This window comes from Pantoea sp. PGP6, assembly GCF_053474785.1.
Window position 1 is genome coordinate 1,317,260 of record NZ_JBQBMA010000001.1, and the last position, 115,343, is coordinate 1,432,602.

The following is a 115,343-nucleotide window of genomic DNA, read 5'->3' on the forward strand; positions in this document are numbered from 1 at the left end:
ATGATGCTGGTGATCAGACACGGCACCGAGGTGACGCCGTGAATATCAATCAAAAAGCGGTGGAGACCGGCAATCACGCCGGTGGCGATACCGACCCACGGCCCGAACAGAATGCCGCCCGCCATAACTGCAATCACTCGTACATTCAGCAAAGAACCATCAACCTCCACGCCGGACCAGGTGCTGAACAGGGCAAACAGTGAAAAGATGGCGGTTACGACCGCTTTCTCATAGAGGGTGTGTTCATCTTTTTGCAGCAGCTGGCGAAACAGACGGGTACGCGTCAGGAAAAAAAGACAGATCAGCATCAATGCGGCGCGATCAAACACTGCCAGTAACATCGTGAAGTGGGAGGACACAGGCGACTCATCGGCAAAGGAATGTGGGCCTATGATAAAAAATGTGATCGCGATCCGCTAGCATCCTGGCGATCCGCCATGCCGGTTTATGTTTCAGATCAATGATGGTGATCAAATAAAGAAAAGGGGAAAGCCTGAGTGCTATAAAGGGGAACATTTTCCAGGCTGCCGGGACTGGTCGCCAGCGGGGCAGTTTGCTATGTTGCGCAATAAGTGAGCCAGAGACTGTCGTTAAACCACGCTCATCAGGAGCAGAGCATGCAATTCGTCACCGCCAGATTAGCCCTGAGTAAACTCCAGCCAGAGGACTGGCAACTGTTCCGCGCTGTGCATCGGGACCGCGACACCATGACCTGGGTGAGCGAAATTCCTGATGAGGCGGATATTCGCCAGCGCTTTAATGAGCGACTGGCCCCCTGGCAGGCCAGCAGTTTTCACATGCTCTGCCTGGTGGCGCGCCGGCTCGATACTGGCGAACCGATTGGCCTGTTTGGGTGCAGCCCGGAATGGGAGCCTTACCGCCAGGCGGAAGTGGGCTACATGCTGCTGCATCGCCACTGTGGTCAGGGATTTGGCAGCGAAGCGCTGGCGGCGCTGTGCCAGTTTTTATTTGAGGCCGACTTTCATAAGCTCAAAGCCATGGTGATTGAAGGCAACTGGGCATCGCGGCGCATTCTGGAAAAAAATGGCTTTCAGCTCGAAGGGACGCTACGGGATAATTATCTGCTGAACGGTCGCTGGGTAAACGATTGGCTGCTGGGACGGCTGAATCCGCAAAAATAAAAATATTTTCCGCCACCCTCGACAAAGTTGTTATCGCCACGTTATGTTCTTGAGAGGTCACCGCAGTGACCAGCGTCGCTCGGACGGTCCGGGCGCTCACGTACTCCAGAGGACATCATGGCTGATAACAGCACACCCCGTCGTTTTTCGCGTATCGAACGTCTGCCCCCTTACGTTTTCAACATCACCGCTGAACTGAAAATGGCTGCGCGTCGGCGCGGCGAAGATATTATCGACTTTTCTATGGGCAACCCGGATGGGGCAACGCCGCCGCATATCGTTGAAAAGTTGTGTCAGGTCGCTCAGCGTGACGATACCCACGGTTACTCTACTTCGCGCGGCATTCCTCGCCTGCGTCGGGCAATTTCACGCTGGTACGCCGATCGTTATCAGGTGGAAATTGACCCGGAGTCAGAAGCGATTGTTACCATCGGCTCGAAAGAGGGCCTGGCGCACCTGATGCTGGCGACGCTGGATCATGGCGATACCGTGCTGGTGCCGAACCCAAGCTATCCGATTCATATCTACGGCGCAGTGATTGCCGGGGCTCAGGTCCGTTCGGTGCCGCTGGTGGCGGGAGTCGACTTCTTCAATGAGCTGGAACGCGCCATCCGCGAAAGTTATCCCAAGCCGAAAATGATGATCCTCGGCTTCCCGTCTAATCCGACCGCGCAGTGCGTGGAACTGGACTTCTTCGAACGGGTGATAGCGCTGGCGAAGCAGTACAACGTACTGGTGATCCACGATCTGGCCTATGCCGACATCGTTTATGACGGCTGGAAAGCCCCGTCGATTATGCAGGTGCCGGGCGCGCGTGACGTTGCCGTCGAATTCTTTACCCTGTCAAAAAGCTACAACATGGCGGGCTGGCGCATCGGCTTTATGGTCGGTAACAAAGAGCTGGTTGCTGCGCTGGCACGTATCAAAAGTTACCACGACTACGGCACCTTCACGCCGCTGCAGGTGGCGGCTATCGCGGCGCTGGAAGGCGATCAGCAATGCGTGCGCGATATCGCTGAGCAGTATAAACGCCGCCGTGATGTGCTGGTCAAAGGACTGCATGAAGCGGGCTGGATGGTCGACAATCCTAAAGCCTCAATGTACGTCTGGGCGAAAATTCCCGACCATTATGCCCATATGGGATCGCTGGAGTTTGCCAAACATATGCTGCAGGAGGCCAAGGTGTGCGTCTCGCCAGGCATCGGCTTCGGTGATTACGGTGATACGCATGTGCGGTTTGCACTGATTGAAAACAGTGACCGGATTCGTCAGGCAGTGCGGGGGATTAAAGCGATGTTCCGTGCCGATGGCGTGTTGCCGGGCAGCGTAAAAAGTCTGGAAGAAGAGATCTGACAGCCAACTGGGGCGACAAGCTTGTCGCCCCCTGGCGGCACTGTCACGCCATTACTTCAGCAGCAGAACGAAGGTTCCGAACCAAAGTAACGCGAAAAAAGATATTCCCATCAAGGCATATTTCACAAAGCAACTCCTCTGAGCGGTTACGATGATGGCGATCCCAGGCCAGTGCAACGCGAACAGATTTGGAAAAAAGAACGCCGCCTGGATTAACGGTCTGCTCTTTTCCGGGTCGAACTGAATAATTCAGAACAGGATCGAGCGCTAATTTACGCGGAATCCTGCCTAAATGAAATAGGTCCGTTCTGAGATATTGCTCACAAATTTACGGCACTTCAATTTCCGGGATCGCCGACATGCCTACACGTAATTGCGCCAGATGCGGTTGGTTACTCTCCAGCACAATTTTCACCGGCAGACGCTGAACGACTTTAGTGTAGTTGCCTGTGGCATTATCGGGGGAGATAGCCGAAAAAGTAGCGCCGGTGGCGGGCGCAATGCTGTCCACGTGACCGGTAAAGGTCTCGCCCGGTAAGGCGTCGATGTGGATACGCACCCGCTGTCCCGGCCGCACGTCGCTCAGCTGAGTCTCAAGATAATTGGCGGTGATGTAGGTCTGCTGCAGCGGGACTACCGCCAGCAGACGGGTGCCGGCCGAGACGTAGGCACCGGTGCGTACCGAGCGCTGTCCGATCATGCCGGCCACGGGTGCGACGATCCGGGTATAGGAAAGATTCAGCCCGGCCTGATCGACACTGGCTTTCGCCGCAGCCACATCAGCCTCTGCGGAGCGGACCGCCGCCTGCAATACGCCAACCTGTTTCACTGCCGATGCCAGCGCCGCCTGATTCTGGCGTACTGCCGCCAGCGCCGAACGCTGGGTTGAGCTGGCTTTCTGCTGATCGTCAGCAGCAACGGTGCCGCTCTTATACAGTCGGTTATAGCGATCGGCGCTCTGGCCGGCGTACTGCGCTGAGGCCTGGCTGGCGGCCACGCTGGCTTTCTGCTGCTCAATCACCGACTGCTGCTGTTCCAGCTGCGCCTGACTGCTCAGCAGTTCTGCCTCGCTGACCTGCAGGTCGGCTCTGGCGCTCTCCAGCGCCACGCGATAGTCCCGATCGTCGAGCGTGGCCAGCAGTTCTCCGGCCTTAACCTGCTGATTGTCCTGCACCAGCACGGTGTTGATGTAGCCTGACACTTTCGGTGCCACCAGGGTGTAATCGGCATTGACGTAAGCATCGTCGGTGCGGTGATCGTTACGGGTCATCATCGAGCCGATCACCCACGCTATCGCCAGTAAAACCAACAGCAGCAGACTCAGCAGCACTGTTTTTCTCATTATTAAAGTACGCATATTCAGTTATTCCAGGATGGGGGTTGAATCAGGGTTTGAGGCGGCCAGACGCGTTTAGGCAGGATGGCGGTCAGTAATAACAGGCAGCCAGCAAAGCCAATCAGCATCAGCCAGCTGTCGCTCAGGCTCAGTACCGTCGCCTGATGTTTCACCAGCGTGGCGAAACCGCTGATATTTTCACTGGCGCTGATGCTGCCGTCCGGCAGTAACGGCTGACTGCTACTGGCCTGACTGCTGCTGGATGCGGTCATCAGCCACGGACGACTGGCTGCCTGGTTAATTAAAATATTGGAGTGAAACTGCTCGCGGTGGCTGAGGAATACTTCAACCAGCGTCGAGGCGGCGATGCTGGAAAAACCGCGCACCGTGTTAAACATCGCTGAGGCGAACGGGCCTTCTGGCGGCGCGACAACGCTGGTGGCACTCATCAGAATCGGCACAATCACCATCGGTTGACCGAATGCCTGTAAAACTTGCAGCAGCCAGAAGTTTTGTCGCGCCCAGTCACTGGTGACCTGCATACCCAGCAAGCAGGACGTCACCAGCAGACCCACTCCCGCTGCCAGCATCCAGCGGCAGTCGATCCAGCGGATATTCAGCAACGCCGCTACCAGTGGCGCTATAAGCAGTTGCGGCAGGCCAACCGTCAGCGCCAGCGGAGCAAACTGCAGGGTACGAAAGCCCTCAACCTGGGCAAAGTAGGCGGAAGGCAGCGCCGAGCCTGACAGCGAAAGGGTCAGTATGCAGGCCAGCGCCAGCAGGCCATGCGCCAGGTTATGACGTTTCAGCATCTGCAACTTAAACAGCGGCAGCGGGTGAAACCACTCGTTAATCAGAAATACCAGCAGCAGCGGCAGTGCGGTCAGCAGCATCCCGACGATCAGCGGGGAGTTGAGCCAGTCGAGGCGTTCGCCCTGGGTCAGCACCAGCACCAGCAGGGCGATAGCACTGCAGCCGGTGGCCATGCCAAACAGATCGATCTGCTGGAAACGTTCGGGACGCAGCGGGTCCTGCGGCAGACCCCAGCCAATCAGCAGCATGGCGATCAGCATGCCCGGCACCACCTGCCAGAACACCATCATCCAGCTGACGTGATCGGTCCATAATGATGCCAGGGACGCCGCCATGTTCGGGCCAAAGGTGGCGGTCAGTGCATATCCGGCCAGGCCAAACAGTTTAATCGGCGGCGGTAAAAAGCGCAGAGCAACGGTCATCAGCATCGGCGGCAGCGCGCCGCCAAACAGTCCCTGCAGCACCCGCAGGCCAATAAACAGCGTCGGATCTGGCACCAGCGGCAGCAGGATCCCGGTCAGCATAAAGCCCGCCGACACGCCGAGCGCAAAGCGCCGCAGCGATAACGTGACGGCGAACCATGGCGCGATCATCATCGCCGCTACTTCTGCCGCCTGATAGGCGGAAATAATCCAGCTACCCTGATCGTAACTGATACCGATCGCAGCACGGATATCGGCCAGAGCGATATCGCTGACGCGATCGTTCAGCCCTGATGTCAGGGCGGCGATCAACACGCCGACTAACCCCAGCGCCAGGCGCAGCGTAAATGGGTGAGGGGCCGGCACGGTGGCTGGCTTAGCATTCATAGCAGGTGATCTCGTTATTTTGATGCAGTGTATTGCAATGTGATACAGGTCGTCATGTTACATCCCGGTATGGTGTATTGCAATGTGGTACAGGCTGTAAAAAGTGCGCCGATCGCGCTACAGTAGGGCAGCTTAAAAAGGACGACGCTATGGCACATCAACCCTCCAGCCGTGAGGATGAAAAAACGGGCGGTATCCAGGTTATCGCACGTGCGGCAAAAATTCTGAATGCGCTGGGCGAACAGCCGGGCGGCATGAGCCTGGGTGAGATCGCGCAGGCAGTCGATCTGCCTCGCTCCACCGTACAGCGGATTGTCGCCGCACTCGACAGTGCAGAACTGGTGCGCAGCAGCGGTGCCGGTGGCCTGCGGCTTGGCCCGGCGTTGCTGAAGCTGATCTCCAGCGTGCACACCGACGTGGTCGATCTGGTCCGGCCGCTGCTGGAGAAACTCTCTGCCGATACCAATGAAACCGTCTCGCTGGCGCGCGCCAGCGGTACTCAGCTGGCTATTGTTCACTGTGTGATCGCCTCGCGTGAGCTGCGCGTGGTGCCGCACATGGGACTCAACCTGCCGCTCTACAGCACCTCCGGCGGACGAGCGCTGCTGGCGTTAGAGTGCGATAAAGACGTTCGGGTGATTGTCGGCGAAGCCTGGCGGGAGTTAACCGAGATGACGGTCAAAACCCTGCCGCAGCTGCTGCAACTGATCAATGAAGTGCGCGAAACCGGCATTGCCGTCGATCGCGGTGAAACGCTGGAAGGCATCTCGACCATGGCGTTTGCCCTCGATACGCTGTTTGGCCGCTTCTCTGTCTCTTTGCTGGTGCCCTCTGCACGCTTCCACCGACACGAAGATCGTTTTCGTGATGAAATGCTGAAGTGTAAAGACGCGCTGGTGCGTGAAATTGGCAAAATCGCCGCTGTAGAAGGATAAGCACTCGATGAAAACCCTGTTGATGGCCATTGATCATTCGCCGGTAACCGAAAAAGTGGTTGCGCTGACCATTGAAGAGGCGCTGGCACACCACGCAGAAGTGGTGGTGCTGTGCTGCGTCGATCCGGCGTACTCTTCCTGCAATCAACCGATGGAAATTGATGCCGGTGAAGATCCGGCCGATTTTGTCGCGGCGCAGGATGAGCAGAACACGGCGGAACTGGTGGTGCGCCATGCTCTGGCACCGCTGCTGCGGGCCGGCATTAATGCGCGCGGTATGATTCTGGCCGGTGAAGCAGCCGACACGATTATTGCGCAATCACTCCAGCTCAAGGCCAGCATGATTATCATGGGACGCCGCCATCTCTCTTCTTTTAACCGACTGTTAAAAGGCTCGGTCAGCGCGGCGGTGATTGAGCGTGCTCACTGTCCGGTGCTGATTGATGTGCGTAAGGATTAATACCGTAGCATGACCTCTCTGCTGGTTATTACGCTGGCCGCCTTTGTGCTGCTGGCGTTGATTATTATTGTGCTGATTAAAACCACCCGATTGCGACTGTGGCAGGGGCTAATCCTTTTTCTGCTGCCGCTGGTGGCGGCTAATCTGCTATGGTTCAGCTGGGCCGTGCCGCAGCAGCAGCAGGCACGGCAGCATGATCAGGCGGCCAGTTACCTGGCACAGACGCCCGGATATCGGGTACTGCAAACCCAGGAACCGGCATTGTGGCAGCTGCTGACGCAGGAACTGACGCGCCGGGTCCGCGCGGGTGAACCGGTTGAACAGGCGACGGGCGAACTGCGCGGCTGGCTGCTTGATGTGATTAATCAGCGGCTGATGCGGGGAACCGATGCGGCGGTGGTGAATTACATTGGCGTATCAGTAGAGGAGATGCAGGCGCTCAATGCCCGCGATCCTGGCCTGTGCTTCCGTTTTCTCTATCCGCAGGTCAATGGCGGCGTCAATTTAGTGAAAATCCTGCCGCCGTCGCTTAATCACAAAGAGGCCGAGGCGATGGAGCAATTACTGCTTAACAGCGCACCTCAGCAGCAGCCAATGGACAGCGTGCTGGCGCAGCGCGATCTGAAACAGGTGGTTGCGCAGCTTTATCAGCGCTGGGGCGATAAGCTGCAGCAGCTGAATATGCCAGCCGATACCGCCGTTGATCGCTCATCAATGTGCGCCATGTCGATCGATCTCTACAGCGCGATTCTCGCATTACCTGACAAGCGCGCGGCCAACCTGTTACGTAGAATGTTTGCGGTTTCCGGTTAGTTACCGACGTAAAAAAGCCCGCGTAGCGCGGGCACAAAGGTCAGGATTACGTTCTTATTTTGGCTATTACCTGGTGTGGTGCAGACTTCGTTTTGTCTGAATGCATCATGTCATGCTCACTATGATAGCGATAGCCGTTTAATCGAATCGCATTAATCGGTAAAAGCTTGTCAAGTTTTGGTTTTCGCGCATTAGTCTTATGGATGCGCGAGGTGCTGCGATTTACACTGCGCAGCACTGTGAGGATAAATAAATGAAAAAACAGATTATTGGCGCGCTGGCGCTTATTTTGCTGAGCGGTTGTACCGCCAGTAAACCCGGGGCATTTGAACGTATTGACGAAGATGCCAGCTCAAATACTGTCCAGTACCGGTTTGACCCGTTAAAAGTCAATCGGGATGCGATGGAAATTGACCTGGCAAATTACTGTAATAAGAAAGGATTCGATAAAGTGGAATCGCTACCTGCCCAGGACAGTCATATTCCTGGGCTAAAGAAAGCCTGGTTCCAGTGTAATTATGCGGTCAAAAGCTAAATAAAATGGGCGGGATAATTATCCCGCCCTTAATTTTTCTATTTTTATATTATGCTGTGTGACGTCTTTGCCCGTTAGCGGTGATGATGTCCGCCATGATACCCACCGTGATAGCCTCCATGATACCCGCCGCCCCCGTGATGCCAGCCATTGTCGTGACGAGGTTCGATAATACAGCCGCTTAATAATGTTATCAGCCCGACTACCGACGCGACTTTAATTAATCTTTTCATAGGAAACGTCTCCTCTTTTCCAATGACTACGACATTACGCTGGAAAAGTGGAGTGAAGATGCAGGAAATGTAGAGTTATTTATGCAGATATTACTGAATATTTCTGTTTGCGAAAAATGACGCCGCAAAAAGAGAAGGAAATAAGAAAGGGCTGAATAGCGATTATTCTCAGCGAGAATAATCTTAAAAGCAAGCGAAAATAATTCTCATTTAAAATAAATTATAGCTACATTATTAGCAGACGTTTTCAACAGGAGAGAAACATGGCGCATGAAGTGAAAAATGTACTGGCGTTGCAGGCGGAACTGGGTGAATGCCCGCTCTGGTCAACAGAGGAGCAGGTGCTGTGGTGCGTCGATATTCTGGCACCGGCGATTCACCGTTTTGACCCGGTCAGTGGCGAACTGCAGACGTTTCCCCAGCCTGAAGAGGTGGGCTGTATCGGCTTACGTGAACAGGGCGGCCTGATTGCCGCCTTGCGCAGCGGCGTCTGGCTGTTGGATGCGCAGGGTAAACCGCAACAGAAGGTGGCGGATAATCCAGGTGAAGCCGCGCGCAGTCGCTTTAATGATGGCCGTGTCGATCCCTGGGGCAATTTCTGGTGTGGCAGCCTGTGGGAACCGCAGGATAAAAACGGCGGACTGTTATGCCGGGTTACGCCGGAACTGACGCTGGAAGTCAAAGCGCGGGACATCAAAATCTCTAACGGCGTGGCGTTCTCTCCCGATGGTCGCTGGATGTATCACAGCGACACGCCCAACGAGGTGCTCTATCGCTATCCGTTAGATAGCCAGGGTGAACCGGGCGAGCGCAGCGTTTTCCGCCGCTTCGATGCCGCCGGCGGCTTACCGGATGGCGCCGCGGTCGACAGTGAGGGCTATTACTGGTCAGCCCAGTTCGACGGCGGGCGGGTGGTGCGTATTGATCCGCAAAGCAGCGAAATTGTGGAAGAAATCCTGCTGCCGGTGAAATGGCCTACCATGGTGGCGTTTGGCGGGGCGGATCTGAAAACCCTGTTTATCACCAGTTCGCGTGAAGATCGCACCGAAGAAGAACTGGCACGCTATCCTGAGTCAGGCGATATTTTTGCGGTTGAGGTCGACGTGGCGGGCATCGCAGAGCCGCGTTTCCGCGGCTGATCCGAAAGGGCCGCGTGGACGCGGCCCGTAAACATTAGTGGCGCTGCAACACCGCTTTACCCGTCACAGGCTGATGCGGTAAGCGAATGGTCAATGACAGTAACAGTGAGATCACCAGCAGGGTCATAATCAGGCTAAAGGTGACGGTAAAGCCGCCAAACAGCGACGCCACCAGTGAGCCCATTACGCTGCCAATACCAAAGCCGAGATAGAGCAGGCCATAGTTTTTGGTCAGGTTGTTAAGGCCAAAAAAGTCACTGACCAGCGAGGGAAATACGGTAATGGTGCCGCCGAAGCTGAAGGCGATGCAGGCTAACGATAGGAAGAAGGTCGTTTCATTCATGTGGGTAAACAGCAGTACGCTCATTCCCGCCAGCGAAACCACCTGCGCCAGCGAAATCACCCGGATACGCAACATCCTGTCAGATAAGATACCCAGCACCAGACGCCCGCTCAGGTTAGCAATGGCAATCACCGTAACGGCATTGGCAGCAGTCTGCGTGCTCAGATGTACCAGCCCTTCACCGATATCCTTCGCCACGCCAATCACATACAAACCGCTCATGCAGGCAGTCAGGAACATCAGCGCCAGCATCCAGTACTGTGGCAAACGTACCGACTGGGCCAGCGTGTAATCGCGTGCCTGCTGCTGGCTGGCGCTGGCGGCACTTTGTGGCTGGGCATCACGCATCAGCAGGGCACCGAGTATGATCATCGTCATCGCCAGCACGCCCCAGATAATAAAGGTCTGTTCCAGACCGACACGGGTCAGCAGCGCGCCGCAGATAAATTTGAAGCCCAGACTGCCAAGACCGTATGCACCAATTGCGCAGGCCGAAATCATACCTTTGCGCTCCGGGAACCACTTCACACAGTTCGACAGCGTCATCAGATAACTGGCGCCATCAGCCAGACCGACCAGCAGGCCAGCGCTGAGGTAGAGCATCATCAGGTTGTCTGCATGGGCGGTCAGCCAGAATCCTGATGCCATCAAGATACCGGCACCGATAGTGACGCGGCGTACACCAAAACGCTCCTGCAATTTTCCCGCCAGCGACGAGGCGATAGCCAGGCCTAAACTCAGCAGGCCAAACGAAAACGCCACCTGACTGATCGAGGCATCCAGCTTTTGCGACAGCTGGCCGTTGAATAAACTCCATGTATAAACCGATCCCAGTGCGAACTGGGTAATCACCGTTCCGATCAGTGTGAGCCAGCGGGTGCGCTGGTGCGAAGCCTGTTGAGTCTGGTTCATGATTTTCTCTCCCGTCCGGGAATCTGGAAACTGCGGACAGAATAGGGCAGCCTTACGCGCGCGTGGCGAACAACGGCATGAACGGAAGCAGGCGCGGCATGAAATGCCGCTGAGAGGGTATGAACGGCCTCCGCTGCAAGATAACCAAAGCGGCAGTTTAATAAGTAAGGGTAAGTAGCCGTAAGATAATGTTTCACTCAGGCGATTATGCCTGCAGCTTTCCAGATTTTTTGCCAGGCTAAGGGTTCACTTATCAGGAGGAAATATGAAAGACCGGACATATGAATCCATCACCAGTGAGGATGAAGTTTGCTGCATTATCGGTCAGGCAGTGATTGAACTGAGTGCTGAACAACAGCCTGTGACCAAATCGACGCTGGCGCTCAAACTGCTGTCGATGGCCGATCGCGATAGTGACGATGAGCGTGTTCTGCTCTACTGGATTGCACGTAAGGCAATCAACCAACCACAAAAACTCATTCAACAGCAGCAATGGGCATGACGCTCATCCGGACGTGGGCCACAGCCCGCCTCCTCGTCAGACGATAGCCCGGCGACGGCTTGCCGGCCAGCGGGCAAACATCACCAGGTTGCCCAGCAAAATCATGACAAGGCCAGGGATGGCGCTGGCATGCCACTGATATCCCTCGTAACGGGTAGAGAAAGCCAGCGCAACCAGCGGAAACAGCACCGTGGTATAGGCGGCCCGGCTGGCACCGATGCGACCCACCAACGTGAAGTAGGCGCCAAAACCGATCACCGACCCAACTATCGCCAGATAGCTCAATGCCGCCAGCCATTGCCCGTTCCAGGTAGGGTAGAGTGAAACGCCCTGCAGCAGTGACACCAGCGCCATCAGCAGCGCACCATACAACATGCCATAACTGTTGGTGGTCAGCACATCGCATTGCCGCCGTTGATGGCGCTGACTGATCATATTGCCGAACGAAAAGCCCAGCGTGCCGAGCGCGCTCAATCCCATTCCCCACAACAATTCACCAGATGCCTGGGTTTCACGCAGGTCATGCCAGAACAGCGCCACGATGCCTGCCATACCCAGCAACACCGCCGGAATCAGACGCGGCGAAGGGCGCTGGCCGAAGAAAATCCAGCTATTGATGGCGTTATACATCACGGCCATGGAAAAAATGACCGACTCAAGCCCGCTACTGATATACCCGGACGCGTAATAGAAGCAGACAAAGTTGAAGCCAAACACGCAGGCGCCCTGCAGCAGGCAGAACAGATGATCGTGCAGGCTCAGGCGATGCAGGCGCTTCACCGCTTTAAGCAGCAGTAACATCACCACTGAAGCCAGTAAAAAGCGCCAGAACACGGCAACGGTCACTGCACTGGTGCCAACCGACTGTTGCGCATAAATGGCAATCCAGGTGGTGCCCCAGATCAGCACCACCGAGAGATATAAAAACAGATTCATCGTCGCGTTCCTTACCCTAAAGCCCGCAGTGTGCGGCTTTAGCGTAGGCGGCGCTTGCATCAGGCTGTGGCAGATTTGCAAAATCTTGCGCATTTTTATGATGCGTCCCGATGTGGTCTGTTCTCTGTCCCGTCAGATCCGTAAACTGGCACTCTGTTCCCCTGAAGCTGATACCCGGATGCGTACTTACCAGACGTTTGAAACCCTGCAACGCCATAAAGCGCAGCTGCGCGATCGGGTGGAGCTGCGAAATGGTCTGCAACTGGCGGCCTGGTTTAACAGCGGCGATCGCGTCACGACGCTCAGCGATCACCATACGCTGAGTCTGTATGTGGAAGGGGGCTACGATACCTGGCATAAAACCGCGCAGGGCTGGCGTAATGGCGGCGGACCGGATCGTTTCTGCCTGATGCCGGCGGGGATAGAATCGACCTGGGATCTGCGTGCCGATCTCGCCTTTGTTCACCTTTACTGCAGCGAGCCCCAGCTGCGCCAGCTGGCTGAGCAGGTATGGGATCGCAGTCCGGCGAAGCTAAATCTGCACGAGAAAATCTTCTCTGCCGACCCGCGCATTACCCAGCTCTATCGGCATTTTTTGCTGAGCTGCGACTGGCAACAGCCTGCCAGCCAGCTCACGCTGAGCAGTGCGACAACGTTATTACTGACTCATCTGCTGCAGGAATATAGCGAAGTACAGTGGCAACTGCCTCAGGTGCGGGGCGGGCTGGCGCCTGCCGTATTGCGTCGGGTGCTTGAATTTATCGATGCGCATCTCGATCAGCCGTTAACGCTGGCCGATCTGGCGAGCGAAGCGGCACTGAGTGAGTATCACTTTGCCCGTATGTTTCGTCACTCAGCGGGTGAGGCCCCTCATCAGTTTGTGATGCGACGCCGTATGCTGCGTGCCCGGATGCTGTTGACGCAGCCAGCATTAACCCTTACTGACATCGCGTTGCAGTGCGGTTTTCACTCTTCCAGCCACTTCAGCCACCGTTTTCGTCAGGTACACGGCGTTACGCCCTCGGCTTACCGCAAGGCAAAGCCTCATCAGCCGGATTGATAGGCGCCGCGTTTTGCGGCAATAACCGCAGACTGCGATAACGTTACAACGCGCTTAGCGACTGGCCGTTGTGGTGCAACGTCTGGTGGCGGCCAGACAACAAAAACCTCGCCGAAGCGAGGTGGTTTTCAGCGACAGGTCGTTACTGAAGAGTGAACTGCCATGAGCCCATCGGCTTGCGCACCAGCGTCATGGTTTTTTCCTCGCCATCAATCACCACATAATACTGTTCATTTATTTTGAGGCCTCTGGGAAAGGATTCATTGCCCTCATAGCGTACGGTAATTTTATTGCCGAACACCTCTGCATCAGCCTGCTGACCAAACTGGGGCAGGGTAATTTTCTTTTTCACACCTTTGGTCCTCGTTTTGATAAATCGGGGTCAAAACTCATCTGATTTTACTCATTCTACGCTGCGGATTTGTTGTCAGCACACCGCTTCACCGCTCTGAGCATCCTCTCCTGATCCAGCATGACTGCGGTCAGCCGCTTTTTCAATCTGACAGTCGCTTATTCGGGTCATCTCTGCCGCCAAAGTTTAGCATCACTTTGGCGTGCGCCGGATGCCAGCCTTCTGCTCAATAAGAGACGACGAGCAGTTACATTTCCCTCTCTTTATGCACAAAAATAATATTAAGCACTGTTTAAGTAAAAACAAAAAATCCACTTTCAACACAATGGTGAACATTTCGTTTACCGGCCTACGACCCGGCTCTCATATTTACATAAAAAGCAGAGGATCACATTCCACAGGAAAGTGATGAGGCTTTATACGATTTTAAACGGCGAGTTACATTGATCAATTAGCGCACACCCTTATCTCATGGGGGTTGTAGAGTATGGCTTGAGAAAATTCTTATAAATCAATTTGATGATCTATTTTTGTTAAACTTGTATCTTGTAAACTTTAGTTACATATTTTCATTTCCAATCACACAACCAATGTTTCTAAACTTCGTCAATGAGCACTTATCTGAAATTTTAAATTTTCAGAGAAAGGCTTAAAAACAGGTGTCATGCTCGCTGATGAATGGAATCTGCCCGATTACAGACTCGTGTTTTCGGGTAGCGTGAATGGGGAAGTGGTTGTTTAAAGGTAAGTCTTTCTTATTAATTTTTCAGTGGCATTAACCGCTTCTATTACTCCATAGAACAGGGACAGCCATGTCTAACTCCTATCAGTCCGAGATCCTGCAGCGGCAGGAGCTTAAGCATCTCAGCCAGCTTGATACCCTGCGTACCCAGATGCACAACAGCACTGTCCGGCTGGAAAACAGCAAAGGTGCATCCAGCAAAGGTGCGTCCAGCGACGCTGACGCACTTCAGCCCGATGTTGTACTGCCGGCAACGGAGAGCAATTGCTCAGGAACATCCGTTGATGCACAGCCCATCATTCCGCTTGCGGAGAAAACCGAACCGGATAACCGGGTAAAATGGGTGTATGTAGCCCAGCCGGGACATCAGCCGAATGTGGACGTGCTGGCGGCGATCCCGGTGCCAGAAAAAAAGTGCAAATCCTTTGCCGCCGGGATGTTTACCATGCTGGTGGCAGGTGCGGCGGCGGTGTGGGGCTGGCATCTCTTGCACCAACCTGACCCGCTACAGACGCAGCTTGCGTCATCCCTGATGCCGTTACCCGCAACACTTAGGCCAGAACAACGGCAGATGCTGCATCAGCAAGCGCTTTCACCGCAAGCCTTTATCGCAGCCACGCAGCAGCAGATTGAGCGCCTGGATCGGTTGCCACCGGACTGGCGTATTCACTACAGCCGTCAGTTGGTTGAACAGGCTGAGGCGTTGTGGCCGGAACAGGCAAAACCTCTGGCACAGCAGTGGCTGCGGCAGTTAAACGCTGCCAGCATACCGGCAGAAAACCTGAATGGCTGGCATCAGGGAATGACGACGCTACAGAATCTGAGCGACCGCCTGAACGGACTGGATCAACAGAAGGGAAAATACATGACGGTCAGTGAGCTGAAATCAGTGGTATTTTCAGCCATGCAGTCGTTCAACCAGTCTCTGCCGGCTGAAGAGCAGCTGCGGGCACTGTCAGAAAATGCTGCCGGTGAACCTTTACCTGCCGCTGCCAGCTCTCAACTGGAGATGCACCTGAAACAACTGACTGCCGGTTATGCTGAATTAAAACGGAATGCATCAAAATAAGGCCGTAAAAACCATCAGTGACGCAATCCATTTCTCTGATAACCACGCGTTTTGGCTTGCACGGCGAACTTCTCGCAGGTGGGCAGTAAAAGTGATTTCTCCCGCCGTTATCCGGACTAATCGCGGGATTTAGCGAACGATGTCGAACGGTAGTTGGGCGGAATGCCGGATGAAATCGGTTTTTGACGAACAGAAGAGGCGGCGTGAAGGGTGTATATGGTGTCCCCTGCAGGAATCGAACCTGCAACTAGCCCTTAGGAGGGGCTCGTTATATCCATTTAACTAAGAGGACGACGGCGCGCAGTATAGCGCAGATAGGCGCAGAAATTCACTACGACGCCGTGCGTTTGCTCATTCCGACAGCAACTTAACCGTTTTGCTCTTCACGCTGACGGCGCTTCTCCTGCTTTTTTTGATCGGCCTTGGCTTTGGCGACCGCCGCTTCGCTCATGTCATTGCGGATCTGCGCATGGCTGATCAGGGCAAAAATCAGGGTGCCGCCGGTAATGTTACCTAACAGCGTAGGCAGGGCGAATGGCCAGAAAAATTCGTGCCAGGGAATGCTGCCATTAAACACCAGATAGAGCACTTCCACCGAACCAACCACGATATGCGCCAGATCGCCCAGCGCTACCAGCCAGGTCATCATCACAATCACCACCAGTTTGGCACCGCCGGCTGAAGGGAACATCCACACCATAGTGGCGATAATCCAGCCGGAGATCACCGCATTGGCAAACATCTCGCCAGGGGTGTTTTCCATCACCTTCATGCTGATGTTGGTAAACGCCTGACGGGTCGCATCATCAAAAATCGGCATCTCATTAAACGCCAGCGCGCCCAGCGCGGTGCCAATCAGGTTGCCCAGCAGCACAAAGCCCCACAAACGCAGCAGCAGACCGACATTACCCCAGGTCGGTTTATGCATCACCGGTAATACCGCCGTCACGGTGTTCTCGGTAAACAGCTGCTGGCGCGCCATAATGACAATCACAAAACCAAAGGTGTAACCGAGATTTTCCAGTAAAAATGCGCCGGGTACTCCGTCGAGATGAACCTGGAAAATCCCTTTCGCCATCAGCGAGGCGCCCATCGATAATCCAGCCGCAATGGCTGACCAGAGCAGGGCCATGCCGTCGCGCTCCAGCTCTTTTTCCCCATCCTGACGGATCTCTTCATGTATCGCCGCCGCACGTGAAGGTAACGCCTCCTCATCGACTTCTATTTCCGTTCCCTCGTCCTTTTCATCGCTTTCAACGTCATTGTGACCCTGTTGGTTACCTGATGAAGGCTTCATATTTTCTCCTGGTGATAGTGCTGTGGCGTAATAAGCGTAGCTGCTTTTTATTTGCCGATAATGTAACGGTCGATATGAATAAGCGTAACAAGCTTTTTCGCGGCTGCATTTTTAAGCAAACAGCGTGGCGGACCGCACATATCGCCTCCTGACGGTCGGTCTCAACGGCGGTGCAGACTTCGGCCCACAGCAACATTATGGTATTATCCTGGCCTCTTTTTAGCTGGTGCGATTCCCCCTTCATGTTGGAAATCATTACGCTCTCTTGTGTTCGCGATGAACGGACGCTGTTCCATCGGCTGTCGTTCAGCGTCAAAGCAGGTGACATTGTGCAGATTGAGGGACCGAACGGCGCCGGTAAGACCTCGCTGTTGCGCTTGCTGGCGGGATTAAGCCGGGCAGAACAGGGCGAGATTCGCTGGCACGATCGGCCGATCCAGCAGCAGCGCGAACGCTGGCACGCATCGATGCTCTATCTGGGGCATCATCCCGGCGTGAAAGCCGTGCTCTCCCCACTGGAAAATTTGCGCTTTTACCATCCTGACTGCGACGACGCGCAGATTTTTGCTGCGCTGGAAAGCGTCGATCTGCTGGGTTACGAAGAAGTGCCGGTGGCGCAGCTGTCGGCAGGCCAGCAGCGGCGGGTGGCGCTGGCGCGTTTGTGGCTGAGTCGCGCCACCTTGTGGATTCTGGATGAACCGCTGACTGCCATCGACAAAACGGGCATCGAAAAATTAATGATGAAATTTGCTCAGCATGCCGATAACGGCGGGGCGGTGATCCTGACGACCCATCAGGACTTGCCCGGCCAGACGGCGCGGGTGCGTAAAATTCGCCTGAGCGCGACGGAGTTAATCTGATGCTGTTGCGCCTCATCCAGCGTGAATTGCGTATTGCCTTTCGTGGCGGGGCCGATGTGGTTAATCCGCTGTGGTTTTTTCTGATCGTCATCACCCTGTTTCCGCTGGGTATCGGACCCGATCCGCAACAGCTGGCGCGCATTGCGCCCGGTGTCGCCTGGGTCGCCGCGCTGCTGGCATCGCTGCTGGCGCTGGAGCGGCTGTTTCGCGATGATTTTATCGATGGCTCACTTGAGCAACTGCTGTTGCTGCCGACGCCACTGCCGGTCACGGTGCTGGGGAAAGTGATTGCGCACTGGCTGGTAACCGGCTTGCCGCTGATTGTGCTGTCGCCGCTGGCGGCACTGCTGTTATCGCTCGATTTTAATGGCTGGTGGGCAATGGCGTTAACGCTGTTGATCGGCACGCCGACCCTGAGTTTTTTCGGGGCGATCGGCGTCGGGTTAACCGTCGGTTTACGGCGAGGCGGCGTACTGCTGAGCCTGCTGGTGCTGCCGCTGTCGATTCCGGTGCTGATTTTCGCCAGCGCGGCGATTGAGGCCGCCGGGCAGGGCTTACCGATTGGCGGCTATCTGGCGATCCTCGGGGCGATGCTGCTGGTCAGCGCCACCCTGTCACCGTTTGCTACTGCGGCGGCGCTGCGGATTACCCTGCAATGACCGCGTCTGACCGGCGCGGCGACCCATAATTTACCGAAATGTGAGTGGCTGATATGTGGAAAGCGTTACATCAACTGGGGAAACCCGAGCGGCTCTATCAGTGGTCTGGTCGGCTGATACCCTGGTTCGCCGTGACGGGCCTGGCGTCGTTGCTGTTAGGGTGGATCTGGGGATTTGGTTACGCACCGGCTGATTATCAGCAGGGCGACAGTTTCCGCATTATCTATATCCACGTTCCGGCCGCGATGTGGTCGATGGGCATCTACGCCTCGATGGCGATTGCCGCTTTTTGCGGACTGGTGTGGCAGCTGAAGATGGCCGATCTGGCCTCTGCCGCGATGGCACCGGTCGGCGCGGTGTTCACCTTTATTGCGCTGGTTACCGGCTCGGCGTGGGGCAAACCGATGTGGGGCACCTGGTGGATCTGGGATGCGCGCCTCACCTCGGAGCTGGTGCTGCTGTTCATCTATATGGGGGTGATTGCGCTCTATCACGCCTTTGATGACCGCCGTACTGCCGGTCGTGCCGCCGGTATCCTGATTCTGGTTGGCGTGGTGAATCTGCCGATCATTCACTTCTCGGTACAGTGGTGGAATACCCTGCATCAGGGCTCGTCCGGCATACTGCAGCAGGCCATCGCGCCGGTGATGCGTACCCCGCTGCGCTGGTCGATTCTCGGTTACCTGCTGCTGTTTCTCACCCTGACCCTGATGCGGTTACGTAATCTGATTTTATTAACCGAACGCCATCGTCCGTGGGCGATCGGCGTGGCAAACAAGGGAGAGAAAGCATGACGCCGGCATTTTCGTCATGGCACGCCTTCTTCGCCATGGGCGGTTACGCCTTCTATGTCTGGCTGGCCGTCGCCTGCACCTTAATTCCGCTGATCGGTCTGGTGTTGCATACCCTGCTGACACGACGCCGTTTACTGGCAGAGATCCGCCAGCGCGAGGCGCGCGAACGTCGCATCCGGACAGCGAAGAGTAAAAAAGCCGCCGCTGAAGCGGCAGGAGAAAGCCTGTGAATATCCGTCGACGTAATCGTCTGTATGCCGTGCTGGCGATTCTGATCGGCCTCAGCCTGGCCACGGCGCTGGTGATGTATGCGCTGCGCTCGAACATCGATCTGTTTTATACCCCAAGTGAAATCCTGTATGGCAAAGGCGAGGCGCATGAAGTTCCGGAACCGGGACAACGGCTGCGTGTCGGCGGCATGGTGATGCCGGGCAGCGTCAAACGCGATCCCAACACGCTGGCGGTGTCGTTCAAACTTTATGATGCCAGCGGCGTGGTGAGCGTCAGTTTTGAAGGGATTTTGCCGGACCTGTTCAGAGAAGGGCAGGGCGTGGTCGCGCAAGGAGTGCTGGAGACTGGCAACCGGATTATCGCCAAAGAAGTGCTGGCGAAGCACGATGAAAAATATACGCCGCCGGAGATTGAAGACGCGATGAAGAAAAATCACAACGGCCCGCAGTCGCTGTATCAGCCGGGAAAACAGTCATCATGATGCCGGAAATCGGAACCTTTCTGCTCTGCCTGGCGCTGGGCATTGCACTGCTGCTCAGCACCTATCCGCTGTGGGGTGCGGTGCGCCAGGATGCCCGCCTGATGGCGATGGCGCGTCCGCTGGCTGCCGGCCTGTTCGTGCTGATTGCAGCCGCATTTTTGCTGCTGGTCTGGGCCTTCATTGCCAATGATTTTACCGTCAGCTATGTTGCCACCAACTCCAACAGCCTGCTGCCGATCTATTACCGCATCGCCGCCACCTGGGGCGCCCATGAAGGTTCACTGCTGTTGTGGGTGCTGCTGCTGAGTACCTGGACCGTGGCGGTCGCGATCTTCAGTCGCGGCATGCCGCAGGATGCGCTGGCACGCGTGCTGGCGGTGATGGGAATGATTAACCTCGGTTTCCTGCTGTTTATCCTGCTGACCTCAAATCCCTTCAGCCGCACCTTGCCCGATTTCCCGATTGATGGACACGATCTGAACCCAATGCTGCAGGATATCGGTCTGATCTTCCATCCGCCGCTGCTCTATATGGGCTATGTCGGATTCTCGGTGGCGTTTGCCTTTGCTATTGCCTCATTGATGGCCGGACGGCTCGACACCGCCTGGGCTCGCTGGTCACGCCCATGGACCACCGCGGCCTGGGTGTTTCTTACCATCGGCATCGTGCTCGGTTCGGCCTGGGCCTATTACGAACTGGGCTGGGGTGGCTGGTGGTTCTGGGATCCGGTAGAAAATGCCTCGTTCATGCCTTGGCTGGCGGGCACCGCGTTAATGCACTCGCTGGCGGTCACTGAAAAGCGTGGCACCTTTAAAGCCTGGACGGTGCTGCTGGCGATTACGGCCTTTTCGCTCAGCCTGCTCGGGACTTTTTTGGTACGTTCCGGGGTGCTGGTTTCGGTGCACTCATTTGCCTCCGATCCGGCGCGCGGCATGTTTATCCTCGCCTTCCTGGTGATTGTGATTGGCAGTTCGCTGCTGCTGTACGCTATCAAGGGCGGAAAAGTGCGTAGCCGGGTGCAGAATGAAACCTGGTCACGGGAATCTTTCCTGCTCGGTAACAATGTCTTGCTGATTGCCGCCATGCTGGTGGTGCTGCTCGGCACGCTGTTGCCGCTGGTGCATAAGCAGCTCGGACTGGGCAGCATCTCGGTGGGTGAGCCGTTCTTTAACACCATGTTCAGCTGGCTGATGGCGCCGTTTGCCCTGCTGCTGGGGATTGGACCGCTGGTGCGCTGGCGTCGTGACGAGCCACAGAAACTGGCGAAACGACTGGCGCTGGCGCTGATCGTGACGCTGGCCGGTTCGATAGTGATCCCGTGGTGGTTACAGGATCGTATTGCCGCCATGACCGTGGTCGGGCTGATGATGTCGCTGTGGATCATTGTGCTGACGCTGCTGGAACTGCATGAGCGCGCCACCCATCGCCATACCTTCTTTGCCGGGCTGCGTCATCTCTCGCGCAGTCACTGGGGCATGGTACTGGGCCATCTTGGCGTGGGCGTAACGGTGATTGGCATTGCCTTCAGCACCCAGTACAGCGTAGAGCGCGATGTGCGGATGAAGGCCGGCGACAGCGTGGACATTCATCATTACCACTTTGTTTTTCGTGGCGTGCAGAACCTGCAGGGCCCTAACTATAGCGGCGGTTCAGGTGTGATCGACGTGACGCGCAACGGCAAACCGGAAGCGACGCTGCAGGCTGAAAAGCGTTTTTATACTGCCGCACGCACCATGATGACCGAAGCGGCGATTGACGGCGGTTTCAGCCGCGATCTCTACGCGGCGTTAGGCGAAGAGCTGGATGATGGTGGCTGGGCAGTGCGGATCTATTACAAACCCTTTGTGCGCTGGATCTGGTTCGGCGGCCTGTTGATGGCGCTGGGTGGCCTGTTCTGCCTGTGTGATCCTCGCTATCGCGCCCGCAAAAAAACGGTCCCTCAGGAGCTGGCATGAATAAGAAAATCCTGTTTATCCCGCTGGTGCTGTTTCTGCTGCTGGCGGCGGCGCTGCTGTGGCAGCTGGCGCGCAATGCCGACGGTGACGATCCGACCCGACTGGAATCGGCGCTGATTGGCAAGCCGGTGCCGCTGTTCAGGCTGGAAGCGCTCGATCAGCCGGGTAAAGTTTACGATCAGCAGGTGCTGACCGACGGCAAACCGATACTGCTTAACGTCTGGGCCACCTGGTGCCCGACCTGTCGGGCCGAACATCACTACCTTAATAGCCTGGCGGAGCAGGGCATTCGGGTGGTCGGGCTGAACTACAAAGACGATCGCAACAAAGCGGTCAGCTGGCTGAATACGCTGGGTAACCCGTATGCGCTCAGCCTGTATGACGGCAACGGGATGCTCGGGCTGGATCTCGGCGTCTACGGCGCACCAGAAACCTTCCTGATCGATGGCAAAGGCATCATCCGCTATCGCCATGCAGGCGATCTGAATGAGCGCGTCTGGCAGCAGGAAGTGAAGCCGTTGTGGATCAAATACAGTAAGGAGGCGGGAGCATGAGGCGTCTGTTACTGCTGGTCTGTGGGCTGCTGTTCAGCTTTAGCCTGTGGGCGTCTATCGATACCCTGCAGTTCGATTCAGTGGCGCAGGAAGAACAATACCGCGATCTGACCGCCTCGCTGCGCTGCCCGAAATGCCAGAACAACAGCATCGCCGACTCGAACGCGATGATTGCGGCGGATATGCGACTCAAGGTCTATCAGCTAATGAAGCAGGGCCAGGACCGTCAGCAAATTATCGATTACATGGTGGCGCGTTACGGCAACTTCGTCACTTATCAGCCGCCGGTTACGCCGTCTACCCTGATTTTATGGGTCGGACCGGCGCTGTTCGTGCTGCTGGGCGGATGCGTTATCGTGCTGCGCAGTCGCCAGCGTAAAACCCGCAGCGAGCTGGATGAAGATGAACAACAGCGTCTTGATGCGCTACTGAAGTCAGACAGGAAGCCGTAATGAGTGCATTTTGGATCACCCTTTTACTGTTGTTGCTGGCAGCCTGTGTATTGTTCCTTGCCGCAGGCTGGCGGCAGCGGCAAGCCAGCGCTGGCGATCGCGATCGCCTCAATCAGCGCTTCTATCATCAGCGTCTGAGCGAACTGGCGGAAGATGAAGAGCAGGGCGTGGTGGCGGAGCGGCCGGTCATGGAGCGGGAGCTGCAACAGACGCTGCTGGCCGATATTCCGCCCACCCAGACCGCACAGGCGCACAGCAGTAGCCGCTGGATATTACTGCCCGGCCTGATTGTGCTGCTGCTGGTGTCGCTGGGGACCTATCTGAAAGTCGGCGGCCTGGCGCAGCTGACCGGCTGGATGCAGGTGCAGCAGGACTATCCTGCCTTACGGGCACGGCTGATGGACCCGGCGGCGAAGCCGCTGACGATGGAGGAGCTGGCGTGGTTGCAGCTCGGGCTGCGCAGTGCACTGCAGTCGCAACCGGACAACCTTAACGACTGGACCATGCTGGGACGGCTCGGCATGGTGCTGAATAACGCCAGCATCGCCAGCCAGGCGTTTGAACGGGCTTTGCAGCTTGCACCTAACGATCCCGGCCTGAAGCAGGATTACGCCGAAGTGCTGACCCGCTCCAGCGATCCGCAGGATAACCGCCAGGCGGCGCTGCTGCTGCACGAATTGCTTAAGGCCGATCGGCACAACCTGCGTACTCTGGGCCTGCTGGCGTTTAATGCTTTTGAGCAACAGCAATATGATCAGGCGATTGATGCCTGGCAAACGCTGCTGACGTTGTTACCGGCTAACGATGAGCGGCGTGTGATGATCGCCCGCAGCATTGAGCAGGCCAAAACCGCGGCCGGGCAACAGAGCAGCCAGCTGGCACTCAGTATCAGCCTGATGCCGCAGGCAGAAAAAATATTACCGCAAGGCGGAGTGTTGTATATTTCTGTCACTGACGGTGTTTCGCCGGTGCCGGTGGCGGTAAAACGCCTGCCGCTCAGCCACTTTCCGTTATCGCTGACGCTGGATGACAGCAATGCGATGATGCCGGATCGCCTGTTGTCGGCGCAGCATCAGCTTCAGGTACGGGCGCGCATTTCCCGCGACGGCAGTGCCAACGCGCGTTCGGGTGACTGGTTTGGTCTGAGTGCGGTTATGCCCTGGGACGGCCATCAGCAGATGGCAGTAGAAATAAATCAACAGCAGCCCTGAGCGCGGGATCCGACGACGCTCAGGCAGATCCTGTCTCACCCAGGCTGACGTAAAGTTAGCTATGCTGAGGGTATACAGGTTCGTTAATGGACTGCCGCCTGAAGGGTGAGCAGACTTTTTTTCATCCGCACAGGGAGATTGGAATGAATTATCGCCTGACCAGCCTGGCTGTTGCCAGCGTTCTTCTGGTGGGTTGTGCCAGTTCGAAGCCGGCGAATGACGAACCTGCTCAGCGCAGCGATCCGTTCGAAGGCTTTAACCGCACGATGTTCAACTTTAACTACAACGTGCTCGATCCCTATGTGCTTCGCCCGGTAGCCGTCGCCTGGCGCGACTATGTACCGGTGCCAGCCCGCACCGGCCTGAGTAATTTTCTCGGTAACCTCGAAGAACCCGCCAGCATGGTTAACGCCATTCTGGTCGGTAACGGCCGTGATGCGGGTATTCACTTCACCCGTTTCTTCCTGAACAGCGTGCTGGGGCTGGGCGGCTTCATTGATGTGGCCGGTAAAGCTAATCCGGAGCTGGCGCGTGAAGAGCCGCACCGTTTCGGCACCACGCTGGGCCACTATGGCGTCGGCTATGGTCCTTACGTTGAACTGCCGGCTTACGGCAGCTTTACCGTCCGTCAGGATGGTGGCGACTACGTCGATACCCTCTATCCGATTCTCGGCTGGCTGACCTGGCCGATGTCGATTGGTAAATGGACGCTGGAAGGGATTGAGACGCGGGCACAGCTGCTCGACTCGGATGCCATCCTCAAACAGCAAAGCGATCCATACGCCTTTATTCGCAACGCCTACTTCCAGCGTCACGATTTCCTGGCGCGCAGTGGCAAGCTCAAACCGGAAGAGAACCCGAACGCAGCCGCGATTCAGGACGATCTGCAGGATATTGACGCGCAGTAAGGTGCGGTTTTTATAGCAGCAAAAAGGGCGACTCCGGTGAGTCGCCCTTTTTATTGGCCTCTGCGCATCAGAACTTATAGTTAAAGTTCGCGCCATACAGCCAGGCCTTACCTTCGGAATTAAAGGTATACGGGCCTTCTTTGACCGTCACGTTCTGGCCGTGCATATAAGAGATGCCCACATCGACCGAAGCATTGTCGTCAAACGCGTAGGAGGTCCCGGCGCTTAACCACAGGCGATCCTGATCCGGGATGGAGATCGAACGCTTATCTGCCGGAACCGGGCTGTCATCAAAGGCGATACCGGTACGGAAGGTCCAGTTCTTGTCGTAGAAGTAAGTGGTCCCGAGCGCGATACGCCAGGCATCACGGTAACTTTCATCTTTATAGAACAGGGTCTGACCGTTGGAACCGGTCGCTTTCAGCTCCTGGAACTGGCTCCAGCTGGTATAAGCCATGCTGTAGTGAACCGCCCACTGCGGTGCCACTTTATGCCAGCCCGACACTTCCCACATTTCCGGCAGGTTGAGGGTCAGCGCGCCTGGAATGGTCGAGCCGTTGGTGCCAAAAGGGATGCCGGACTGCTGTGGATTATTAACCGCGTTCAGCGCAGAAGGGAGATTACTTTTGTAATCGCCATCAAAATCAACTTTGACTTCTGAGCGGTAGGTAAAGCCGAAACGGTTATTTTCATCTACTTCATACAGGATACCGGCGTTCCAGCCGTAGCCCCACTCATCACCTTTCAGATGGGCGACCTGGGTATCCGCCGGGATGCGTAACGCTGCGCCTGATTCACCGGCATAACGTTCTATTTTCGCTTTGGCGTAGACCGCATCAAATCCCACCCCGACGCTGAAATGTTCATTCAGTCGGTAAGCGGTGCTGAGGTTAAAATTGCCGGTCATCAGGTCGGTTTTACCGCCGTAGCCGCCAGCGGTGTAACCATTATTAAACTCTGTTGCTAAGCCATAATTGGAGGTAGCAGACGCGCCAATCCACCATTGATCATTAATTGGCTGGACGTAATGAATATTCGGCACCCATTGGCTCGGGGCAATATTATTTGCATCCAGACTGCGGCCACTCTGGCTGCGTCCGCTGATATTTACATCCGGATCGATATACACCGCCCCGATGGAAAACGCCGGACGATCCATTAACGCCATGGTTGCCGGGTTACGGCTGGCGGACGCGGCGGTATCGCCCATTGCGCCTTCGCCTGAATATGCGCGACCTAAACCAATCGAAGAAAACTCATTTAACTGAAACCCAGCTGCGTAAACATGTGAAGAGACAAGCGCCACTGCAGCCGCCACGGCTGACTTTGCAAACAGGTTTTTATGGTTCATGACCACAACCTCATGTGAATTATTATTTAACGTTATTACGTCGCGTAACAAGGGACGGCGGATTGTAGGGACTGATGTAAATCGCACATATCAGACCAGTGCGGAGAGTATAGGTCCGACCTGTGTGCATGTTGCAATATTGTTTTTAAAATATTTCAGGATTGATCGCTTAAAATTCGATCTGCGTAACAAAACTGACCCGACGCAGCACAGCATAACCAGTCCAGTTTGTTCTGGATCAAATTTTATTGTGATATTCGTCACTTAGCTACAGGTTGATGGCGCATCTTTAACCGAAGAGGTAAAATCTGGCGCATAAAATTGCTTATCCCACCAGACTATCGTCAGGAGAAAATGATGACTGATGCCATTAAAAAATGCAGTGCGACCGAAACGGCAGCCTGCTGTTGCGTCGATGTCGGCACGGTAATGGATAATACCGATTGCACTGCCAGCTGGTCGGAGTGGTTTGCACAGCGCGCTGATGCTGAAGCAAAACTGGCCAGCCTGACCGAACGTGCGCGTGAAGTTGAGTCTGACCCTTGCCTGATTGAGGCACGCTTCAGCGATGTGGACCAGGGAGTACAGCTCGATATCGATTTCACCTTCTGCTGCCAGGCAGAAACCCTGATTTTCCAGCTCGGTTTACGCTAACCCGCCAGACGCCGCTTCCAGAGCGGCGTTTTTCATTTTCGTGTTTCCCTTCGCAATTTTTCCCTTTCGATATTGGCGACTCACCCGCTTGTGGTTAACACTGGGATCAGGTCAGACCTCTTTGGGCAATGATGCCCCAGTCCCGATTCACAGGTGAGAACAATGAGCAAAGCGCAGCCGCTGCTGACGCGCGATGGCGAACGCATCGCGATTACCCACGGGTTACGTACCCCTTTTTTGCGCCAGGCGACCGGCTTCCATGGCATTCCGGCGGTAGAACTGGGACGGATGGTGGTCAGCGAATTAATGGCACGCAGCGAACTGCCGGTCGACGTGATTGAGCAGCTGGTGTTTGGTCAGGTAGTGCAGATGCCCGAAGCGCCGAATATTGCGCGCGAAATCGTACTCAGCAGCGGACTCAGCGTCCATACCGACGCGTACAGCGTCAGCCGCGCCTGCGCCACCAGTTTTCAGGCGGTGGCTAACGTCTGTGAAAGTTTACTGGCCGGGACCATCTCTGCCGGCATCGCCGGTGGCGCTGATTCGTCATCGGTGCTGCCGATTGGCGTCAGCAAAACCCTGGCGCGAGCCCTGGTTGATCTCAATAAAGCGCGCAACCTGTCGCAAAAATTACAGATTCTGCGTCGTCTGCGCCCGCGTGATCTGCTACCGGTGCCGCCTGCGGTGGCCGAGTATTCAACCGGACTGCGAATGGGCGACACCGCCGAGCAGATGGCCAAAAGCCACGGTATCAGTCGTCAGGCACAGGATGCGCTGGCGCTGCGTTCTCACCAGCATGCCGCCAAAGCATGGCAATCGGGCGTGCTGCAACAGGAAGTGATGGCGGCGCTGGTGCCGCCCTGGAAAAAGCCAATCGATCAGGACAATAACGTGCGGATGGATGCCAAAGCTGAAGATTATGCCCGGCTGCGTCCGGCGTTTGATCGCCAGCACGGCAGCGTGACTGCCGCCAACAGTACGCCTCTGACGGACGGTGCGGCAGCAGTCATCCTGATGCGTGAAGGGCGCGCCCGTGAGTTGGGACTGCAACCGCTTGGCTATCTGCGCAGCTATGCCTTTACCGCGATTGGCGTACAGCAGGATATGCTGCTGGGCCCGGCCTACGCCTCGCCCGTGGCGCTGGACCGCGCTGGCATCACGCTGGCCGATCTGACGCTGATTGATATGCATGAAGCTTTCGCCGCTCAGACTCTGAGTAACCTGCAACTGTTCCGGGATGAGCGCTTTGCCCGCGAAGTGCTGAATCGTCCCCATGCGCTGGGTGAGGTGAATGAAGAGCGCTTTAACGTACTGGGGGGATCGATCGCCTATGGCCATCCTTTTGCCGCTACCGGTGCGCGAATGATCACCCAGACGCTGAACGAACTTCGGCGGCGCGGGGGTGGATTAGGACTGGTTACCGCCTGTGCGGCCGGTGGTCTGGGTGCGGCAATGGTTCTGGAGGCCGAATAATGGAGCAGAATGCTTTTCATTTACAGCTGCGGCTGGATCACGTCGGCGTCATAACCATTGACGTGCCGGGCGAGAAGATGAACACCCTTAAAGCGGAATTTGCTGGCCAGATCGCTGCCATTATTGCCGAGGCGCGGCGCGATCCTCAGCTGGCCGGTCTGGTACTGATTTCGGGCAAAGCTGACAACTTTATCGCCGGTGCCGACATCAGCATGATCGATCGCTGTCAGAGTGCCGCAGATGCTGAAGCGCTGGCGAAACAGGGACAGGAAGTGATGGCGATGCTTGCCGCCTTGCCTTTCCCGGTAGTGGCCGCGATTCACGGTGCCTGCCTCGGCGGCGGGCTTGAGCTGGCGCTGGCTTGCGATGCGCGCATCTGCTCGCTGGATGATAAAACCCGCCTTGGCTTGCCGGAAGTCCAGCTCGGCTTATTGCCCGGCTCAGGCGGCACGCAGCGGTTACCTCGCTTGATCGGCGTGCAGCAGGCGTTGCCGCTGATCCTGACCGGTAAAAACCTGCGGGCGAAACAGGCCCGTAAACTCGGCATGGTTGATGATGCGGTGCCGCAGGCGATTTTGCTGGAGACCGCTATCGCACGGGTGAAAAAAGGCAAGGCCAGCGCCCGTACGCTGCCGCTGCGCGATCGCCTGCTACAGGGACCGATTGCGCGTCAGGCGCTGTTTGCGCTGGCCAGTCGCCAGACCGCCGCCAAAACGCAGGGCAACTACCCGGCGGCAAAACGCATTATTGACGTGGTGCGCATTGGACTGGAGCAGGGCAGCCGTGCCGGACATGATGCTGAAGCCCGCGCCTTTGGTGAGCTGGCTATGACGCCAGAATCGGTTGCGTTACGCGGTCTGTTCTTCGCAACCACCGCGATGAAAAAAGAACGGGGTGGCGACGCGACGCCGCGCCCGGTCCACAACATCGGTATTCTGGGTGGCGGCCTGATGGGCGGCGGTATCGCCAGCGTCAGTGCCATCAACGCCGGGTTACCGGTGCGCATAAAGGATATCTCGCTGGAGGGGATAAACCATGCGCTGAAAACCAGCTGGGAGCTGCTGAGCAAAAAGGTTAAACGCCGTCAGATCACCCCGGCTCAGCGTCAGCAGCAGATGGCCCGTATCACCGGCGGCATTGATTATCAGGGCTTCGCCCGGCGTGATGTGGTGATTGAAGCGGTATTTGAAGATCTGGCGCTCAAGCAACAGATGGTGCGTGAGATTGAATCACACTGTCAGCCGCAGACGATATTTGCCTCTAACACCTCTTCCTTGCCGATTGAGGATATCGCTGCCGGGGCGCAGCGGCCGGAAAACGTTATCGGACTGCACTATTTCAGCCCGGTAGAGAAAATGCCGCTGGTGGAGGTCATTCCCCATCTGAATACCTCCAGCGAAACACTGGTAACGATCGTGGCACTGGCGCGCAGCCAGGGCAAAACGCCGATTGTGGTGGCGGATAAGCCCGGTTTTTACGTTAACCGGATTCTGGCACCCTATATAAATGAGGCGATGCGCTGTCTGCTGGAAGGTGAACCGATTGAGCATATCGATCGTGCGCTGGTGAAATTTGGTTTCCCGGTCGGTCCACTCCAGTTGCTGGATGAGGTCGGCATTGATGTCGGCAGCAAAATTTCCCCGATTCTGCAGCAGGCTTACGGCGAGCGTTTTGCCGCGCCTGCTGCGTTTGAGGCGGTACTGAATGATGGCCGCAAAGGGCGTAAAAACCGCAAAGGCTTCTATCGCTACGATCAGCCGCGCTGGCAGCGTAAAAAGCCGGATGCGTCGCTTTATGCCCTACTGAAAATCACGCCGCAGGCGCGACAGAGCGAGGCGCAGATAGCCGAACGCTGCGTGATGATGATGCTGAACGAAGCGGCGCGCTGCCTGGATGAGCAGGTGATTCGCTGCGCGCGGGATGGCGATATCGGCGCGGTGTTCGGCATCGGTTTCCCGCCGTTTCTCGGTGGTCCGTTCCATTATATAGAACAATCGGGCGCGGCGGAGCAGGTCAATAGATTAACCCGGCTAATGCAGCAACATGGCGAACGTTTCGCGCCGTGTGAAGCGCTGATTAAGGCCGCCGCAGAATAGACGAAATTTTACATTTCTGGCTGAAATGGAATACCCACTCCGATTCAGCGGGTTAGAAAAGCGTCGCCAGAGTGTGCGCCGCAGCAGGAATATGAGAAGTGCTTATTTAATAAACAACCGGTTGACTATACTGAAGCCATTAGGGTACAACACAGCGTTCATTCGCAGAGTGAAGAGTCAGGCGCGATGCGTCGGGCGATGTCGACAAACAACAGCGGTGCTTTATGCAAGTTTTTATCATGCGTCACGGCGATGCAGCTCTGGAAGCAGCAAGTGATTCAGTCAGGCCTTTAACGCTATGCGGCTGTGATGAATCACGCCAGATGGCGAACTGGCTTAACAGTCAGACGCCGGACATAGAATGTGTGCTGGTCAGTCCCTACCTGCGTGCGCAGCAAACGCTCGCCACGGTACGTGAGGCATTTCCTCTGCCTGAAGGCCAGGAAGTGTTACCTGAATTAACGCCGGGCGGCGACCCGGGGCTGGTGGGGTGCTATCTGCAAACCCTGGCAAATGAAGGGGTGAAATCCGCGCTGGTGATTTCACATTTACCGTTGGTGGGGTATTTAGTCTCTGAACTTTGCCCGCAGGAAGCGCCGCCAATGTTCGCCACTTCCGCTATCGCCTGCGTCGAGTTTGATCCGGCACAGAGTGAAGGCAAACTGCTGTGGCAGGTCAGTCCGCGCAAACTGGCAAAAGCGATTTAACGTCTGTGGGCCGAAACGTCGGCCCTTCCTCTCAGGGCAATTCAGGCGGTTGCCACTCCTCAATCTCAATCAGCACCAGCAGGGCGGCATCGCCGCCAAACATCTTCGGTGCCTGATGAAAAGCCATTACCCACGGATGCTGGGCCAGCCACAGCGGCGTTTGCTGCTTCAGAACATGTTTACCATGGCCGGTCATCACGCTGGCACAAAACAGATGCTCACGGCGGCAGGCGGCGATCAGCGCCCCCAGTTCCTGCTTGGCCTGCTGCTGGGTTAAGCCGTGCAGGTCGAGAAATATCTCTGGCGTATAGTCGCCGCGCCGCAGTTTTTTCAATTCAAAGTGGCTGACGTCAGCGCGCACATAACGCGTCGCCCCCTCGGTTGAGAGCAGCGGCTGAAACTCATCCGAGAAGTAATGGCTGTTATCCGCCTGCTCTGAAAGCAGACGTTTTACCGGCACCTCGCGGGTTTTCACCCGCGGCTTGTGCACAAAGGTATCCTGTTTTAGCTGGCGCGTTCCGGTCATTAACTGCCGAAACAGCGCTTTATCATCCTGGCTCAAGGGCGTTTTTTTACTCATGGCGGGCCGGTCATATCAGAAAAGGCTGTCAGACAGCAGATGGCGATACCTTACCGTTAAGTGTCATTAAATGTCAGCTTTTTCACCTTGCTGCGCTGAATTCTCCCCGGCTTCATGGCACACTATCGGCCGATTTAGCAAATGGCCTGCGGAGGGCTACGTGGACAAAATTTTCGTCGATGAGGCAGTGAACGAGCTGCACACCATTCAGGACATGCTGCGCTGGGCGGTCAGCCGCTTTTCCGCTGCCGGAATCTGGTACGGACATGGCACAGACAATCCGTGGGACGAAGCCGTTCAACTGGTCCTGCCGTCCCTCTGGCTGCCGCTGGATATTCCGGAAGAGATGCGCAACGCGCGCCTGACCGCCAGTGAGCGTCATCTGATCGTCGAGCGGGTTATTCGCCGCGTCAATGAGCGCATTCCGGTCGCCTATCTGACCCACAAAGCCTGGTTCTGCGGCCACGAATTTTATGTCGATGAGCGGGTACTGGTGCCGCGTTCACCGATTGGTGAACTGATCGAGAATCGCTTTGCCGGTCTGATCAGCGAGAAACCGCGCCACATTCTGGATATGTGCACCGGCAGCGGCTGTATCGCCATCGCCTGCGCCTATGCGTTCCCTGAGGCTGAAGTTGACGCGGTCGACATCTCCAGCGATGCGCTGGCGGTTGCCGAGCAGAACATCGAAGAACATGGTCTGATGCAGCAGGTTACGCCGATCCGCGCCGATCTGTTCCGCGAGTTACCGGCGCTGAAATACGATCTGATCGTCACCAATCCGCCTTATGTCGATGCGGAAGATATGGACGATCTGCCGGGCGAATATCACCACGAGCCGGAACTGGGACTGGCGGCAGGCAGCGATGGCCTGAAGCTGGTGCGCCGCATCCTGGCCTGTGCGCCACAGTATCTGAGCGAGCAGGGCGTGCTGATTTGCGAAGTCGGCAACAGCATGGTGCACATGATGGAACAGTATCCCGATGTGCCGTTTACCTGGCTGGAGTTCGATAACGGCGGCGATGGCGTATTTATGCTGACCCGTCAGCAGATCGTCGACGCACAGCATCATTTCTCTTTTTACAAAGACTAAAAGTGGGGCGAAGCATCGCCCGCCGAACCGTAACAAGGAACCACAATGGCCGGAAACAGCATCGGACAATTTTTTCGAGTAACCACCTTTGGCGAGTCCCACGGTCTTGCGCTGGGCTGCATTGTTGATGGTGTGCCGCCGGGCATTCCGCTAACCGAAGCAGATATTCAGCACGATCTCGATCGTCGTCGGCCAGGAACGTCGCGCTATACCACTCAGCGCCGCGAGCCGGATCAGGTGAAAATTTTGTCCGGTGTGTTTGAGGGCGTGACCACCGGTACCTCCATTGGCCTGCTGATTGAGAATACCGATCAGCGTTCCCAGGATTACGGTGCCATCAAAGATCTGTTCCGTCCGGGCCACGCCGATTACACCTACGAACAAAAGTATGGTCAGCGTGACTATCGGGGCGGCGGCCGCTCGTCGGCGCGCGAAACCGCGATGCGCGTTGCTGCCGGTGCGATTGCCAAAAAGTATCTGCAGATGAAGCACGGCGTGGTGGTGCGCGGCTATCTGGCGCAGATCGGCGATATCGCCTGTGAGCTGAAACAGTGGGAGATCGTCGAACAAAATCCGTTCTTCTGCCCGGATGCAGACAAGCTGGACGCGCTGGACGAACTGATGCGCAGCCTGAAAAAAGAGGGTGACTCGATTGGTGCCAAAGTGACGGTAATGGCGGAAAACGTGCCGCCGGGTCTGGGCGAGCCGGTGTTCGACCGTCTGGACGCCGACCTGGCCCACGCGCTGATGAGCATCAACGCGGTGAAAGGCGTCGAGATTGGCGATGGCTTTGCGGTGGTTAATCAGCGTGGCAGCCAGCATCGTGACGAAATTCGCCGTAACGGCTTTCAGAGCAACCACGCGGGCGGCATCCTCGGTGGCATCAGCAGCGGTCAGACCATCAGCGCCAATATCGCGATGAAGCCGACTTCCAGCATCACCGTGCCGGGCAAAACTATCACCCGCGACGGCGAAGAAGTAGAGATGATCACCAAAGGTCGTCACGATCCCTGCGTCGGGATCCGCGCCGTGCCGATCGCCGAAGCGATGATGGCGATCGTCCTGATGGATCATCTGCTGCGCCAGCGGGCGCAGAATGGGGACGTTAACAGCCCCGTGCCGCGCTGGTGATCGCATGAAAGCGCTTCTGCTTACGCTTAGCACGCTGTTGTTCAGCGCCCCGATGCTGGCGGCCACGCCATGGCAACAAATCCAGCAGCCGATCAGCGGTACCCCGCAGTCGGTCGGCGGCTTTGCAAACGGTTGTATCATTGGTGCCCAGGCGCTGCCGCTGAATTCACCTCATTATCAGGTCATGCGTCAGGACCAGCGGCGCTACTTCGGCCATCCCGATCTGATCCAGTTCATTCAGCGTCTCAGCACCCAGGTGCATAATCTGCAGCTGGGTAACCTGCTGATTGGCGACATGGGCATGGCAGCAGGTGGGCGCTTCAGTAGCGGCCACGCCAGTCACCAGACCGGACTGGATGTGGATATCTGGCTGCAACTGCCGAAAACCCGCTGGAGTGCGCAGCAGCTGCTGAAGCCGCAGCCGCTGGATCTGGTGGGGCCAGGCGATAAAAACGTCATTGCCCGTCACTGGCAGCCGGAGATCGACAGTCTGATTAAGCTGGCGGCGAAAGACGATGACGTCACGCGCATCTTCGTCAATCCGGCGATCAAGAAACAGCTGTGTGCCGATGCTGGCGCGGATCGAGACTGGCTGCGTAAAGTGCGCCCGTGGTTTGCCCATCGCGCCCATATGCATGTGCGGTTGCGCTGTCCGGCCGGCAGCATCGGCTGTGAAGATCAGCCTGCGCCGCCGGCGGGTGATGGCTGTGGCGCAGAGTTGCAGAGCTGGTTCCTGCCGAAAAAACCGGGTAGCGGTGCGCCTGTGAAACGCGAACCTCCACCGTTGCCGCCTGCCTGTCAGGCGCTGCTGGATAAACATTTACTGTAAGGGATCACATGGATTGGTTCGTGATCAGCCCGTTGCTGGTCGGGCTGCTGTTCTTTGTCGCCATGCTGGCCGGTTTTATTGATTCCATTGCCGGCGGCGGCGGTCTGCTGACCGTGCCGTCGCTGCTGGCCGCCGGGCTTTCCCCGGCGCAGGCGCTGGCGACCAACAAGCTACAGTCGGTGGGCGGGTCATTCTCAGCCAGCCTCTACTTTATCCGGCGCGGTGCGGTGAAGCTGAATGAGCAGTGGCTGAATATCGCCATGACTTTTCTCGGTTCGGTGCTGGGGGCGGTGCTGATTCAGCGTCTGCAGGCGGACATTCTGCGCCAGATGTTGCCGCTGTTTCTGATTGCTATCGGTTTGTGGTTTCTGCTGATGCCGCGGATTGGTGAAGAAGATCGCGCCCGTCGCCTGCACGGCATCGCTTATGCGCTGGTGGGCGGCGGTTGCATCGGTTTCTACGATGGCTTTTTCGGACCCGGCGCTGGCTCTTTTTATGCACTGGCGTTTGTCACCCTCTGTGGCTACAACCTCGCTAAAGCGACGGCGCATGCCAAGATCCTTAACTTCACCTCCAACTTCGGTAGCCTGCTGTTCTTTATGTTTGGCGGCAAAGTGGTGTGGGGAACCGGTCTGATCATGATGCTGGGCGCGTTCTGCGGGGCGCGACTGGGCGCACGCCTGGTGCTGACCCGCGGGCAAAAGCTGATCCGTCCGATGGTGGTGATCGTCTCCGCCGTCATGAGCGTTAAATTGCTGTGGGACAGCCACGGCAGCGCCGTTCTGGCGTGGTTCGCCACGCTGCACCCGTAACTATTACGTGATAACAATGAGCACAACACACGATTACACTCAGCTGATTACGCTGTTTGATCGCTGCTTTAGCGATGAATTTCAGACCCGTCTAATTAAAGGCGACGACGAACCGATCTATCTTCCGGCAGATGCAGAGTCGCCGTGGAACCGCGTGGTGTTTGCCCACGGTTTTTATGCCAGCGCCCTGCATGAAATATCTCACTGGTGCATCGCCGGTGAAGCGCGCCGCAAACAGGTCGATTTTGGCTACTGGTACTGCCCGGATGGCCGCGATGCGCTCACCCAGAGTCAGTTTGAAGCCGTTGAAGTGAAGCCGCAGGCGCTTGAATGGATGTTTTGTGTTGCAGCAGGCTTTCCCTTCAACGTCAGTTGTGACAATCTCGACGGGGATTGTGAGCCGGATCGCATTGCGTTCCAGCGTAAGGTACATGCTCAGGTCATGAGCTATCTGACGTCGGGCATTCCCGCTCGTCCCGCGCGTTTTATTGCCGCCCTGGCGGAATTTTATGGCAGGCCTTCATTAAGCGCATCGCAGTTTCCCTGGCCGGACGATCTGTGATGCAGCAAGGCATTATCAAAAGAGGAATTGAGATGATCGCAGAATTTGAAGCGCGTATTCTGGCCCTGATTGACGACATGGTTGAGCATGCCAGTGACGATGAGCTGTTTGCCAGCGGTTATCTGCGTGGACACCTCACACTGGCGGTCGCTGAAGTCGAACAACTGGGCGAACATACGCCGGAAGCATTGCAGATTCAGGTTACCCGTAGTCTGCAAAATGCCATTGCCGCCGGTGAGTTGTCGCCGCGTGATCAGGCCTTAGTGGTCGGAATGTGGGACAACCTGTTTGTCCAGGCTCGTCAACTCTCCGCATAACGGTACAGGGCGGCATGCCGCCCGCAACCCCGCTTAAACCGGTTTACCCTTCAGCAATTTTCGGACCCAGTAACGATTCGGATTCAGCGCAGCCAGCGTGGCGGCATCTGCCGGTTGCGGTTCGCCGGTCAACTGTGCCGCCAGCACTTCAGCCGCCAGCGGTGCGCTGCATAATCCGCGTGAACCGAGCGCACCAAACAGATACAGACCGTTAAAGCCAGGAGCATCAGCGATCGCGCTGCCCGCCGCCTGCTGTGCCGGTAAATCGGCGTAGCGCGCCAGCGTGGCGGCATAATCCGGCACGCTGCCGACCATCGGCAGATGATCGCGGGTCGCACAGCGCACCCCAACACGCGCCTCATCCGCACTGATGTCTACCGTGTCGGTCCAGCGACTGTCGGGCAGGCACTGTTGCAGACGGCTGCGGTTCTCCTGCTGATCCTGCTGCCGATACGCGGTGGCGGTTTCGCCGCGATGATAGCTGGCACCGATGCAGTGCGTAGCGAACTGCGGACTGACCGGCGTCAGGTAGCCGTCGTAGCAGAGCACGGTCTGCAGCGCATTCAGTTCCGGCGTCGACGGAACGTGACTCACCTGGCCTGCCACCGGATAGATCGGCAGAGGCGCACTCTGGGTAAACTCGCTGATGGCGTGACCATTCGCCAGTACCACCGTCGGATGGCGCACCGCCGGACGATCGCTGAACGACAGCGTCCACTGTTCACCGTCATGCGCCAGCCCGGTTACGCGGTGCAGCCAGTGGATCCGCAAGCCCTGCGTCTCGCCATGGGCCAGCATCGCCGAGGTCAGTTCGGCCGGTGACAGCCAGCCACCCTGCGGATAGAAAATCCCGCCGCAGCCGAGCGTCACCCCCGCCAGCGCTTCTGCCTGGCCGGCATCAACAGCACAGGCAATGTCGTCAGGTAACCCCATGGCCAGCATCTGTTCAATTTTTTTGCTGCTTTTCTGGTCCCAGCCGAGTTGCAACACGCCGCTCCAGTGATGTTCGTAAGGCAGCGGCAGCCGATCGTAGAGGCGGCGGGCAAAGCTGAACGCCGCCGGAAAAAAGGTGGCGATGGCCGGATCGTGCTGATTAAGCAGCGGATAGAGCGCGCCCTGGCGGTTGCCGGACGCGCCCAGCGCCGGTGCCTCATCGGCGCAGTAGAGCGTCACGCGCCAGCCGCGCCGCAGCAGCGCCAGCGCTAAACTGGCGCTGGCCACGCCGCCGCCAATCAGCGCCGCTTCCCGCGACGAACTGGCGGGTCGGGCATACCACGGCTGCGTCGCAGGCAGCGGCGGTGCTGATTGCAGGCTGCCGCACAGCATCTCGCGTTTAGGTCCGAAACCTTTCCGGCGGGTGACGCTGAAACCCGCCTGCTGCAATCCACGCCGCACGAAGCCGGCAGCCGTAAAAGTGGCAAACGTCGCCTGCGGCCGTGCCAGCGTCGCCATCATACTGAATAGCTGTGGCGTCCACATATCGGGGTTTTTCGACGGCGCAAAGCCATCGAGGAACCAGGCATCCACCTGACGATGCAGGCTGTCATCCAGCGTACTCATCAGCTGATTAATATCACCCAGCCACAGATCGAGCGTGATGCGGCCGCCATCAAACAGCAGACGCTGGCAGCCGGGCAGGGCAGCGGGCCACTGCGCCTGCAGTTCGTCAGCCCACGGGGCCAGTTCGGGCCAGTGCTGATGCGCGGCGGTTAAATCGGCGCGCGTTAACGGAAACTTCTCAAAGCTGATGAAATGCAGACGTTTTAAAATCGCGTCCGGCTGCTGGCGCTGAAACGCATCAAAAGCCTGCCACAGCGTGAGAAAATTGAGACCGGTGCCGAAACCGCTTTCGGCCACAATCAGCACATCACGCGGATGCTGAGCGAAGCGCTGCGGCAACTGATTGCCCCCGAGGAAGACATAGCGGGTCTCTTCCAGACCGTTATCGTTGGAGAAATAGACGTCACCAAACGCTCGGGAAACAGGTGTACCCTGTTCATTCCAGTTCAGCTGTGCATGTTCGACCGGGGTTAATTTCACGCTAAAGGCTCATTTTTCAGGCAGTGGCGCGATTTTAGCGACCAGCGTGACATGACGCAAATTTACAAAAGGAAATGGCTGATCGGACTTGTTCGGCGTACAAGTGTACGCTAGAGTGCTGGTCAATTAAGAAGAAGTGGATGAGGATTATTGAATGAAACGTGCTGTGATTACTGGCTTAGGGATCGTTTCCAGTATTGGTAATAACCAGCAAGAGGTGCTGGCATCTCTGCGTGAAGGCCGCTCTGGCATCACCTTTTCTGAAGAGATGAAAGATTCCGGCATGCGTAGTCACGTCTGGGGTAACGTAAAATTAGATACCACCGGCCTCATCGATCGCAAAGTCGTGCGTTTCATGAGTGATGCGTCCATCTATGCCTATCTTTCCATGGAAGAAGCGATTAAAGATTCTGGCCTGAGCGTGGAAGCGTATCAGAACAACCCACGTGTGGGTCTGATTGCCGGTTCAGGCGGCGGTTCACCGCGTTTCCAGGTGTTTGGTGCTGATGCAATGCGCAGCCCACGCGGCCTGAAAGCGGTTGGCCCGTATGTGGTCACCAAAGCGATGGCGTCTGGCGTTTCAGCCTGTCTCGCCACGCCGTTTAAAATTCACGGCGTAAACTACTCAATCAGCTCAGCCTGTGCCACCTCGGCACACTGTATCGGTAACGCGGTTGAGCAGATCCAGCTGGGCAAACAGGACATCGTCTTTGCCGGCGGCGGCGAAGAGCTGTGCTGGGAAATGGCCTGTGAGTTCGACGCAATGGGCGCGCTCTCTACCCGTTACAACGACACGCCAGAAAAAGCCTCACGTACCTACGATAACGAGCGCGACGGCTTCGTGATCGCCGGTGGCGGTGGCATGGTGGTGGTTGAAGAGCTGGAACATGCGCTGGCTCGCGGTGCGCACATCTATGCTGAAATCGTCGGCTACGGTGCAACTTCAGACGGCGCAGATATGGTGGCACCGTCAGGTGAAGGCGCAGTTCGCTGCATGAAGATGGCGATGAACGGCGTAGATACCCCAATCGACTACCTCAACAGCCACGGCACCTCAACGCCGGTTGGTGATGTGAAAGAGCTGGGTGCGATTCGTGAAGTGTTTGGCGACAACACGCCGTACATCTCAGCAACCAAAGCCATGACCGGTCACTCACTGGGTGCGGCAGGCGTGCAGGAAGCGATTTACTCGCTGTTGATGCTGGAGCATGGCTTTATTGCCCCAAGCATCAATATCAACTCGCTGGATGCGGCGGCTGAAGGCATGAATATCGTGACTCAGCCAATGGAAAAAGAGTTGACCACCGTGATGTCCAACAGCTTCGGCTTTGGCGGCACCAACGCAACCCTGACCATGCGTAAATACCAGGCGTAATGCGCTGACAGATCCCAGAAGGACCGGCTTGCCGGTCCTTTTTTTTGCCGCTTATCCGCGCTTTTCTTTGCCCCTCCTTCCTTGTCAGCCTTGCCCCGCCAGCAGCCAGTGTAGTTTGTCGCAACCCGCCACGATCTCATCCGGCGTCAGTGCCGCATAGCCCAGCAGCCAGCCTTGCTGACGCGCCGGCCCGGCATACAGTGGACTAAGACGCGGCAACAACAGGCCGATCTGCGCGGCCCGGGCGGTTAACTGCGCCTCATCCTGCGCCAGCTTCACCGTTAACTGTAATCCGCCGCCGCTGTCGAACGGGGTGATCCACGGCGTCAGCCGCTGGTTAATCTGCTCGATCAGCAACTCGCGCCGACTGCGATAGAGCTGTCGCATCAGCCGAAGATGACTGGCGAAATGGCCCTGTTGCAGGAAGGCGGCGGTAATGGCCTGCGGCAGCAGGGCGCTGTGACCATCCAGTACGCTGCGTGCCTGGCCCAGCGGTGCCACCAGCGCCGGCGGAACCACCATCCACGCCAGTCGCAGCGAGGGAAACAGCGATTTAGAGAAGGTGCCGAGGGTAATCACCCGCTGATGACGGTCCAGCCCCTGCAGGGCAGGGATCGGGCGTTGGTGATAGTGAAATTCACTGTCGTAGTCATCTTCAATCAGCCAGCTGCGATTGCGCTCTGCCCACGCCAGCCAGGCCAGCCGTCGTGGCAGGCTCAGCGTAACGCCGGTCGGATAGTGATGGGAAGGGGTCAGATACATCAGCTTCGGGCTGCCATCGATCGGTACCGCACCCTGGTCATCCAGCCCGATAGCGCGCAGCCGAGCGCCCGCCGCCAGAAAAGCGTTGCGCGCGCCAGGGTAGCCCGGCTCCTCCAGCCAGACCTCATCGCCCGCATCCAGCAGCATCAGCGCCAGCAGCTGTAATGCCTGCTGGGAACTGGTGAGGATCATCACCTGCTCAGGCTGGCAATGTACGCCGCGTGACAGCGCCAGATAGTCAGCCAGGGCGCGGCGCAGTGGCAGATAGCCGCAGGGATCGCCATATCCCATCGCGGCGCTCCCCAGTGAACGCTGCACGGTACTGCTCAGACGTCGCCAGGTCTCATGAGGAAAAGCGCGTAACTCCGGCGAACCGGCAGCAAACGCATGGGGAAAAGGGGGATCCTGGCAGCCGCCGGTTGCCAGCACCTGCTGACCGCGCGCCGAAAAAGGCGCAGGCTGATGAACCGCAGGCGGCACTGACGGCTCGGGCATGGTAATCGACACAAAGCTGCCACGCCCGGTTTCACGCCGCAGGTAGCCTTCACTCTCCAGTTGCGCGTAGGCCGCCTCCACCGTGACGCGGGACAGCTTGAGATCCTCGGCCAGCTGGCGGGTGGAGGGCAACTGTTGTCCGGCGCGCAGATGGTGGCGGCTAATCGCCAGCCGCAGCGTGGTACACAGCCGCTCGCGCAGGCCGCCGGTGGCCTGATGCTGAAAAAGTTGCAGCAGCGGTGAGCGCATAAGGGTCTTATCCGGTAAGTAAAATGGGTCTCAGAGAGCAGTCCACTTTGCCGTAAACTGCCGGCATACCACAACAGGAGAATCACTATGTCATTGGTGTTACGTGTTCCGGCGGCCAGCCCGCAGCAAAGTCTCGACTACTTACAGGCTAAACTCGCTTACTATACCGATGCCTGGGATCTGGCAGAAGATCTGGCGCAACGCCAGCCGGCGATCGTGGTGATCGACGCGCGTTCATCCGGAGTCTATCGCGCCGGCCATATCTGCGGTGCGATCAATTTTCCCCATCGCGATATGGACGCGGCCAGCACTGCCCGGCTTGATCGCAGTAAAGTCTATGTCACCTATTGTGACGGGATTGGCTGTAACGGATCGACCAAAGCGGCGTGGAAGCTCGCTTCGCTGGGCTTTCAGGTAAAGGAACTGATTGGCGGGCTGGATTTCTGGAAACGTGACGGTCATCCGCTGACCTGGGGAGATGCGCCGGGCGAGTGGCCAGTGGCCGCGCCCGACGTCGCCTGCGGTTGTTAACTCACAGTACCAGCCACAGTAAAAACAGCACCACCAGCACCACAAATGCGCCCAGCATTGGCCGTTTTGCCAGCGGCTGCAGCGTCGGAGGCAGTGAGGCGACAAACGGCGACCAGATAGGTTGCGGTTTGATCTCGCTGGCGGCCAGCGGCTGTTCGTGCATCTTCTCGGCGCGACGGCTGAACAGGAAATTCAGCAGATCCTGAGTCTGGGTGGCGGTGAGCACCGTCTGCGGCGTCGCCTGGAAACGCTGCTGGCTGTAATCCTCCAGCAAACGCTGTTCGTGCTGATCGAGCGGCTGTTTCAGCGAGACTTCCAGCAGTTGCAGCGTCGGTGCGCTGTGCTGACTTAAGGTCTGGCGCACCTGCAGATACTGCGTCAGCAGCGGGAAGTGGCGCGACGGGATCGGATCGCCGCTGGTCAGGTTGACCAGCTTTAACGCCGCGGCCCACAGTTTTCCGCTTGATTCACCGGTGGCAGCCGCAAGGCGCACCACCTGCTGATTCAGGGTCTGATGCTCAGCCGGCAGCAGGCTACGATCGCTGACGCGGGTCTGCTGCGGCTGCGGAATCGCCATCTGACCGTTCTGCAGCATGGTCAGTACCTGACGCAGCTGGTCCTGGCTCAGCGCGCTCAATACCGTCTGGCCAAATTGCTGACGAATGAAATCGCTGACCGCCTGGCGATTATTGCCTTTCGGCAGCAGGTCGGTCAGCTGCGTCATCAGCTGACGCGTCGCATGACCGGTCTGCGCCTGCGTCAGGCGGGCATTCAGATACTGCTCCGCCGCCGGAAAATGGCGCGACTGTAATTCCGCTTCGCTCTTCACGCCCACTTCATGGCGCACACCGGCCCACAGCTCAGGCGCTTTCAAATTACTGAGCGAGAGAATACGCACGATCAGACGTTCTAAGGTAGTGCGCTGGGCAGGAGAGAGGGGCTGTTCACCGGCCACCGAACCGGGACGCGTTGCGCCGGTTTGCGGATTGACAGATGAACGATCGCCGACCGGCACACCGGGGCCGCTGAGAGGTTGCATGGCGGATTCCTTGGGAAAACAGAACAGCGTGGGGTGCGCCGGAAAATGAATGCGCCATGATAGCAAAAGCCCCCGGGAAATCCCACGGGGGCGCACGCGTTTCGGCGGGAGATTTACTCTTCTGCCAGCTTCAGACGATGACGACGCCAGCGTTTCCAGATCGGCGGCACCAGCAGTACCGCAATCGCCAGCACCAGCAGCACTTTGCAGATCAGACTTTCCCACAGGATCACCAGATTCCCGTTGCTGATCGACAAGGCGCGACGCAGGTTCTGTTCCAGCATCTCACCCAGCACAAAGCCCAGAATCAACGGCGACATCGGGAAGTCCATTTTACGCAGGATATAGCCAAAAATCCCCAGCCCGACCATCAACAGCAGGTCGAAGGTGGTGCTGTGTACCGCGTAAACGCCAACGGCGGAGATGGCGGCAATCGCCGGCACCAGGAACCACAGCGGAATGGTCAGCATGCGGGCGAAGACGTTAATCATCGGAATGTTCATGATCAACAGCATTACGTTGCCGATTAACAGCGCAGCGATCAGGCCCCAGACAATATCCGGCTGCTCCACAAACATCGCCGGTCCCGGCGTAATGTTATACAGCGTTAACGCGCCGACCATCACCGCCGTGGTGCCGGAGCCGGGAATACCCAGCGTCAGCATCGGAATAAAAGAGCCGCAGGCTGAGGCGTTGTTTGCCGCTTCCGGCGCGGCCACACCGCGAATATCCCCTTTACCAAACTGGTCGCTGCCGCTGATCTTCTTCTCGGTCATGTAGGCGATAGCGCTGGCGATGGTCGCACCGGCACCCGGTAACACGCCGACAAAAAAGCCAATAAAGGAGGATCGCAGCGTCGCACCGGTTGCCATCGCCGCCTCTTTCATATTGAACATCATCCGGCCGCTGGCCCGCACTGCCTTCTGTCCGCTGCTGGTCGACTCAAGCATCAGCAGGATTTCACTCACCGAGAACAGGCCAATCACCACCACTACAAACTGAATACCGTCGGAGAGATGAACGCTGTCAAAGGTAAAGCGGTAGACGCCGGTATTGGCATCGACGCCGACGGTAGCCATTCCCAGCCCAATCAGTGCCGCGAGGAATGACTTCAGCGGATTGTGGCTCATCATGCTGCCGAGACAGGCGATGGCGAACACCATCAGCGCAAAATATTCTGCCGGACCAAACGCCAGCGACCAGCTGGCCAGCAGCGGGGCGAACAGAATAATGCCGATAATGGCGATGGTGGAACCGATAAACGAGCTGACCGCCGAAATCGACAGTGCGACGCCGGCTTTGCCCTGTTGCGCCATCGGATAACCATCCAGCGCGGTCATAATCGCCCCGGCATCACCCGGCACGTTAAGCAGAATCGAGGAGATACGTCCGCCATATTCACAGCCGATGTAGACCGTTGCCAGCAGAATCAGCGCCGATTCCGCCGGTAAGTGCAGAGCAAAAGCCAGCGGCATCAGAATCGCCACGCCGTTAATCGGGCCCAGGCCCGGCAGCAGGCCAACGATGGTGCCGATAAAGCAGCCAATCAGGGCAATCAGCAGATTCTCTGGCGTCATGGCGACGGCAAAGCCCTGCATCAAAAAGGACCAGGTATCCATGATGCTCTCCTTAAATCAGCCAGCTGCCGACCGGAAGGGACACTTCCAGCAGGCGATCAAAGGCGTAAAACAGGGTGGTGCCCATCGCCAGCCCGGCCAGCGCCGCTGCCCACCAGCGCGCGCCAAACAGCAGGCCGATGCCAAAGGTCAGCAGCGTGGTGCAGATGGCAAAGCCCAGCGTTTCAAACAGCCAGCCGTACAGCAGCATCATCAGCGCCAGCGCCACCAGCCGCTTCAGCGTGCCGCCGGACGGCCAGTGAATGGTGTCGGGTTTGCGAAACAGCATCAGCAGGGCGCAGATCGCCATCAGGCCGAGGATCGCCATCGGGAAGGGGCGCGGTCCCACCGGTTCGTAGCTGTATTCGCTCTGAATTTGCCAGGCCACCACCATGCCGCCGAGGCACAGCGCCAGCCACAGGCCAGCAAAAATACGATCGCTCATGATTCGCTCCGGTTATTTGGCCAGGCCAAACGATTTAGCCTGCTCACGGTAATCCGCCACCTGTTTTTTGACGTAGCTGTCGAGTTCCTGACCCGTCAGGTTAAATTCGAACAGGCCGCGCAGATCGCGCTGCTTTTTAAACTCCGGCGTTTCCACTATCTTTTTGAATGCCTGTTCCCACCACTGATAGTCGGCATCGCTGACTTTCGGGCCGAGGTAGTAGCCGCGAATGATCGGCCAGACGATGTTAAAGCCTTGCTCTTTGGCGGTTGGCACCTGCGCCAGCTGGCCCGGCAGACGCTGATCGGACATTACCGCCAGCACCCGCATTTTGCCGCCCTGCAGATGCGGCACCATTTCACTCATGTCGCCAGAGACCACCTGAATATGGTTGCCGAGCAGCGCGGTAACCGGCTCGCCGCCGCCTTCAAAAGCGACGTAACGCATCTTGCGCGGATCGATGCCAGCTTCACGCGCCAGCAGGGCGGTTTTCATCCAGTCCTGACTGCCGATCGAGGCACCGGCACCGACCACCACTTTGGTCGGATCTTCTTTCATCGCCGCCATCAGCTCGCCAAGGGTTTTCCACGGTGCATCTTCACGTACCGCCACCATGCCGTAGTCGGTTCCCACTGCCGCCAGCCACTTCACATCATCAACCGAGTAGCGACCAAATTTGCCCTGCGACAGATTCAGCAGCGAGCCGCCCGAGAAAGCCACTACCGTGCCGGCTTCAGCCGGGCGCTGAGCGATGATCGCGTTGTAGGCCACCGCGCCGACGCCGCCAGGCATATAGGTAACGCGCATTGGCGTCTCAATCTGTTTGGTTTCCTGCAGCGAGACCTGCAACAGCTTGCAGGTGAGGTCAAACCCGCCGCCCGGCTTAGCCGGTGCAATACATTCGGTACGGCCCGGACCGTCGGCGGCAATGGCAGCAGGCACCATCAGCGACAGCAGGGCAGTGGTCAGGGCGGTATGGATTATTTTTTTCATCGTGCGCTCCATTCATTCTTCCAGAGTGTGATTGCCGCCGAAATATTGGCGTTGCTGAATTGTTAAAACAATTACCTTTCATTTACCTTTCACTGCCCGGATTTAATGACAGGATGTGATATGCGTCTCTTACTGGTAGAGGACACGGTTGACCTGGCGTGTTGGTTGCAGAAAGCGCTGACGCAAAAAGGCTTTGCCGTCGACTGGGTGGCGGATGGCGTCGCGGCCGATCACGCCTTGCAATGTGAAGCCTATGCGCTGGTGGTGCTGGACGTCTCGCTGCCGCGCATCGATGGCCTGGAAGTGCTGACGCGGTTGCGGCGGCGGGGACAGAGCGTGCCGGTTTTGCTGCTGACGGCGCGTAGCGCGCTGGATGATCGGGTGCGCGGCCTGAATCTCGGGGCGGATGATTACCTGACCAAGCCGTTTGAGCTGGATGAACTGGAAGCGCGGTTGCGGGCGCTGCTGCGGCGCAGCCAGAGCCAGGCGGCGCAAAGCCAGTCGCTGGGCCAGCTGGTGCTGGATGGCGAAGGCTATTTCCTGCTGGCAGACCGGCCGCTGGCGCTGACGCCGCGTGAGTCGAGCATCCTCACCACCCTGATGCAGCGCCACGGCCGGCCGGTTTCCCGTCAGCATCTGTATGAACAGACTTTTAGCCTGGCGGATGAGGCCAGCCCGGAGAGCATTGAGCTGTATGTCCACCGGGTGCGTAAAAAACTGGCGGGTAGCGACGTGGCTATCGTGACGCTGCGCGGACTCGGCTACAGCCTGGAAACGCTGCCGTGCGGCTGATTCATTCGCTGCGCGGCGAACTGCTGGCGTGGCTGGGTCTGCCGCTGTTACTGCTGTGGGCGCTGTCGGTTTACACCCATTATCAGAGCGGGTTGGCGGCGGCCAATCAGGCTTACGATCGCTCGCTGCTGGCCTCGGCGCGCACCGTGGCAGAACGGCTGGTGGTGCGGCAGCATCATCTGGAGGTGGACGTGCCCTGGGTGGTGCTCGACAGTTTCGAACGCAATATGAACGACCAGCTGTTTTATCAGGTGATTTCGCCACAGGGGAAAACGCTGTCGGGCTATGACGATCTGCCACCGATTCCGCCGGCCAGCAAAATGTCGACCGCTTATCCGGCGCTGGTGCACTTTTATGACGGACGCTATCACCAGCATCGCATTCGGGTGGCGGCACTGTGGCAACCGGTGAGTGAGGCGGGCGTCGACGGGATGGCGCTGGTGCTGGTGGCTGAAACTGTTAACTCCCGCCAGGAGTTTGCCCGCGGACTGATGCGTACCGCCCTGATCAGCCAGAGCGGGCTGGTGCTGATGACGCTGCTGCTGGCCAGCCTGATGCTGCGCCGGGTATTACGTCCGCTGCGGCAGCTATCGCGCATTGTATTACAGCGTGACGGCGGCGAATTGACCCCGCTGCCGTCGTTGCCGTGGTCAGAACTGCAGCCGTTGATCATCGCCTTTAACCGTTATCTGGAACGTCTGCGCGGCCTGCTGGCGCGGCAGGATCGCTTCAGCGCTGACGCGGCACATCAGCTGCGCACGCCGCTGACTATCCTCAAAACCCAGGTGAGCGTGGCGCTCAACAGTGAACGTCCGGAACAGTGGCAGGAGAGTTTACTCGGCATGCGTCATACGCTGGATGAAACCATCTTACTCACCGATCGGCTATTGCAACTGGCACGCATCAAGGCACGTCACGGCGAAGACAAGCCGATGATGCGGGTCGATCTGGCGGCCATCGTCCGTGAAGCCTGCCTGAGCCGCTACACGGCGGCACGCACCCGGCAAATCGATCTCGGTTATGAGGGCGAGGAGAGCAGTCAGGTGATCGGAGACGGGGTGCTGCTCGGCGAACTGTGCGCCAACCTGCTGGATAATGCGATTAAATATACCCCGCATCACGGCGTCGTCACCGCGCGGGTGGTGGCGGGCAAACTGGAGATTGAAGACAGCGGTCCCGGCATCGACGGGGCGGAACAGCGAAAAGCGTTACAGCCTTTTCAGCGGCTGGATAATGTTGGTATTCAGCCAGGGGCCGGCATTGGTCTGGCGCTGGTGCAGGATATCTGTGCCTGGCATGGTGCCACCATGCAGCTCGATCGCAGCCCGCAACTGGGCGGGCTGCGCGTGACGATACGGTTTACAACCGACGCAGGTTGACCGGTTTAGCGCGGGTTAGCGGCGTACGCAGCCGCTGGGCCAGAATCACGCCGGACAGGGTCAGGCCGCCACCAATCCAGTGGTAACTGTGCAGTTGCTCATGCAGGAACAGCACCGCGATCAGTGCGGTAAACACCGGGATCAGGTTCATAAAGATACTGGTGGTACTGGCCCCGAGGCGCTGCACGCCGTGGATCCACAAAAAGGGCGCAATGATCGAGGCAAACAGACCGGCAAACGCCACCAGCGGCAGGTTATGCCGGTTAAGTGACACCTCAGGCGCCAGCAGAAAGCCCGGTAACAGCAACAGTACGCCGAATAAAATCTGCACATACAGGCTGTGCCAGATCGGCAACGGCAGCGCCCAGCGCCGGGTCAGCACGCCATACAGCGCATAAGCGGCGGAGGCGGCCAGCATCAGCAGTTCGCCTTTGCCGAGTCCGTGACTCAGTAACTGCATCACATCGCCCTGACTCACCAGCCACACCAGACCGATAAACGAGATGATACTGCCGAGCAGAATGCCGAGCGTCGGCGCGATCCTTAGGATCACTACGCTCAGCAACACGGTGAGCAGCGGGATCAACGCCCCGATAATGCCCATGAACAGTGCGCTGACACTCTGGGCGGCATAATAAGCCAGGCTCTGATACAGCACCATGCCGAGCAGGCCGAGGATCAGTAACCGCCACAGATGTGGCCGGATCGCCTGACGCGTCCGCCATACGCCGGGCAGCACAAACGGCGTCAATACCAGCAACGCCAGCAGCCAGCGGTAGAAAGAGATCGCCGCCGGATCGATGGCGGAAGCCGACAGTTTGCTGACAATCGAGTTGATCGACCAGATCAACACCGCACACAGCGGATAGAGGAAAAACATGGTCACGCTCCACAGCATTAGATGAGGCGCAGTGTACGCTTGTCCGGATTTATCCAGATAGTTAATATCAGACAAAATTAATCGCTCTCCGGACATAATGACCTTACAGATTACCTACCAGCCGCCGCTGGATGCGCCACAGCTGCACTACTTTATGCGTTTCGAACAGGCCAACGCGCATACCGAATATCTGCCGCATGCCCATGACTGGGGACAGCTGATCTTTGTGAAAAGTCACGTGCTGGAGATGCGGGTAGAGGGTGAGCGGCTGCTGACTCCGGCCGATATCCCGGTGTGGATACCGCCAGGCCACCGGCACAGCAGCTATAACCACCGTCAGGCGCAGTTCCGCACCTTTAACCTCGCCGCCGCGCTGTGTACCGGCCTGCCACAGCGCGCCTGCCTGCTGATTGTCGATCCGATTGTGCACGCCATCATGGATGAGTTTGCCGGGCAGCAGATCGAGCAGCCGGTCACCGAAGCGCAGTGGCGTCTGTGTGAGGTACTACGCGATCGTCTGCCGCTGGCGCAGGTACAGGAGAGCTACCTGCCGACCTCAACCGATAAATTTCTGGCACCGGTGCTGCATGCGCTGGAAGCTAATCCGGGTGATAACACCACGCTGGCCGGCTGGGCAGCGCGGGTTTTTACCACCGAACGCACGCTGGCGCGGCGCTGTCAGCAGCAGTTGCACATGACCTTCGGCGAGTGGCGACAGCGGCTGCGTTTTCTGCGCGCTATCGTACTGCTGGAGCAGGGCGTCAGCGTGCAGAGCATCGCCCACGAACTGGGCTATAGCTCGGCATCGGCGCTGATTGTGATGTTTCAGCAGCAGGCCGGAACCACACCGGATCGTTACCGCGCGCGGTTAGGCTAACGCGTCGCTTTGTGCCAGAATAATGGCCTTCAATGCAACAGACAGGAAAGCCGTGGTGAAGATTCTCGTCGATGAAAATATGCCTTATGCCCGTGAGTTGTTCAGCCGGACCGGCGAAGTGGTGGCGGTTCCGGGTCGTCCTTTGCCGGCGGCGGAACTGGCCGATGCCGATGGCCTGATGGTGCGATCGGTGACCCAGGTCAATGAAGCGCTGCTGGCCGGTAAGCCGGTGAAGTTTGTCGGTACCGCCACTGCCGGCACCGACCATATCGACGAAAACTGGCTGCAGCAGGCGGGCATTGCCTTTTCCGCCGCGCCCGGCTGCAACGCCATCGCGGTGGTGGAGTATGTCTTCTCGTCTTTGCTGCTGTTGGCGGAACGTGACGGCTTCCAGCTGCGTGACCGCACCGTCGGCATTGTCGGCGTCGGCAACGTCGGTGGACGGTTGCAGAAACGGCTGGCGGCGTGGGGGGTGAAAACCCTGCTGTGCGATCCGCCGCGCGCCGATCGCGGTGACGAAGGCGATTTTCTTTCGCTGGAGCAGCTGGTGGAGCAGGCGGATATTTTGACCTTCCATACGCCACTGTTTAAAGCCGGCCGCTATAAAAGCTGGCACCTGGCAGATGCGGCATTACTGATGGCGCTGAAGCCCAATACCATTCTGATTAACGCCTGTCGCGGCCCGGTGGTCGACAATGCCGCGCTGCTGGAAGTGCTGAAGATGCGCGCCGATCTCAGCGTAGTGCTTGACGTCTGGGAACCGGAGCCGGATCTGTCGCTGGCGCTGCTCGACAAAGTAGACATCGCCACGGCGCACATTGCGGGCTATACCCTCGAAGGCAAGGCGCGCGGCACTACTCAGGTGTTTGAAGCCTGGTGTGACTTTATCGGTCAGCCGCAACAGGTCCCGCTCAGCAGCCTGCTGCCGGTGCCGGAATTCAGTGAAATCACCCTGAATGGCCCGCTGGATCAGGCAACGCTGAAACGCCTGGTGCATCTGGTGTATGATGTGCGCCGCGACGATGCGCCCCTGCGAAAAGTGGCGGCTCAGCCTGGCGAATTTGATCGCCTGCGTAAGCAGTATCAGGAGCGCCGCGAATGGTCCTCGTTGCAGGTGATCTGTGACGACGCCAGCACGGCTGAGATGCTGACCCAACTGGGTTTTAACGCAACGCTCTCTTCCCGATAGTTGATGCCCTGGCACAACGGCCTGCGGGCAGGGAAAAATCCGAATCCCTCGGCGGTGAGATCACCGCCTTCTGTTTTTATGTCATTGTCTGGAGTAAACCAACATGTCTGACGGCTGGAATATTGCGCTACTGGGCGCGACAGGCGCAGTAGGGAACGCTGTACTGGAATTGCTGGCGGAACGCCAGTTCCCGGTTGGTGAATTGTATTTGCTGGCCAGTGAAAACAGCGCCGGTGAGATCAAACGTTTTGAAGGCCGCTCGGTGCGGGTTGAAAATGCGGCAGAATTTGACTGGTCGCAGGCGCAGCTGGCCTTTTTCGTCGCCGGCCGCGACGCATCCGCCCGCTTTGCCGATGATGCGGCGAACGCCGGTTGTCTGGTCATCGACAGCAGCGAGCTGTTTGCGCTGTCACCGGATGTGCCGCTGGTGGTGCCGGATGTAAATCCGCATGTGCTGGCCGATTACCGCAACCGCAATATTATCAGCGTGGCGGACAACCTGGTCAGTCAGTTGCTGACCGCGATCAAACCGCTGGTCGATGCGGCTGGATTAGGCCGGTTGCAGGTCACCAACCTGATCTCGGTCTCCAGCTACGGCAAAGTGGCGGTGGATGCGCTGGCCGGTGAAAGTGCCCGCCTGCTGAACGGCATTCCGGCAGATGAACATCACTTTGGTCGTCAGCTGGCGTTTAACCTGATGCCGCAGCAGGTGGACGCGGAAGGCAGCGTTGAAAGCGAACGCCGTCTGGTCGATCAGGTGCGTAAAGTGCTGCAGGATGAAGGCTTACCGATTGCGGTCAGCAGCGTGCAGGCACCGGTGTTTTACGGCAATGCGCAGATTGTCCACATTGAAAACCTGCGTCCGCTTTCGGCTGAAGAGGCGCGTGCCGAACTGGCGCTGGTGTCAGACATCTCGCTGAGCGAAGAGGATTCGGTGCCGACGCCGGTCACCGATGCGTCGGGTAACGGTGCACTGAGCATTGGCGGCGTGCGTAACGATTACGGTATTCCGGAGCTGCTGCAGTTCTGGTCAGTGGCCGACAATATTCGTTTTGGCGGCGCGTTGATGGCGGTGAAAACGGCTGAGAAACTGGTTCAGGAGTATCTGTAACCATGTCCGACGGTCAGACGCAAAAACTGGCGCTCGGCATCGAGTATGACGGCAGCCGCTATTATGGCTGGCAGCGTCAGCAGGAAGTGCGCAGCGTGCAGGAAAAGTTAGAGCGCGCGCTGTCAAAAGTCGCCGATCATCCGGTCAGCGTGTTTTGTGCCGGACGCACCGATGCGGGCGTCCACGGGACCGGGCAGGTGGTGCATTTTGAAACCACGTCGCAGCGGGCGGACGGGGCCTGGACACTCGGCGTCAATGCCAACCTGCCGCCGGATATCGCGGTACGCTGGGTGAAAGCGGTGCCGGAGGCGTTTCACGCCCGTTTCAGCGCAACCGCCCGTCGTTATCGCTACCTGATTTACAATCAGCGGCTGCGTCCGGCGGTGCTGGCGCAGGGCGTGACCCATTTTTATCATCCGCTGGATGCTGAAAAGATGCATCGCGCCGGCCAGTGTCTGCTGGGTGAGAATGACTTTACCTCGTTTCGCGCCGTGCAGTGTCAGTCGCGTACCCCGTGGCGCAACGTGATTCACCTGAATGTGACGCGTCAGGGGCCTTACGTGATTGTCGATATTAAAGCCAACGCCTTTGTGCATCACATGGTGCGCAATATCGTCGGCAGCCTGATGGAGATTGGCTGTGGCAATCAGCCGGAATCCTGGATGGCCACGCTGCTGGCGGCGAAGGATCGGACATTGGCCGCAGCCACTGCCCGGGCAGAAGGGTTGTATCTGGTGGCGGTGGATTATCCATCCCACTTTGCGTTACCACAGCCGTCGATGGGACCGTTGTTCCTCGCGGATTAATTCACTTTTAGGGCTTAAAAGGGCGCGTTATGGAGTTCATCCATTTTCTGGTTGATTTTATTTTGCACATTGATGTGCATCTTGCCGAACTGGTTGCGCAGTACGGTGTCTGGATTTACGCTATTTTGTTCCTGATTTTGTTCTGCGAAACCGGTTTAGTGGTGACGCCATTCCTGCCTGGCGACTCGTTACTGTTTGTGGCGGGCGCACTGGCGGCGTTGCCTGGCAACGACCTGAATGTGCATCTGATGGTGGCGCTGTTAGTGGTTGCGGCGATCCTTGGCGATGCGGTGAACTACACCATTGGCCGTCTGTTTGGCGAGCGGTTGTTCAGTAACCCGAACTCCAGAATCTTTCGTCGCAGCTACCTGGATAAAACCCATGCGTTTTACGCCCGTCACGGCGGTAAAACCATTATCCTGGCGCGTTTTGTGCCGATTGTTCGCACCTTTGCGCCGTTTGTTGCCGGTATGGGCCACATGTCCTATCGTCACTTTGCGCTGTTCAACGTCACCGGTGCGCTGGCCTGGGTCCTGCTGTTCTCCTATGCCGGTTACCTGTTTGGCGATTTGCCGGTGGTGCAGGAAAACCTGAAGCTGCTGATTGTCGGGATTATCCTGGTGTCGGTATTGCCGGGCGTGATTGAAGTCTGGCGTCATCGCCGCCAGGCAAAGCAGCAGAAGCAGCCCTGAGTGGCCGCTTTGCTCAGGGGTAAGACCAGATTTTTATCCACAGTCTGAACGGGTTGTGGTTTAATGAGCGACATTTACCGTCTGCTGAAGCGGTTTTCAGCAGTATCAAGACGACTGGACCAGGTCAGTTTTAAACAGAAAGGTCATCAATGAGCTGGATTGAACGCATTCTTAATAAAAGCAACGTTACGCCTGCGCGCCGCGCCAGTATCCCGGAAGGGGTCTGGACCAAGTGCGACAGCTGTGGCCAGGTTCTCTACCGTGCCGAGCTGGAGCGTAATCTTGAAGTCTGTCCGAAGTGTGACCATCACATGCGTATGCACGCCCGTGAGCGCCTCGGCAGCTTCCTCGATCAGGGCACCCTGGTTGAGCTGGGCAGTGAACTGGAACCCAAGGATCTGCTGAAGTTCCGCGACTCGAAAAAGTACAAAGATCGTCTGGTCGCTGCGCAAAAGGCGACTAACGAGAAAGATGCGCTGATCGTGATGAAAGGCCAGCTGCATGGCATGCCGGTTGTCACTGCCGCCTTCGAATTCGCCTTTATGGGCGGTTCAATGGGCTCGGTAGTGGGTGCCCGTTTTGTGCGTGCGGTTGAGCAGGCGCTGGCGGATAACTGCCCGCTGATCTGCTTCTCTGCCAGTGGCGGCGCGCGTATGCAGGAAGCGCTGATGTCGCTGATGCAGATGGCGAAAACCAGCGCCGCGCTGGCTAAAATGCAGGAACGCGGTCTGCCTTACATCTCGGTACTGACCGACCCGACCATGGGCGGCGTGTCAGCCAGCTTTGCCATGCTGGGCGACCTCAACGTGGCGGAACCGAAAGCGCTGATCGGCTTTGCCGGTCCCCGCGTTATCGAGCAGACCGTGCGTGAAAAACTGCCGCCGGGCTTCCAGCGCAGTGAGTTCCTGATTGAAAAGGGCGCGATTGATATGATCATTCGCCGTCCGGAAATGCGGTACAAACTGGCAAGCCTGCTGGCAAAAATGATGAACCTGCCAGCACCGCTGCACGACGGTGAACAGTCCGCCCCGGCGACGACTGAGCCGGAGAGCAACGAGGCCTGACAGGAGATAGAAAGGCGCGCCCGTCGCGCCTTTCACCAATGCACCGTATACCTCAGCACCAGTCTGTCGGGTATAAATAAGCAAAACGGGACATATGGACAATCTTCACCTCCCTCAAGCCACGTCGCCTTTGGCCACGTGGCTTTATTATCTTGAGCACCTGCACACTCAGGCCATCGAACTGGGGCTGGATCGCATTCGCCAGGTCGCGCAACGTCTTGACCTGCTGAAACCCGCTCCCTTCGTCTTCACCGTCGCCGGCACCAACGGCAAAGGCACCACCTGTCGTACCCTGGAAACGCTGCTGATGGCGGCCGGCTATCGCGTGGGCGTTTACAGCTCGCCGCATCTGGTGCGCTATACCGAACGGGTACGGGTTCAGGGGCAGGAGCTGAGCGAAGCGCAGCACTGTGCCAGCTTTGCCGACATTGAAGCCGGACGCGGTGATATCTCACTGACCTATTTTGAGTTTGGCACCTTGTCAGCGCTGAAGCTGTTTCAACAGGCGCAGCTGGACGTGGTGATCCTCGAAGTCGGCCTCGGCGGACGGCTCGACGCCACCAATATCGTGGATGCAGATGTGGCGGTGGTCACCAGCATTGCGCTCGATCACATCGACTGGCTCGGTCCGGATCGGGAAAGCATTGGCCGCGAAAAAGCGGGTGTTTTCCGTGCCGGCAAACCGGCGGTGGTGGGTGAGCCTGATATGCCGCACAGCATTGCCGCAGTAGCCAGTGAGAAGGGCGCACAGCTGCTGCAACGCGACCGTGACTGGTGTTACCGTCAGCAGCCGGAAAGCTGGTCGCTGCGTGACGCGCACGGTGAGCTGAACGATCTGCCGCTGCCGCAGGTGCCGCTGCCGAATGCCGCGACGGCGCTGGTCGCGCTGCGCGCGTCCGGACTGCAGGTCAGTGAAGCGCAGATCCGCGCTACGCTGCCGTTAGCCATGCTGCCGGGCCGCTTTCAGACCATCAGCGAATCGCCGCGGGTGATTCTCGACGTGGCGCATAATCCGCATGCGGCGCACTATCTGGCGTCACGGCTGGCCGCGCTGCCCAAAACCGGCCGGGTACTCGCGGTGGTGGGTATGCTGCACGACAAAGATATTGCCGGTACGCTGGCGGCGCTGTCACCGGCGGTGGATGCCTGGTACTGCGCACCGCTCGACGGCCCGCGCGGCGCGACGGCGGAGCAGCTGCTGCAGTGGCTGCCGCAGGGCGAGGCGTTCAGCACGGTAGAGCAGGCCTGGCAGCAGGCGCGCCAGCAGGCGCAGCCGCAGGACATTGTGCTGGTGTGTGGATCGTTCCACACCGTGGCACAGGTCATGGAATCGATTGAAACGGAGAAAGGACGTGGCAAGTAAGTTTCAGAACCGTTTAGTCGGCACCGTCATTCTGGTGGCCGTCGGCGTGATTGTATTGCCGGGGCTGCTGGATGGGCAGAAGAAGCACTATAAAGAAGAGTTCGCCGCCATTCCGCTGGTGCCGAAACCGGACGATCAGCAGGACAGCGAAATGGTGCCGCCGGTGACCCAGTCGCTGCCGGCCCAGCCGCCGGAAGGCGCAGGTAATGCGGTCAGCAGCAGCAGCGGAAAAACCACCGCAGCGGCTGAACAGGGACGCGCAAAACCCACCGAAGAGAGCGAGCCGGCCGTTGTGACGCCACCGCCGGTGCATCAGCCGACGCCGGTGAAACCGAAACCGGTCGAGCAGCCTAAACCGAAGCCGGTTGAGCAGCCGAAGCCTAAACCGGTCGAACAGCCGAAGCCAAAAACGGTTGAGCCACCGAAAACCGTGGAGCAGCCGAAGCAGGCCGAGACGCCGAAGGCGGCCGAACCGAGCGCACCAGCCGGTCAGGCTTATGTGGTACAGCTGGGTGCGCTGAAAAACGCCAGCAAGGTGAATGAGATTGTCGCGCAGCTGCGACTGTCGGGCTATCGCGCCTTTACCGTGCCATCAACGCCGGTACAGGGACAGATCACCCGCATTTACGTGGGACCGGACGCCTCAAAAGCCAAAATGCAAAGTGCGGTAGGCGAGCTGAAAAGCATCTCCGGGCTGGGCGGCGTCGTGAAGCCGTACAGCGCTCGCTAAACCCATCAATTGGCGCTGCCAATAGCAGTAACAGGCAGCGCCAATTGGGCTAAAGCACGGCGGGTTAAAGCGGATAAACGGGTAAAAAAATGTCGATTTTCAACGGCCTGACCGTCGGGAAATCAACCGGGCGACGAAGGTTTTTTTCATCGCCTTTTTTATGGATGCAGAACAGGAAAACCGCTACGCAAACGTTTTCTTTTTCTGTTAGAATGCGCCCCGAACTGGATGCAGGGGTGCAATGGCACTGGCGCTGGAAGAGTTCATGATCTGGATTGATTACGTCATTATTGCGGTAGTTGGTTTTTCGGCTCTGGTCAGCCTGATCCGTGGGTTTGTCCGGGAAGCCTTATCTCTTGTTACCTGGGGATGCGCGTTTTTTGTCGCCAGTCATTACTACGCCTACCTTGCAGTCTGGTTTACAGGTTTTGACGACGAACTGGTTCGTAACGGTATCGCCATTGGGGTGTTGTTTGTCGCCACCCTGATTGTCGGTGCGATTGTGAATTACGTGATCGGCTCGCTGGTGGAAAAAACCGGCCTGTCGGGAACCGACCGGGTGTTGGGCGTCTGTTTCGGGGCGTTGCGTGGTGTGCTGATAGTGGCCGCTCTGCTGTTCTTCCTCGATACTTTCACCGGCTTTTCGAAAAGTCCGGACTGGCAACAGTCTCAACTCATTCCCGAGTTCAGTTATATAATCAGGTGGTTTTTCGATTACCTGAAAAGCACGTCGAGTTTTTTACCCCGGTGATGCGACCGGGAGTGCGGCTTAATGAGGAAATGACAACATGTGCGGTATTGTCGGTATCACCGGTTTCATGCCGGTAAACCAGTCGATCTATGACGCGTTAACGGTGCTCCAGCACCGCGGGCAGGATGCCGCAGGCATTTGTACTATCGATGCGCTGAAGTGCTTCCGTCTGCGAAAGGCAAATGGCCTGGTCAGCGACGTTTTCGAAGCACGCCACATGCAGCGTTTGCAGGGCAACATGGGCATTGGTCACGCGCGTTATCCGACCGCGGGCAGCTCAAGTGCCTCTGAAGCGCAGCCATTCTACGTAAACTCGCCGTACGGTATTACGCTGGCGCACAACGGAAATCTCACCAACGCCCACGAACTGCGTAAGCACCTGTTCGAAAAGGGCCGCCGTCATGTGAATACCACCTCAGATTCTGAAATCCTGCTCAATATTTTCGCGCAGGAGCTGGATCGCTTCCAGAACGATCCGCTGGAAGCCGACAATATTTTTGCCGCCGTCGCTGCGGTGCATCAGCAGGTGCGCGGAGCTTATGCGGTGGTGGCGATGATTATCGGTCATGGCATGGTAGCGTTCCGCGACCCGAACGGTATCCGTCCGCTGGTGCTGGGCAAACGCGTGATCGCCGATGGCCGTACCGAATATATGGTGGCCTCGGAGAGCGTGGCGCTGGATACGTTAGGGTTTGAATTCATCCGTGACGTCGCACCGGGTGAAGCGGTCTATGTCACTGAGCAGGGGCAGCTTTCTACCCGCCAGTGCGCCGAAAACCCGAAAAGCAATCCCTGCCTGTTCGAGTATGTCTACTTTGCACGTCCTGACTCGTTCCTCGATAAGATTTCGGTCTACAGCGCCCGCGTGCGCATGGGCACCAAGCTGGGCGAGAAAATTGCCCGCGAGTGGGAAGATCTGGATATCGATGTAGTGATCCCGATTCCGGAAACCTCAACCGATATCGCACTGGAAATTGCGCGCATTCTCGATAAGCCGTATCGCCAGGGCTTCGTGAAAAACCGTTACGTCGGCCGCACCTTTATCATGCCGGGCCAGCAGTTACGTCGCAGCGCGGTTCGCCGTAAGCTGAATGCTAACCGCGCCGAGTTCCGCGATAAAAACGTGTTGCTGGTGGATGACTCCATCGTACGCGGCACCACCTCAGAGCAGATCATTGAGATGGCGCGTGAAGCCGGTGCGAAGCGGGTTTATCTGGCGTCAGCGGCTCCGGAGATTCGTTTCCCGAACGTATATGGCATTGATATGCCAAGCGCCACCGAGCTGATTGCCCACGGTCGTGAAGTCGAAGAGATCCGCCAGCTGATCAAAGCGGATGCGCTGATTTTCCAGGACCTGGATGACCTGATCGAAGCGGTTCGCGAAGAGAACCCGGACATTACCCAGTTTGAATGCTCGGTGTTTAACGGAATTTATGTCACGAAGGATGTTGACCAGCGCTATCTGGAATACCTCCAGTCGCTGCGTAATGACGATGCAAAAGCGGTTGCGCGTCAGAATGAGGTGGAAAACCTCGAGCTGCACAACGAAGGCTAAGCGCCAGCGTTAGGGCAGATAAAGCAGGGCGGGAGCAATCCCGCCCTGTTTGTTTTCAGAAATCCCCAGGCCGCGTTATGATGATGCATCCGGGTAGAGCAAGGTTGGAATATGAAACGACTCATCATTGGCATCTCAGGCGCCAGCGGGGTGATTTATGGCGTGCGCATGCTGCAGGTTTTGCAGCAGGTCGTTGAGGTGGAAACGCATCTGGTGATGAGCCAGGCGGCGCGCCAGACGTTAGGGCTGGAGAGCGATTACTCACTACGTGACGTGCAGGCGCTGGCCGATGTGGTGCACGACGTGCGCGATATTGCGGCAAGCATTTCGTCAGGATCGTTTAAAACCCTCGGGATGGCGATTTTGCCGTGCTCAATGAAAACCCTGTCCGGCATCGTCCACAGTTACAGTGATTCACTGCTGACCCGCGCGGCTGACGTGGTATTAAAAGAGCAGCGCAAGCTGGTGCTGTGCGTGCGTGAAACGCCGCTGCACGTTGGCCACCTGCGCATGATGACCACCGCCGCCGAGCTGGGCGCCATCATTATGCCGCCAGTACCGGCGTTCTATCATCGCCCTGAAAACATCGGGCAACTGGTTGATCAAACGGTCAATCGGGTCATCGATCAGTTTGATATCGAATTGCCAGAAGATTTGTTCGCGCGCTGGCAAGGTGCATAAAGTTCCGCTGGCGCACTTATTTAGTGCATAAGAGCGCCTCGGATCACTCTTCGTGCATTTGATGCACCAAAAGTTAACATCATCGCTTTTTCTCTTTTACTTCACTGTTATATTCCCCTCACAAGCTCAGCGTTTTCGGCTGTCGGACGTCACGCTAAGTGCGCGAATAACTTGCAGAACTGGCATGAAACATGCAACTTACTTTGCGCAAACACATCACGTACCACATAACAAAAAGCACTTCACTTGAGGGTAATCTATGAAAAAGCGTGTTCTGGCTCTTTCCCTGATGCTGGGTTTATCCAGTGCTGCCAGCGTATTTGCGGCGGTACCAGGTTCAATCCGTATCGGCACAGATCCAACCTACCCACCGTTTGAGTCAAAAAACGCGCAAGGGCAGTTAGTGGGCTTTGATATCGACCTCGCTAACGAAATCTGCAAACGCATTCATACCCAGTGTACTTACGTTGAGAGCGACTTTGACGCCCTGATCCCCTCGCTGAAAGCGAAGAAAATTGACGCCATCATCTCTTCTCTCTCGATCACAGCAAAACGTCAGGAAGAAATCGCCTTCTCGGAAAAACTTTACGCCGCCAACGCGCGCTTAGTGGCACCGAAAGGGTCTAAAATCGAACCGACGATTGAGTCGCTGAAAGGCAAAAACATCGGTCTGTTGCAGGGCACCACCCAGGAAACTTACGCCAACCAGTACTGGCGGCCAAAAGGCGTGAGCGTGACACCGTACGCGAACCAGGATCTGGTCTATCAGGATCTGAATGCCGGACGTATTGATGCGGCGTTCCAGGACGAAGTGCAGGCGAGCGAAGGGTTCCTGAAGCAGCCGGTCGGGAAAAACTACGCCTTCGCCGGTCCGGCAGTGAAAGATGACAAAATCTTCGGCGTCGGCACCGGTATGGGGCTGCGTAAAGATGATAGCGAGCTGAAAGCGGCCATCGACAAAGCCTTTGCTGAAATGCGTAAAGATGGCACCTACGACAAGATTGCGAAGAAGTACTTCGACTTTAATGTGTACGGCGACTAACCATCCTGTCGCTCTGCCCATAATATGACGGACCTTAGCAGGCCGGATCGGATGCGGGAAAAGAGAGCGCCAGCTAGCGGCGTTTACTTTACCGGCAATGCACGGTCTGCTGCTGTCCGGAATGGCTGAGCAGAGCAAAACTGCCCGTCGATTGCTGGCGGGCAGCGTTCCGTTTCCACCCCACGACAGGACCCTCTCGATGCTGTATGGCTATTCTGATGTAATTCTTCGGGGCACGCTGGTGACACTGGAGCTGGCGCTGACCTCGGTGGTTCTGGCAGTGCTGCTCGGGCTGATTGGCGCGGGTGCCAAACTGTCACGTAACCGGCTGCTGGCGATGATCTTTGAAGGCTACACCACCCTGATTCGCGGTGTGCCGGACCTCGTTCTTATGCTGCTGATCTTCTACGGTCTGCAGATCGTGCTTAACCAGATTACCGACGCGCTGGGGATGGCCCAGTTTGATATCGACCCGATGGTCGCGGGTATCATTACGCTCGGCTTTATCTATGGCGCCTACTTCACAGAAACCTTCCGTGGTGCCTTTATGGCGGTGCCAAAAGGGCAGATCGAAGCGGCCACCGCGTTCGGTTTCACCGGTTCACAGGTGTTCCGCCGCATTCTGTTCCCGGCGATGATGCGCTATGCGTTGCCAGGTATCGGCAACAACTGGCAGGTGATCCTCAAGGCCACCGCGCTGGTATCACTGCTGGGGCTGGAAGATGTGGTGAAAGCCACGCAGCTGGCCGGTAAAAGTACCTGGCAACCGTTCTACTTTGCGATTGTGGCGGGCGTCATCTATCTGGTGTTTACCACGCTGTCGAATGGCGTGCTGTGGTGGCTTAACCGGCGCTATACGGTTGGCGTGAAGAGGGCGAGCTATGATTGATATTATTCAGGAATACTGGAAATCGCTGCTCTGGACCGATGGTTACCGCTTTACCGGCGTCGCCATTACGCTGTGGCTGTTGATCCTGTCGGTGGTGATTGGTGGATCGCTGGCGATCCTGCTGGCGATTGCGCGGGTTTCACCGAACCGGTTTATCAGTTTTCCGGTCTGGCTGTTTACCTATGTGTTTCGCGGTACACCGCTCTATGTGCAGCTGCTGGTGTTCTACTCCGGTATGTACACACTGGAAATTGTTAAAGGCACCGAACTGCTGAATGCCTTTTTCCGCAGCGGGCTGAACTGTACCTTACTGGCGTTTACCCTCAACACCTGTGCCTACACCACCGAAATCTTTGCCGGGGCTATCCGCTCGGTACCGCACGGTGAAATCGAGGCGGCGCGGGCCTATGGCTTCTCCACCTTCAAACTCTATCGCTGCATTATTCTGCCGTCGGCGCTGCGCACCGCGTTACCGGCCTACAGCAATGAAGTGATTTTAATGCTGCATTCCACCGCGCTGGCGTTTACCGCGACGGTGCCGGATTTGCTGAAAATTGCGCGTGATATCAACTCGGCGACCTATCAGCCGTTTACCGCGTTCGGCCTGGCCGCGGTGCTGTATCTGATTATTTCTTACGTGTTAATCAGCCTGTTCCGTCTGGCGGAGCGGCGCTGGCTGGCCCACGTCAAACCCTCTTCATCGCATTGAGTAGAACTATGGCTGACAATAAATTAAGCGTCACCGAATTACATAAACGTTACGGTGAACACGAAGTGCTGAAAGGGGTCTCGTTAACCGCTAACGCGGGCGATGTGATCACCATTATCGGATCGTCCGGTTCGGGAAAAAGTACCTTTTTACGCTGCATCAACTTCCTCGAAAAACCGAGCGAAGGCACGATTGTGGTTAATAATCAGCAGATCAACTTAGTCCGCGACAAAGATGGTCAGCTGAAAGTGGCAAACAAAGAGCAACTGCGCGCCCTGCGTACCAGCCTGACCATGGTATTCCAGCACTTCAATCTGTGGAGCCATATGACGGTGCTGGAAAACGTGATGGAAGCGCCGATTCAGGTGCTGGGACTGAGCAAAGCGGAAGCGCGTGAACGGGCAATCAAATACCTCGATAAGGTCGGGATTGATGCACGGGCACAGGCGAAATACCCGGTTCATCTTTCCGGTGGTCAGCAGCAGCGCGTGTCGATTGCGCGCGCGCTGGCGATGGAGCCGGAAGTGTTGCTGTTTGATGAACCCACCTCGGCGCTCGATCCGGAGCTGGTCGGTGAAGTACTGCGCATTATGCAGAAACTGGCGGAAGAGGGGAAAACCATGGTGGTGGTGACGCACGAGATGGAATTTGCCCGTCACGTCTCCAGTCATGTCATTTTCCTGCATCAGGGCAAAATTGAAGAGCAGGGATCGCCGGTGGAACTGTTCGGCAGCCCGAAGAGTACCCGCCTGCAGCAGTTCCTGAAAGGCTCGCTGAAGTAAGTTCGCGTCCGCGTCCGCGTCGTGCTGGCGCGGGCTGCCGCAATGCGGATGCCGCAGCCGCGGTCGATCATCTGTCCCGCCAGCCGGCGCATCACGATAGGGTGCGCCGGCTCAGTCTGAAAATCGCACTCTCGCTGAACTTTTATTGCCGGCCGGACGGTACCAGACACTACTTATGACTGGTACGGATTTCGCGGGTGGTAACGGTGGCTTATCGTCGCGTTCGTGGCGGTTTCGGCCTTAATCTCCGACCGGTAACGGCAATCGGCGCTCTCACTGGCCAACGCTGCGATTGCAGCAGAGTAATCGGCCCCAGCGAAGCCCGATTATCCGCCCGACCCATTCCGCCGCCCGCGTTAATGCTTAACCACATCCTGTAATGCTTGCTGCAGATCATACCAGCGGAAGGTAAATCCTGAGGCTTCCAGCCGTTTAGGCAACACATGCTGCCCACCCAGCACCAGCACCGCTGATTCACCCATCATCAGCTTAATCGCGCTGGCGGGGGTGCGCATAAAGGCCGGACGGTGCATTACCCGGCCCAGGGTCGCGGCAAACTGCTCATTGCGTACCGCATAAGGAGCAACCATGTTGAACGGACCGCGCAGATCGTCATGATCCAGCAGCCAGAGTATGGCGTTGAGCATATCGTCGAGATGGATCCACGGCATATATTGCTTACCGCTGCCGATCGGGCCGCCAATACCCAGTTTGAATGGCAGCTTCATTTTGCTGAGCGCGCCGCCTTCTGCTGCCAGCACCACGCCGGTACGTAACAGACAGACGCGGGTACGATCGCTTTCGGCACTGAGCGCCAGTTGCTCCCAGCGGGCGCACAGCTGGTGAGTGAATTCGTCGTGGCCGGAATCCTCTTCGGTCAGCACCAGATCGCCGGTATCGCCATAAAACCCGGTCGCGGAGCCGGAAATCAGCACTGAGGGTGGAGTGGTGCTGGCATTAATCAGTGAGGCGATCTGTTCAGTGATCTGCCAGCGGCTTTCACACAACTGCTGTTTATGCGGTTCGGTCCAGCGTTTGTCGGCAATCGGTTCACCCGCCAGGTTGATTACCGCATCAACATTATTGAGATCGTGCTGTTGCGCCAGACCTGACCAGAGCGCCACGGCGTCGCCCAGCTTTTCACGCGCGCTGACCACATCACGCGTCACCACGCTAATCTGGTGTCCGAGTTGCTGCAGGCGCGGAATCAGATGGCGACCAATTAATCCTGTTCCGCCGGTAATAAGAATGTGCATGTTGCGGCTCCCTTGACGTTTTTGTTATTTGTTCTCTTCAGCATAGAAGAGTGAGGCCAGTGTGAGGTGAGTCGCGTCGCGCTTTCTTGCAATCGGTCGAAACATCGGACCAGCTCAGCGTTGCCTTCAGAAATAAAAATCGGTAAACATGATGCAATCCTGACAGCCAATTGAGGTAACCGATGAATTATCCGTCCATCACCCTGTGGTCAGATTCATCATTTTTCAGTCCTTACGCCATGTCGGCTTATGTTGCTCTCACCGAAAAAGGCATCCCTTTTACCCTGAAACGTGTCGATTTGTCGCAAAACCAGCAGTTCGCTGCGGCCTATCGTGAGCTGTCGTTAACCTGCCGGGTGCCTACGCTGCAAATCGATGATTTTCTGCTGAGCGAGTCTTCGGCCATCAGCGAATATCTGGAAGAGCGGTTTCCGGCACCCGAGTTTGAGCGCCTCTATCCCCGCGACCGTGAGAAGCGCGCCAGGGCAAGAGAGATTCAGGCCTGGCTGCGCAGCGACTTTATGTGGATCCGTCAGGAACGGCCGACGGAAGTGCTGTTCGCCGGCGAGCGATTTTCACCGCTGACCGCCTCGGCGCAGCAGGCAGTGGATAAGCTGGTTACGGCGGTTGAGCGGCTGTTACCCGATGGGCAGCAGAATCTGTTTGGTGAATGGTCAATCGCCGATACCGATCTGGCGGTGATGCTTAACCGGCTGGTACTGCACGGCGATCCGTTACCCGCGCGCTTACAACACTATGCTGAGTTTCAGTGGCAGCGTGCCTCAGTACAACTGTGGTTAGCTGAAAGCGGCAAAAATCGATAACTTTCGAGGCTTGCTCAAGCTAACGGAAGTGATTACCTTACGCCACACTATGATAATAACGTGGTAAACAGCGCGTGCATCCGGGCACGCCAAACAGGAAAGGGTTACGGATGGTGGATCACATTGCGGGTGAGGGTGTCGAGTGGGTCGACATCGTCAACGAAGAGAACGAAGTGGTTGCTCAGGCGACACGTGCACAGATGCGTGCTGAATGTCTGCGTCACCGTGCCACCTATATCGTGGTTCATGACGGTATGGGGAAAATTCTGGTACAGCGTCGCACCGAGACCAAAGATTTTATGCCGGGCAAGCTGGACGCAACGGCAGGCGGCGTGGTGCAGAGCGGCGAAGATATGCTGGAATCGGCACGACGTGAAGCGGAAGAGGAACTGGGGATTGCCGACGTTCCGTTTGCCGAACACGGTAAATTCTACTTCGAAGATGAGCATTGCCGCGTCTGGGGTGGACTGTTCAGCTGCGTATCGCACGGTCCTTTCGCAATGCAGGAAACGGAAGTGGATGAGATTATCTGGATGACGCCTGATGAAATCACCGCGCGTTGCGACGAATTTACCGACGATTCGCTTAAGGCATTGTCGCTGTGGATGAGCCGTAACGGCGAGAACCGGGCCTGATATCAACCGGCGACGGTGGCGTATCGCAGACAAAAAAAGGGCATGCGCAGTGGCATGCCCGGTATGACACAGTGAGGCTTAGCCTTCAGCCTGCTGTGACTGAATGGCGGTTAAGGCGATGGTGTAGACAATGTCATCCACCAGTGCGCCGCGAGACAGGTCGTTGACCGGTTTACGCATGCCCTGCAGCATCGGACCAATTGAGATCAGGTCGGCAGAACGTTGTACCGCTTTATAAGTGGTGTTACCGGTGTTGAGATCCGGGAAGATAAACACCGTGGCGCGACCGGCCACCTGTGAGTTTGGTGCTTTGGATTTCGCCACGTCTTCCATGATCGCTGCGTCATACTGCAGCGGACCATCAATCACCAGATCCGGACGTTTCTCCTGCGCAATACGGGTCGCTTCACGGACTTTTTCGACGTCGCTGCCAGCACCTGAGGTGCCGGTGGAGTAGGAGATCATCGCCACGCGAGGGTCGATACCAAAGGCCTTAGCCGAATCGGCAGACTGAATGGCGATTTCGGCCAGCTGCTCGGCGCTCGGGTCCGGGTTAATCGCACAGTCACCGTAAACCAGCACCTGCTCAGGCAGCAGCATAAAGAACACTGACGACACCAGCGAACTGTTCGGTGCGGTTTTGATCAGCTGCAACGGTGGACGAATGGTGTTAGCGGTGGTGTGTACGGCACCCGATACCAGACCGTCGACTTCGCCACGCTCCAGCATCATGGTGCCCAGCACCACGTTGTCTTCCAGTTGCTCCTGCGCCACCACTTCGGTCATGCCCTTGCTCTTACGCAGCTCAACCAGACGCGGCACGTAGTTTTCACGCACCTGAGCCGGATCGACAATCTCGACGCCTTTGCCCAGTTCGACGCCCTGAGCGGCGGCGACGCGCTGAATTTCATCCGGGTTACCTAACAGCACGCAGGTCGCGATGCCGCGTTCGGCACAGATGGCCGCGGCTTTCACAGTACGCGGCTCATCACCCTCTGGCAGCACCACACGTTTGCCGGCTTTGCGCGCCAGCTCGGTCAGCTGATAACGGAAGGCCGGTGGAGAGAGGCGACGACTGCGTTCAGAGGTGGCGGTCAGTGACTCAATCCAGTCAGCGTTGATGTAGCTGGCGACGTACTCCTGCACTTTTTCGATGCGCTGGGTGTCATCAGCCGGAACTTCAAGGTTAAAGCTCTGCAGGCTGAGCGAGGTCTGCCAGGTATTGGTTTTCACCATAAACACCGGCAGGCCGGTCTGGAACGCACGCTCACACAGTCTGGCAATACGCTCGTCAATCTCATAGTTACCGGTCAGCAGGATGGCACCAATCTCAATGCCGTTCATGGCGGCCAGACAGGCGGCAACCAGCACATCCGGACGGTCAGCCGAAGTCACCAGCAGCGATCCTGGACGGAAATGCTCCAGCATATGCGGAATGCTACGGGCGCAGAAGGTGACAGATTTCACCCGGCGGGTCTGAATCTCACCTTCGTTGATGATGCGTGCATTAAGGTGACGGCACATATCGATGGCGCGGGTAGCGATCAGATCAAAGCTCCACGGCACGCAGCCCAATACCGGCAGCGGGCTATCGGAGAACAGCTGTTTCGGATCGATGTTCGCGATGCTGGCTTTTGACGAGTCATCAAAAATTTCTGACAGGTCAGGGCGGGTACGCCCCTGTTCATCCACCGGCGCGTTAAGTTTGTTGATGATCACGCCAGTGATGTTTTTATTTTTCTGTCCGCCGAAGCTGCTTTGCGTCAGCTCAATGCGTTCTTTCAGCTGTGCCGGAGAGTCATTACCCAGCGCCATTACGAAGACGATTTCCGCGTTCAGCGTTTTGGCGATTTCGTAGTTCAGCGCGTTGGCGAACTGATGCTTACGGGTCGGCACCAGACCTTCAACCAGCACCACTTCGGCATCCTGGGTGTTGGCATGATAACGGGAGATGATCTCTTCCATCAGCACGTCCTGCTGGTTAGAGCCCAGCAGAGATTCAACGCGTGCCATCTGCAGCGGTTCAGCAGCAGGAATCGACGAGTTTTTACGGATAATGGTGGTGGTCTGATCCGGTGTATCACCGCCAGAGCGCGGCTGAGCAATCGGCTTGAAGACGCTAAGCCGCACGCCTTTACGTTCCATGGCGCGAATAACGCCGAGGCTGACGCTGGTCAGGCCGACGCTGGTGCCGGTCGGAATGAGCATAATTGTACGTGACACGATTGAACCTCTCAGGAATTGCAGGGTGTCAAAAACAACTCCGTCAGCCTGAGCTGACGGAGAGAAGCGATTACGCGGTCAGACTCGCGGCGTCCTGGGCGATGACCAACTCTTCGTTGGTTGGGATAACCAGCGCCGGGCGGGTGCCCTCTTTATTGATGTAGCCGGACTGACCGAAGCGGGCTGCCAGGTTACGATCGTGATCCACATCGAATCCGAGCAGCGCCAGTTTTTTCAGCGTCAGTTCGCGCACCATCGCGGCGTTTTCACCGATACCGCCGGTGAAGATAACGGCGTCAAGGCGACCTTCCATCAGCGCGGTGTAGCTGCCGATGTATTTGGCCAGGCGATGGCAGAACACATTCATCGCGCGCTTCGCATCTTCTTTAGTGGTGTAGTTTTCTTCAACATAACGGCAGTCGCTGGTCACTTCAGTCAGCCCTAACAGTCCAGACTCTTTGGTCAGCAACTTGTTGATTGCATCAACGCTCATGCCGAGGGTGTCGTGCAGGAAGAAGATGATCGCCGGATCGATATCACCACTGCGGGTGCCCATCACCAGGCCTTCCAGCGGCGTCAGGCCCATTGAGGTATCAACGCATTCGCCGTTGCGGATCGCGGAAACCGAACCGCCGTTGCCGAGGTGACAGGTAATGATGTTGAGCGATGCCAGCGGCTTGTTGAGCATTTTGGCCGCTTCATGCGTCACGTAATAGTGACTGGTGCCGTGCGCGCCATAGCGACGAACGCCGTGCTCTTTATACAATTTGTACGGCAGCGCATAAAGGTAGGACTCTTCCGGCATTGTCTGATGGAAAGCGGTGTCAAATACCGCGACATTCTTATCTGACAGATGCGGGAAGTTTTTCATCGCCTCATCGATACCGATCAGGTGCGCTGGATTATGCAGCGGGGCAAAGGAAGAGGCGTCTTTAATGCCCTGGATCACTTCTTCAGTAATCACCACTGATTGGGTCAGTTTCTCGCCGCCGTGAACGATGCGATGGCCGATTGCAGCAATTTGTGCCGAAAGCGCTGGTTTTTGTGCCAGAATGGTTTTAACAATGAAATTCAGTGCTTCGCTATGCGCTGCGCCGGCACCGAGAGGGGCTTCCTGTTTTTGACCGTCCAGCTTCCATTTGATACGCGCTTCAGGAAGATGAAAGCATTCCGCCAGGCCAGACAAAAATTCGTCACCGCTGGCAGGATTGAGGATGGCAAACTTAAGGGAAGAGCTGCCACAGTTCAGGACCAGAACTAACTTACTCGACATGGAAGTACCTATTTTTAGAGAGTGGCTAAAAAAAACGCAATCAGACTATCAGCGTAGCCCATGAAAGCTGGTAGATTAATGATAAACATCATGCGGTAGTCAGAATTCTGCTTTTCCGCAAAAAATTTTGGTAATTTTACGCAAAAATTTGAAATTTATTTGTCGAAACCTGACCTCTCCTCTTCCCAAAGGCGCTGGTCGCTGCCAGAAAGGTGTCGAAACGGCGTCAGAATAGCTGGAGTCACCTTTAAAGACAAAAAAAATTGAAGGATGTCACGTAAAGTTGTGTAGTTATAACTATTTTTTAATCTTTGCAGTATTAGTTGAGGTGAGCCATGGCGAATGAATCGGGCAGTACCAGTTGGTTCCGGATGTTTCAGCGCGGACAGCACTACATGAAGACCTGGCCGGCTGACAAGCGCCTGGCACCGGTGTTCCCTGAAAACCGTGTCTCATCAGCGACGCGCTTTGCCATTCGCTTTATGCCACCTTTAGCGATTTTCACGCTAACCTGGCAGATTGCCATGGGCGGTCAGCTTGGCCCGGCAGTTGCGACTGCGCTGTTTGCCTGCAGCTTGCCGATGCAGGGCTTGTGGTGGCTGGGAAAACGTTCTATTACGCCGCTTCCGCCCACCTTGCTTAACTGGTTCCACGAAGTCCGCGCAAAGCTGGAAGAAGCGGGTCAGGCGATCGCCCCGGTTGAGGGCAAACCAACCTATCAGGCGCTGGCTGACGTGCTGAAACGCGCCTTCAAACAGCTGGACCGCACCTTCCTCGACGACCTCTGAGTTATACCGGGTTTTTGACTAAAATACCGGTTAACCTGCAGCCAGATCAAAGAAAGGCGATACGGAGATTTCCGTATCGCTAACGCTGTGTGATCATTTCCGCATTGTCTGTTACCTGAGCGGCTCTGGCCGGGAGTGAATGATGGAAATGACCCATGCACAGCGTTTGATCCTTACCAACCAGTACAAAATCATGGCGATGCTTGAGCCAGAAAATGCCGAGCGCTTCCGCCGCTATCAAACCATTATCGAACGCGGCTACGCGCTGCAGATGCGCGAGCTGGACAAAGAGTTCGGCGAACTCAGCGAAGAGACCTGCCGGACCATCATCGACATTATGGAGATGCACCATGCGCTGCACGTCTCCTGGTCGAACCTCAAAGATAGCGGCACGCTCGAGGAGCGGCGTCTGGCGTTCCTCGGTTTTGATGCCGCAACCGAAGCGCGCTATCTGGGCTACGTGCGCTTTATGGTGAACAGCGAAGGGCGCTATACCCATTTTGATTCCGGCACGCACGGCTTTAATGCCCAGACGCCGATGTGGGAAAAGTATCAACGCATGCTGGCTTTATGGCAGACTTGTCCGCGACAGTACCATTTAAGCGCCAATGAAATTGCGCAAGTGATTAATGCCTGATGAGGAGTGACGCGTGACCTACAGTGGTTTTCTATTTGATTTAGACGGCACCTTAGTGGATTCATTGCCTGCAGTTGAACGTGCCTGGAGCCAGTGGGGCGCCCGCCACGGCATTGCAGCGGAAGAGATCCTGGCGTTTATTCATGGCAAACAGGCGATCACCTCACTGCGTCACTTTATGGCTGGTCAGCCGGAAGCGGCTATTCAGGCAGAGTTTATTGCGCTGGAACAAGCAGAGGCAGCCGATACGGATGGCGTTCAGGCCCTGCCTGGCGCCCACGCGTTGCTGAACACGCTGAACGAACTGCAGATCCCGTGGGCGATTGTCACTTCAGGTTCGGTACCGGTGGCGCATGCGCGGCATAAAGCCGCTGGCTTACCGCAGCCGGCGGTGTTTATCACCGCGGAGCAGGTGGCAAAGGGCAAACCGGAACCGGACCCTTATCTGCTGGGCGCTGAAAAGCTTGGCTTAGCGGCAACGTCATGCGTTGTGGTTGAGGATGCGCCCGCCGGGATTTTATCCGGTCTGAATGCCGGCTGTGCGGTGATTGCAGTCAATGCACCGGCTGAAACGCCGCGACTGAATGACGTCACGCTGCAGTTGTCGTCGCTTGAGTCGTTAATCGTCAACCGACAGAGCAGCGGCCAGTTCAGCATTGGGCGCAAGGCGTAATAGCCTCACTGCGCCGCCAGATTCAGAGCGGCGTATCCTGTGAAATCTCATCCAGTGACAGGCTGAAGCTGGGAATGAATACCTCAACGAAGTAATCCATTTCCGGTGAGCGACGTTGCGCCAGCGTCGTTTCCAGCCGCGCCTTCGCCAGCAAAAATTCATTATTGCCGGCGGAGAGCTCTTCCAGACACTTCACATAAGCACAGAGCGCATCGGCCTGCTTCACTACCGCCTGTTCTTCTTCACTGTGCAGATGCTCATCAATCAACGGGCGATAGATCGCCTGAAACTCCTCAGGCAGCATCTCGATCAGCTTCTGCTGGGCAATTTTTTCAATCTTTTTATATTCATGGGCAATCTGCGCATTGTAATACTTCACCGGCGTCGGCAGATCGCCGGTCAGCACTTCGCTGGCATCATGATAGAGCGCCAGCATAGCGATGCGATCGGCGTTAAGCGTACCGTTGAATTTTAGATTTTTAATCACCGCCAGGGCGTGCGCCACCATCGCCACCTGCAGACTGTGCTCAGAGACGTTTTCGGTACGCACATTGCGCATCAGCGGCCAGCGATTGATCAGCTTAAGGCGGGAGAGGTGGGCAAAAAAGTGGCTTTGAGTCATGAGCGTTCCTGTGAGCCGACAGGGGAGAGACCGGCTCTCCCCAAATAGCGTCAGTATACGCGGCTGAGATTATTGACGGTAGCCTTGCAGGAAACGGCCAAATTTATTGATCGCCATCTCCAGGTCATCGACGCGCGGCAGGGTAACGATGCGCAGGTGATCCGGCCACGGCCAGTTAAAGGCGCTGCCCTGCACCAGCAGAACTTTTTCCTGCAGCAGGAAATCCAGCACCATCTTCTGATCGTCAAAGATGTTGAATTTTTTCGCATCGATGCGCGGGAACATATACAGCGCACCCTGGGGTTTGACGCAGCTGACGCCGGGAATATCGTTAATCAGTTCCCATGCGCGCTGGCGCTGCTCATACAGACGACCACCAGGCACGATAAATTCACTGATACTCTGGTAACCCCCCAGCGCAGTCTGAATCGCATGCTGAGCCGGTACGTTGGCGCACAGACGCATTGAGGCGAGCATCTCCAGCCCCTCAATGTAGCCTTTAGCATGTTTTTTCGGGCCGTTCAGCACCATCCAGCCCTGACGGAAGCCCGCAACGCGATAGGTTTTCGACAGGCCGTTGAAGGTGACGGTCAGCAGATCGGGTGCCAGAGCGGCGATACAGTGATGCTGGGCTTCGTCGTAAAGAATTTTGTCGTAGATCTCATCGGCGAAAATGATCAGGTTATGCTGACGGGCAATGTCGACAATCTCTAACAGCAGCTCTTTGCTGTAAACCGCACCGGTGGGGTTATTCGGGTTGATGATGACGATGCCGCGAGTGCGCGGGGTGATCTTACTGCGGATATCGTCCAGGTCGGGAAACCAGTCAGCCGATTCGTCACACAGATAGTGCACTGCTTTACCGCTCGACAGCGACACGGCCGCGGTCCATAACGGATAGTCGGGTGCCGGCACCAGCATTTCATCGCCACTGTTCAGCAGGGCCTGCATCGCCTGCACGATTAACTCAGAGACGCCATTACCAATATAGATATCTTCTACGGTGACATCGCGCATGTCACGCGCCTGGTAATGCTGCATGATCGCTTTGCGGGCGGAATAGAGTCCTTTGGAGTCGCAATAACCCTGCGCGCTCGGCAGGTTACGGATCACATCCACCAGAATTTCATCAGGGGCTTCGAAGCCAAACGGCGCTGGATTGCCGATGTTCAGTTTAAGAACCTTGTTGCCTTCTTCTTCGAGGCGTTTAGCCTCTTTCAATACCGGGCCACGGATGTCGTAGCAAACGTTATCCAGCTTACCGGATTTATCAATCTGAAAAGTCATTGTTACCGCCTTAATGGGCAGAATCCTTTTGGCTGCCGCAGAAATCAAACCAGCACAATGTACTCTCCTCACGGACACAAAAGAAGGGTGCCGCTCGGTTTTGGCGCGTTCAGCAACTTTTCCGGTCGCGTGTAGTGCAAAAGATATTTGTTAACGTAATAATTAGTTAAACTATCCACATTAGAATGATTAAACGATATTTTGAGCTAATAATGGGAGACGGAATCCGCTGTCCTTTCGCACATTATGAAACATTTTTGGAACTTATGGCGGCGGAACCTTTCCTCGCTTTTGAAATACACACTGTGTGAAATAGTTAAACGATATTTTATTGATGGTTAAATAATAACCGTTCGGGGCAGGGCGATTTCACTTACGGCTTAAGACTGTTAAAGATTGGTGCGGCTATCACCCTGTGATTCCCGGAGAAGTGCCACATGATCAGGGCCGGATGGCAGCAGATAAGCGCAATTCAACGTATCGTCTGTTGCTTCTCTGCTGAAATTTTTTTCACCGGCGGGATGAAAAGAAAGCGATACGCTGCCAGGATGTGCTGGAAATGCCTTTAGCACAAAATTTACGGCGGTTTTCACAAAATCATTTCCATTTTGAAGTCAAAAATGATTAAGTATAATTTATTATTTAGTGTGTATGGCCGCTCCGCTTAATGCGTCGCCCCATCACGCATTCTGTCCCGCCTGGCCTTTTTGGGTGGGAATAAGACAACTACGCAGCTTCCTGCATACGCGCACCCCGCGCCTTCGGTTCAGAAGTTGTATCTGTCTTCCGACCCTGTGGATCTTTAGCTTTATAGGGGTCATCAGCGGTCTGTAAACGTTCGTGAAATTTTTTGTGTCAGTCTCAACACAGGACTGTCATTGAGCACCATTACTGCTTATCACTTTGATAAGCTTAGTAATAACACCAGGGTAGTAGTTCGTAAAAATCTAATAAGTGAAGAAAAAACATGACTAATGCAAATCGTCCGATACTGAATCTCGACCTCGATCTGCTGAGAACCTTCGTTGCCGTTGCTGACCTGAATACTTTTGCTGCGGCGGCTGCAGCGGTCTGCAGAACCCAGTCAGCAGTCAGCCAGCAGATGCAACGTCTGGAGCAATTGGTAGGTAAAGAGCTGTTTGCCAGACATGGACGTAATAAGCTGTTAACAGAGCACGGGATCCAGCTGTTAGGTTACGCCAGAAAAATCCTTCGTTTTAACGACGAAGCCTGCACCTCTCTGATGTACAGCAATATTCAGGGTGTGCTGACTATTGGCGCTTCCGATGACACCTCTGACACCATTCTGCCGTTCCTGCTAAACCGCGTAACCTCGGTTTATCCGAAACTGGCGATTGATGTACGGGTAAAACGTAACCCTTTCATGATGGAAATGCTCAATCAGGGCGAAGTGGACCTTGTGGTCACCACCTCCAGCCCGGGCAATTTCACCTATCAGGTGCTGCGCACCTCGCCAACCTTGTGGTATTGCGCGGCGGATTACATCTTCCAGCGTGGTGAAGCCATTCCATTGGTATTGCTGGATGAGCCAAGCCCTTATCGCGATATGGCGATCGATCACCTCAACGAAGCGGGCATCCCATGGCGTATTTCGTATGTCGCGTCGACGCTGGCTGCGGTACGTGCTGCGGTTAAAGCAGGATTGGGTGTGACGGCACGCCCGGTAGAGATGATGAGTCCGGAACTGCGGGTGATGGGCGCAGCGGAAGGGCTGCCGGTTCTGCCGGATACGCAGTATCTGCTGTGTCGTAATCCTGACAGCGATAATGAACTGGCGCTGGCGATCTTTAATGCCATGCAGTCCACCAACGATCCGTACAACCTGAGCGCTAATCCTGACGGTACTCTGTTACTGGATGACGAAGAATAATTTTGCTGCCTCCATGCTGCGCAAATAATGCGCAGAATGCGCGCATCAAAACCCCGATAAAAAAGCCTTTCATTCTGTAAGCAGAGCGAGAGGCTTTTTTTTGCCTGCCGCTACCTTCCTGACCCTCTGAATTTCCCCCTGGATCGTCTTTTTCAATAGTCACCGGTTGCAATTAATTTCATCTTTGCGCTATCTGAAATTTACCCACCAAAAAAACGGACGTTATGTTTCGGCTAGTGCTAAAAAACGGAGAAATTTAACGCAAAAAGGGCAGAAGTGTGTTCTGGATCAAGAAAATACCCCTGCTAAGGGGAAGGAAAACACAGTGATACCTGTCAAAATATGTTTGTTAAATGCACGATCCATGCATGTAAATACCCGCTACACTAAAATTAACCCCACAGACTGAAGCGATTTAGCTGGAAAGCGGGGCATCATTTGTTAATAATATGATGCAGGTGTGAAATAATGTTTGGGTACTTTTGTCAAAGTTGACAAAAGGTTATAGAAAGGAGTAAAAAACCCCATAAAATTGCTGTTTATTTAAGAATAACAGCGACGTTTAAAAGGTTTTTATCCTTCCCTTGAATCGATGTGGTCAGTTTGCTGCGGGAAACGCGTGCAGGATGCCAGCGCCACTTTTGATGAGTAAGCAATGAGTATGTCAACTACCACCGAAATCATCGCTCAGCATTGGGCGTTTATCGTCTTTATCGTCATCGCATTTGGCCTGTGTGCTTTCATGTTGACCGGAGGATGGCTGCTTGGCGGCAGAGCACGCGCGCGTCATAAAGACACGCCGTTCGAATCGGGCATCGAGTCAGTGGGCGATACCCACATCCGCCTGTCGGCAAAATTTTATCTGGTTGCGATGTTTTTCGTCATCTTCGACGTCGAAGCCCTCTTTTTATACGCATGGGCGACCTCAATCCGCGAAAGCGGCTGGGTCGGCTTTGTGGAAGCCGCAATTTTCATTTTGGTGCTCCTGGCGGGCTTAGTCTATCTGGTACGCATCGGCGCACTCGATTGGGCTCCTGCACGTCGTCGCGTCGTGGTTAAAACCACCACGATCAGTCACACCAATCCTCACAAGCAGTAAAAGAGAGGCAATAAGATGGACTATACGCTCACCCGCATAGACCCGAACGGTGGTGAGAACGACCGTTATCCTCTGCAAAAGCAGGAAATCGTCAGCGATCCGCTGGAGCAGCACGTTCATCGCAGCGTTTACATGGGCAAACTCGAAAATGCCCTGCACGACATGGTGAACTGGGGACGTAAAAACTCCCTGTGGCCATACAACTTCGGCCTCTCCTGTTGTTATGTAGAGATGACGACCTCGTTTACCGCAGTGCATGACGTGGCACGTTTCGGTGCCGAAGTTATGCGTGCCTCGCCTCGTCAGGCCGACTTTATGGTGATCGCCGGTACGCCGTTTACCAAAATGGCCCCGGTGATTCAGCGTCTGTATGACCAGATGCTGGAGCCGAAATGGGTGATCTCAATGGGTGCCTGCGCTAACTCCGGCGGCATGTATGACATCTATTCCGTGGTGCAGGGCGTGGATAAATTCCTGCCGGTTGATGTGTACATTCCTGGCTGCCCGCCGCGTCCGGAAGCCTATATGCAGGCGCTGCTGCTGTTGCAGGAGTCGATCGGCAAAGAGCGCCGTCCGCTCTCCTGGGTGGTCGGCGATCAGGGGGTTTACCGCGCCAACATGCAATCCGAGCGTGAGAGAAAACGCGGTGAGCGCATTGCGGTCACTAACCTGCGTAGCCCGGACGAAGTGTAAGTTAACCGTATGGATGGCAAAACGCGCCTGCAGCAGAACATCACAATTTAATGCATGGCCCCATCCTGACGCCTTCATTTGAGTGCCTGAGATCAGGCCGGAATGGTGAGTAACGTATGACAGATTTGACCACGCAAGATCTCGCTCAGCCTTCATGGCAAACCCGTGATCACCTGGATGACCCGGTGATCGGCGAGTTGCGTAACCGTTTTGGGCCGGATGCCTTTACCGTTCAGGCGACCCGCACCGGTATTCCGGTAGTCTGGGTGAAGCGTGAACAGCTACTGGAAATCACCGAGTTCCTGCGTAAATTACCCAAGCCTTACGTCATGCTGTATGACCTGCATGGCATGGATGAGCGTTTACGTACCCACCGCGCAGGCTTACCTGCTGCGGATTTTTCCGTTTTCTATCATCTGCTGTCGATTGAACGTAATCGCGACATCATGCTCAAGGTAGCGTTATCTGAAAATGATATGCACCTGCCGACCCTCACCCGCCTTTTCCCGAATGCCAACTGGTATGAGCGTGAGACCTGGGAGATGTTTGGCGTGACCTTTGATGGTCACCCGCACCTGACCCGCATTATGATGCCGCCGACCTGGGAAGGTCACCCGCTGCGCAAGGACTACCCGGCGCGCGCCACCGAATTCGATCCGTTTACGCTGACCAAACAGAAAGAAGATCTGGAGATGGAGGCGCTGACTTTCAAGCCTGAAGACTGGGGCATGAAGCGCAGCACCGCCAATGAGGACTTCATGTTCCTCAACCTTGGTCCTAACCACCCGTCGGCGCACGGGGCCTTCCGTATCATTCTGCAACTGGATGGCGAAGAGATCGTCGACTGCGTACCTGACATCGGTTATCACCATCGCGGTGCCGAAAAGATGGGTGAGCGTCAGTCGTGGCACAGCTACATTCCTTACACCGACCGCGTCGAATATCTTGGCGGTTGCGTCAATGAGATGCCTTATGTGCTTGCAGTAGAGAAACTGGCCGGTATCGTGGTACCGGATCGCGTTAACGTGATCCGCGTGATGCTGTCAGAACTGTTCCGTATCAATAGCCATCTGCTCTACATTTCGACCTTTATTCAGGACGTTGGCGCCATGACGCCGGTGTTCTTTGCCTTTACCGATCGCCAGAAAATTTATGACGTGGTTGAAGCCATTACCGGCTTCCGTATGCACCCGGCGTGGTTCCGCATTGGCGGCGTGGCGCACGACCTGCCGAAAGGCTGGGAACGTCTGCTGCGTGACTTCCTTGACTGGATGCCGAAGCGCCTGAAGGAATATGACAAAGCCGCCCTGCGTAACAGCGTGCTGGTAGGTCGTTCCAAAGGCGTTGCCGCGTACAACATGGAAGAAGCGCTGGCGTGGGGCACCACCGGTGCTGGTCTGCGCGCCACCGGTCTCGACTTTGACGTGCGTAAATGGCGTCCGTACTCCGGCTACGAAAACTTCGATTTCGAAATCCCAATCGGTTCCGGCATCAGTGATGCTTACAGCCGCGTCCAGCTGAAGATGGAAGAGATGTGGCAGTCGCTGCGTATTCTTGAGCAGTGCCTGAACAACATGCCGGAAGGGCCGTTCAAAGCCGATCACCCGCTGACCACACCGCCGCCAAAAGAGCGGACGTTGCAGCATATTGAAACGCTGATCACCCACTTCCTGCAGGTCTCGTGGGGCCCGGTAATGCCGGCCAACGAATCCTTCCAGATGATTGAAGCGACCAAAGGGATCAACAGTTACTACCTGACCAGCGACGGCAGCACCATGAGCTACCGCACCCGCGTGCGTACGCCCAGCTTCCCGCATCTGCAGCAGATTCCTTCAGTCATCCGCGGCAGCCTGGTATCCGACCTGATCGTATACCTCGGTAGTATCGATTTTGTTATGTCAGACGTGGACCGCTAATTATGCACGATCAACACATTGCCATTAAAACGATCGACCCCAACGAGGTCTTCGTGCTGAGCGCGGAAGAACATCACGCCATTGAGCACGAAAAACACCACTATGAAGATGCGCGTGCAGCCTCAATCGAAGCGCTGAAGATCGTGCAGAAAGCGCGCGGCTGGGTGCCGGATGGCGCGATTCACGCTATCGCTGAGGTGCTGGGCATTCCGGCCAGTGATGTGGAAGGTGTGGCGACATTCTATAGCCAGATCTTCCGTCAGCCGGTTGGCCGCCATGTGATCCGTTACTGCGACAGCGTGGTGTGTCACATCACCGGCTATCAGGGCATTCAGGCTGCGCTGGAACAGAATCTGAATATCAAACCGGGCCAGACCACGGCGGACGGACGCTTTACCCTGCTGCCGACCTGCTGTCTGGGCAACTGCGATAAAGGGCCAACGATGATGGTGGATGAAGACACCCACGTGCATCTGACGCCTGAAGGCATCGCCACTTTGCTGGAGCAGTATCAATGACATTGAAAACTATCATTCGTACTGCTGAAACCCATCCTCTTACCTGGCGGATGCGCGACGACAAGCAGCCGGTGTGGATTGATGAATACCGCAGTAAAAACGGTTATGCCGGCGCTGAAAAAGCGTTAAACAGCATGTCACCTGACGAAATCGTGGCGGCAGTAAAAGACTCTGGCCTGAAAGGGCGCGGCGGTGCGGGCTTCTCCACCGGCCTGAAGTGGAGCCTGATGCCGAAAGATGAGTCGATGAACATCCGTTACCTGCTGTGTAACGCCGATGAAATGGAGCCGGGCACCTATAAAGACCGCCTGCTGATGGAGCAGATGCCTCACCAGCTGGTGGAAGGGATGCTGATCAGTGCCTTTGCGCTGAAGGCTTACCGTGGCTACATCTTCCTGCGTGGCGAATACATTGAAGCTGCGGTGCATCTGCGCCGGGCGATTGCTGAAGCCACCGAAGCGGGCTATCTCGGTAAAAACATTCTTGGCACCGGTTTTGACTTCGAACTGATTGTGCACACCGGCGCGGGTCGTTATATCTGCGGCGAAGAGACAGCACTGATTAACTCGCTGGAAGGCCGTCGTGCTAACCCGCGTTCCAAACCGCCGTTCCCGGCGAGTGCGGGCGCATGGGGTAAACCGACCTGCGTTAACAATGTGGAAACGTTGTCAAACGTGCCGGCCATCCTGGCAAACGGCGTCGACTGGTACAAAGGAATCTCGAAAAGTGACGACGCCGGCACCAAGATGATGGGCTTTTCCGGTCGGGTGAAAAATCCTGGCGTCTGGGAACTGCCGTTCGGCATTACTGCACGTGAAATTCTGGAAGATTACGCCGGCGGGATGCGTGACGGACTGCGCTTCAAAGCCTGGCAGCCAGGCGGGGCAGGGACCGACTTCCTGACGGATGAGCACCTGGATCTGCCGATGGAGTTTGCCAGCATTGGTAAAGCCGGCAGCCGTCTGGGAACCGCGCTGGCGATGGCAGTCGATCACGAAATCAACATGGTTTCGCTGGTGCGTAATCTTGAAGAGTTCTTCGCCCGTGAATCGTGCGGCTGGTGTACGCCATGCCGTGACGGTCTGCCGTGGAGCGTAAAAATTCTGCGCGCGCTGGAGCAGAAGCAGGGTCAGCCAGGCGACATCGAAACCTTACAGCAACTCTGCCGTCAGCTCGGCCCGGGTAAAACCTTCTGCGCACACGCGCCGGGTGCGGTTGAGCCGCTGCAGAGTGCGATTAAATATTTCCGTGAAGAGTTTGAAGCCGGCATTGCGCCGCAGGTGTTCGGTAATACCCGCGCGATTGGCGGGATTCAGCCAAACCTGCTGAAAGCGCGCTGGTAATTCGCCGCAGCACACGGAATCAGGCCTGGTGCCGCCGCCCCGATAATCGCAGTGTGTCGGGGCAAGAATTTGATTAACGCTCGTTTCTGACGAGCCTTACGGAAGCATGTCACTATGGCTACAATCCATGTAGACGGTAAAGAGTATGATGTGAACGGAGCGGACAACCTGCTACAGGCGTGTCTCTCTCTGGGCCTTGATATTCCTTATTTTTGCTGGCATCCGGCGCTGGGAAGCGTTGGGGCCTGCCGCCAGTGCGCGGTAAAGCAATTCCAGAATGCCGAAGATACCCGCGGCCGTCTTGTCATGTCCTGCATGACGCCGGCTTCTGACGGCACATTTATCTCCATCGACGATGGCGAAGCGAAAGAGTTCCGCGAAAGCGTGGTGGAGTGGCTGATGACCAACCACCCGCACGACTGCCCGGTCTGTGAAGAAGGGGGTAACTGTCACCTGCAGGATATGACAGTGATGACCGGCCACAGCTTCCGCCGTTATCGCTTCACCAAACGTACCCACCGCAATCAGGATCTTGGCCCGTTCATTTCTCACGAGATGAACCGCTGTATCGCCTGCTATCGCTGTGTGCGTTACTACAAAGATTATGCCGACGGCAAAGATCTCGGGGTCTATGGCGCGCACGACAACGTCTATTTCGGTCGCCCGGAAGATGGCACGCTGGAGAGCGAATTCTCCGGTAACCTGGTTGAGATCTGCCCGACCGGCGTGTTCACCGATAAAACCCACTCTGAACGCTATAACCGTAAATGGGATATGCAGTTTGCTCCGAGCATCTGCCAGCAGTGCAGCGTTGGCTGTAACACCAGTCCGGGTGAGCGTTACGGGGAGCTGCGCCGCATTGAGAACCGCTACAACGGCACGGTAAACCACTACTTCCTGTGTGACCGTGGCCGTTTTGGTTACGGCTACGTTAACCGCAAAGATCGTCCCCGCCAGCCGATGCTGCTGCGCGGCAACGACTGGGTGACGCTGAACGCAGAACAGGCAGTTAATGCCGGCGCAGATCTGCTGCGTCAGGCGAAAAAAGTGATTGGTATCGGTTCGCCGCGCGCCAGTGTTGAAAGCAACTTTGCGCTGCGTGAGCTGGTTGGCGCCGAAAACTTCTCCACCGGGATGCCGGCTGGCGAACAGGCCCGGCTGGAACTGATGCTCAAAGTACTGCGTGAAGGCGGGATCTACACGCCATCGCTGCGCGAAATTGAAAGCTACGATGCGGTGCTGGTGCTGGGTGAAGATCTGACCCAGGTTGGCGCACGCGTGGCGCTGTCAGTGCGTCAGGCCGTTAAAGGCAAAGCGCGCGACATGGCTGCCGCCCAGAAAGTGGCAGACTGGCAGATTGCAGCGATTCTCAACATCGGTCAGAACGCCAAACATCCGCTGTTTATCACTAACGTCGATGAAACCCGTCTGGATGATATCGCTGCCTGGAGCTACCGTGCACCGGTTGAAGATCAGGCGCGCCTGGGTTTCGCCATCGCCAACGCGCTGGATGAAACTGCTCCGGCGGTGACCGATTTCGACAGCAAACTGAACGGCAAGATGGATGTTATCGTGCAGGCGCTGGCCGGCGCGAAAAAACCGTTAATCATTTCCGGTACCCATTCCGGCAGCAGCGCGATGATCGAAGCGGCTGCCAACGTGGCCAAAGCGCTGAAAGCGCGCGGTGCCGATGTCGGGATTACGCTGCTGGCGGGACATGCCAACAGTGTGGGTCTTGGCCTGATGGGCGGCAATACGCTGGAAAGCGCGCTGGAGCAACTGAGCAACGGTGAAGCCGATGCGCTGGTGGTGCTGGAAAACGATCTCTATCGTCATGCACCGAAAGCGCTGGTTGATGCGGCACTGGCACAGACCACCAACGTGATTGTGGTGGATCATCAGCGTACCGCCACGCTGGAGAAAGCCGGGCTGGTGTTATCGACCGCCAGCTTCGCCGAAAGTGACGGAACCTCGATTAACCATGAAGGCCGCGCACAGCGTTTCTTCCAGGTTTACGATCCTTCCTATTACGACAACAGCATTGTGATGCTTGAAAGCTGGCGCTGGCTGCATTCGCTGCACAGCACGCTGGAAAGTCGTCACGTCGACTGGACGCAGCTGGACCACGTGATCGATGCGGTGGTGAGTCATCTGCCACAGCTGGCCGGCATCAAGGATGCGGCACCGGATGCCAGCTTCCGTATTCGCGGGCAGAAACTGTCGCGTTCACCGCACCGTTCCAGTGGCCGTACCGCCGCGCGCGCCAACATCAGCGTGCACGAACCGCGTCAGCCGCAGGATCAGGACACCATGTTCGCCTTCTCAATGGAAGGCAACAACCAGCCAGGCGCGCCACGTTCGCAGATTCCGTTTGCCTGGGCACCGGGCTGGAACTCACCGCAGGCGTGGAACAAATTCCAGGTTGAAGTGGGCGGTAAACTGCGTAATGGCGATCCGGGCGTACGCCTGTTTGAAGCCAGCGCCGCCCAGCTGCCGTGGTTCAGCAACGTCCCTGCGGCGTTTGTCAGCGAAACGCAGTGGCGCGTGGCACCTTACTATCAGCTGTTTGGCAGTGAAGAGATGTCACAGCGTTCGCCGGTATTCCAGCAGCGCATGGCGCAGCCGATGCTGGTGATTAACCCGGATGATGCGGCGAAACTGGGTGTTAACAACGGCGCAGCCGTTGAGTTTACCTGTGCCGGTGAAACCGTACGTCTGCCGGTCCGTTTCTCAGCGTCACTGCAGGCGGGACAGATTGGCCTGCCGCTGGGCATGCCGGGTGTACCGCCGTTCCTGGCGAACGGAAAAATCGACAAACTGCAGGAGACGGCGCAATGAGCTGGTTAACACCGGATGTTATCGACATTCTGCTGGCCATCGGTAAAGCCATCGTCATTCTGCTGGTGGTGGTGGCCTGTGGCGCGTTCATGAGCTTTGCCGAGCGTCGTCTGCTCGGCCTGTTCCAGAACCGTTACGGACCGAACCGGGTAGGCTGGGGCGGATCGCTGCAGCTGGTGGCGGATATGATCAAAATGTTCTTTAAAGAGGACTGGGTCCCGCCGTTTACCGACCGCTTCATTTTCACCCTGGCACCGGTTATCGCTTTCGTGTCGCTGCTGCTGGCGTTTGCGATTGTGCCGGTTTCGCCGACCTGGATGGTGACGGACCTGAATATCGGTCTGCTGTTCTTCCTGATGATGGCGGGCCTGGCGGTCTACGCCGTGCTGTTCGCTGGCTGGTCGAGTAACAACAAATACTCGCTGCTGGGTGCGATGCGTGCTTCGGCGCAGACGCTGAGCTACGAAGTGTTTCTCGGGCTGTCGCTGATGGGTGTGGTGGCGCAGGCGGGCTCGTTCAACATGAACGATATCGTCAACAGCCAGACGCACCTGTGGAACATCATTCCGCAGTTCTTCGGCTTCGTAACCTTCTGTATTGCTGGCGTTGCGGTGTGTCACCGTCATCCATTTGACCAGCCGGAAGCCGAGCAGGAACTGGCCGATGGTTACCACATTGAATATGCCGGTATGAAGTTTGGCCTGTTCTTTGTCGGCGAATATGTGGCGATTACCACCGTGTCGGCGCTGATCGTCACGCTGTTCTTTGGTGGCTGGCATGGCCCATTCCTGCCGCCGTTCATCTGGTTCGCCCTGAAAACGGCGTTCTTTATGATGATGTTCATCCTGATTCGTGCTGCGCTTCCGCGTCCACGCTATGACCAGGTGCTGTCGTTCGGCTGGAAAGTGTGTCTGCCGTTGACGCTGTTGAACCTGCTGGCGACCGCCGCAGTGATTCTCTACACAGCGCAGTAAGGGGTTAACAAATGACTTTAAAAGATATTGTCGTTGGCTTCGGCACGACAGTCCGCAGTATCTGGCTGATTGGCCTGCACGCCTTCGCCAAACGTGAAACGCAGATGTACCCGGAAGAGCCGGTTTATCTGCCACCACGCTATCGCGGCCGCATCGTGTTAACCCGCGATCCGGATGGCGAAGAGCGTTGCGTAGCCTGTAACCTGTGCGCCGTTGCCTGTCCGGTCGGCTGTATTTCGCTGCAGAAAGCGGAAACCAAAGATGGTCGCTGGTACCCGGAGTTCTTCCGCATCAACTTCTCACGCTGCATCTTCTGCGGCATGTGTGAGGAAGCCTGTCCGACCACGGCGATTCAGCTGACGCCTGATTTCGAACTGGGTGAGTTCAAGCGTCAGGATCTGGTGTACGAAAAGGACGATCTGCTGATCTCGGGTCCGGGTAAATATCCGGAATACAACTTCTACCGCATGGCGGGTATGGCGATTGACGGTAAAGATAAAGGCGAAGCGGAAAATGAAGCTAAGCCTATCGACGTCAAAGGCTTATTACCTTAAGGAGCAAGGCATGGAATTTGCGTTTTATCTTTGCGGGCTGGTGGCGGTGCTGACGACGTTGCGCGTCATTACCCACACTAATCCGGTACATGCGTTGCTGTACCTAATCATTTCGCTGCTGTCGATTGCCGGCGTCTTCTTCTCTATGGGCGCCTATTTTGCCGGCGCGCTGGAGATCATCGTTTACGCCGGTGCGATTATGGTGCTGTTCGTCTTCGTGGTGATGATGCTGAACCTGGGCAAACAGACTGAGAAGCAGGAGCGCGAGTGGCTGAGTCCGTCACTGTGGATTGGGCCTGGCCTGGTCTCGCTGTTGCTGCTGGTAGTCATGGTCTACGCCATCCTGACCGCTAACGATCAGGGCATTGACGGCACCATTATCGACGCGAAAGCGGTCGGCATCAGCCTGTTTGGTCCTTACGTGCTGGCGGTTGAACTGGCGTCAATGCTGCTGCTGGCGGGTCTGGTAGTGGCGTTCCACGTCGGTCGTGAAGATCGTCAGGGTGAAGTTCTCAGCAACCGCGTTTCTGACGCCGCGCAAGCGAAAAAGGAGAATGCATGATCCCGTTACAACATGGATTGATACTTGCTGCCGTGCTGTTTGTCCTTGGTCTGACCTCGCTGGTGATCCGCCGCAATCTGCTGTTTATGCTGATTGGCCTGGAGATCATGATTAACGCCGCCGCCTTAGCGCTGGTGGTTGCGGGGAGCTACTGGGGGCAGGCCGATGGACAGGTGATGTATATCCTGGCGATCAGTCTGGCCGCCGCCGAAGCGAGTATTGGCCTGGCGCTGCTGCTCCAGCTCTATCGTCGTCGTCAGACGCTGAACATTGACACTGTGAGCGAGATGCGCGGATGAATCTTCTCTATTTAACAGTACTGTTTCCGCTAATCGGCTTCCTGCTGTTAGCGTTTTCCCGTGGTCGCTGGTCAGAAAATCTGTCGGCCGCTATTGGTATGGGATCGGTAGGACTGGCGGCGCTGACCACGGTGATGGTCGGCATCGACTTCTTCGCCAACGGCCAGCAGGCTTATACTCAGGCGCTCTGGACCTGGATGCATGTCGGCAATTTTGATATGAAAGTGAACCTGACGCTGGACGGCCTGTCGCTGACCATGCTGTCAGTGGTCACCGGCGTCGGTTTCTTCATCCACATGTTCGCCTCCTGGTACATGCGCGGTGAAGAGGGCTACTCGCGCTTCTTCGCCTACACCAACCTGTTTATCGCCAGCATGGTGGTTCTGGTACTGGCCGATAACCTGATGCTGATGTATCTCGGCTGGGAAGGGGTAGGGCTCTGCTCTTATCTGCTGATCGGCTTCTACTACAGCAATCCGGACAACGGCAAAGCGGCGATGAAAGCGTTCATCATCACCCGTGTCGGCGACGTGTTTCTGGCGTTCGCGCTGTTCATTCTCTACAACGAGCTGGGCACGCTGAACTTCCGCGAGATGATGGAACTGGCACCGGCGCACTTTGCCGCAGACAACCACATGCTGCAGTGGGCGACGCTGATGCTGTTGGGCGGCGCGGTCGGTAAATCGGCGCAGTTACCGCTGCAGACCTGGCTGGCAGATGCGATGGCCGGTCCGACGCCGGTCTCGGCACTGATCCACGCCGCGACCATGGTGACCGCCGGTGTCTACCTGATTGCCCGTAGTCATGGTCTGTTCCTGCTGACGCCGGAAGTGCTGCATCTGGTCGGCATTATCGGGGCGATTACCCTGGTGCTGGCTGGCTTTGCCGCGCTGGTGCAAACCGATATCAAACGCGTACTCGCTTACTCCACCATGAGCCAGATTGGCTACATGTTCCTGGCGCTGGGCGTCCAGGCATGGGATGCGGCGATTTTCCACCTGATGACGCACGCCTTCTTTAAAGCGTTACTGTTCCTCTCCTCCGGTTCAGTGATCCTGGCCTGTCACCATGAGCAGAACATCTTTAAGATGGGCGGCCTGCGTAAGAGCATTCCGCTGGTTTATACCTGCTTCCTGGTGGGCGGCGCGGCGCTGGCGGCGCTGCCGCTGATTACCGCGGGCTTCTACAGTAAAGATGAGATCCTGTTTGGCGCACTGGCCAACGGTCACATCAACCTGATGGTTGCCGGTCTGGTGGGCGCTTTCCTGACCTCTATCTACACCTTCCGCATGATCTTCATCGTGTTCCATGGTGAAGAGAAAATTCATGCGCATGCCGGTAAAGGCATTACCCATCATTTGCCACTGATTGTGCTGCTGCTGCTTTCCACCTTCATCGGCGCGCTGATTACGCCGCCGCTGGCTGGCGTACTGCCTGCCAATGAGTTTGGTGAAGCCGGTAAAGTGGGACTTGAAATCACCTCTGGCGTGGTCGCTGTGGTCGGCATTCTGATCGCTGCCGCGCTGTGGCTGGGCAAACGTGAGCTGGTAACGAAGATCGCTAACAGTGCGCCGGGCCGTTTCTTCGGTACCTGGTGGTTCGCTGCATGGGGCTTCGACTGGCTCTACGACAAAGTGTTCGTCAAACCTTACCTCGGTATTGCGTGGCTGCTGAAACGTGATCCACTGAATGCCCTGATGAACCTGCCCGCGCTGTTCTCACGTATCGCCAATAAAGGTCTGGTGGTCAGTGAAAACGGGTACCTGCGCTGGTACGTTGCGTCGATGAGTGTCGGTGCCGTGGTCGTGCTGGCCCTGATGCTGGTGATTTAAAGATTGATGAGCGGGGCAGGTTAGCTAATCTGTCCATTGAGAATGTCAAAAATTGTCCTGAGCAAGGGCGTTATCGTCGCGGCCAGTTTGGTTACCGCCAGCGCACAGCAACCGGAGCATACTGAAGTATGTGAGGATTGCGAGCACTGCCTGGAGCCAAAATGGCAAGTAAGATAGCCCGAACTAAGACAAAGAAAAGGGAAGTGTGCCGTGTTATTACCTTGGCTAATTATCATACCCTTCGTCGGTGGTCTGATTTGCTGGCTGACCGAGCGCCTCGGCGCGAAGGTGCCACGCTGGATCGCACTGATCACCATGGGGCTGACGTTGGCGCTTTCGCTGCAACTCTGGTTGCAGGGAGGCTATTCACTGACGCAGGCAGCGGGCATTCCGCAGTGGCAGTCAAGTTTCTCCGTACCGTGGATCCCACGCTTCGGCATCAGCTTCCATGTCGCCATCGACGGTCTGTCGCTGCTGATGGTGGTACTGACCGGCCTGCTCGGCCTGATGGCGGTGCTCTGTTCCTGGAATGAGATTTCAAAGTATCAGGGCTTTTTCCACCTGAATCTGATGTGGATTCTGGGTGGCGTGATCGGGGTGTTTCTTGCCATCGACATGTTCCTGTTCTTCTTCTTCTGGGAAATGATGCTGGTGCCGATGTACTTCCTCATCGCGCTCTGGGGTCATAAAGCCTCTGACGGTAAAACCCGTATTACCGCCGCCACCAAATTCTTCATCTATACCCAGGCGTCAGGTCTGGTGATGCTGATTGCGATTCTGGGACTGGTTTTCGTCCACTACAACGCCACCGGCGTCTGGACCTTTAACTACGAACAGCTGCTGAAAACGCCAATGTCGAGCGGTGTCGAGTATCTGCTGATGCTGGGCTTCTTTATCGCCTTCGCGGTGAAAATGCCGGTGGTTCCGTTGCACGGCTGGTTGCCGGATGCACACAGTCAGGCACCGACTGCAGGTTCGGTCGACCTGGCCGGTATTCTGCTGAAGACGGCGGCTTACGGTTTACTGCGCTTTAGCCTGCCGCTGTTCCCGAACGCCTCCGCCGAGTTTGCGCCGATTGCCATGTGGTTAGGCATCATCGGTATTTTCTACGGTGCCTGGATGGCGTTCTCGCAGACCGACATCAAACGTCTGATCGCCTACACCTCAATCTCGCACATGGGCTTTGTGCTGATTGCGATCTACACCGGCAGCCAGCTGGCGTTCCAGGGTGCGGTAGTGCAGATGATTGCGCACGGCCTGTCAGCCGCGGCACTGTTCATCCTGTGTGGTCAGCTGTACGAGCGTCTGCATACCCGTGACATGCGTCAGATGGGCGGCTTGTGGTCACGGATTAAATGGATCCCTGGCCTGTCGCTGTTCTTTGCCGTGGCTAACCTCGGGATGCCGGGCACCGGTAACTTCGTCGGCGAATTTATGATTCTGACCGGCAGCTTCCAGGTGGTGCCGGTGATTATCGTCATCGCCACCTTTGGCCTGGTGTTCGCCTCGGTCTACTCGCTGGTGATGATGCAGCGCGCTTACTATGGCGAAGCGAAATCGAAAGATCCGCTGCCGGGCATGTCGCCGCGTGAGTTTCTGACCATCGGGGTTCTGGTGGTGCTGCTGGTGCTGCTGGGCGTCTATCCACAGCCGATTCTGGATACTTCGCACGCTGCCATGAGCAATATTCAGCAGTGGTTTACCGCTTCAATTTCAACTACAAGGCCGTAATTCGCCATGACAATAACTCCTCAACAATTGATCGCGTTGCTGCCGCTGTTAATCGTCGGATTGACGGTGGTGGTTGTGATGCTGTCCATTGCCTGGCGACGCAACCACTTCGTTAACGCCACGCTAACGGTGGTGGGCCTGAACCTGGCGCTGCTGTCACTCTACTTTGTCGGCCAGGTCGGGGCGATGGATGTCACGCCGCTGCTGCGGGTTGATGGCTATTCCATTTTCTATACCGCGCTGGTGGTACTGGCGAGTCTGGCAACCTGTACCTTTGCTTATCCCTGGCTGACAGATTTCCCCGACAACAAAGATGAGTTCTATCTGCTGGTGCTGATTGCGGCACTCGGTGGCATCGTGCTGGCCAGCGCTAACCATCTGGCGGCGCTGTTCATCGGGATTGAGCTGCTGTCACTGCCGCTGTTTGGTCTGATTGGCTACGCTTTCCGCCAGAAACGTTCGCTGGAAGCGGCGCTGAAATACACCATCCTGTCGGCGGCGGCCTCGTCGTTCCTGCTGTTTGGTATTGCGCTGATTTACGCAGACTCCGGTAACCTGAGCTTCGTGACGCTTGGCAAGAGCCTGACCGACAGCATGATTCAGGAGCCGCTGTTACTGGTGGGTCTGGGCATGATGATCATCGGTCTCGGCTTCAAGCTTTCGCTGGTGCCGTTCCATCTCTGGACGCCGGATGTTTATCAGGGTGCGCCTGCGCCGGTTTCAACCTTCCTGGCAACCGCCAGCAAGATTGCTATCTTCGGCGTGATTATGCGTCTGTTCATGTACGCGCCGGTGACCGACAGTGAAGCGGTGCGGACGGTACTGGGCGTGATCGCGTTTGTCTCGATCCTGTTCGGTAACCTGATGGCGATTTCGCAGAGCAACATCAAGCGCCTGCTGGGTTACTCTTCTATCGCCCACCTCGGTTATCTGCTGGTGGCGTTGATTGCGGTGAAAGATCATCAGCTGTCGCTGGAAACGGCCGGGGTTTATCTGGCCGGTTACCTGTTCAGCAGCCTCGGCGCGTTTGGCGTGGTCAGCCTGATGTCCAGCCCGTATCGTGGTCCGGATGCCGATTCGCTCTACTCCTATCGTGGTCTGTTCTGGCATCGTCCGATCCTGTCAGCCGTGATGACGGTGATGATGCTGTCGCTGGCCGGTATCCCGATGACGCTCGGCTTTATCGGTAAATTCTACGTTATCGCCTCAGGCGTCAGCGCGCACCTGTGGTGGTTAACTGGTGCGGTGGTGGCGGGCAGTGCGATTGGCCTCTACTACTATCTGCGCGTCACGGTGAGCCTCTATCTCAGCCCACCGGAACTGCATACCCGCGATACGCCTGCTAACTGGGCCTTTACCGCTGGCGGTGTAGTGGTGCTGATTTCAGCGATTCTGGTGCTGCTGTTAGGGGTCTACCCGCAGCCACTGATTACGCTGGTACAGATGGCCCAGCCGCTGATGTAAGTTCGACTCTTACCAGACAATCAGGCCTGCGGGCCTGATTTTTTTTGCCCGCAATTTGCCTGCGCGCGGCGGAGATTTGTTCCGCCACAGGTCGATCCGCTAAAGTGAGTAAGCTGACAAGGAGACCCTATGGACATAACCTGGATGGATAAACATCATCGTGAACTAACCACTACCGAGCTGTATGCGCTGCTGGCACTGCGCTGCGCGGTGTTTGTGGTGGAACAGCAGTGCGCCTATCTGGATGTGGATGGCGACGATCTACAGGGTGACAACCGTCATCTGCTTGGAATGCACGACAACCAGCTGGTCGCCTATGCGCGGCTGCTGGCCCCGGCCGATGCGGCCAGTCCGGTAAAGATCGGCCGGGTAATCGTATCCGATAGCGTGCGCGGTGCCAGGCTGGGCAAACGCCTGATGGCCGAGGCGCTGGCGAGCTGCCAGCAGCACTGGCCGGGACGGGATCTGTTTCTCTCCGCGCAGGCACATCTGCAGGCGTTCTATGGCCAGCACGGTTTTGTACCGATCGGTGAGACTTACCTTGAAGATGGCATTCCACACATTGATATGCAGAAAGCCGCCACGGCAGGTTAAAAAAGGCGAGGCCAGTGCCTCGCCTTTCGGACTTAGCCAGGCGTCATCTGCCGGTCATCAACATATTTGCGCTGGTCCGGTGCGGGCGGGAAGTACTGATAAAGCCAGGTTTCACTCAGAGTTTCCTCCTTGCTGCGCAGGAACAGACGCATATCCACCGGCTGGGTAGAATCGCTGTTTGGATACCAGTCAAACAGAATACGGTAGCCTTTCAGCGGTTCCACGTAGAGGATCTCAACCTGCTTCACGCTGCCGGATGAAACGGTAATCACCGGTTCAATGCCTTTCGGCGCCGCAGCCTGCAGATCGCCACCAATAAAGTCGATGGCGAAGCGACGGCTCCAGGTTTCCGGGAAGTGTTCGCCAGGTGCCCAGCCTTCCGGGAAACCACCCATACCGGTGCGGGTAGCATCGACGCGCGCCAGACCGCTGCGAACCGGCGGCAGACCGCTCCAGTAGAGTTTGTAGGAGAAGTTCAGCTCGCTGCCTGCCTTCACCGGTTCAGCCGGCTGCCAGAAGCAGACGATGTTATCCAGCGTCTCACCGGTGGTCGGGATCTCCATCAGATTGATCGCGCCTTTACCCCATTTACCGACCGGCTCAACCCACAGGCTCGGGCGTTTGTCATACCAGCCAATCACGTCCTGATAATCTTTGAAATCGTGATTAAGCTGCAACAGACCAAATCCGCGCGGGTTCTCGTCTTCATAAGCATTGAATTGCAGGCGCTGCGGATTATTCAGCGGACGGGCAATCCATTCGCCTTTTCCGGTCCACATTGCCAGGCGATCGGAGTCATGAATCTGAGGATGGTAGGTGTTGCACATGCGGCGTTCATTGGTGCCGCAGCTGAACATACTGGTCATTGGCGAGATACCAATCTGACGGATCTCTTTACGGGCAAACAGGTGGTTTTCCACTTCCATTACCACGCGTTTATCTTCGCAGTGGATGATGAACTTATAGGCACCGGTAATGCTGGCCCCATCGAGTAACGCGTAACAGGTAAAGGTGGTGTCTTCCGCTTTCGGCGTTTCAAACCAGAACGCGGTGAAATCCGGAAACTCTTCCTGACCGTTACTGAAGGTGTTGATGGCGACACCACGGGCGGATAAGCCGTACTGGAACGTTTCGTCAACGGCACGGAAGTAGCTGGCACCAAGGAAGGAGACGATATCACGGCGCGCCAGTTCCGGCTTTTTAAACGCCCGGAAACCGGCAAAGCCGAGATCGGTTTTGCCTTCCAGCTGTTTGGTATCAACGTGGGCATTGTTGTAATTGAACAGCTCAGGACGGAAGTGGATCTCACGCGCCTGGCGGCTCTCGCCGTCGACTGAGAACATGCGGATACGGCGTTTAAAGCCCATCCCGACGTGGAAGAACTGAACGTCAAGTTCACGGTCGGGAATGTTGTTCCACAGTGAATGGTTGGCGTCATACTGAATTTCGTTATACGCCTGCGGGGTCAGTGTCGCCAGCGTCTGCGGCAACGCGCCTGGCGCGCCACTCCAGGGTTGCTTCGCCAGGGCGGCCGCGTTCTTCTTCAATACGTCGAAATCGAAGCGTACTGCGGTTCCGTCAGCAATGCCATCTTCTGCCCAGGCGGATTGCGCAAACAGCGTTGACAGGCCGGTCATGCCGCTGACGGCGGAGAAGGCCATTGACGCTTTCATAAACATTCTTCGATTCATGCCAGAGATCATTCCTTAGCTGTTCGAGTTTGTCGTGACTGTCGTGCGAAATGCACTTTTATGGCCCGATAATCACAGGCAACAGGAGGGTACGACAGTCGGGTGACGTGAAAATTCAGTCCGGAGAAAATTTATCAGATTAATCAAAGAAGCGAAGCGAAATTCGGTGTTTGCCGCGGCGTCTTACACTTCTTTGCGAAAGCACAGCTGTTATCCTGCTGGTCTGGATGGCGTTAGCAAATGAATTATCAGGTGATTCCTGGTGCGGTAAACCGGCAGAGCGCCAGATTAGGGCTATAGTTAATGGACTGCTTTGCAATTCACACGGAGGAAATGATGGTAAATCAGACTGATCAATTCGAAACCAACCTGGATGATGATATTACGCTGCTGACCGAAACGCTGGAAGAAGTGTTGAAGTCATCAGGTGATCCGGCGGATCAAAAATATATCGAGCTTAAAACCAAAGCGGAACAGGCGCTGCATGACGTTAAAGCCCGTGTCAGCCAGGCGTCCGACAGCTATTACTATCGTGCTAAACAAGCGGCCTACCGTGCCGATGATTACGTGCATGAGAAACCGTGGCAGGGCATCGGTATCGGCGCGACTGCCGGTCTGGTACTCGGCCTGCTGCTGGCGCGTCGCTGATTACCTCTGACGGCACCGTAACAGCATACTGATGATAAAAACGGCGGGCGATCCCCGCCGTTTTTGTTGTCGTTTCCGCCGTGCCTTGTCGACTCCCGCTATCAGCTATCTCCCCGCCGTGCCGCCAGCGTGCGACTCCCTCGCGGTCAGACCGTCAGCGCCGTTGGTGGTCAGCGGTCAGCGATGCTGATTGTGTTTCATCTGCGGACTTCCTACAGTAAAGCGACCGGCATAAGGAGAACCAACGTGATCAGAGTAGAGATGCTTTCAACCGGGGATGAGGTGCTGCACGGCCAAATCGTCGATACCAATGCGGCCTGGCTGGCCGATATTTTGTTCCAGCACGGTTTACCGATGACCAGCCGCACCACGGTTGGCGATGCCCTTGAATCGCTGGTGAGCACGCTACAGGCGCGCAGCCAGCAGGCGGATGTGCTGATTGTTAATGGTGGGCTGGGACCGACCAGTGACGATCTCAGCGCGCTGGCTGCGGCGCAGGCCTGCGGTGTTGAGCTGGAGCTGCAACAGGCGTGGCTGACGCAAATGGAAGCCTGGTTCGCCAGTCGCGGCCGGGTGATGGCGGCCAGCAACCGCAAACAGGCGGAGATCCCGGCCAATGCCGAGCTGATTGATAATCCGGTCGGCACCGCCTGCGGCTTCGCCCTGCAGTTGAACCGCTGCTGGATGTTCTTCACCCCTGGCGTGCCGTCTGAATTTAAAGTGATGGTTGAGCAGCAGATCATTCCGCGTCTGAAAGCCCGATTTTCCCCGCCCGAGCCGCCAATTTGTCTGCGCCTGACCACTTTTGGTCGTGGCGAAAGCGACCTCGCGGCGGAACTCGAACCGCTGAGCTTACCGGAGGGCGTGGTGATGGGTTACCGCTCCTCAATGCCGATCATCGAGATCAAACTGACCGGTCCGGCCAGTCAGCGGGTGGCGATGGAGCTGGTGTGGCAGCAGGTGCGGCTGCAGCTGGCGGAGTGCACCCTTTATGAAGGCACCGCGGGATTGCCGGCACTGCTGGCCCGCGAGCTACAGCAGCGTGATTATCAGCTGACGCTCAGTGAGCAGTACACCGCCGGCTTGCTTAACTGGCAGCTGGCCGCAGCCGGCGTGCCGCTGCGTGGCGCACAGATTCTGCCGCCGCAGCAGGAAACGCTGACGCAACAGGTGGCGCGAACCCGTGAACTGGCGACGCAGCAACAGGCGACGCTGGCGCTCTCGGTTGGCGACCTGCAGCAGGAGGAGATTGCGGTGGCGTTGCATGCGCCCGCAGGCAGCTGGGGCCAGCGCGTGAAGTTCAGTACCGGCCGGCATAATCTGGAGACGCGGCAGAAGGTGGTGGCGATGATGGCGATGAATATGTTGCGACGCTGGCTGCACGGCAGTGAAGTCACTACCGGTCACGGCTGGATTGATGTGATTGAAACGGTCAGGCAGTGATTTCAGTGAAAACAAAACGGGCACCTGAGGCGCCCGTTTTGTTTCAGAATGCTGACCAACTTAACCCAGGTGGCTGTAAGTCCGGGGAACGCCGCTTCAGTTATAACTCAAGCTCGATCTCGCCTTTGGCTTTGCAACAGCAGGGCAGGATCTCGTCCTGCTGAACAAACGCCAGCGGCCTCTGCGGGTAGTGCACTTCGCCTTTCAGCAAACGCATCCGGCAGGAGCCACAGTAGCCTTCCCGACACTGAAACTCCACGCACAGGTTGTTAGCTTCCAGCAGGGTCAGCAGATTAGGGTGATCGTCTGCGCTCTCCAGTCGGGCACCGGAGCTGCGCAAAATAACAACGGCACGGCTCATGATTACAGCTGGAAGTCGTCGAAGTCGTTCTCGCCCACTTCTGAATCGATCTGACCGACCAGATAGGAGCTGACTTCCACTTCCTGCGGCGCGACCTGCACGTTGTCAGAGACCAGCCATGAGTTGATCCATGGGATCGGGTTAGAGCGCGTCTGGAACGGCAGATCAAGCCCGACCGCCTGCATGCGGATATTGGTGATGTACTCAATGTACTGGCAGAGAATATCTTTGTTCAGGCCGATCATTGAACCGCCGCTGAACAGATATTCCGCCCACTCTTTTTCCTGCAGAGCGGCTTTCTTAAACAGTTCGAAGCACTCTTCACGGCACTCCGCCGCAATCTCTTTCATCTCCGGATCGTCTTCACCACTGCGCAGCAGGTTCAGCATGTGCTGAGTGCCGGTCAGGTGCAGCGCTTCGTCACGGGCGATCAGGCGGATGATTTTCGCATTGCCTTCCATCAGTTCGCGCTCAGCGAAGGCGAATGAACAGGCGAAGCTGACGTAGAAGCGGATCGCTTCCAGCGCATTAACGCTCATCAGGCAGATATAGAGCTGCTTCTTCAGGGCGCGCAGGCTGACGGTGACCGATTTGCCGTTGACCTGATGGGTGCCTTCGCCCAGCAGATGCCAGTAGTTGGTCATCTCAATCAGATCGTCGTAATAGCGTGAGATATCCTGGGCACGGGCCAGAATCTGCTCATTGGTGACGATATCGTCAAACACCACCGCCGGATCGTTAACGATGTTGCGGATGATGTGGGTGTAGGAGCGCGAGTGGATAGTCTCGGAAAATGCCCAGGTTTCGATCCAGGTTTCCAGTTCAGGAATGGAGATCAGCGGCAGCAGCGCCACGTTCGGGCTACGGCCCTGAATCGAGTCCAGCAGGGTCTGGTATTTCAGGTTGCTGATGAAGATGTGTTTTTCGTGGTCCGGCAGCGCCTGATAGTCGATGCGATCGCGTGAGACATCGACCTCTTCCGGACGCCAGAAGAAGGAGAGCTGCTTTTCGATCAGCTTTTCAAAGATGTCATATTTTTGCTGGTCGAAGCGCGCCACGTTTACCGACTGACCGAAAAACATCGGCTCTTTCAGCTGGTCATTTTTGTTCTGTGAGAAAGTGGAGTAAGCCATAAAAAATGTCCAAAAGTGAACGAAGCGAAGCCGCCCCGTGAAAGGAGTGGGGCGGGAGTTTCTCCCGCCCGCCCGTTAGATCTTACATGCGCCGCTTTCGCAGCCATCATCCTGGATAGAAGGTGCCAGATCGTCCTGCGCATCTTCAGCACCGTCACGGGTGTTCTGGTAGTAGAGCGTTTTCACGCCAAATTTGTAAGCGGTCAGCAGATCTTTCAGCAACTGTTTCATCGGCACTTTACCGTTGGCAAAGCGCGACGGATCGTAGTTGGTGTTAGACGAGATCGCCTGGTCGATAAACTTCTGCATCAGACCCACCAGTTGCAGGTAGCCGTCGTTGTTCGGCATTTCCCACAGCAGTTCGTACTGATCTTTCAGACGCTCATACTCCGGCACCACCTGACGCAGAATGCCATCTTTCGAGGCTTTAATGCTGATGTGACCGCGCGGCGGTTCAATGCCGTTGGTGGCATTGGAGATCTGCGACGAGGTCTCAGACGGCATCAGTGCAGAGAGCGTTGAGTTGCGCAGGCCGTGAGTTTTGATCTCTTCACGCAGGCTTTCCCAGTCCAGATGCAGCGGCTCGTTGCTGATGGTGTCGAGATCTTTCTTGTAGGTGTCGATTGGCAGGATGCCCTGCGAATAGGTGGTTTCGTTGAACCACGGGCAGGCACCTTGCTCTTTAGCCAGCGCGTTTGAGGCTTTCAGCAGGTAATACTGAATGGCTTCAAAGGTTTTATGGGTCAGGCCATTGGCGCTGCCATCGGAGTAACGCACACCGTGTTTCGCCAGGTAGTAAGCGAAGTTAATCACGCCGATACCCAGGGTACGACGGCCCATCGCGCCACGTTTGGCGGCCGGGATCGGGTAGTCCTGATAATCGAGCAGCGCATCAAGTGCACGTACTGCCAGGGTAGCCAGCTCTTCCAGATCGTCGAGGCTGTCAATCGCGCCAAGGTTGAACGCCGACAGCGTACACAGGGCGATTTCACCGTTTTCGTCGTTAACGTCTTCCAGCGGTTTGGTCGGCAGCGCGATCTCAAGGCACAGGTTAGACTGGCGAACCGGCGCAATGCTGGCGTCAAACGGGCTGTGGGTGTTGCAGTGATCGACGTTCTGAATGTAGATGCGGCCGGTAGAGGCACGTTCCTGCATCATCAGTGAGAACAGATCGACTGCTTTAACCCGCTGCTTGCGGATGCTCTGGTCCTGCTCATATTTGGTGTAGAGGCGTTCAAACTCATCCTGATCGGCGAAGAACGCATCATACAGGCCCGGCACATCAGACGGGCTGAACAGGGTGATATCTTCCCCTTTCAGCAGGCGCTGGTACATCAGCTTGTTGAGCTGTACGCCGTAGTCCATGTGACGTACGCGGTTGCCTTCAACGCCACGGTTGTTTTTCAGCACCAGCAGGCTTTCAATTTCCAGATGCCACATCGGGTAGAACAGCGTTGCTGCGCCGCCACGAACGCCGCCCTGTGAGCAGGACTTGACCGCCGTCTGGAAGTGCTTATAGAACGGGATACAGCCGGTATGGAATGCTTCACCACCGCGGATTGGGCTGCCCAGCGCACGGATACGACCGGCATTAATGCCGATGCCGGCACGCTGAGAGACATATTTCACAATCGCGCTGGAGGTGGCGTTGATAGAGTCGAGGCTGTCGCCGCACTCAATCAGGACGCAGGAGCTGAACTGACGCGTTGGCGTCCGCACGCCGGACATGATAGGCGTCGGCAGCGAGATCTTGAAGGTTGAGATCGCATCATAGAAACGCTTGATGTAATCCATACGCGTGTCGCGCGGATAGCCCGAGAACAGGCAGGCGGCGACCAGAATATAGAGGAACTGCGCGCTCTCGTAGATTTCACCCGAGACGCGGTTCTGCACCAGATATTTGCCTTCCAGCTGCTTCACTGCGGCATACGAGAAGTTCATGTCACGCCAGTGGTCGAGGAACTCGTCCATCTGAGCAAATTCTTCTTCGCTGTAATCTTCCAGCAGGTGGCGGTCATATTTGCCCATGCCGACCATTTTAACCACCTGGTCATACAGCTTCGGCGGCTCAAACTGGCCGTAGGCTTTTTTGCGCAGATGGAAGATCGCCAGGCGTGCGGCGAGGTACTGATAATCCGGGGCTTCGCGAGAGATGAGGTCTGCTGCGGCCTTGATGATGGTCTCATGAATGTCAGATGTTCTGATGCCATCATAGAACTGAATGTGGGAGCGCAGCTCCACCTGCGATACCGAGACGTTGTTCAGCCCTTCGGCTGCCCAGTCCAGTACACGGTGAATTTTGTCGAGATCAATGCGCTCCTGGCGGCCATCGCGTTTAGTAACGAGCAGACTTTGGTTCATGTCGCGTTTTTACCTTTGCGTGAGTATCCAAAAATTAAAAGAAATCCCGGTTTATACACAGCATATTCATTGTGAATAATTTGTGGATAAACACAACATCTAGGGGGTGTTGGCAAAAGCCATAACAATATGGAGGCATATTTTAGTATTTTACTGCCGCTTAACAAGAGGAAAAAATGATGTCAGGAGGGGTTGTAATTTCTGCGATATTTCCTGGCCCGCGTCTTATAAGGCCCGCCATCATGTCAACCCGATCCTACTTTTTTTTCTTAATTTGATCGGACGCGTATTTCTTATTCAATCCTTTGCGCCAGGTCCTGGAAAGGGTGAAAAACCGCCAAAACCCGCTAGCGGTTGTGTGGCAGGAAATGCGGGAAAAGAGAAAATCTGAACCGCTCAGTATGTGCCCAGCCTAACCCGTTGGCAGACAACAGAATGATGCCGATCGGTTTCTGCAGCGCCAGTCTGGCCGGTCGGCTGTGGCTTATCCGACTAGCTTATCGCCTGTCAACAGCCAGAGGCATAGGCGACAGATCAGCCCGATAAGCATAATAAAGGAGGAAGCATAGCCCAGCGGGAGCCGGGCAGGCGCAGCGAGGTGCTGAGCCATCCGGCCAACAAGCGCAGCACGTCGCCCGCCGGATTGCCGACAGGCAGGGCGCTTAAACGGCGCGGTGGGTATGCACCATATAATTGACGTCGGTGCCCGGTGCCAGCCTGAAGCGATTGGTCAGCGGGTTGTAGTGCAGGCCGATGATGTGACGTTCACGCAGCGCGGTTTCATCTACCCAGCTCAGCAGTTCAGATGGACGGATGAATTTCTTCACGTCGTGGGTCCCGCGCGGCACCATGCGCAGCACATATTCAGCGCCAAACACCGCCAGCAGCCAGGCTTTTGGATTGCGGTTCAGGGTAGAGAAAAAGACTTCGCCGCCAGGTTTCACCAGTTGCGCGCAGGCGTGAACCACCGAGCGCGGATCGGGCACGTGCTCCAGCATCTCCATGCAGGTCACCACATCGTAGTGGCCAGCATACTGTTCGGCGTGAGCTTCTACCGTCTGCTGGACATAGTCGAGCGTTACGCCGCTCTCCTGGGCATGCAGGCGCGCTACGGCCAGCGGTTCAGCACCCATATCCAGCCCGGTGACGATAGCGCCTTCACGCGCCATGCTTTCGGCTAAGATGCCGCCACCACAGCCGACGTCGAGCACTTTTTTACCAAACAGACCGTTACTGCGCTGGGCGATATAGCCCAGTCGCAGCGGGTTAATCCGGTGCAGCGGTTTAAATTCACCCTCCAGATCCCACCAGCGCGAGGCAACGGCCTCAAATTTGGCAATTTCCTGCGCATCGACGTTCTGCTGATGATTCTGCGGTTGTGCATTCATTGAATCGTAACTCCTGACAAAATGTGCCATCAGTATAAACGCTTAACCGGTTATGGCACACCTTTCAGGCGTAAGGAAAAGCGGCTGAAATCGGTGGTTAACGTTCACCAGAGCATTGCAGTGTGATATACTTTCGCACCTTTAAAATCCGGGATTAAGTAGAGGGATAGCGGCTCCATGAGCGACCTTGCGAGAGAAATTACACCGGTCAATATCGAAGAAGAGTTAAAGAATTCTTACCTCGATTACGCCATGTCGGTCATCGTTGGCCGAGCTTTACCCGATGTGCGTGACGGCCTGAAGCCGGTGCATCGTCGCGTACTCTTTGCGATGAGCGAACTGGGTAACGACTGGAACAAACCCTATAAAAAATCTGCCCGCGTCGTCGGTGACGTTATCGGTAAATATCACCCGCATGGTGATTCCGCCGTTTACGACACCATTGTACGTATGGCCCAGCCTTTCTCCCTGCGTTACATGCTGGTGGACGGTCAAGGCAACTTCGGCTCCATCGACGGCGACTCCGCTGCGGCGATGCGTTATACCGAAGTCCGCATGTCCAGAATCGCCCACGATCTGTTAGCTGACCTGGAAAAAGAGACCGTCGATTTTGTCCCTAACTACGACGGCACTGAGCAGATCCCTGAAGTTCTGCCGACCAAAATTCCAAACCTGCTGGTTAACGGTTCCTCCGGTATCGCCGTGGGTATGGCAACCAATATCCCGCCGCATAACCTGCGTGAAGTGATCAACGGCTGCCTGGCTTACATTGAAGATGAGAACATCAGCATTGAAGGGCTGATGGAGCATATTCCGGGACCTGATTTCCCGACCGCTGCCATCATCAATGGTCGTCGTGGCATTGAAGAAGCTTACCGTACCGGGCGCGGCAAAATTTATATCCGTGCACGTGGCGAAGTCGAAGCGGACGCCAAAACCGGCCGTGAGACCATCATCATTCATGAGCTGCCTTACCAGGTTAACAAGGCGCGTCTGATTGAGAAAATCGCCGAGCTGGTGAAAGAGAAGCGTGTCGAAGGCATCAGCGCGCTGCGTGATGAATCCGATAAAGACGGCATGCGCATCGTGATTGAGATCAAGCGTGATGCGGTCGGCGAAGTGGTGCTGAACAATCTCTATTCACTGACTCAGCTGCAGACCTCGTTCGGCATCAACATGGTGGCACTGCATCAGGGCCAGCCAAAGATTATGGCGCTGAAGGAGATTCTGGAAGCCTTTGTCCGCCATCGTCGTGAAGTGGTGACCCGCCGTACCATTTTCGAACTGCGTAAAGCCCGTGACCGTGCGCATATCCTTGAAGGTCTGGCGATTGCGCTGGCTAACATCGATCCGATCATTGAGCTGATTCGTCGTGCACCAAGCCCGGCGGAAGCGAAAGCGGGTCTGGTGGCACAGGCATGGGATCTGGGTAACGTTTCCGCGATGCTGGAGCGTGCCGGTGATGACGCCGCACGTCCGGAGTGGCTGGATGCGCAGTTCGGTATTCGTGACGGCCAGTACTATCTGACCGAGCAGCAGGCTCAGGCGATTCTGGATCTGCGTCTGCAGAAACTGACCGGCCTTGAGCATGAAAAACTGCTGGATGAGTATAAAGCGCTGCTGGATCAGATCGCTGAATTGCTGCATATCCTGTCAAGCGCCGAGCGTCTGATGGAAGTGATTCGCGAAGAGTTGGAACTGATGCGCGATCAGTTTGGTGATGAGCGTCGTACCGAGATCACCGCCAATACTGCCGACATCAATATCGAAGACCTGATCAATCAGGAAGATGTGGTCGTGACGCTGTCGCATCAGGGCTACGTGAAGTATCAGCCTCTGACCGATTACGAAGCGCAGCGTCGTGGTGGTAAAGGCAAGTCGGCCGCGCGTATCAAAGAAGAAGACTTCATTGATCGTCTGCTGGTTGCTAACACCCATGACACGATCCTCTGCTTCTCAAGCCGTGGCCGTCTCTACTGGATGAAGGTTTACCAGCTGCCGGAAGCGAGCCGTGGCGCACGTGGACGTCCTATCGTCAACCTGCTGCCGCTGGAAGCTAACGAACGCATTACTGCGATTCTGCCGGTACGCGAGTACACCGAAGGCTTCAACATCTTCATGGCGACCGCCAGCGGTACCGTGAAGAAGACCGCGCTGAAAGAGTTCAGCCGTCCGCGCAGTGCCGGTATTATCGCCGTCAATCTGCGTGACGACGACGAGCTGATCGGCGTGGCGCTGACCAACGGCAACGACGAAGCCATGCTGTTCTCGGCTGCCGGTAAAGTGGTGCGCTTCGCGGAAACCGCGGTCCGTGCGATGGGCCGTACCGCATCCGGTGTGCGCGGCATCAAGCTGGCCGAAGGCGATCGCGTGGTGTCGTTGATTGTGCCGCGTGAAGAGGGTGCAATCCTCACCGTGACGCAGAATGGTTACGGCAAACGTACTGCTAACAGCGAATACCCAACCAAGTCGCGTGCGACGCAGGGTGTTATCTCAATCAAGGTTACCGATCGTAACGGCCCGGTGATTGGTGCGGTGCAGGTTGTCGATGGCGATCAGATCATGATGATCACCGATGCCGGTACGCTGGTACGTACACGGGTTTCAGAAGTCAGCGTCGTGGGTCGTAATACCCAGGGTGTGATTCTGATTCGTACGGCTGAAGATGAAAACGTGGTCGGGCTGCAACGTGTTGCTGAACCGGTTGAAGAGGAAGAGCTGGATTCAATCGACGGTAGCGTAGCTGAAGGCGAGGATGATATCGCGCCAGAAGCGGAGCTTGATGACGAAGAGATCACGCCAGAAGCGGATATCGATGATGAAGATGACGCGGCGGCAGACGACGAAGAGTAATTCTTCGGGCGCTAGCTGAGTACGTTGTCGAAACGGCAGGTCAGGGGAAACCCGGCCTGCCGTTTTTTTTGGGTGATCGGACGAGGTTGTAAAGCATTAAGGGGAGCGGAGGTGAAGGGGCGCAGCGGTGAGTGGGGGTGCGGCGAAAGGCCCGCACTGCCCGATCGCCAAGGAATCCCGCTTCCCTGCGGATCGGCCGCGCCTTCCGTGGCGCGGACGCTTTGCTTTTCGGGCAGAGCGGGCCTTTCTTGGTAGGCGATTGTGCGCTGGCGGCTGTGGTGTCTGCTGATTGTGGTGGGAAAGGTGACGGGTGGTGAAGTGGAAAGTGGAGCGGCGGTGAGAGGGGGGCGGCGAAAGGCCCGCACTGCCCGATCGCCAAGGAATCCCGCATCCCTGCTGATCGGCCGCGCCTTCCGTGGCGCGGACGCTTTGCTCTTCGGGCAGAGCGGACCTTTCTTGGTAGGCGATTGTGCGCTGGCGGCTGTGGTGTCTGCTGATTGTGGTGGGAAAGGTGACGGATGGTGAAGTGGAAAGTGGAGCGGCGGTGAGAGGGGGGCGGCGAAAGGCCCGCACTGCCCGATCGCCAAGGAATCCCGCTTCCCTGCGGATCGACCACGCCTTCCGTGGCGCGGACGCTTTGCTTTTCGGGCAGAGCGGGCCTTTCCGGATAGGCGGCTGTGCGCTGGCGGCTGTGGGAAAAAGGGCTGAGTGGATAACAGGTGAAGGGGAGCGGAGGTGAGTGGGGGGGGCGGCGAAAGGCCCGCACTGCCCGATCGCCAAGGAAACCCGCTTCCCTGCAGAGCGGCCGCGCCTTCCGTGGCGCGGACGCTTTGCTCTTCGGGCAGAGCGGACCTTTCTTGGTAGACGATTGTGCGCTGGCGGCTGTGGTGGCTGCTGATTGTGATGGGAAGGGAGACGGGTAGAGCGGGCCTTTCCGGGTTGGCGGTTGTGCGCTGGCGCTTTAATGGCGGCAGTAATGGGGAATATCGGGTATTGCGGTCTGAAAACCGGGCTGGCTGTTTCAGGGATCGCCGCAGAGTGTGACGTTGCTCGCCGTCTTCGTGCCGGGTGCGGCTTCAGAAACGATAGCAACGCGCCGTTAAAAGATTCCCAAACCGGGTGCTAAGCCCGCGTCCGACTGGCTTTTTTTGCCCGATAAAGCTAGTGTATGGGCATTAAAAAATGACGATGCGACTAACCTTGCCAACTGCGAGTTCCACTTGAAATATCCTGTCTCTTTCCGCACCACGCTTCGCATCTCGCGCTATCTTTTTCGCGCGCTGGCGCTGCTAATCTGGACGCTGGGCGCTGTGCTGACCGCCTTTTACATCATCAGCGTGTTGCATGAAAAAGAGACCCAGGTCCGCCAGGAGTTCGCCAGCAATTACGGCTCAATCGAGTGGTATGTCCGGCATTCAGCCGACATGATGCGAGAGCTGAAATATATCACCGAGAACCGTCTGACCAATGCCAGCAGCGGGCTGGATGTGCTGACCGGCATGATGCCGGGCAAATCGACCCAGCCGCAGTTTACCCCGCTGTTTTCCGACGGAGACTGTACCTCGATGAGCAATACCTGGCGTAACTCGCTGGATTCGCTCAGTTACTACATTAATTACTGGAAAAGTAACTTCGCTTCGTCGTACGAGCTGAATCGGGTGTTCTTTATCGGCGGTGAAAATCAGTGCCTGGCCGACTTTACTATCGGCAGCAGCAATGCCGATCGCGAACGCAGTCTGAAATCCCTGCGCGAAAACGTGCTGCGTTACCGCAACAGCAATGAAGAAGAGCGCCGTAATCCGATGTACTGGATTAACAGCACCACGCAGCCAGGCGTGGGCACCTTCTATATGGTGGTGCCGGTTTATGTCGCCAACAAATTGCAGGCGCTGCTGGGCGTTGAGCAAAATATCCGTCTGGATGAGTTTATTCAGCCCGGCAGCCTGCCGGTTATCGCCTCCATTACTGATGAAAATTACCGTCCGCTGATCAATTCACGCCGTGGCGGTCTCGGTTTTTCGCTGGATGATCTGCCGGACGATAAGACCTGGTTTGGCTACCTCAACGGCTATCGTCAACTGGTCCTGAAAAAACCGCTGCCGCCGTCCGATCTCAACATCGTCTGGTCGATTCCCACTGACGTGGTGGTCGATCAGTTAAAACTGATGATGATTAATGCGCTGCTGCTGAATATCTTCAGTGCCGTCATGCTGTTTACGCTCGCCTGGCTGTTTGAGCGGCGGATGTTTCTGCCCGCCGAAGAGAATGCGCACCGGCTGGAAGAGCATGAGCAATTTAACCGCAAGATTGTCGCCTCAGCGCCGGTCGGTATCTGTATTTTACGCACCAGCGACGGTACCAATATCCTGAGTAATGAACTGGCGCACAACTATCTGACGCTGCTGACCCAGGAAGATCGTCAGCGGCTGAACGAAATCATTGGCGGTCAGCAGGTGAATTTTGTCGATGTGCTGACCGGCAGTAACACCAACCTGCAAATCAGCTTTGTTCACTCACGCTATCGCAATGAGAATGTGGCGATTTGCGTGCTGGTGGATGTCTCGGCGCGCGTCCGAATGGAACAGTCGCTGCAGGAGATGGCGCACGCCGCCGAGCAGGCCAGCCAGTCGAAATCGATGTTCCTCGCCACCGTCAGTCACGAACTGCGTACGCCGCTTTATGGCATTATCGGTAACCTCGACCTGTTGCAGACCAAGCAGTTGCCAAGCGGCATTGATTCGCTGGTAACCGCGATGAATAACTCCTCCAGCCTGCTGCTGAAAATCATCAGCGATATTCTCGACTTCTCTAAAATTGAGTCGGAACAGCTGAAGATTGAGCCACGCCCGTTTGCCCCGCGTGAAATTGTTACCCATATCGTCGGCAACTATCTGTCGCTGGTGGTGAAAAAACGGCTGACGCTCTACTGCTTCATCGAACATGACGTGCCGCAGGTGCTGGATGGCGATCCGTTGCGTCTGCAGCAGGTGATCTCGAATCTGCTGAACAACGCAATCAAGTTCACCCATACCGGCTGCATCATCCTGCATGCCTACGTTGCCGAGGGTTATCTGGCGTTCCGCGTTCGTGATACCGGCGTCGGCATTCCGGCCAAAGAGCTGCCGCGGCTGTTTGATCCGTTCTTCCAGGTGGGCAACGGCGTGCAGCGTAATTTCCAGGGTACCGGACTGGGGCTGGCGATTTGTGAAAAGCTGATCAACATGATGGACGGCGATATTGAGGTCGACTCTGAGCCGGGTATGGGCAGTCAGTTCATCGTGCGTATCCCGATCTACAAAGGACAGCAGCCTGCGCTGCCGTTGCTGGAAGGAATGCAGGATAAGAAAATCTGGCTGGCGATGTGCAACGAATACCTGGCGGAATTTATTGCGCGCCAGTTACGTCAGCAGGGCATTCAGGTGGCTGAGTACCACGGCAAGCCCGGTCCGGACGATGTGGTGATGACCGACCACGAACTGGATATTGACTTGCCGCTGCGGGCGCTGGTGACCTTTGACGGATCGCATGTCGATATGCCGCGTGAACGCCAGCCGGGACGCTGGATCCATTCTACCGCCACGCTGCACGAAGTACCGACGCTGCTGGCGCGCATCTATCGCATCGCGCTGGACAGCGACGCGGCAGACGCGCTGCTGCTGGCCGGACCGGTGGAAGAGAAAGTGCATAACGATGACATCATGGTACTGATTGTGGACGATCACCCAATCAACCGCATGCTGCTGTCAGAACAGCTCGGTACGCTGGGGTATCAGGTCAAAACGGCGCAGGATGGCGTCGATGCGCTCAACGTTCTGAGCCGCAATGAGATTGATATCGTGCTGACCGACGTCAATATGCCGAACATGGATGGTTACCGACTGACGCAGCGGCTTCGTCAGTTGGGACATCTGTTCCCGGTGGTTGGCGTTACCGCGAATGCGCTGGCTGAAGAGAAGCAGCGTTGTATGGATGCAGGCATGGATAACTGTCTGTCGAAGCCGGTGACGCTGGATGTGCTGAAGGTAACGCTGGCGATCTATGCGGAGCGGGTACGTAAAACGCGGGCAGGATAGAGCAGAGGGCAGAAGTAAAGGCGGTGCCGCTGGCACCGCCTCGTGATACTAGTCTTTTTCGACCTGAGTCTGGCTGACAGACGACAGGTAGTTCAGCAGCGCGATATCGTTATCCACGCCCAGTTTCATCATGGCTGATTTCTTCTGGCTACTGATGGTCTTAATACTGCGGTTCAGTTTCTTGGCAATTTCGGTAACCAGGAAGCCTTCAGCGAACAGACGCAGCACTTCGCTCTCTTTCGGTGACAGGCGTTTGTCGCCGTAACCGCCAGCGCTGATCTTCTCCAGCAGTTTCGCTACGCTTTCCGGCGTATACTTTTTGCCTTTCTGCAACGCGGCCAGCGCTTTCGGCAGGTCGGTTGGCGCGCCTTGCTTCAGTACAATCCCTTCAATATCGAGATCCAGTACCGAACTCAGAATTGCCGGGTTATTGTTCATGGTCAGAACGATAATCGACAGATCCGGATAGTGACGTTTAATATATTTAATCAGCGTGATGCCATCGCCATACTTCTCACCGGGCATAGAGAGATCGGTGATCAGGACATTCGCATCCAGCTTAGACAGATTGTTGATCAGTGCTGTTGAGTCTTCGAACTCACCTACAACGTTAACCCATTCAATTTGTTCCAGAGATTTTCGGATACCGAAAAGAACAATTGGATGGTCATCGGCAATAATTACGTTTAAGTTATTCATCTTATTGGTTACCTTGCTGCAGCAGTTGATTGACGTAAGCGTCAATATCACTGGTGGTATTTGTAATGTTTGAATCGTCACACGCTTTAATGTGGTGTTCTAACTCTTCACAAAGCTGTTTGCCGGGAGTCAGATTAAGCATGGCAAACACGCCCTTAAGGCGATGCGCTGTCTGAGCAAGCGAGGCGTAGTCCTTTTCCGCCGACTCAGTATACAGTCTCTTTACATCAACCGGTACTGTCTCAGTAAACAGCTGGAAATAGCCGCCGCTCATCAATGGCGTGGCCGCTTCTTCTTCAGCGTCATCTTCCATCACATCGTGTGACAGTTGCTTCTCAATCAGCGCCAGCAATGCATCGAGCAGCGCATTACTGAGATTGAAATTAACCCGATACTGCTGGTCATTCAGCGCGTGATGACCGGGTTCATCCCCGGCCAGCAGCAGTGACCAGCCGCTCAGTTTGGTGGGATCATCGGTTATCAGCACATCGTGATCCTGACCGGAAATACGCTCGTCTGGTGTCAGACAACGCGCACCCCAGTTTTCCAGATGGCGGCAGACGATCTTGTGCACGTCTTCCACAGCGATCTCCACCAGTGCGGTGACGCCATCAAGAATTTTTTCCTCTTCCTCTTCAGTTTTCTGTTCCAGCACCAGCGGCAACTGCATGTTGTAGCGGGTGCCGATATCGGCTTTTGCCACGATATCCAGGCTGCCGCCCATCTGCTTGCACAGCTGTTTACACAGGAAGAACGCCATACCTGACGCCTGACCATAGCGATCCTGGCTGGTATCACCGAGGAATGGGAAGTCGACATTCGCCAGTTCATCGACCGTCAGGCCGGCACCGGTATCGACCAGTTCAATCATCAGCCGGTCGGCCTGCTTATCGGCCGCTTTGACCTCCAGCGTGATTTTGCCCCAGCGCGTGGTGGTCAGCGCATAGTGCATCAGGGTAATCAATACCTTACGCAGTGCCCGGCGATCGCCAAATCGCATCTCGTCGTTCGCCAGATGGTTATTCACCACCAGCGACAGCCCTTTACGGCGCATCAGTGGCAGGCTTTCCAGCGCAATCTCATCCAGCAGTTCCTGCAGGCTGAACACCGTCGCATCCGGTGACCAGTCGTGCGCCTCCAGTCGGTTAAGCAGCACAATATCGTCAACCAGTCGCGCCAGACCCTGGCTCTCATCCAGCACGTCCAGCACCGTTTCATCGCTGTCACGCTGGCTGAGCTGCACCAGCTGGGCCACGATTTTCTCCAGCGGCTGATTCAGGGCATGGCCAAGGTTATGCAGCAGCTGCTGACGCATCTGGTGATTACGATCCAGTACCTGCTGCGCTTTTTGCAGCTTCTTGTTGACCAGCAGCTCACGATCCTGGTCGCGCATCATAAACAGCTGAGTATGTGGCGACAACACGCTGCGGGCGTGGCGGATCTCATACACTTCGTTATTGATGGTCGCCTGCAGCACGCCCTGATGCTGGTCGGACATATTAATGATCTTCTGCAAATTAAGGTGTGGCAGAAGGTGTTCTGCGATCTTATTACTCAGCAGGGTACGGTTACTGGCAAAGTCGTAGACCAGCAGGCCGACCGGCAGGCTGGCCACAATCTCTTCATTCAGAACCCGCAACGAGTCCAGTTCAGCGCTCTGGTTCTCGCTGGGACGCAGTGACTGCTGGCGCAGCAGCACCATGCCGGCCAGCGACAGCAGGAAAAGCAGCAGGTTGATCAGCAGTGGCCACAGCAGGTTATGCAGGGTATCGATAATCAGCCGGCTAATCGGTACCCGATAGACCAGCTGTAGCGAGGTGCTGGGCAGCGTCGCGGCGATTTCCACATTCGGATTTACCAGCGAAATCTGGGTATCTTCCGTCTCCTGCTGATCCGTGGTGGTGGCACTCACCGAGCTGTCCTGCCGCAGCTGGAAGTTTTCCAGTGGCATGTTTTGTGGGATCAGATCGTTGACCGGCAGATCAAAGGCCACCACCGTCGCCAGATGGCCGGGCTGATTAAAGGTGGTACGCAGGGTAAAGTAGTGATCGTTTTGAAAGGCGAGATGGCGCAGCGCCGAGAAACTTTCGCGTTCATCCAGCGCATTAGCCTGCTGCAACATCTCCGCACGACGGGCATCCACCATGGAACTGATGGCGCTCTCTTTATAGCGGGTCGCCATATCTTTCAGCGGCAGGGTAGAGATCATGATCAGGCTGTTATCCTGACCATTCAGAAAGTACATCGACCAGGTCGGATTTTCGGCGCCCCACAGCGTGTCGAGATAGTTCGACATCCGCATGGTCATGTCCAGCGTGCTGCTGTCATGCGATCCAAAAATTAACGCCTCGGTTTTGCGGCGGGTTTTTTCCAGATAATAGACGTCAGGACGCAGTCGCGTCTCTTGCAGATTGGCGCTGGGTGCGGCACCCGCGGCGCTGGTTGAAAGGTTTTCATAAATCTGCCAGGTGGCAAAACGATAGGCGTCGATGCGTTTCTGCACGTCGCGCGCCAGATCGGTCATGGCGTAACGTTTGCTGGTCAGCCAGGCATTGACCGAGTTATGCACCATAAAGCCCAGCGCCAACAGCAGCACCAGATTGAAAACCACAAAGAAGCGGGTGACATTGCCGGATGTCAGGGGAAACTTATAAGGCAACATAGCGTGTCTGATACCTGAATTATCGCGCAACTTTTCGCGCACTGGCGGCCACAGCTAACAGCAACAGCGCGATTAATAAAAATGCGCCGCTGAGGCTGATCCATTGTGATATGAATCCGATTAAGGCCGGACCTGAGAGAATACCCGCATATCCCAGCGTTGTCATGGCAGAAATCGCCAGGTTTGCCGGCATATCCTGTTGATTCCCCGCCGCATTGAATAACATCGGCACGGTATTCGATAAACCGAAACCGACCAGCAGAAAAGCCAGTAGCGCCATCTCCGGCCACGGCAGCCACACTGCCAGGCTCATGCCCGCAGCGGCCGTCAGCGCGCCGGTCAGCATCACCGGATAACGACCGAAGCGGTGAATGATTTTATCGCCGCCAAACCGGCCCAGCGTCATCGCCGTTGAGAACAGTGCATAGCCCAGACCGGCATGGGTCGGCGACATGGCCGGGTTCTGCAACAGCAGCAGCGCGCCCCAGTCCAGCACCGCTCCTTCCGCCAGAAACAGGATAAAGCAGAGCGCACCCAGAAAGGCGACCCAGCCACGTGGGATCACCAGCCAGGGCTGATCGGGCTGATGCAAACGCTGGTTCATTAAGCCGGGCAGACGCCACAGTAACAGCAGCAGCATCACCGCCATGATCACCATCACGGCGCTCAGCGGCGTAAAACTCAGGCTTAACAGCAGACTCACCGCGCCGGCGCCCAGAATGCCACCGAGGCTGAAAAAACCGTGAAAGCCAGACATCATCGGCTTGCCGGCCGCTTTTTCGACCTGAACTGCCTGGTAGTTCATTGCCACATCCAGCATGCCCAGACCGGCACCAAAACACATCAGAGCTGCGGCCATTACCAGATGGGAATCAGCCGTGGCCAGCAGCGGCATCATTGCCAGCACCAGCACTGTCGAAAGACACATCACCCGCCGGCAGCCAAATCGCGCAACTAATGTGCCGGTGATCGGCATCGCCGCCAGCGAACCAATGCCCAGACAGAGCAGTAACGCGCCCAGTGAGGCACCGTTAAGCTGCAGGCGGTCGCGCGCAAACGGCACCAGCGGTGCCCAGGCTGACATGCCTAAACCATTGATTAAAAACACCGTGCGGGTGCCCCAGTTCAGGCGGCTATCGGGTTTATTTTGCTGTGCAGCGTCCAGTGCAGTCATAGGTCAGATTCATCAGTGGCAAAGCGAAAAAGTGTAGCATTGCGGCCATGAAAACTAGCACCCGCCGCGCCATTTATTACCGGTGTGGTGCAGCGGCAGATGCGTAACAAAACCGCGAGTTTACCGACTTTTAGCGGTGCGCGGATTTTTTCCAGAACTTTCCTGGCTAATCTCGCAGCACGTAACGTGACTTAAGCCAAATTTGATCGCCATTTTTCAACCACTTGTCAGCGAAAATGGCGATCAGGGCCAGCGATAAATGATGGCTGAATCGCTTAATTAAGAAATTCTTTTTTCCGCTCTAAAGTTCAGGTGGAGGTTATTTTTTAACCTTTTTAACCCAATCATAGAAACTTCCCGCAACAAATTGACATGTAAAAACAACGATAAAGCAAATTTGCTGAAAGCCTTATTGCAAGTGTTGCTTATGAAAAGAATGTTAAAACATAATAAAATCTGCACATTAAAATTGATTTTTATCTCCCTTGCGTTAAAGATTAAGCAGGCGAAACCGCTGAGTTTTGCGTATAACTACACACAAATAATCCAATAAAAATAGCGCCACGCCGGGAATTTTCCACGGTGTGTAGCGTCACCTGGCTTTACTGCCTTTAGATACACCAGGCTAAGACACTTTCTGTCTGACAGAAGGTGAAGGAATGTGTGAATACTATAAGCATAAAAATATTTTATGTTTTTAGATTCAGTATATTAGCCAATCTGGTGGAGTAGAGGTTACAAATGGCAGAACTCACGCAGGGCCGGGTCGATATCATTTCGCGCGAAAACGGCACGCTTATCTCGCAGAGTACAGGCGGTTCATCACAAACCATTAACCTCACCGAACCCAGCGTGGTCCGCATTAGCGGCACGCGCGCAATGGTGGCGCAGTACGAACGCCAGGGAAACGATCTTGTTCTGCATATGCGTGATGGCAGTACTGTCCGCTATCAGAAATTTTTCTTTGATGATGCCGAAGGCGAACACAGCGAACTGGTTTTTGATGATGGGGTTAATCCACCGGAACACGCCCTGTTTCCGCAAACGGCAGAAGGGGCCGAACTGGCCTCTAACGCGGTGACACCGACCTATGAATCGCTCGACAGCGTAGAGCCGCTGTTGCTGGCGGATAACACCAACTCGTCAATGGGTGTGATTACTGCCGGCGGTCTCGGCGTGCTGGGCCTGGCCGGTCTGGCGATTGGCGCAGGGGGTGGCGGTGGTGGTGGTGGCGGCGGCGGTGGTGATAACAACAACGGTGTCGATCCCGGCACGCCGGGTAATCCCCCGACGGCTGGCGCGCCGACCATTACTCTTAATCCATTTGCCGGCGACGACGTGCTGGATAATGCGGAGAAATCAACCGCCCAACTGCTGAGCGGCACCACCAGCAACGTTGAAGCAGGTCAGATTGTAACCATCACCCTCGGCGGCCAGACCTACAATGCCAGCGTCGGTGCCGATGGCAGCTGGAGCGTCAGTATTCCGGCCAGTGCCCTGGCGGCGCTGGCGGCAGGCAGCACCACCATTTCAGTCAGCGTGAGTAACGCCGCCGGCACCGCCGCCGCGGCCAGTCTGGGGATCACCGTCCAGCAACCCGATACCACGCCGGATGCCCCGACAATCACCATCAACCCGTTTGCCGGTGACGACGTGCTGAGCGGCAGTGAGAAAACCACTGACCAGACGCTGAGCGGAAGTACCAGCAATGTTCAGGCGGGCCAGATCGTCACCATTACGCTGGGCAGCCAAAGTTTCAACGCCACGGTCGGTGCCGACGGAAGCTGGAGCATCACTTTGCCTCCCGCCACGCTTGCGGCACTGACGCAGGGCGCGCAGACGATTACCGCCACCGTCAGCAATCAGGCGGGTACCCAGGCCAGCGAAAGCCGTCCGATTCAGGTTCAGGCCCCGGTCACCGAGCCGGGTACGCCGGGGGTGGAGATCGACCCGTTTACCGGTGATAACGTACTGAGTAACGCCGAAAAAACCGCCGACCAGACCCTGAGCGGCACCACCACCAACGTCGAAGCCGGTCAGGTTGTCACCGTAACGCTCGGCGGCCAGAACTACAGCGGCAGCGTAGCAGCCGATGGCAGCTGGAATATCACCGTGCCAGCTGAAGCGTTAGCGGCACTGGCGTCGGGCAGCACCACCATTACCGTCAGTGTGGCCAACGCGGCAGGCACGCCAGCCACCGACAGCCTGGCGATCAGCGTTGACGCGCCGCTCACCCAGCCAGGCGCGCCAGTTATCGCCATCAACCCGTTTGCCGGCGACGATATCCTGAGCAATGACGAAAAAAACAGTGACCAGACCCTGAGCGGCAGCACCAGCAACGTGGAAGCGGGGCAGGTAGTTACCATCACGCTCGGCGATCAGACCTACAGCACTGCGGTGGGTGCCGATGGTAGCTGGAGTATTAGCGTACCGGCCCAGGCACTGAATGGGCTGGCTGCGGGTAGCCTCGCTATTTCGGTTGTCGTCACCAATCAGGCCGGCGTTGAAGCCAGCGAAAACCGCGATATCAACGTGGAAACTCCGGTGACGCCCGGCGCGCCCGGCGTGACGCTGGCTGATTTCGCCGGCGATAACCAGCTAAGCAATGTCGAAAAAACCACCGATCAAACGCTGAGTGGCAGCACCAGCAACATTGAGGCCGGACAAACCGTCACGGTGACGCTGGGCGGTCAGACTTACAGCACCAGCGTGGGCGCAGATGGCAGCTGGAGCCTTACCGTGCCTGCCGCCGCGCTAACGGCGCTGGCAGCCGGTGAAACCACCATCACCGTATCGGTCAGTAATGCGGCCGGCGACACCGCGACCAGCGCGCTGCCGATCATCGTTGACGCCCCGGTTGTCCAGCCGGGCGAACCGTCCATCTCGATTGGTCAGTTTGCCGGAGATGACATCCTTAGCAATGCTGAAAAGGGCACCGCCCAGACGCTCAGCGGCAGCACCACCAATGTCGAAGCGGGTTCAGAGGTGATTGTGAACCTCGGC

104 protein-coding genes, 1 tRNA gene and 1 pseudogene (2 of these 106 running past the window's edge) are annotated in these 115,343 nt (G+C 56.6%); 74 read left to right on the plus strand and 32 right to left on the minus strand.

Going from position 1 to position 115,343, the window contains the following annotated elements; translation table 11 throughout:
• Positions 1–341 carry the beginning of a sensor histidine kinase gene (locus ACLIBF_RS06350; protein ID WP_031375877.1) on the minus strand. 1,330 nt of this gene lie to the left of the window's left edge, so only the first 341 of its 1,671 coding nucleotides appear in the window; its start codon is at positions 339–341; the stop codon falls past the left edge of the window.
• A 276-nt stretch (positions 342–617) separates the two neighbouring features.
• On the opposite strand from ACLIBF_RS06350, the gene ACLIBF_RS06355 reads away from it, so the two are divergent.
• Both ACLIBF_RS06355 and alaC read left to right on the plus strand, forming a co-directional pair.
• Positions 618–1,142 (plus strand): GNAT family N-acetyltransferase, encoded by a 525-nt coding sequence (locus ACLIBF_RS06355; protein ID WP_031375878.1) that lies wholly within the window; start codon positions 618–620, stop codon positions 1,140–1,142.
• Positions 1,143–1,259: 117 nt separating this feature from the next.
• Entirely contained in the window at positions 1,260–2,495 is a 1,236-nt protein-coding gene (gene alaC / locus ACLIBF_RS06360) for an alanine transaminase (RefSeq protein ID WP_031375879.1), read from the plus strand.
• 51 nt (positions 2,496–2,546) lie between these two features.
• On the opposite strand, the gene ypdK is transcribed toward alaC, so the two are convergent.
• The 3 genes from ypdK to ACLIBF_RS06375 all read right to left on the minus strand — a co-directional run bounded on the left by ypdK (position 2,547) and on the right by ACLIBF_RS06375 (position 5,453).
• The gene (gene ypdK / locus ACLIBF_RS06365) at positions 2,547–2,621 is read right to left on the minus strand and encodes a membrane protein YpdK (RefSeq protein WP_099257831.1); all 75 of its coding nucleotides are present in this window, start codon (positions 2,619–2,621) and stop codon (positions 2,547–2,549) included.
• A gap of 202 nt (positions 2,622–2,823) precedes the next feature.
• The gene (locus tag ACLIBF_RS06370; protein WP_279809758.1) at positions 2,824–3,852 is read right to left on the minus strand and encodes an HlyD family secretion protein; all 1,029 of its coding nucleotides are present in this window, start codon (positions 3,850–3,852) and stop codon (positions 2,824–2,826) included.
• Between the two features lie 2 nt (positions 3,853–3,854).
• On the minus strand, positions 3,855–5,453 hold the full coding sequence (locus ACLIBF_RS06375; protein ID WP_448309485.1) for an MFS transporter: 1,599 nt from the start codon (positions 5,451–5,453) through the stop codon (positions 3,855–3,857).
• 149 nt (positions 5,454–5,602) lie between these two features.
• Here ACLIBF_RS06375 and ACLIBF_RS06380 point away from each other — a divergent pair, with 149 nt between their 5' ends.
• The 5 genes from ACLIBF_RS06380 to ACLIBF_RS06400 all read left to right on the plus strand — a co-directional run bounded on the left by ACLIBF_RS06380 (position 5,603) and on the right by ACLIBF_RS06400 (position 9,568).
• Positions 5,603–6,388 carry an IclR family transcriptional regulator gene (locus ACLIBF_RS06380; protein WP_031375882.1) on the plus strand — a complete coding sequence of 262 codons (786 nt, stop codon included), beginning with the start codon at positions 5,603–5,605 and terminating at the stop codon, positions 6,386–6,388.
• Positions 6,389–6,395: 7 nt separating this feature from the next.
• Positions 6,396–6,848 carry a universal stress protein gene (locus ACLIBF_RS06385; RefSeq protein WP_031375883.1) on the plus strand — a complete coding sequence of 151 codons (453 nt, stop codon included), beginning with the start codon at positions 6,396–6,398 and terminating at the stop codon, positions 6,846–6,848.
• Between the two features lie 9 nt (positions 6,849–6,857).
• A complete protein-coding gene (locus tag ACLIBF_RS06390; protein ID WP_031375884.1) occupies positions 6,858–7,661 on the plus strand; it encodes a hypothetical protein in 804 nt (267 codons plus the stop codon).
• 253 nt (positions 7,662–7,914) lie between these two features.
• On the plus strand, positions 7,915–8,196 hold the full coding sequence (locus ACLIBF_RS06395; protein ID WP_031375885.1) for a hypothetical protein: 282 nt from the start codon (positions 7,915–7,917) through the stop codon (positions 8,194–8,196).
• 496 nt (positions 8,197–8,692) lie between these two features.
• Positions 8,693–9,568, plus strand: coding sequence for an SMP-30/gluconolactonase/LRE family protein (locus tag ACLIBF_RS06400; RefSeq protein WP_031375886.1), 876 nt, complete (start codon positions 8,693–8,695; stop codon positions 9,566–9,568).
• A 34-nt stretch (positions 9,569–9,602) separates the two neighbouring features.
• Here ACLIBF_RS06400 and ACLIBF_RS06405 read toward each other — a convergent pair whose 3' ends face one another.
• Positions 9,603–10,823 (minus strand): L-lactate MFS transporter, encoded by a 1,221-nt coding sequence (locus ACLIBF_RS06405; protein WP_448309486.1) that lies wholly within the window; start codon positions 10,821–10,823, stop codon positions 9,603–9,605.
• Between the two features lie 265 nt (positions 10,824–11,088).
• Here ACLIBF_RS06405 and ACLIBF_RS06410 point away from each other — a divergent pair, with 265 nt between their 5' ends.
• The gene (locus tag ACLIBF_RS06410) at positions 11,089–11,325 is read left to right on the plus strand and encodes a hypothetical protein (protein ID WP_031375888.1); all 237 of its coding nucleotides are present in this window, start codon (positions 11,089–11,091) and stop codon (positions 11,323–11,325) included.
• 36 nt (positions 11,326–11,361) lie between these two features.
• Here ACLIBF_RS06410 and ACLIBF_RS06415 read toward each other — a convergent pair whose 3' ends face one another.
• Complete coding sequence (locus ACLIBF_RS06415; RefSeq protein ID WP_069728747.1) at positions 11,362–12,261, minus strand: DMT family transporter; 900 nt, start codon at positions 12,259–12,261, stop codon at positions 11,362–11,364.
• Between the two features lie 178 nt (positions 12,262–12,439).
• Between ACLIBF_RS06415 and ACLIBF_RS06420 the strand changes: the two genes are divergently transcribed.
• Positions 12,440–13,321, plus strand: coding sequence for a helix-turn-helix domain-containing protein (locus ACLIBF_RS06420; RefSeq protein ID WP_031375890.1), 882 nt, complete (start codon positions 12,440–12,442; stop codon positions 13,319–13,321).
• 142 nt (positions 13,322–13,463) lie between these two features.
• Here the strand turns inward: ACLIBF_RS06420 and ACLIBF_RS06425 are convergent, their stop codons facing one another.
• Entirely contained in the window at positions 13,464–13,673 is a 210-nt protein-coding gene (locus tag ACLIBF_RS06425; RefSeq protein WP_031375891.1) for a hypothetical protein, read from the minus strand.
• A gap of 833 nt (positions 13,674–14,506) precedes the next feature.
• Here ACLIBF_RS06425 and ACLIBF_RS06430 point away from each other — a divergent pair.
• A pseudogene (locus ACLIBF_RS06430) lies at positions 14,507–15,484 on the plus strand (VasL domain-containing protein); the annotation flags it as partial.
• Positions 15,485–15,701: 217 nt separating this feature from the next.
• Here ACLIBF_RS06430 and ACLIBF_RS06435 read toward each other — a convergent pair.
• Both ACLIBF_RS06435 and ACLIBF_RS06440 read right to left on the minus strand, forming a co-directional pair.
• Positions 15,702–15,776: transfer RNA gene (locus ACLIBF_RS06435), tRNA-Arg, on the minus strand.
• Positions 15,777–15,851: 75 nt separating this feature from the next.
• Complete coding sequence (locus ACLIBF_RS06440) at positions 15,852–16,781, minus strand: formate/nitrite transporter family protein (protein ID WP_031375903.1); 930 nt, start codon at positions 16,779–16,781, stop codon at positions 15,852–15,854.
• A 242-nt stretch (positions 16,782–17,023) separates the two neighbouring features.
• On the opposite strand from ACLIBF_RS06440, the gene ccmA reads away from it, so the two are divergent.
• The 10 genes from ccmA (at position 17,024) to mlaA (ending at position 24,886) form a co-directional block, all read left to right on the plus strand.
• Entirely contained in the window at positions 17,024–17,641 is a 618-nt protein-coding gene (ccmA, locus tag ACLIBF_RS06445; RefSeq protein ID WP_069729009.1) for a cytochrome c biogenesis heme-transporting ATPase CcmA, read from the plus strand.
• The gene (ccmB, locus tag ACLIBF_RS06450) at positions 17,641–18,300 is read left to right on the plus strand and encodes a heme exporter protein CcmB (RefSeq protein WP_448309487.1); all 660 of its coding nucleotides are present in this window, start codon (positions 17,641–17,643) and stop codon (positions 18,298–18,300) included. The genes ccmA and ccmB overlap by 1 nt, the downstream gene beginning before the upstream one ends.
• Positions 18,301–18,353: 53 nt before the next feature.
• The gene (locus ACLIBF_RS06455) at positions 18,354–19,094 is read left to right on the plus strand and encodes a heme ABC transporter permease (protein WP_046288510.1); all 741 of its coding nucleotides are present in this window, start codon (positions 18,354–18,356) and stop codon (positions 19,092–19,094) included.
• A complete protein-coding gene (ccmD, locus tag ACLIBF_RS06460) occupies positions 19,091–19,324 on the plus strand; it encodes a heme exporter protein CcmD (protein ID WP_031375906.1) in 234 nt (77 codons plus the stop codon). Before ACLIBF_RS06455 ends, ccmD begins: the two co-directional genes overlap by 4 nt.
• Positions 19,321–19,806, plus strand: a complete 486-nt coding sequence (gene ccmE / locus ACLIBF_RS06465) for a cytochrome c maturation protein CcmE (RefSeq protein ID WP_031375907.1) — start codon at positions 19,321–19,323, stop codon at positions 19,804–19,806. Before ccmD ends, ccmE begins: the two co-directional genes overlap by 4 nt.
• Positions 19,803–21,761, plus strand: coding sequence for a heme lyase CcmF/NrfE family subunit (locus tag ACLIBF_RS06470; RefSeq protein WP_031375908.1), 1,959 nt, complete (start codon positions 19,803–19,805; stop codon positions 21,759–21,761). The genes ccmE and ACLIBF_RS06470 overlap by 4 nt, the downstream gene beginning before the upstream one ends.
• Positions 21,758–22,315: a DsbE family thiol:disulfide interchange protein gene (locus tag ACLIBF_RS06475; protein WP_031375909.1), complete on the plus strand. Its 558-nt coding sequence runs from the start codon at positions 21,758–21,760 to the stop codon at positions 22,313–22,315. The genes ACLIBF_RS06470 and ACLIBF_RS06475 overlap by 4 nt, the downstream gene beginning before the upstream one ends.
• Complete coding sequence (locus tag ACLIBF_RS06480; RefSeq protein ID WP_031375910.1) at positions 22,312–22,767, plus strand: cytochrome c-type biogenesis protein; 456 nt, start codon at positions 22,312–22,314, stop codon at positions 22,765–22,767. Before ACLIBF_RS06475 ends, ACLIBF_RS06480 begins: the two co-directional genes overlap by 4 nt.
• Entirely contained in the window at positions 22,767–23,978 is a 1,212-nt protein-coding gene (ccmI, locus tag ACLIBF_RS06485; RefSeq protein WP_069729008.1) for a c-type cytochrome biogenesis protein CcmI, read from the plus strand. The genes ACLIBF_RS06480 and ccmI overlap by 1 nt, the downstream gene beginning before the upstream one ends.
• 143 nt (positions 23,979–24,121) lie before the next feature.
• Entirely contained in the window at positions 24,122–24,886 is a 765-nt protein-coding gene (gene mlaA / locus ACLIBF_RS06490; protein WP_448309488.1) for a phospholipid-binding lipoprotein MlaA, read from the plus strand.
• A gap of 67 nt (positions 24,887–24,953) precedes the next feature.
• On the opposite strand, the gene fadL is transcribed toward mlaA, so the two are convergent.
• Positions 24,954–26,237, minus strand: coding sequence for a long-chain fatty acid transporter FadL (gene fadL / locus ACLIBF_RS06495; RefSeq protein ID WP_279810000.1), 1,284 nt, complete (start codon positions 26,235–26,237; stop codon positions 24,954–24,956).
• A gap of 357 nt (positions 26,238–26,594) precedes the next feature.
• Between fadL and ACLIBF_RS06500 the strand changes: the two genes are divergently transcribed.
• The 4 genes from ACLIBF_RS06500 (at position 26,595) to sixA (ending at position 31,167) form a co-directional block, all read left to right on the plus strand.
• Positions 26,595–26,891 carry a YfcZ/YiiS family protein gene (locus ACLIBF_RS06500; protein ID WP_082097556.1) on the plus strand — a complete coding sequence of 99 codons (297 nt, stop codon included), beginning with the start codon at positions 26,595–26,597 and terminating at the stop codon, positions 26,889–26,891.
• Positions 26,892–27,053: 162 nt separating this feature from the next.
• Entirely contained in the window at positions 27,054–28,364 is a 1,311-nt protein-coding gene (gene fadI, locus ACLIBF_RS06505; protein WP_279810001.1) for an acetyl-CoA C-acyltransferase FadI, read from the plus strand.
• Positions 28,364–30,460, plus strand: a complete 2,097-nt coding sequence (fadJ, locus tag ACLIBF_RS06510) for a fatty acid oxidation complex subunit alpha FadJ (RefSeq protein WP_279810002.1) — start codon at positions 28,364–28,366, stop codon at positions 30,458–30,460. The genes fadI and fadJ overlap by 1 nt, the downstream gene beginning before the upstream one ends.
• Positions 30,461–30,684: 224 nt before the next feature.
• Positions 30,685–31,167 carry a phosphohistidine phosphatase SixA gene (gene sixA / locus ACLIBF_RS06515; RefSeq protein ID WP_031375917.1) on the plus strand — a complete coding sequence of 161 codons (483 nt, stop codon included), beginning with the start codon at positions 30,685–30,687 and terminating at the stop codon, positions 31,165–31,167.
• 31 nt (positions 31,168–31,198) lie between these two features.
• Here sixA and smrB read toward each other — a convergent pair whose 3' ends face one another.
• Positions 31,199–31,747: an endonuclease SmrB gene (gene smrB / locus ACLIBF_RS06520; RefSeq protein ID WP_031375918.1), complete on the minus strand. Its 549-nt coding sequence runs from the start codon at positions 31,745–31,747 to the stop codon at positions 31,199–31,201.
• Positions 31,748–31,907: 160 nt separating this feature from the next.
• Between smrB and prmB the strand changes: the two genes are divergently transcribed.
• Genes prmB through ACLIBF_RS06550 form a run of 6 tightly spaced genes read left to right on the plus strand, consistent with a single transcriptional unit; the run spans position 31,908 to position 36,491 of the window.
• Positions 31,908–32,840 carry a 50S ribosomal protein L3 N(5)-glutamine methyltransferase gene (gene prmB / locus ACLIBF_RS06525; RefSeq protein ID WP_279810003.1) on the plus strand — a complete coding sequence of 311 codons (933 nt, stop codon included), beginning with the start codon at positions 31,908–31,910 and terminating at the stop codon, positions 32,838–32,840.
• Positions 32,841–32,885: 45 nt separating this feature from the next.
• On the plus strand, positions 32,886–33,971 hold the full coding sequence (gene aroC / locus ACLIBF_RS06530; protein WP_279810004.1) for a chorismate synthase: 1,086 nt from the start codon (positions 32,886–32,888) through the stop codon (positions 33,969–33,971).
• Between the two features lie 4 nt (positions 33,972–33,975).
• A complete protein-coding gene (gene mepA / locus ACLIBF_RS06535) occupies positions 33,976–34,800 on the plus strand; it encodes a penicillin-insensitive murein endopeptidase (RefSeq protein WP_069729005.1) in 825 nt (274 codons plus the stop codon).
• Between the two features lie 8 nt (positions 34,801–34,808).
• A complete protein-coding gene (locus tag ACLIBF_RS06540; RefSeq protein WP_031375922.1) occupies positions 34,809–35,612 on the plus strand; it encodes a sulfite exporter TauE/SafE family protein in 804 nt (267 codons plus the stop codon).
• Positions 35,613–35,628: 16 nt separating this feature from the next.
• Positions 35,629–36,174 carry an elongation factor P hydroxylase gene (locus tag ACLIBF_RS06545; protein WP_031375923.1) on the plus strand — a complete coding sequence of 182 codons (546 nt, stop codon included), beginning with the start codon at positions 35,629–35,631 and terminating at the stop codon, positions 36,172–36,174.
• 32 nt (positions 36,175–36,206) lie between these two features.
• Positions 36,207–36,491 (plus strand): YfcL family protein, encoded by a 285-nt coding sequence (locus ACLIBF_RS06550; protein ID WP_010257960.1) that lies wholly within the window; start codon positions 36,207–36,209, stop codon positions 36,489–36,491.
• Between the two features lie 33 nt (positions 36,492–36,524).
• Here the strand turns inward: ACLIBF_RS06550 and mnmC are convergent, their stop codons facing one another.
• Positions 36,525–38,531 (minus strand): bifunctional tRNA (5-methylaminomethyl-2-thiouridine)(34)-methyltransferase MnmD/FAD-dependent 5-carboxymethylaminomethyl-2-thiouridine(34) oxidoreductase MnmC, encoded by a 2,007-nt coding sequence (gene mnmC, locus ACLIBF_RS06555; RefSeq protein ID WP_069729004.1) that lies wholly within the window; start codon positions 38,529–38,531, stop codon positions 36,525–36,527.
• A 154-nt stretch (positions 38,532–38,685) separates the two neighbouring features.
• Between mnmC and fabB the strand changes: the two genes are divergently transcribed.
• The gene (fabB, locus tag ACLIBF_RS06560; protein ID WP_031377182.1) at positions 38,686–39,906 is read left to right on the plus strand and encodes a beta-ketoacyl-ACP synthase I; all 1,221 of its coding nucleotides are present in this window, start codon (positions 38,686–38,688) and stop codon (positions 39,904–39,906) included.
• Between the two features lie 84 nt (positions 39,907–39,990).
• Here fabB and pdxR read toward each other — a convergent pair whose 3' ends face one another.
• Entirely contained in the window at positions 39,991–41,412 is a 1,422-nt protein-coding gene (pdxR, locus tag ACLIBF_RS06565) for a MocR-like pyridoxine biosynthesis transcription factor PdxR (RefSeq protein WP_031377183.1), read from the minus strand.
• An 87-nt stretch (positions 41,413–41,499) separates the two neighbouring features.
• On the opposite strand from pdxR, the gene ACLIBF_RS06570 reads away from it, so the two are divergent.
• A complete protein-coding gene (locus ACLIBF_RS06570; protein WP_031377184.1) occupies positions 41,500–41,943 on the plus strand; it encodes a rhodanese-like domain-containing protein in 444 nt (147 codons plus the stop codon).
• A gap of 1 nt (position 41,944) precedes the next feature.
• Here ACLIBF_RS06570 and flk read toward each other — a convergent pair whose 3' ends face one another.
• The 4 genes from flk to ACLIBF_RS06590 all read right to left on the minus strand — a co-directional run bounded on the left by flk (position 41,945) and on the right by ACLIBF_RS06590 (position 46,036).
• Positions 41,945–42,982: a flagella biosynthesis regulator Flk gene (gene flk, locus ACLIBF_RS06575; RefSeq protein ID WP_031377185.1), complete on the minus strand. Its 1,038-nt coding sequence runs from the start codon at positions 42,980–42,982 to the stop codon at positions 41,945–41,947.
• A gap of 113 nt (positions 42,983–43,095) precedes the next feature.
• Complete coding sequence (locus ACLIBF_RS06580; RefSeq protein ID WP_031377186.1) at positions 43,096–44,601, minus strand: tripartite tricarboxylate transporter permease; 1,506 nt, start codon at positions 44,599–44,601, stop codon at positions 43,096–43,098.
• A 10-nt stretch (positions 44,602–44,611) separates the two neighbouring features.
• Positions 44,612–45,043 (minus strand): tripartite tricarboxylate transporter TctB family protein, encoded by a 432-nt coding sequence (locus ACLIBF_RS06585; RefSeq protein ID WP_279810006.1) that lies wholly within the window; start codon positions 45,041–45,043, stop codon positions 44,612–44,614.
• 12 nt (positions 45,044–45,055) lie between these two features.
• Complete coding sequence (locus ACLIBF_RS06590; protein ID WP_279810007.1) at positions 45,056–46,036, minus strand: Bug family tripartite tricarboxylate transporter substrate binding protein; 981 nt, start codon at positions 46,034–46,036, stop codon at positions 45,056–45,058.
• A 120-nt stretch (positions 46,037–46,156) separates the two neighbouring features.
• Here ACLIBF_RS06590 and tctD point away from each other — a divergent pair, with 120 nt between their 5' ends.
• Both tctD and ACLIBF_RS06600 read left to right on the plus strand, forming a co-directional pair.
• On the plus strand, positions 46,157–46,828 hold the full coding sequence (gene tctD / locus ACLIBF_RS06595; RefSeq protein WP_069728999.1) for a transcriptional regulator TctD: 672 nt from the start codon (positions 46,157–46,159) through the stop codon (positions 46,826–46,828).
• Entirely contained in the window at positions 46,819–48,207 is a 1,389-nt protein-coding gene (locus ACLIBF_RS06600) for a sensor histidine kinase (RefSeq protein WP_046288184.1), read from the plus strand. The genes tctD and ACLIBF_RS06600 overlap by 10 nt, the downstream gene beginning before the upstream one ends.
• Here ACLIBF_RS06600 and ACLIBF_RS06605 read toward each other — a convergent pair.
• Positions 48,188–49,087, minus strand: coding sequence for a DMT family transporter (locus tag ACLIBF_RS06605; protein ID WP_046288513.1), 900 nt, complete (start codon positions 49,085–49,087; stop codon positions 48,188–48,190). The two genes, ACLIBF_RS06600 and ACLIBF_RS06605, sit on opposite strands and share 20 nt — an antisense overlap.
• A 97-nt stretch (positions 49,088–49,184) precedes the next feature.
• On the opposite strand from ACLIBF_RS06605, the gene ACLIBF_RS06610 reads away from it, so the two are divergent.
• The 15 genes from ACLIBF_RS06610 to hisP all read left to right on the plus strand — a co-directional run bounded on the left by ACLIBF_RS06610 (position 49,185) and on the right by hisP (position 63,328).
• Positions 49,185–49,964: an AraC family transcriptional regulator gene (locus ACLIBF_RS06610; protein WP_031377189.1), complete on the plus strand. Its 780-nt coding sequence runs from the start codon at positions 49,185–49,187 to the stop codon at positions 49,962–49,964.
• 55 nt (positions 49,965–50,019) lie between these two features.
• A complete protein-coding gene (gene pdxB, locus ACLIBF_RS06615) occupies positions 50,020–51,153 on the plus strand; it encodes a 4-phosphoerythronate dehydrogenase PdxB (RefSeq protein WP_031377190.1) in 1,134 nt (377 codons plus the stop codon).
• Between the two features lie 103 nt (positions 51,154–51,256).
• On the plus strand, positions 51,257–52,264 hold the full coding sequence (locus ACLIBF_RS06620) for an aspartate-semialdehyde dehydrogenase (RefSeq protein ID WP_031377191.1): 1,008 nt from the start codon (positions 51,257–51,259) through the stop codon (positions 52,262–52,264).
• A gap of 2 nt (positions 52,265–52,266) precedes the next feature.
• Positions 52,267–53,070: a tRNA pseudouridine(38-40) synthase TruA gene (truA, locus tag ACLIBF_RS06625; protein ID WP_031377192.1), complete on the plus strand. Its 804-nt coding sequence runs from the start codon at positions 52,267–52,269 to the stop codon at positions 53,068–53,070.
• Positions 53,071–53,099: 29 nt separating this feature from the next.
• Positions 53,100–53,762 carry a DedA family protein gene (locus tag ACLIBF_RS06630; RefSeq protein ID WP_031377193.1) on the plus strand — a complete coding sequence of 221 codons (663 nt, stop codon included), beginning with the start codon at positions 53,100–53,102 and terminating at the stop codon, positions 53,760–53,762.
• Positions 53,763–53,911: 149 nt separating this feature from the next.
• Positions 53,912–54,826 (plus strand): acetyl-CoA carboxylase, carboxyltransferase subunit beta, encoded by a 915-nt coding sequence (gene accD / locus ACLIBF_RS06635; RefSeq protein WP_031377194.1) that lies wholly within the window; start codon positions 53,912–53,914, stop codon positions 54,824–54,826.
• A gap of 94 nt (positions 54,827–54,920) precedes the next feature.
• Positions 54,921–56,189 (plus strand): bifunctional tetrahydrofolate synthase/dihydrofolate synthase, encoded by a 1,269-nt coding sequence (folC, locus tag ACLIBF_RS06640; RefSeq protein ID WP_046288185.1) that lies wholly within the window; start codon positions 54,921–54,923, stop codon positions 56,187–56,189.
• On the plus strand, positions 56,179–56,919 hold the full coding sequence (dedD, locus tag ACLIBF_RS06645; RefSeq protein ID WP_089561977.1) for a cell division protein DedD: 741 nt from the start codon (positions 56,179–56,181) through the stop codon (positions 56,917–56,919). The genes folC and dedD overlap by 11 nt, the downstream gene beginning before the upstream one ends.
• Before the next feature lie 265 nt (positions 56,920–57,184).
• A complete protein-coding gene (gene cvpA / locus ACLIBF_RS06650) occupies positions 57,185–57,670 on the plus strand; it encodes a colicin V production protein (protein ID WP_031376251.1) in 486 nt (161 codons plus the stop codon).
• A gap of 37 nt (positions 57,671–57,707) precedes the next feature.
• Positions 57,708–59,225: an amidophosphoribosyltransferase gene (gene purF, locus ACLIBF_RS06655; RefSeq protein ID WP_069728995.1), complete on the plus strand. Its 1,518-nt coding sequence runs from the start codon at positions 57,708–57,710 to the stop codon at positions 59,223–59,225.
• A 111-nt stretch (positions 59,226–59,336) separates the two neighbouring features.
• Positions 59,337–59,906: a UbiX family flavin prenyltransferase gene (locus ACLIBF_RS06660; protein ID WP_069728994.1), complete on the plus strand. Its 570-nt coding sequence runs from the start codon at positions 59,337–59,339 to the stop codon at positions 59,904–59,906.
• 259 nt (positions 59,907–60,165) lie between these two features.
• Positions 60,166–60,948, plus strand: a complete 783-nt coding sequence (argT, locus tag ACLIBF_RS06665; RefSeq protein WP_046288187.1) for a lysine/arginine/ornithine ABC transporter substrate-binding protein ArgT — start codon at positions 60,166–60,168, stop codon at positions 60,946–60,948.
• Positions 60,949–61,147: 199 nt separating this feature from the next.
• A complete protein-coding gene (locus ACLIBF_RS06670) occupies positions 61,148–61,837 on the plus strand; it encodes a histidine ABC transporter permease HisQ (RefSeq protein ID WP_031376248.1) in 690 nt (229 codons plus the stop codon).
• Entirely contained in the window at positions 61,830–62,546 is a 717-nt protein-coding gene (locus tag ACLIBF_RS06675; RefSeq protein WP_031376247.1) for an ABC transporter permease, read from the plus strand. The genes ACLIBF_RS06670 and ACLIBF_RS06675 overlap by 8 nt, the downstream gene beginning before the upstream one ends.
• 8 nt (positions 62,547–62,554) lie before the next feature.
• Complete coding sequence (gene hisP / locus ACLIBF_RS06680) at positions 62,555–63,328, plus strand: histidine ABC transporter ATP-binding protein HisP (protein ID WP_031376246.1); 774 nt, start codon at positions 62,555–62,557, stop codon at positions 63,326–63,328.
• Positions 63,329–63,684: 356 nt separating this feature from the next.
• Here hisP and ACLIBF_RS06685 read toward each other — a convergent pair whose 3' ends face one another.
• The gene (locus tag ACLIBF_RS06685) at positions 63,685–64,584 is read right to left on the minus strand and encodes a TIGR01777 family oxidoreductase (RefSeq protein WP_279810008.1); all 900 of its coding nucleotides are present in this window, start codon (positions 64,582–64,584) and stop codon (positions 63,685–63,687) included.
• Between the two features lie 182 nt (positions 64,585–64,766).
• Here ACLIBF_RS06685 and yfcF point away from each other — a divergent pair, with 182 nt between their 5' ends.
• On the plus strand, positions 64,767–65,408 hold the full coding sequence (yfcF, locus tag ACLIBF_RS06690; protein ID WP_031376245.1) for a glutathione transferase: 642 nt from the start codon (positions 64,767–64,769) through the stop codon (positions 65,406–65,408).
• A gap of 110 nt (positions 65,409–65,518) precedes the next feature.
• On the plus strand, positions 65,519–66,043 hold the full coding sequence (gene yfcD / locus ACLIBF_RS06695) for an NUDIX hydrolase YfcD (protein ID WP_031376244.1): 525 nt from the start codon (positions 65,519–65,521) through the stop codon (positions 66,041–66,043).
• A gap of 78 nt (positions 66,044–66,121) precedes the next feature.
• Here the strand turns inward: yfcD and pta are convergent, their stop codons facing one another.
• Complete coding sequence (gene pta / locus ACLIBF_RS06700; protein WP_072050970.1) at positions 66,122–68,266, minus strand: phosphate acetyltransferase; 2,145 nt, start codon at positions 68,264–68,266, stop codon at positions 66,122–66,124.
• 70 nt (positions 68,267–68,336) lie between these two features.
• On the minus strand, positions 68,337–69,539 hold the full coding sequence (gene ackA, locus ACLIBF_RS06705; RefSeq protein ID WP_448309489.1) for an acetate kinase: 1,203 nt from the start codon (positions 69,537–69,539) through the stop codon (positions 68,337–68,339).
• 335 nt (positions 69,540–69,874) lie between these two features.
• Here ackA and yfbV point away from each other — a divergent pair, with 335 nt between their 5' ends.
• The 3 genes from yfbV to ACLIBF_RS06720 all read left to right on the plus strand — a co-directional run bounded on the left by yfbV (position 69,875) and on the right by ACLIBF_RS06720 (position 71,637).
• Positions 69,875–70,327 carry a terminus macrodomain insulation protein YfbV gene (yfbV, locus tag ACLIBF_RS06710; RefSeq protein WP_031376241.1) on the plus strand — a complete coding sequence of 151 codons (453 nt, stop codon included), beginning with the start codon at positions 69,875–69,877 and terminating at the stop codon, positions 70,325–70,327.
• 142 nt (positions 70,328–70,469) lie between these two features.
• On the plus strand, positions 70,470–70,964 hold the full coding sequence (locus ACLIBF_RS06715; RefSeq protein WP_031376240.1) for a YfbU family protein: 495 nt from the start codon (positions 70,470–70,472) through the stop codon (positions 70,962–70,964).
• A gap of 13 nt (positions 70,965–70,977) precedes the next feature.
• The gene (locus ACLIBF_RS06720) at positions 70,978–71,637 is read left to right on the plus strand and encodes a sugar phosphatase (RefSeq protein WP_031376239.1); all 660 of its coding nucleotides are present in this window, start codon (positions 70,978–70,980) and stop codon (positions 71,635–71,637) included.
• Between the two features lie 22 nt (positions 71,638–71,659).
• Here ACLIBF_RS06720 and yfbR read toward each other — a convergent pair whose 3' ends face one another.
• From yfbR to ACLIBF_RS06735, 3 genes are all read right to left on the minus strand, one after another.
• Positions 71,660–72,259 (minus strand): 5'-deoxynucleotidase, encoded by a 600-nt coding sequence (yfbR, locus tag ACLIBF_RS06725; protein ID WP_031376238.1) that lies wholly within the window; start codon positions 72,257–72,259, stop codon positions 71,660–71,662.
• A gap of 69 nt (positions 72,260–72,328) precedes the next feature.
• Positions 72,329–73,546 (minus strand): pyridoxal phosphate-dependent aminotransferase, encoded by a 1,218-nt coding sequence (locus tag ACLIBF_RS06730; protein WP_046288189.1) that lies wholly within the window; start codon positions 73,544–73,546, stop codon positions 72,329–72,331.
• Positions 73,547–73,935: 389 nt separating this feature from the next.
• On the minus strand, positions 73,936–74,139 hold the full coding sequence (locus ACLIBF_RS06735) for a hypothetical protein (RefSeq protein WP_152659076.1): 204 nt from the start codon (positions 74,137–74,139) through the stop codon (positions 73,936–73,938).
• Between the two features lie 374 nt (positions 74,140–74,513).
• Here ACLIBF_RS06735 and lrhA point away from each other — a divergent pair, with 374 nt between their 5' ends.
• The 15 genes from lrhA (at position 74,514) to ACLIBF_RS06810 (ending at position 91,854) form a co-directional block, all read left to right on the plus strand.
• Positions 74,514–75,437, plus strand: a complete 924-nt coding sequence (gene lrhA, locus ACLIBF_RS06740; protein ID WP_021509211.1) for a transcriptional regulator LrhA — start codon at positions 74,514–74,516, stop codon at positions 75,435–75,437.
• Positions 75,438–76,092: 655 nt separating this feature from the next.
• Entirely contained in the window at positions 76,093–76,536 is a 444-nt protein-coding gene (locus tag ACLIBF_RS06745; protein ID WP_031376237.1) for an NADH-quinone oxidoreductase subunit A, read from the plus strand.
• Between the two features lie 15 nt (positions 76,537–76,551).
• Positions 76,552–77,229, plus strand: coding sequence for a NuoB/complex I 20 kDa subunit family protein (locus tag ACLIBF_RS06750; protein WP_009089012.1), 678 nt, complete (start codon positions 76,552–76,554; stop codon positions 77,227–77,229).
• Positions 77,230–77,345: 116 nt separating this feature from the next.
• Complete coding sequence (gene nuoC / locus ACLIBF_RS06755) at positions 77,346–79,145, plus strand: NADH-quinone oxidoreductase subunit C/D (protein ID WP_031376236.1); 1,800 nt, start codon at positions 77,346–77,348, stop codon at positions 79,143–79,145.
• 2 nt (positions 79,146–79,147) lie between these two features.
• The gene (nuoE, locus tag ACLIBF_RS06760) at positions 79,148–79,663 is read left to right on the plus strand and encodes an NADH-quinone oxidoreductase subunit NuoE (protein WP_046288191.1); all 516 of its coding nucleotides are present in this window, start codon (positions 79,148–79,150) and stop codon (positions 79,661–79,663) included.
• 2 nt (positions 79,664–79,665) lie between these two features.
• A complete protein-coding gene (gene nuoF / locus ACLIBF_RS06765) occupies positions 79,666–81,006 on the plus strand; it encodes an NADH-quinone oxidoreductase subunit NuoF (RefSeq protein WP_031376234.1) in 1,341 nt (446 codons plus the stop codon).
• 114 nt (positions 81,007–81,120) lie between these two features.
• Positions 81,121–83,844: an NADH-quinone oxidoreductase subunit NuoG gene (nuoG, locus tag ACLIBF_RS06770; protein WP_031376233.1), complete on the plus strand. Its 2,724-nt coding sequence runs from the start codon at positions 81,121–81,123 to the stop codon at positions 83,842–83,844.
• Complete coding sequence (gene nuoH / locus ACLIBF_RS06775; protein WP_046288193.1) at positions 83,841–84,818, plus strand: NADH-quinone oxidoreductase subunit NuoH; 978 nt, start codon at positions 83,841–83,843, stop codon at positions 84,816–84,818. The genes nuoG and nuoH overlap by 4 nt, the downstream gene beginning before the upstream one ends.
• An 11-nt stretch (positions 84,819–84,829) precedes the next feature.
• Positions 84,830–85,372 (plus strand): NADH-quinone oxidoreductase subunit NuoI, encoded by a 543-nt coding sequence (gene nuoI, locus ACLIBF_RS06780; RefSeq protein WP_031376232.1) that lies wholly within the window; start codon positions 84,830–84,832, stop codon positions 85,370–85,372.
• A gap of 10 nt (positions 85,373–85,382) precedes the next feature.
• On the plus strand, positions 85,383–85,934 hold the full coding sequence (nuoJ, locus tag ACLIBF_RS06785; protein WP_031376231.1) for an NADH-quinone oxidoreductase subunit J: 552 nt from the start codon (positions 85,383–85,385) through the stop codon (positions 85,932–85,934).
• Positions 85,931–86,233, plus strand: coding sequence for an NADH-quinone oxidoreductase subunit NuoK (nuoK, locus tag ACLIBF_RS06790; RefSeq protein ID WP_003854236.1), 303 nt, complete (start codon positions 85,931–85,933; stop codon positions 86,231–86,233). The genes nuoJ and nuoK overlap by 4 nt, the downstream gene beginning before the upstream one ends.
• On the plus strand, positions 86,230–88,065 hold the full coding sequence (nuoL, locus tag ACLIBF_RS06795; protein ID WP_031376230.1) for an NADH-quinone oxidoreductase subunit L: 1,836 nt from the start codon (positions 86,230–86,232) through the stop codon (positions 88,063–88,065). The genes nuoK and nuoL overlap by 4 nt, the downstream gene beginning before the upstream one ends.
• 210 nt (positions 88,066–88,275) lie before the next feature.
• Complete coding sequence (nuoM, locus tag ACLIBF_RS06800; RefSeq protein WP_031376229.1) at positions 88,276–89,796, plus strand: NADH-quinone oxidoreductase subunit M; 1,521 nt, start codon at positions 88,276–88,278, stop codon at positions 89,794–89,796.
• 6 nt (positions 89,797–89,802) lie between these two features.
• Complete coding sequence (gene nuoN, locus ACLIBF_RS06805) at positions 89,803–91,260, plus strand: NADH-quinone oxidoreductase subunit NuoN (RefSeq protein WP_031376228.1); 1,458 nt, start codon at positions 89,803–89,805, stop codon at positions 91,258–91,260.
• A 129-nt stretch (positions 91,261–91,389) separates the two neighbouring features.
• Entirely contained in the window at positions 91,390–91,854 is a 465-nt protein-coding gene (locus tag ACLIBF_RS06810; RefSeq protein ID WP_031376227.1) for a GNAT family N-acetyltransferase, read from the plus strand.
• A 32-nt stretch (positions 91,855–91,886) separates the two neighbouring features.
• Here the strand turns inward: ACLIBF_RS06810 and ACLIBF_RS06815 are convergent, their stop codons facing one another.
• Positions 91,887–93,545, minus strand: a complete 1,659-nt coding sequence (locus ACLIBF_RS06815) for a glucan biosynthesis protein D (protein WP_031376226.1) — start codon at positions 93,543–93,545, stop codon at positions 91,887–91,889.
• 336 nt (positions 93,546–93,881) lie between these two features.
• Here ACLIBF_RS06815 and elaB point away from each other — a divergent pair, with 336 nt between their 5' ends.
• Together elaB and ACLIBF_RS06825 are read left to right on the plus strand one after the other, a co-directional pair.
• On the plus strand, positions 93,882–94,193 hold the full coding sequence (gene elaB / locus ACLIBF_RS06820; RefSeq protein WP_031376225.1) for a stress response protein ElaB: 312 nt from the start codon (positions 93,882–93,884) through the stop codon (positions 94,191–94,193).
• Between the two features lie 246 nt (positions 94,194–94,439).
• On the plus strand, positions 94,440–95,636 hold the full coding sequence (locus ACLIBF_RS06825; RefSeq protein WP_031376224.1) for a nicotinamide mononucleotide deamidase-related protein YfaY: 1,197 nt from the start codon (positions 94,440–94,442) through the stop codon (positions 95,634–95,636).
• A 100-nt stretch (positions 95,637–95,736) separates the two neighbouring features.
• On the opposite strand, the gene yfaE is transcribed toward ACLIBF_RS06825, so the two are convergent.
• The 4 genes from yfaE to ubiG all read right to left on the minus strand — a co-directional run bounded on the left by yfaE (position 95,737) and on the right by ubiG (position 100,879).
• Complete coding sequence (gene yfaE, locus ACLIBF_RS06830) at positions 95,737–95,997, minus strand: class I ribonucleotide reductase maintenance protein YfaE (protein WP_031376223.1); 261 nt, start codon at positions 95,995–95,997, stop codon at positions 95,737–95,739.
• Between the two features lie 2 nt (positions 95,998–95,999).
• Complete coding sequence (gene nrdB / locus ACLIBF_RS06835; RefSeq protein WP_031376222.1) at positions 96,000–97,130, minus strand: class Ia ribonucleoside-diphosphate reductase subunit beta; 1,131 nt, start codon at positions 97,128–97,130, stop codon at positions 96,000–96,002.
• A gap of 75 nt (positions 97,131–97,205) precedes the next feature.
• Positions 97,206–99,491 carry a class 1a ribonucleoside-diphosphate reductase subunit alpha gene (nrdA, locus tag ACLIBF_RS06840; RefSeq protein WP_069728985.1) on the minus strand — a complete coding sequence of 762 codons (2,286 nt, stop codon included), beginning with the start codon at positions 99,489–99,491 and terminating at the stop codon, positions 97,206–97,208.
• A 662-nt stretch (positions 99,492–100,153) separates the two neighbouring features.
• Positions 100,154–100,879, minus strand: coding sequence for a bifunctional 2-polyprenyl-6-hydroxyphenol methylase/3-demethylubiquinol 3-O-methyltransferase UbiG (ubiG, locus tag ACLIBF_RS06845; RefSeq protein WP_031376221.1), 726 nt, complete (start codon positions 100,877–100,879; stop codon positions 100,154–100,156).
• A 177-nt stretch (positions 100,880–101,056) separates the two neighbouring features.
• On the opposite strand from ubiG, the gene gyrA reads away from it, so the two are divergent.
• Together gyrA and rcsC are read left to right on the plus strand one after the other, a co-directional pair.
• Entirely contained in the window at positions 101,057–103,732 is a 2,676-nt protein-coding gene (gyrA, locus tag ACLIBF_RS06850) for a DNA topoisomerase (ATP-hydrolyzing) subunit A (RefSeq protein ID WP_448309490.1), read from the plus strand.
• A gap of 1,220 nt (positions 103,733–104,952) precedes the next feature.
• Entirely contained in the window at positions 104,953–107,805 is a 2,853-nt protein-coding gene (gene rcsC / locus ACLIBF_RS06855; RefSeq protein WP_031376603.1) for a two-component system sensor histidine kinase RcsC, read from the plus strand.
• A 48-nt stretch (positions 107,806–107,853) separates the two neighbouring features.
• On the opposite strand, the gene rcsB is transcribed toward rcsC, so the two are convergent.
• Genes rcsB through ACLIBF_RS06870 form a run of 3 tightly spaced genes read right to left on the minus strand, consistent with a single transcriptional unit; the run spans position 107,854 to position 112,340 of the window.
• A complete protein-coding gene (gene rcsB / locus ACLIBF_RS06860) occupies positions 107,854–108,504 on the minus strand; it encodes a response regulator transcription factor RcsB (protein WP_031376602.1) in 651 nt (216 codons plus the stop codon).
• A 1-nt stretch (position 108,505) separates the two neighbouring features.
• Positions 108,506–111,163 (minus strand): phosphotransferase RcsD, encoded by a 2,658-nt coding sequence (rcsD, locus tag ACLIBF_RS06865; RefSeq protein WP_031376601.1) that lies wholly within the window; start codon positions 111,161–111,163, stop codon positions 108,506–108,508.
• 22 nt (positions 111,164–111,185) lie between these two features.
• Positions 111,186–112,340: an MFS transporter gene (locus ACLIBF_RS06870; RefSeq protein WP_031376600.1), complete on the minus strand. Its 1,155-nt coding sequence runs from the start codon at positions 112,338–112,340 to the stop codon at positions 111,186–111,188.
• Between the two features lie 741 nt (positions 112,341–113,081).
• Between ACLIBF_RS06870 and ACLIBF_RS06875 the strand changes: the two genes are divergently transcribed.
• Positions 113,082–115,343 carry the 5' portion of an Ig-like domain-containing protein gene (locus tag ACLIBF_RS06875; protein ID WP_448309491.1) on the plus strand. The gene runs 1,767 nt beyond the window's last position, so the window shows 2,262 of its 4,029 coding nt (coding positions 1–2,262); it begins with the start codon at positions 113,082–113,084; its stop codon lies beyond the right edge, outside the window.

Excerpts from the sequence above, each read along its gene's own strand:
- folC (WP_046288185.1), top strand. The coding sequence starts at position 54,921 with ATGGACAATCTTCACCTCCCTCAAGCCACGTCGCCTTTGGCCACGTGG.
- ACLIBF_RS06545 (WP_031375923.1), top strand. The coding sequence starts at position 35,629 with ATGAGCACAACACACGATTACACTCAGCTGATTACGCTGTTTGATCGC.
- argT (WP_046288187.1), top strand. The coding sequence starts at position 60,166 with ATGAAAAAGCGTGTTCTGGCTCTTTCCCTGATGCTGGGTTTATCCAGT.
- ACLIBF_RS06415 (WP_069728747.1), bottom strand. The coding sequence starts at position 12,261 with ATGAATCTGTTTTTATATCTCTCGGTGGTGCTGATCTGGGGCACCACC.
- yfbR (WP_031376238.1), bottom strand. The coding sequence starts at position 72,259 with ATGACTCAAAGCCACTTTTTTGCCCACCTCTCCCGCCTTAAGCTGATC.
- ACLIBF_RS06400 (WP_031375886.1), top strand. The coding sequence starts at position 8,693 with ATGGCGCATGAAGTGAAAAATGTACTGGCGTTGCAGGCGGAACTGGGT.
- ACLIBF_RS06420 (WP_031375890.1), top strand. The coding sequence starts at position 12,440 with ATGCGTACTTACCAGACGTTTGAAACCCTGCAACGCCATAAAGCGCAG.
- nuoK (WP_003854236.1), top strand. The coding sequence starts at position 85,931 with ATGATCCCGTTACAACATGGATTGATACTTGCTGCCGTGCTGTTTGTC.
- ACLIBF_RS06660 (WP_069728994.1), top strand. The coding sequence starts at position 59,337 with ATGAAACGACTCATCATTGGCATCTCAGGCGCCAGCGGGGTGATTTAT.
- nuoI (WP_031376232.1), top strand. The coding sequence starts at position 84,830 with ATGACTTTAAAAGATATTGTCGTTGGCTTCGGCACGACAGTCCGCAGT.
- nuoC (WP_031376236.1), top strand. The coding sequence starts at position 77,346 with ATGACAGATTTGACCACGCAAGATCTCGCTCAGCCTTCATGGCAAACC.
- ACLIBF_RS06745 (WP_031376237.1), top strand. The coding sequence starts at position 76,093 with ATGAGTATGTCAACTACCACCGAAATCATCGCTCAGCATTGGGCGTTT.
- ACLIBF_RS06370 (WP_279809758.1), bottom strand. The coding sequence starts at position 3,852 with ATGCGTACTTTAATAATGAGAAAAACAGTGCTGCTGAGTCTGCTGCTG.
- ACLIBF_RS06715 (WP_031376240.1), top strand. The coding sequence starts at position 70,470 with ATGGAAATGACCCATGCACAGCGTTTGATCCTTACCAACCAGTACAAA.
- ccmI (WP_069729008.1), top strand. The coding sequence starts at position 22,767 with ATGAGTGCATTTTGGATCACCCTTTTACTGTTGTTGCTGGCAGCCTGT.
- smrB (WP_031375918.1), bottom strand. The coding sequence starts at position 31,747 with ATGAGTAAAAAAACGCCCTTGAGCCAGGATGATAAAGCGCTGTTTCGG.
- ACLIBF_RS06610 (WP_031377189.1), top strand. The coding sequence starts at position 49,185 with ATGACCTTACAGATTACCTACCAGCCGCCGCTGGATGCGCCACAGCTG.
- lrhA (WP_021509211.1), top strand. The coding sequence starts at position 74,514 with ATGACTAATGCAAATCGTCCGATACTGAATCTCGACCTCGATCTGCTG.
- mlaA (WP_448309488.1), top strand. The coding sequence starts at position 24,122 with ATGAATTATCGCCTGACCAGCCTGGCTGTTGCCAGCGTTCTTCTGGTG.
- ACLIBF_RS06580 (WP_031377186.1), bottom strand. The coding sequence starts at position 44,601 with ATGGATACCTGGTCCTTTTTGATGCAGGGCTTTGCCGTCGCCATGACG.
- cvpA (WP_031376251.1), top strand. The coding sequence starts at position 57,185 with ATGATCTGGATTGATTACGTCATTATTGCGGTAGTTGGTTTTTCGGCT.
- truA (WP_031377192.1), top strand. The coding sequence starts at position 52,267 with ATGTCCGACGGTCAGACGCAAAAACTGGCGCTCGGCATCGAGTATGAC.
- pdxR (WP_031377183.1), bottom strand. The coding sequence starts at position 41,412 with ATGCGCTCACCGCTGCTGCAACTTTTTCAGCATCAGGCCACCGGCGGC.
- accD (WP_031377194.1), top strand. The coding sequence starts at position 53,912 with ATGAGCTGGATTGAACGCATTCTTAATAAAAGCAACGTTACGCCTGCG.
- ccmA (WP_069729009.1), top strand. The coding sequence starts at position 17,024 with ATGTTGGAAATCATTACGCTCTCTTGTGTTCGCGATGAACGGACGCTG.
- yfaE (WP_031376223.1), bottom strand. The coding sequence starts at position 95,997 with ATGAGCCGTGCCGTTGTTATTTTGCGCAGCTCCGGTGCCCGACTGGAG.
- aroC (WP_279810004.1), top strand. The coding sequence starts at position 32,886 with ATGGCCGGAAACAGCATCGGACAATTTTTTCGAGTAACCACCTTTGGC.
- ACLIBF_RS06815 (WP_031376226.1), bottom strand. The coding sequence starts at position 93,545 with ATGAATCGAAGAATGTTTATGAAAGCGTCAATGGCCTTCTCCGCCGTC.
- sixA (WP_031375917.1), top strand. The coding sequence starts at position 30,685 with ATGCAAGTTTTTATCATGCGTCACGGCGATGCAGCTCTGGAAGCAGCA.
- nuoG (WP_031376233.1), top strand. The coding sequence starts at position 81,121 with ATGGCTACAATCCATGTAGACGGTAAAGAGTATGATGTGAACGGAGCG.
- ACLIBF_RS06630 (WP_031377193.1), top strand. The coding sequence starts at position 53,100 with ATGGAGTTCATCCATTTTCTGGTTGATTTTATTTTGCACATTGATGTG.
- ACLIBF_RS06810 (WP_031376227.1), top strand. The coding sequence starts at position 91,390 with ATGGACATAACCTGGATGGATAAACATCATCGTGAACTAACCACTACC.
- gyrA (WP_448309490.1), top strand. The coding sequence starts at position 101,057 with ATGAGCGACCTTGCGAGAGAAATTACACCGGTCAATATCGAAGAAGAG.
- ACLIBF_RS06675 (WP_031376247.1), top strand. The coding sequence starts at position 61,830 with ATGATTGATATTATTCAGGAATACTGGAAATCGCTGCTCTGGACCGAT.
- ACLIBF_RS06750 (WP_009089012.1), top strand. The coding sequence starts at position 76,552 with ATGGACTATACGCTCACCCGCATAGACCCGAACGGTGGTGAGAACGAC.
- ACLIBF_RS06730 (WP_046288189.1), bottom strand. The coding sequence starts at position 73,546 with ATGACTTTTCAGATTGATAAATCCGGTAAGCTGGATAACGTTTGCTAC.
- ACLIBF_RS06540 (WP_031375922.1), top strand. The coding sequence starts at position 34,809 with ATGGATTGGTTCGTGATCAGCCCGTTGCTGGTCGGGCTGCTGTTCTTT.
- ubiG (WP_031376221.1), bottom strand. The coding sequence starts at position 100,879 with ATGAATGCACAACCGCAGAATCATCAGCAGAACGTCGATGCGCAGGAA.
- ACLIBF_RS06455 (WP_046288510.1), top strand. The coding sequence starts at position 18,354 with ATGTGGAAAGCGTTACATCAACTGGGGAAACCCGAGCGGCTCTATCAG.
- nrdB (WP_031376222.1), bottom strand. The coding sequence starts at position 97,130 with ATGGCTTACTCCACTTTCTCACAGAACAAAAATGACCAGCTGAAAGAG.
- ACLIBF_RS06685 (WP_279810008.1), bottom strand. The coding sequence starts at position 64,584 with ATGCACATTCTTATTACCGGCGGAACAGGATTAATTGGTCGCCATCTG.
- ACLIBF_RS06620 (WP_031377191.1), top strand. The coding sequence starts at position 51,257 with ATGTCTGACGGCTGGAATATTGCGCTACTGGGCGCGACAGGCGCAGTA.
- ACLIBF_RS06395 (WP_031375885.1), top strand. The coding sequence starts at position 7,915 with ATGAAAAAACAGATTATTGGCGCGCTGGCGCTTATTTTGCTGAGCGGT.
- purF (WP_069728995.1), top strand. The coding sequence starts at position 57,708 with ATGTGCGGTATTGTCGGTATCACCGGTTTCATGCCGGTAAACCAGTCG.
- ACLIBF_RS06405 (WP_448309486.1), bottom strand. The coding sequence starts at position 10,823 with ATGAACCAGACTCAACAGGCTTCGCACCAGCGCACCCGCTGGCTCACA.
- fabB (WP_031377182.1), top strand. The coding sequence starts at position 38,686 with ATGAAACGTGCTGTGATTACTGGCTTAGGGATCGTTTCCAGTATTGGT.
- ccmD (WP_031375906.1), top strand. The coding sequence starts at position 19,091 with ATGACGCCGGCATTTTCGTCATGGCACGCCTTCTTCGCCATGGGCGGT.
- hisP (WP_031376246.1), top strand. The coding sequence starts at position 62,555 with ATGGCTGACAATAAATTAAGCGTCACCGAATTACATAAACGTTACGGT.
- nuoN (WP_031376228.1), top strand. The coding sequence starts at position 89,803 with ATGACAATAACTCCTCAACAATTGATCGCGTTGCTGCCGCTGTTAATC.
- ACLIBF_RS06475 (WP_031375909.1), top strand. The coding sequence starts at position 21,758 with ATGAATAAGAAAATCCTGTTTATCCCGCTGGTGCTGTTTCTGCTGCTG.
- ackA (WP_448309489.1), bottom strand. The coding sequence starts at position 69,539 with ATGTCGAGTAAGTTAGTTCTGGTCCTGAACTGTGGCAGCTCTTCCCTT.
- yfcF (WP_031376245.1), top strand. The coding sequence starts at position 64,767 with ATGAATTATCCGTCCATCACCCTGTGGTCAGATTCATCATTTTTCAGT.
- ccmB (WP_448309487.1), top strand. The coding sequence starts at position 17,641 with ATGCTGTTGCGCCTCATCCAGCGTGAATTGCGTATTGCCTTTCGTGGC.
- ACLIBF_RS06440 (WP_031375903.1), bottom strand. The coding sequence starts at position 16,781 with ATGAAGCCTTCATCAGGTAACCAACAGGGTCACAATGACGTTGAAAGC.
- flk (WP_031377185.1), bottom strand. The coding sequence starts at position 42,982 with ATGCAACCTCTCAGCGGCCCCGGTGTGCCGGTCGGCGATCGTTCATCT.
- ACLIBF_RS06470 (WP_031375908.1), top strand. The coding sequence starts at position 19,803 with ATGATGCCGGAAATCGGAACCTTTCTGCTCTGCCTGGCGCTGGGCATT.
- fadI (WP_279810001.1), top strand. The coding sequence starts at position 27,054 with ATGAGCAAAGCGCAGCCGCTGCTGACGCGCGATGGCGAACGCATCGCG.
- nuoJ (WP_031376231.1), top strand. The coding sequence starts at position 85,383 with ATGGAATTTGCGTTTTATCTTTGCGGGCTGGTGGCGGTGCTGACGACG.
- ACLIBF_RS06355 (WP_031375878.1), top strand. The coding sequence starts at position 618 with ATGCAATTCGTCACCGCCAGATTAGCCCTGAGTAAACTCCAGCCAGAG.
- ACLIBF_RS06390 (WP_031375884.1), top strand. The coding sequence starts at position 6,858 with ATGACCTCTCTGCTGGTTATTACGCTGGCCGCCTTTGTGCTGCTGGCG.
- ACLIBF_RS06375 (WP_448309485.1), bottom strand. The coding sequence starts at position 5,453 with ATGAATGCTAAGCCAGCCACCGTGCCGGCCCCTCACCCATTTACGCTG.
- ACLIBF_RS06570 (WP_031377184.1), top strand. The coding sequence starts at position 41,500 with ATGTCATTGGTGTTACGTGTTCCGGCGGCCAGCCCGCAGCAAAGTCTC.
- yfbV (WP_031376241.1), top strand. The coding sequence starts at position 69,875 with ATGGCGAATGAATCGGGCAGTACCAGTTGGTTCCGGATGTTTCAGCGC.
- nuoL (WP_031376230.1), top strand. The coding sequence starts at position 86,230 with ATGAATCTTCTCTATTTAACAGTACTGTTTCCGCTAATCGGCTTCCTG.
- ACLIBF_RS06670 (WP_031376248.1), top strand. The coding sequence starts at position 61,148 with ATGCTGTATGGCTATTCTGATGTAATTCTTCGGGGCACGCTGGTGACA.
- tctD (WP_069728999.1), top strand. The coding sequence starts at position 46,157 with ATGCGTCTCTTACTGGTAGAGGACACGGTTGACCTGGCGTGTTGGTTG.
- ACLIBF_RS06410 (WP_031375888.1), top strand. The coding sequence starts at position 11,089 with ATGAAAGACCGGACATATGAATCCATCACCAGTGAGGATGAAGTTTGC.
- ACLIBF_RS06480 (WP_031375910.1), top strand. The coding sequence starts at position 22,312 with ATGAGGCGTCTGTTACTGCTGGTCTGTGGGCTGCTGTTCAGCTTTAGC.
- ACLIBF_RS06380 (WP_031375882.1), top strand. The coding sequence starts at position 5,603 with ATGGCACATCAACCCTCCAGCCGTGAGGATGAAAAAACGGGCGGTATC.
- fadJ (WP_279810002.1), top strand. The coding sequence starts at position 28,364 with ATGGAGCAGAATGCTTTTCATTTACAGCTGCGGCTGGATCACGTCGGC.
- elaB (WP_031376225.1), top strand. The coding sequence starts at position 93,882 with ATGGTAAATCAGACTGATCAATTCGAAACCAACCTGGATGATGATATT.
- rcsB (WP_031376602.1), bottom strand. The coding sequence starts at position 108,504 with ATGAATAACTTAAACGTAATTATTGCCGATGACCATCCAATTGTTCTT.
- ACLIBF_RS06605 (WP_046288513.1), bottom strand. The coding sequence starts at position 49,087 with ATGTTTTTCCTCTATCCGCTGTGTGCGGTGTTGATCTGGTCGATCAAC.
- yfcD (WP_031376244.1), top strand. The coding sequence starts at position 65,519 with ATGGTGGATCACATTGCGGGTGAGGGTGTCGAGTGGGTCGACATCGTC.
- ACLIBF_RS06590 (WP_279810007.1), bottom strand. The coding sequence starts at position 46,036 with ATGAAAAAAATAATCCATACCGCCCTGACCACTGCCCTGCTGTCGCTG.
- nrdA (WP_069728985.1), bottom strand. The coding sequence starts at position 99,491 with ATGAACCAAAGTCTGCTCGTTACTAAACGCGATGGCCGCCAGGAGCGC.
- ACLIBF_RS06870 (WP_031376600.1), bottom strand. The coding sequence starts at position 112,340 with ATGACTGCACTGGACGCTGCACAGCAAAATAAACCCGATAGCCGCCTG.
- ACLIBF_RS06550 (WP_010257960.1), top strand. The coding sequence starts at position 36,207 with ATGATCGCAGAATTTGAAGCGCGTATTCTGGCCCTGATTGACGACATG.
- alaC (WP_031375879.1), top strand. The coding sequence starts at position 1,260 with ATGGCTGATAACAGCACACCCCGTCGTTTTTCGCGTATCGAACGTCTG.
- ACLIBF_RS06385 (WP_031375883.1), top strand. The coding sequence starts at position 6,396 with ATGAAAACCCTGTTGATGGCCATTGATCATTCGCCGGTAACCGAAAAA.
- nuoE (WP_046288191.1), top strand. The coding sequence starts at position 79,148 with ATGCACGATCAACACATTGCCATTAAAACGATCGACCCCAACGAGGTC.
- fadL (WP_279810000.1), bottom strand. The coding sequence starts at position 26,237 with ATGAACCATAAAAACCTGTTTGCAAAGTCAGCCGTGGCGGCTGCAGTG.
- ACLIBF_RS06585 (WP_279810006.1), bottom strand. The coding sequence starts at position 45,043 with ATGAGCGATCGTATTTTTGCTGGCCTGTGGCTGGCGCTGTGCCTCGGC.
- nuoH (WP_046288193.1), top strand. The coding sequence starts at position 83,841 with ATGAGCTGGTTAACACCGGATGTTATCGACATTCTGCTGGCCATCGGT.
- ACLIBF_RS06500 (WP_082097556.1), top strand. The coding sequence starts at position 26,595 with ATGACTGATGCCATTAAAAAATGCAGTGCGACCGAAACGGCAGCCTGC.
- mepA (WP_069729005.1), top strand. The coding sequence starts at position 33,976 with ATGAAAGCGCTTCTGCTTACGCTTAGCACGCTGTTGTTCAGCGCCCCG.